114 protein-coding genes and 5 tRNA genes (2 of these 119 cut by a window edge) are annotated in these 111586 nt (G+C 62.4%); 22 read left to right on the top strand and 97 right to left on the bottom strand.

Annotated features, from left to right (window positions below):
• Positions 1 to 1152, top strand: the 3' portion of a protein-coding gene (locus KHO53_RS18390; protein WP_213570585.1) for a PepSY domain-containing protein. 312 nt of this gene lie to the left of the window's left edge; the window shows 1152 of its 1464 coding nt (coding positions 313–1464); its start codon lies off the left edge, out of view; its stop codon occupies positions 1150 to 1152.
• 62 nt (positions 1153 to 1214) lie between these two features.
• Here KHO53_RS18390 and KHO53_RS18385 read toward each other — a convergent pair whose 3' ends face one another.
• Positions 1215 to 2144 (bottom strand): class I SAM-dependent methyltransferase, encoded by a 930-nt coding sequence (locus KHO53_RS18385; protein ID WP_213570584.1) that lies wholly within the window; start codon positions 2142 to 2144, stop codon positions 1215 to 1217.
• Positions 2145 to 2311: 167 nt separating this feature from the next.
• On the opposite strand from KHO53_RS18385, the gene KHO53_RS18380 reads away from it, so the two are divergent.
• The gene (locus KHO53_RS18380; RefSeq protein ID WP_010225085.1) at positions 2312 to 2965 is read left to right on the top strand and encodes a DsbA family oxidoreductase; all 654 of its coding nucleotides are present in this window, start codon (positions 2312 to 2314) and stop codon (positions 2963 to 2965) included.
• On the opposite strand, the gene KHO53_RS18375 is transcribed toward KHO53_RS18380, so the two are convergent.
• The 3 genes from KHO53_RS18375 to KHO53_RS26050 are packed head-to-tail and all read right to left on the bottom strand — an operon-like array spanning position 2962 to position 4257.
• Positions 2962 to 3867 carry a LysR family transcriptional regulator gene (locus tag KHO53_RS18375; RefSeq protein WP_010225084.1) on the bottom strand — a complete coding sequence of 302 codons (906 nt, stop codon included), beginning with the start codon at positions 3865 to 3867 and terminating at the stop codon, positions 2962 to 2964. The genes KHO53_RS18380 and KHO53_RS18375 overlap by 4 nt on opposite strands.
• Positions 3868 to 3889: 22 nt before the next feature.
• Entirely contained in the window at positions 3890 to 4063 is a 174-nt protein-coding gene (locus KHO53_RS26055) for a hypothetical protein (RefSeq protein WP_502937685.1), read from the bottom strand.
• Positions 4060 to 4257: a class I SAM-dependent methyltransferase gene (locus KHO53_RS26050; protein ID WP_397386721.1), complete on the bottom strand. Its 198-nt coding sequence runs from the start codon at positions 4255 to 4257 to the stop codon at positions 4060 to 4062. The genes KHO53_RS26055 and KHO53_RS26050 overlap by 4 nt, the downstream gene beginning before the upstream one ends.
• A gap of 69 nt (positions 4258 to 4326) precedes the next feature.
• Here KHO53_RS26050 and KHO53_RS18365 point away from each other — a divergent pair, with 69 nt between their 5' ends.
• A complete protein-coding gene (locus KHO53_RS18365; protein ID WP_010225082.1) occupies positions 4327 to 5019 on the top strand; it encodes an alpha/beta hydrolase in 693 nt (230 codons plus the stop codon).
• Here the strand turns inward: KHO53_RS18365 and KHO53_RS18360 are convergent.
• Positions 5006 to 5911, bottom strand: coding sequence for a DMT family transporter (locus KHO53_RS18360; protein ID WP_213570583.1), 906 nt, complete (start codon positions 5909 to 5911; stop codon positions 5006 to 5008). The genes KHO53_RS18365 and KHO53_RS18360 overlap by 14 nt on opposite strands.
• Before the next feature lie 131 nt (positions 5912 to 6042).
• On the opposite strand from KHO53_RS18360, the gene KHO53_RS18355 reads away from it, so the two are divergent.
• On the top strand, positions 6043 to 6480 hold the full coding sequence (locus KHO53_RS18355; RefSeq protein ID WP_010225080.1) for an Lrp/AsnC family transcriptional regulator: 438 nt from the start codon (positions 6043 to 6045) through the stop codon (positions 6478 to 6480).
• A gap of 99 nt (positions 6481 to 6579) precedes the next feature.
• Here the strand turns inward: KHO53_RS18355 and KHO53_RS18350 are convergent, their stop codons facing one another.
• Both KHO53_RS18350 and KHO53_RS18345 read right to left on the bottom strand, forming a co-directional pair.
• Complete coding sequence (locus tag KHO53_RS18350; RefSeq protein ID WP_213570582.1) at positions 6580 to 7491, bottom strand: transporter substrate-binding domain-containing protein; 912 nt, start codon at positions 7489 to 7491, stop codon at positions 6580 to 6582.
• 35 nt (positions 7492 to 7526) lie between these two features.
• On the bottom strand, positions 7527 to 8768 hold the full coding sequence (locus KHO53_RS18345; protein ID WP_213570581.1) for a D-amino acid dehydrogenase: 1242 nt from the start codon (positions 8766 to 8768) through the stop codon (positions 7527 to 7529).
• 105 nt (positions 8769 to 8873) lie between these two features.
• Here KHO53_RS18345 and KHO53_RS18340 point away from each other — a divergent pair, with 105 nt between their 5' ends.
• The 3 genes from KHO53_RS18340 (at position 8874) to KHO53_RS18330 (ending at position 11275) form a co-directional block, all read left to right on the top strand.
• Complete coding sequence (locus KHO53_RS18340; RefSeq protein ID WP_026001418.1) at positions 8874 to 9776, top strand: LysR family transcriptional regulator; 903 nt, start codon at positions 8874 to 8876, stop codon at positions 9774 to 9776.
• Positions 9777 to 9842: 66 nt separating this feature from the next.
• Positions 9843 to 10592, top strand: a complete 750-nt coding sequence (locus KHO53_RS18335) for a hypothetical protein (protein WP_100783419.1) — start codon at positions 9843 to 9845, stop codon at positions 10590 to 10592.
• Positions 10589 to 11275, top strand: a complete 687-nt coding sequence (locus KHO53_RS18330) for a hypothetical protein (protein WP_010225069.1) — start codon at positions 10589 to 10591, stop codon at positions 11273 to 11275. The genes KHO53_RS18335 and KHO53_RS18330 overlap by 4 nt, the downstream gene beginning before the upstream one ends.
• A gap of 3 nt (positions 11276 to 11278) precedes the next feature.
• Here KHO53_RS18330 and KHO53_RS18325 read toward each other — a convergent pair whose 3' ends face one another.
• The 4 genes from KHO53_RS18325 to KHO53_RS18310 all read right to left on the bottom strand — a co-directional run bounded on the left by KHO53_RS18325 (position 11279) and on the right by KHO53_RS18310 (position 13965).
• Positions 11279 to 11941, bottom strand: a complete 663-nt coding sequence (locus tag KHO53_RS18325) for a hypothetical protein (RefSeq protein WP_010225066.1) — start codon at positions 11939 to 11941, stop codon at positions 11279 to 11281.
• Between the two features lie 205 nt (positions 11942 to 12146).
• Entirely contained in the window at positions 12147 to 12557 is a 411-nt protein-coding gene (locus KHO53_RS18320) for a hypothetical protein (protein ID WP_010225064.1), read from the bottom strand.
• A gap of 16 nt (positions 12558 to 12573) precedes the next feature.
• Positions 12574 to 12912 (bottom strand): FKBP-type peptidyl-prolyl cis-trans isomerase, encoded by a 339-nt coding sequence (locus KHO53_RS18315; protein WP_010225062.1) that lies wholly within the window; start codon positions 12910 to 12912, stop codon positions 12574 to 12576.
• Between the two features lie 120 nt (positions 12913 to 13032).
• On the bottom strand, positions 13033 to 13965 hold the full coding sequence (locus KHO53_RS18310; protein WP_100783417.1) for a DMT family transporter: 933 nt from the start codon (positions 13963 to 13965) through the stop codon (positions 13033 to 13035).
• Positions 13966 to 14118: 153 nt separating this feature from the next.
• Between KHO53_RS18310 and KHO53_RS18305 the strand changes: the two genes are divergently transcribed.
• On the top strand, positions 14119 to 15012 hold the full coding sequence (locus KHO53_RS18305; RefSeq protein ID WP_010225059.1) for a LysR substrate-binding domain-containing protein: 894 nt from the start codon (positions 14119 to 14121) through the stop codon (positions 15010 to 15012).
• Here KHO53_RS18305 and KHO53_RS18300 read toward each other — a convergent pair.
• The 12 genes from KHO53_RS18300 to ccmA are packed head-to-tail and all read right to left on the bottom strand — an operon-like array spanning position 15005 to position 23798.
• Positions 15005 to 15412 (bottom strand): GFA family protein, encoded by a 408-nt coding sequence (locus KHO53_RS18300; RefSeq protein WP_036994338.1) that lies wholly within the window; start codon positions 15410 to 15412, stop codon positions 15005 to 15007. The genes KHO53_RS18305 and KHO53_RS18300 overlap by 8 nt on opposite strands.
• 47 nt (positions 15413 to 15459) lie before the next feature.
• A complete protein-coding gene (locus tag KHO53_RS18295; RefSeq protein ID WP_010225057.1) occupies positions 15460 to 16398 on the bottom strand; it encodes a 2-hydroxyacid dehydrogenase in 939 nt (312 codons plus the stop codon).
• Positions 16399 to 16445: 47 nt separating this feature from the next.
• Complete coding sequence (locus KHO53_RS18290) at positions 16446 to 16859, bottom strand: hypothetical protein (protein WP_010225056.1); 414 nt, start codon at positions 16857 to 16859, stop codon at positions 16446 to 16448.
• Positions 16860 to 16869: 10 nt separating this feature from the next.
• On the bottom strand, positions 16870 to 18072 hold the full coding sequence (gene ccmI / locus KHO53_RS18285; protein WP_010225055.1) for a c-type cytochrome biogenesis protein CcmI: 1203 nt from the start codon (positions 18070 to 18072) through the stop codon (positions 16870 to 16872).
• A complete protein-coding gene (locus KHO53_RS18280) occupies positions 18065 to 18541 on the bottom strand; it encodes a cytochrome c-type biogenesis protein (protein WP_010225054.1) in 477 nt (158 codons plus the stop codon). Before KHO53_RS18280 ends, ccmI begins: the two co-directional genes overlap by 8 nt.
• Entirely contained in the window at positions 18538 to 19071 is a 534-nt protein-coding gene (locus KHO53_RS18275; protein ID WP_010225053.1) for a DsbE family thiol:disulfide interchange protein, read from the bottom strand. Before KHO53_RS18275 ends, KHO53_RS18280 begins: the two co-directional genes overlap by 4 nt.
• Positions 19068 to 21041 (bottom strand): heme lyase CcmF/NrfE family subunit, encoded by a 1974-nt coding sequence (locus tag KHO53_RS18270; protein WP_213570635.1) that lies wholly within the window; start codon positions 21039 to 21041, stop codon positions 19068 to 19070. Before KHO53_RS18270 ends, KHO53_RS18275 begins: the two co-directional genes overlap by 4 nt.
• Before the next feature lie 11 nt (positions 21042 to 21052).
• A complete protein-coding gene (gene ccmE / locus KHO53_RS18265) occupies positions 21053 to 21511 on the bottom strand; it encodes a cytochrome c maturation protein CcmE (protein WP_010225051.1) in 459 nt (152 codons plus the stop codon).
• The gene (gene ccmD / locus KHO53_RS18260) at positions 21508 to 21684 is read right to left on the bottom strand and encodes a heme exporter protein CcmD (protein WP_010225050.1); all 177 of its coding nucleotides are present in this window, start codon (positions 21682 to 21684) and stop codon (positions 21508 to 21510) included. The genes ccmE and ccmD overlap by 4 nt, the downstream gene beginning before the upstream one ends.
• The gene (locus KHO53_RS18255) at positions 21681 to 22457 is read right to left on the bottom strand and encodes a heme ABC transporter permease (RefSeq protein ID WP_010225049.1); all 777 of its coding nucleotides are present in this window, start codon (positions 22455 to 22457) and stop codon (positions 21681 to 21683) included. Before KHO53_RS18255 ends, ccmD begins: the two co-directional genes overlap by 4 nt.
• A gap of 43 nt (positions 22458 to 22500) precedes the next feature.
• The gene (gene ccmB / locus KHO53_RS18250; RefSeq protein WP_026001415.1) at positions 22501 to 23169 is read right to left on the bottom strand and encodes a heme exporter protein CcmB; all 669 of its coding nucleotides are present in this window, start codon (positions 23167 to 23169) and stop codon (positions 22501 to 22503) included.
• Positions 23166 to 23798 carry a cytochrome c biogenesis heme-transporting ATPase CcmA gene (gene ccmA, locus KHO53_RS18245; protein WP_010225047.1) on the bottom strand — a complete coding sequence of 211 codons (633 nt, stop codon included), beginning with the start codon at positions 23796 to 23798 and terminating at the stop codon, positions 23166 to 23168. Before ccmA ends, ccmB begins: the two co-directional genes overlap by 4 nt.
• 163 nt (positions 23799 to 23961) lie before the next feature.
• On the opposite strand from ccmA, the gene fliK reads away from it, so the two are divergent.
• Positions 23962 to 25530: a flagellar hook-length control protein FliK gene (fliK, locus tag KHO53_RS18240; protein ID WP_036994336.1), complete on the top strand. Its 1569-nt coding sequence runs from the start codon at positions 23962 to 23964 to the stop codon at positions 25528 to 25530.
• Positions 25527 to 25859, top strand: a complete 333-nt coding sequence (locus tag KHO53_RS18235; protein ID WP_010225044.1) for an EscU/YscU/HrcU family type III secretion system export apparatus switch protein — start codon at positions 25527 to 25529, stop codon at positions 25857 to 25859. Before fliK ends, KHO53_RS18235 begins: the two co-directional genes overlap by 4 nt.
• Positions 25860 to 25935: 76 nt before the next feature.
• Here the strand turns inward: KHO53_RS18235 and KHO53_RS18230 are convergent, their stop codons facing one another.
• From KHO53_RS18230 to KHO53_RS17950, 57 genes are all read right to left on the bottom strand, one after another.
• Complete coding sequence (locus tag KHO53_RS18230; protein WP_010225042.1) at positions 25936 to 26328, bottom strand: DUF2802 domain-containing protein; 393 nt, start codon at positions 26326 to 26328, stop codon at positions 25936 to 25938.
• Between the two features lies 1 nt (position 26329).
• Positions 26330 to 26809, bottom strand: coding sequence for a chemotaxis protein CheW (locus KHO53_RS18225; RefSeq protein WP_010225041.1), 480 nt, complete (start codon positions 26807 to 26809; stop codon positions 26330 to 26332).
• Between the two features lie 64 nt (positions 26810 to 26873).
• Complete coding sequence (locus KHO53_RS18220; protein WP_159388279.1) at positions 26874 to 27743, bottom strand: CheW domain-containing protein; 870 nt, start codon at positions 27741 to 27743, stop codon at positions 26874 to 26876.
• Positions 27743 to 28531 (bottom strand): ParA family protein, encoded by a 789-nt coding sequence (locus tag KHO53_RS18215; protein ID WP_010225035.1) that lies wholly within the window; start codon positions 28529 to 28531, stop codon positions 27743 to 27745. The genes KHO53_RS18220 and KHO53_RS18215 overlap by 1 nt, the downstream gene beginning before the upstream one ends.
• 45 nt (positions 28532 to 28576) lie before the next feature.
• Entirely contained in the window at positions 28577 to 29464 is an 888-nt protein-coding gene (gene motD / locus KHO53_RS18210; RefSeq protein ID WP_213570580.1) for a flagellar motor protein MotD, read from the bottom strand.
• Between the two features lie 3 nt (positions 29465 to 29467).
• Positions 29468 to 30208: a flagellar motor protein gene (locus KHO53_RS18205; RefSeq protein ID WP_213570579.1), complete on the bottom strand. Its 741-nt coding sequence runs from the start codon at positions 30206 to 30208 to the stop codon at positions 29468 to 29470.
• A complete protein-coding gene (locus tag KHO53_RS18200) occupies positions 30208 to 31323 on the bottom strand; it encodes a protein-glutamate methylesterase/protein-glutamine glutaminase (RefSeq protein ID WP_036994331.1) in 1116 nt (371 codons plus the stop codon). Before KHO53_RS18200 ends, KHO53_RS18205 begins: the two co-directional genes overlap by 1 nt.
• Before the next feature lie 45 nt (positions 31324 to 31368).
• The gene (locus KHO53_RS18195; RefSeq protein WP_036994329.1) at positions 31369 to 33603 is read right to left on the bottom strand and encodes a chemotaxis protein CheA; all 2235 of its coding nucleotides are present in this window, start codon (positions 33601 to 33603) and stop codon (positions 31369 to 31371) included.
• 12 nt (positions 33604 to 33615) lie between these two features.
• A complete protein-coding gene (locus KHO53_RS18190) occupies positions 33616 to 34404 on the bottom strand; it encodes a protein phosphatase CheZ (RefSeq protein ID WP_010225027.1) in 789 nt (262 codons plus the stop codon).
• A gap of 19 nt (positions 34405 to 34423) precedes the next feature.
• Positions 34424 to 34798, bottom strand: a complete 375-nt coding sequence (locus KHO53_RS18185) for a chemotaxis response regulator CheY (RefSeq protein WP_036990294.1) — start codon at positions 34796 to 34798, stop codon at positions 34424 to 34426.
• A gap of 103 nt (positions 34799 to 34901) precedes the next feature.
• Complete coding sequence (gene fliA, locus KHO53_RS18180) at positions 34902 to 35642, bottom strand: RNA polymerase sigma factor FliA (RefSeq protein ID WP_010225024.1); 741 nt, start codon at positions 35640 to 35642, stop codon at positions 34902 to 34904.
• A complete protein-coding gene (gene fleN, locus KHO53_RS18175; protein ID WP_016393812.1) occupies positions 35639 to 36472 on the bottom strand; it encodes a flagellar synthesis regulator FleN in 834 nt (277 codons plus the stop codon). Before fleN ends, fliA begins: the two co-directional genes overlap by 4 nt.
• Positions 36473 to 36592: 120 nt before the next feature.
• The gene (gene flhF / locus KHO53_RS18170; RefSeq protein ID WP_036994326.1) at positions 36593 to 37903 is read right to left on the bottom strand and encodes a flagellar biosynthesis GTPase FlhF; all 1311 of its coding nucleotides are present in this window, start codon (positions 37901 to 37903) and stop codon (positions 36593 to 36595) included.
• 11 nt (positions 37904 to 37914) lie between these two features.
• Positions 37915 to 40044 (bottom strand): flagellar biosynthesis protein FlhA, encoded by a 2130-nt coding sequence (gene flhA, locus KHO53_RS18165; protein WP_010225019.1) that lies wholly within the window; start codon positions 40042 to 40044, stop codon positions 37915 to 37917.
• Between the two features lie 169 nt (positions 40045 to 40213).
• Positions 40214 to 41350, bottom strand: a complete 1137-nt coding sequence (flhB, locus tag KHO53_RS18160) for a flagellar biosynthesis protein FlhB (protein ID WP_159388277.1) — start codon at positions 41348 to 41350, stop codon at positions 40214 to 40216.
• Positions 41351 to 41352: 2 nt separating this feature from the next.
• Positions 41353 to 42135 carry a flagellar biosynthetic protein FliR gene (gene fliR, locus KHO53_RS18155; protein WP_036994465.1) on the bottom strand — a complete coding sequence of 261 codons (783 nt, stop codon included), beginning with the start codon at positions 42133 to 42135 and terminating at the stop codon, positions 41353 to 41355.
• A 1-nt stretch (position 42136) separates the two neighbouring features.
• A complete protein-coding gene (gene fliQ / locus KHO53_RS18150) occupies positions 42137 to 42406 on the bottom strand; it encodes a flagellar biosynthesis protein FliQ (RefSeq protein WP_010225013.1) in 270 nt (89 codons plus the stop codon).
• Positions 42407 to 42427: 21 nt separating this feature from the next.
• Positions 42428 to 43180 (bottom strand): flagellar type III secretion system pore protein FliP, encoded by a 753-nt coding sequence (gene fliP / locus KHO53_RS18145; protein ID WP_010225011.1) that lies wholly within the window; start codon positions 43178 to 43180, stop codon positions 42428 to 42430.
• Positions 43180 to 43635 (bottom strand): flagellar biosynthetic protein FliO, encoded by a 456-nt coding sequence (gene fliO / locus KHO53_RS18140; RefSeq protein WP_213570578.1) that lies wholly within the window; start codon positions 43633 to 43635, stop codon positions 43180 to 43182. Before fliO ends, fliP begins: the two co-directional genes overlap by 1 nt.
• Positions 43636 to 44100: a flagellar motor switch protein FliN gene (fliN, locus tag KHO53_RS18135; RefSeq protein WP_010225007.1), complete on the bottom strand. Its 465-nt coding sequence runs from the start codon at positions 44098 to 44100 to the stop codon at positions 43636 to 43638.
• A 46-nt stretch (positions 44101 to 44146) separates the two neighbouring features.
• Entirely contained in the window at positions 44147 to 45115 is a 969-nt protein-coding gene (fliM, locus tag KHO53_RS18130) for a flagellar motor switch protein FliM (protein WP_010225006.1), read from the bottom strand.
• A gap of 9 nt (positions 45116 to 45124) precedes the next feature.
• A complete protein-coding gene (gene fliL / locus KHO53_RS18125; RefSeq protein ID WP_010225005.1) occupies positions 45125 to 45619 on the bottom strand; it encodes a flagellar basal body-associated protein FliL in 495 nt (164 codons plus the stop codon).
• 131 nt (positions 45620 to 45750) lie between these two features.
• Complete coding sequence (locus tag KHO53_RS18120; RefSeq protein ID WP_213570577.1) at positions 45751 to 47061, bottom strand: flagellar hook-length control protein FliK; 1311 nt, start codon at positions 47059 to 47061, stop codon at positions 45751 to 45753.
• 91 nt (positions 47062 to 47152) lie between these two features.
• Complete coding sequence (locus tag KHO53_RS18115; RefSeq protein WP_010225003.1) at positions 47153 to 47500, bottom strand: Hpt domain-containing protein; 348 nt, start codon at positions 47498 to 47500, stop codon at positions 47153 to 47155.
• A gap of 25 nt (positions 47501 to 47525) precedes the next feature.
• Entirely contained in the window at positions 47526 to 49241 is a 1716-nt protein-coding gene (locus KHO53_RS18110; RefSeq protein WP_213570576.1) for an ATP-binding SpoIIE family protein phosphatase, read from the bottom strand.
• The gene (locus tag KHO53_RS18105) at positions 49238 to 49543 is read right to left on the bottom strand and encodes an STAS domain-containing protein (protein ID WP_010225001.1); all 306 of its coding nucleotides are present in this window, start codon (positions 49541 to 49543) and stop codon (positions 49238 to 49240) included. The genes KHO53_RS18110 and KHO53_RS18105 overlap by 4 nt, the downstream gene beginning before the upstream one ends.
• Positions 49544 to 49636: 93 nt before the next feature.
• Complete coding sequence (gene fliJ, locus KHO53_RS18100) at positions 49637 to 50089, bottom strand: flagellar export protein FliJ (protein ID WP_010225000.1); 453 nt, start codon at positions 50087 to 50089, stop codon at positions 49637 to 49639.
• Positions 50090 to 50095: 6 nt separating this feature from the next.
• Positions 50096 to 51457 (bottom strand): flagellar protein export ATPase FliI, encoded by a 1362-nt coding sequence (gene fliI, locus KHO53_RS18095; protein ID WP_010224999.1) that lies wholly within the window; start codon positions 51455 to 51457, stop codon positions 50096 to 50098.
• On the bottom strand, positions 51447 to 52208 hold the full coding sequence (gene fliH, locus KHO53_RS18090; RefSeq protein WP_010224998.1) for a flagellar assembly protein FliH: 762 nt from the start codon (positions 52206 to 52208) through the stop codon (positions 51447 to 51449). Before fliH ends, fliI begins: the two co-directional genes overlap by 11 nt.
• Positions 52209 to 52347: 139 nt before the next feature.
• The gene (gene fliG, locus KHO53_RS18085; RefSeq protein WP_010224997.1) at positions 52348 to 53367 is read right to left on the bottom strand and encodes a flagellar motor switch protein FliG; all 1020 of its coding nucleotides are present in this window, start codon (positions 53365 to 53367) and stop codon (positions 52348 to 52350) included.
• Complete coding sequence (fliF, locus tag KHO53_RS18080; protein ID WP_010224996.1) at positions 53360 to 55141, bottom strand: flagellar basal-body MS-ring/collar protein FliF; 1782 nt, start codon at positions 55139 to 55141, stop codon at positions 53360 to 53362. Before fliF ends, fliG begins: the two co-directional genes overlap by 8 nt.
• A 15-nt stretch (positions 55142 to 55156) precedes the next feature.
• Positions 55157 to 55483 (bottom strand): flagellar hook-basal body complex protein FliE, encoded by a 327-nt coding sequence (fliE, locus tag KHO53_RS18075; RefSeq protein ID WP_010224994.1) that lies wholly within the window; start codon positions 55481 to 55483, stop codon positions 55157 to 55159.
• 120 nt (positions 55484 to 55603) lie between these two features.
• Positions 55604 to 56986, bottom strand: a complete 1383-nt coding sequence (locus tag KHO53_RS18070) for a sigma-54-dependent transcriptional regulator (protein ID WP_159388274.1) — start codon at positions 56984 to 56986, stop codon at positions 55604 to 55606.
• On the bottom strand, positions 56986 to 58197 hold the full coding sequence (locus tag KHO53_RS18065; RefSeq protein ID WP_010224991.1) for a sensor histidine kinase: 1212 nt from the start codon (positions 58195 to 58197) through the stop codon (positions 56986 to 56988). The genes KHO53_RS18070 and KHO53_RS18065 overlap by 1 nt, the downstream gene beginning before the upstream one ends.
• A 204-nt stretch (positions 58198 to 58401) precedes the next feature.
• Positions 58402 to 59877: a transcriptional regulator FleQ gene (fleQ, locus tag KHO53_RS18060; RefSeq protein ID WP_010224990.1), complete on the bottom strand. Its 1476-nt coding sequence runs from the start codon at positions 59875 to 59877 to the stop codon at positions 58402 to 58404.
• Between the two features lie 170 nt (positions 59878 to 60047).
• Positions 60048 to 60344 carry a flagellar protein FliT gene (gene fliT / locus KHO53_RS18055; RefSeq protein WP_010224989.1) on the bottom strand — a complete coding sequence of 99 codons (297 nt, stop codon included), beginning with the start codon at positions 60342 to 60344 and terminating at the stop codon, positions 60048 to 60050.
• Positions 60345 to 60357: 13 nt separating this feature from the next.
• Positions 60358 to 60753 (bottom strand): flagellar export chaperone FliS, encoded by a 396-nt coding sequence (gene fliS, locus KHO53_RS18050; RefSeq protein ID WP_010224988.1) that lies wholly within the window; start codon positions 60751 to 60753, stop codon positions 60358 to 60360.
• A gap of 133 nt (positions 60754 to 60886) precedes the next feature.
• Positions 60887 to 62293 carry a flagellar filament capping protein FliD gene (fliD, locus tag KHO53_RS18045; RefSeq protein ID WP_010224987.1) on the bottom strand — a complete coding sequence of 469 codons (1407 nt, stop codon included), beginning with the start codon at positions 62291 to 62293 and terminating at the stop codon, positions 60887 to 60889.
• Positions 62294 to 62369: 76 nt separating this feature from the next.
• On the bottom strand, positions 62370 to 62735 hold the full coding sequence (locus KHO53_RS18040; protein ID WP_026001413.1) for a flagellar protein FlaG: 366 nt from the start codon (positions 62733 to 62735) through the stop codon (positions 62370 to 62372).
• Positions 62736 to 62806: 71 nt separating this feature from the next.
• Positions 62807 to 63655, bottom strand: coding sequence for a flagellin domain-containing protein (locus KHO53_RS18035; protein WP_010224985.1), 849 nt, complete (start codon positions 63653 to 63655; stop codon positions 62807 to 62809).
• A gap of 470 nt (positions 63656 to 64125) precedes the next feature.
• Positions 64126 to 65055 (bottom strand): ketoacyl-ACP synthase III, encoded by a 930-nt coding sequence (locus KHO53_RS18030; RefSeq protein WP_010224984.1) that lies wholly within the window; start codon positions 65053 to 65055, stop codon positions 64126 to 64128.
• Between the two features lie 352 nt (positions 65056 to 65407).
• Entirely contained in the window at positions 65408 to 68194 is a 2787-nt protein-coding gene (locus KHO53_RS18025) for a glycosyltransferase (protein ID WP_213570575.1), read from the bottom strand.
• Positions 68195 to 68265: 71 nt separating this feature from the next.
• Complete coding sequence (locus KHO53_RS18020) at positions 68266 to 71820, bottom strand: glycosyltransferase (protein WP_010224982.1); 3555 nt, start codon at positions 71818 to 71820, stop codon at positions 68266 to 68268.
• Between the two features lie 71 nt (positions 71821 to 71891).
• Entirely contained in the window at positions 71892 to 73460 is a 1569-nt protein-coding gene (locus KHO53_RS18015; protein WP_036994316.1) for a flagellar hook-associated protein 3, read from the bottom strand.
• A 13-nt stretch (positions 73461 to 73473) separates the two neighbouring features.
• The gene (flgK, locus tag KHO53_RS18010; RefSeq protein ID WP_036994314.1) at positions 73474 to 75510 is read right to left on the bottom strand and encodes a flagellar hook-associated protein FlgK; all 2037 of its coding nucleotides are present in this window, start codon (positions 75508 to 75510) and stop codon (positions 73474 to 73476) included.
• 10 nt (positions 75511 to 75520) lie between these two features.
• Entirely contained in the window at positions 75521 to 76720 is a 1200-nt protein-coding gene (gene flgJ, locus KHO53_RS18005) for a flagellar assembly peptidoglycan hydrolase FlgJ (protein WP_213570574.1), read from the bottom strand.
• 11 nt (positions 76721 to 76731) lie between these two features.
• Positions 76732 to 77841 (bottom strand): flagellar basal body P-ring protein FlgI, encoded by a 1110-nt coding sequence (locus tag KHO53_RS18000; protein ID WP_010224970.1) that lies wholly within the window; start codon positions 77839 to 77841, stop codon positions 76732 to 76734.
• A 12-nt stretch (positions 77842 to 77853) separates the two neighbouring features.
• Positions 77854 to 78549 carry a flagellar basal body L-ring protein FlgH gene (gene flgH / locus KHO53_RS17995; protein WP_010224969.1) on the bottom strand — a complete coding sequence of 232 codons (696 nt, stop codon included), beginning with the start codon at positions 78547 to 78549 and terminating at the stop codon, positions 77854 to 77856.
• A 54-nt stretch (positions 78550 to 78603) separates the two neighbouring features.
• Entirely contained in the window at positions 78604 to 79389 is a 786-nt protein-coding gene (gene flgG / locus KHO53_RS17990; RefSeq protein WP_010224968.1) for a flagellar basal-body rod protein FlgG, read from the bottom strand.
• Positions 79390 to 79434: 45 nt separating this feature from the next.
• Entirely contained in the window at positions 79435 to 80175 is a 741-nt protein-coding gene (locus KHO53_RS17985; RefSeq protein ID WP_010224966.1) for a flagellar basal body rod protein FlgF, read from the bottom strand.
• Positions 80176 to 80365: 190 nt separating this feature from the next.
• On the bottom strand, positions 80366 to 80557 hold the full coding sequence (locus KHO53_RS17980) for a hypothetical protein (protein ID WP_010224963.1): 192 nt from the start codon (positions 80555 to 80557) through the stop codon (positions 80366 to 80368).
• A 72-nt stretch (positions 80558 to 80629) separates the two neighbouring features.
• The gene (gene flgE, locus KHO53_RS17975) at positions 80630 to 82003 is read right to left on the bottom strand and encodes a flagellar hook protein FlgE (protein WP_010224962.1); all 1374 of its coding nucleotides are present in this window, start codon (positions 82001 to 82003) and stop codon (positions 80630 to 80632) included.
• A gap of 31 nt (positions 82004 to 82034) precedes the next feature.
• Entirely contained in the window at positions 82035 to 82757 is a 723-nt protein-coding gene (gene flgD / locus KHO53_RS17970) for a flagellar hook assembly protein FlgD (RefSeq protein ID WP_010224961.1), read from the bottom strand.
• 15 nt (positions 82758 to 82772) lie between these two features.
• Complete coding sequence (gene flgC / locus KHO53_RS17965; protein ID WP_010224960.1) at positions 82773 to 83216, bottom strand: flagellar basal body rod protein FlgC; 444 nt, start codon at positions 83214 to 83216, stop codon at positions 82773 to 82775.
• A gap of 3 nt (positions 83217 to 83219) precedes the next feature.
• Entirely contained in the window at positions 83220 to 83627 is a 408-nt protein-coding gene (gene flgB, locus KHO53_RS17960; RefSeq protein ID WP_010224959.1) for a flagellar basal body rod protein FlgB, read from the bottom strand.
• Positions 83628 to 83852: 225 nt separating this feature from the next.
• On the bottom strand, positions 83853 to 84680 hold the full coding sequence (gene cheR, locus KHO53_RS17955; RefSeq protein ID WP_010224957.1) for a protein-glutamate O-methyltransferase CheR: 828 nt from the start codon (positions 84678 to 84680) through the stop codon (positions 83853 to 83855).
• 52 nt (positions 84681 to 84732) lie between these two features.
• Positions 84733 to 85662 (bottom strand): chemotaxis protein CheV, encoded by a 930-nt coding sequence (locus KHO53_RS17950; protein WP_010224956.1) that lies wholly within the window; start codon positions 85660 to 85662, stop codon positions 84733 to 84735.
• Between the two features lie 69 nt (positions 85663 to 85731).
• Here KHO53_RS17950 and flgA point away from each other — a divergent pair, with 69 nt between their 5' ends.
• From flgA to KHO53_RS17930, 4 genes are all read left to right on the top strand, one after another.
• On the top strand, positions 85732 to 86484 hold the full coding sequence (gene flgA / locus KHO53_RS17945; RefSeq protein WP_010224954.1) for a flagellar basal body P-ring formation chaperone FlgA: 753 nt from the start codon (positions 85732 to 85734) through the stop codon (positions 86482 to 86484).
• Between the two features lie 168 nt (positions 86485 to 86652).
• The gene (flgM, locus tag KHO53_RS17940) at positions 86653 to 86970 is read left to right on the top strand and encodes a flagellar biosynthesis anti-sigma factor FlgM (RefSeq protein WP_010224952.1); all 318 of its coding nucleotides are present in this window, start codon (positions 86653 to 86655) and stop codon (positions 86968 to 86970) included.
• Positions 86971 to 87015: 45 nt separating this feature from the next.
• The gene (locus KHO53_RS17935) at positions 87016 to 87483 is read left to right on the top strand and encodes a flagella synthesis protein FlgN (RefSeq protein ID WP_010224951.1); all 468 of its coding nucleotides are present in this window, start codon (positions 87016 to 87018) and stop codon (positions 87481 to 87483) included.
• A gap of 80 nt (positions 87484 to 87563) precedes the next feature.
• Positions 87564 to 88307 carry a flagellar brake protein gene (locus tag KHO53_RS17930; RefSeq protein ID WP_010224950.1) on the top strand — a complete coding sequence of 248 codons (744 nt, stop codon included), beginning with the start codon at positions 87564 to 87566 and terminating at the stop codon, positions 88305 to 88307.
• A gap of 64 nt (positions 88308 to 88371) precedes the next feature.
• Here the strand turns inward: KHO53_RS17930 and KHO53_RS17925 are convergent, their stop codons facing one another.
• The 4 genes from KHO53_RS17925 to bkdR all read right to left on the bottom strand — a co-directional run bounded on the left by KHO53_RS17925 (position 88372) and on the right by bkdR (position 95399).
• Positions 88372 to 89709 (bottom strand): MFS transporter, encoded by a 1338-nt coding sequence (locus KHO53_RS17925; protein WP_213570573.1) that lies wholly within the window; start codon positions 89707 to 89709, stop codon positions 88372 to 88374.
• 137 nt (positions 89710 to 89846) lie between these two features.
• Positions 89847 to 91088, bottom strand: a complete 1242-nt coding sequence (locus KHO53_RS17920) for a glutamine synthetase family protein (RefSeq protein ID WP_174242322.1) — start codon at positions 91086 to 91088, stop codon at positions 89847 to 89849.
• A 227-nt stretch (positions 91089 to 91315) separates the two neighbouring features.
• Positions 91316 to 94786, bottom strand: coding sequence for a glycosyltransferase (locus KHO53_RS17915; RefSeq protein WP_213570572.1), 3471 nt, complete (start codon positions 94784 to 94786; stop codon positions 91316 to 91318).
• A gap of 121 nt (positions 94787 to 94907) precedes the next feature.
• The gene (gene bkdR / locus KHO53_RS17910) at positions 94908 to 95399 is read right to left on the bottom strand and encodes a Bkd operon transcriptional regulator BkdR (RefSeq protein ID WP_010224946.1); all 492 of its coding nucleotides are present in this window, start codon (positions 95397 to 95399) and stop codon (positions 94908 to 94910) included.
• A 201-nt stretch (positions 95400 to 95600) separates the two neighbouring features.
• On the opposite strand from bkdR, the gene KHO53_RS17905 reads away from it, so the two are divergent.
• The 5 genes from KHO53_RS17905 (at position 95601) to KHO53_RS17885 (ending at position 101415) form a co-directional block, all read left to right on the top strand.
• Positions 95601 to 96833 carry a 3-methyl-2-oxobutanoate dehydrogenase (2-methylpropanoyl-transferring) subunit alpha gene (locus tag KHO53_RS17905; protein WP_010224945.1) on the top strand — a complete coding sequence of 411 codons (1233 nt, stop codon included), beginning with the start codon at positions 95601 to 95603 and terminating at the stop codon, positions 96831 to 96833.
• Position 96834: 1 nt separating this feature from the next.
• Positions 96835 to 97893 carry an alpha-ketoacid dehydrogenase subunit beta gene (locus KHO53_RS17900; RefSeq protein WP_010224942.1) on the top strand — a complete coding sequence of 353 codons (1059 nt, stop codon included), beginning with the start codon at positions 96835 to 96837 and terminating at the stop codon, positions 97891 to 97893.
• The gene (locus tag KHO53_RS17895; protein ID WP_100783124.1) at positions 97894 to 99165 is read left to right on the top strand and encodes a dihydrolipoamide acetyltransferase family protein; all 1272 of its coding nucleotides are present in this window, start codon (positions 97894 to 97896) and stop codon (positions 99163 to 99165) included.
• A 2-nt stretch (positions 99166 to 99167) separates the two neighbouring features.
• Complete coding sequence (gene lpdA / locus KHO53_RS17890) at positions 99168 to 100553, top strand: dihydrolipoyl dehydrogenase (RefSeq protein WP_100783125.1); 1386 nt, start codon at positions 99168 to 99170, stop codon at positions 100551 to 100553.
• Positions 100554 to 100812: 259 nt separating this feature from the next.
• The gene (locus tag KHO53_RS17885; protein WP_213570571.1) at positions 100813 to 101415 is read left to right on the top strand and encodes a hypothetical protein; all 603 of its coding nucleotides are present in this window, start codon (positions 100813 to 100815) and stop codon (positions 101413 to 101415) included.
• Here the strand turns inward: KHO53_RS17885 and KHO53_RS17880 are convergent.
• The gene (locus KHO53_RS17880; RefSeq protein ID WP_213570570.1) at positions 101355 to 102257 is read right to left on the bottom strand and encodes a LysR substrate-binding domain-containing protein; all 903 of its coding nucleotides are present in this window, start codon (positions 102255 to 102257) and stop codon (positions 101355 to 101357) included. The two genes, KHO53_RS17885 and KHO53_RS17880, sit on opposite strands and share 61 nt — an antisense overlap.
• Positions 102258 to 102375: 118 nt before the next feature.
• Between KHO53_RS17880 and KHO53_RS17875 the strand changes: the two genes are divergently transcribed.
• Positions 102376 to 103002, top strand: a complete 627-nt coding sequence (locus tag KHO53_RS17875) for a glutathione S-transferase family protein (protein ID WP_010224928.1) — start codon at positions 102376 to 102378, stop codon at positions 103000 to 103002.
• A 72-nt stretch (positions 103003 to 103074) separates the two neighbouring features.
• Here the strand turns inward: KHO53_RS17875 and KHO53_RS17870 are convergent, their stop codons facing one another.
• Both KHO53_RS17870 and KHO53_RS17865 read right to left on the bottom strand, forming a co-directional pair.
• On the bottom strand, positions 103075 to 103530 hold the full coding sequence (locus KHO53_RS17870; protein ID WP_010224927.1) for a VOC family protein: 456 nt from the start codon (positions 103528 to 103530) through the stop codon (positions 103075 to 103077).
• Positions 103531 to 103647: 117 nt separating this feature from the next.
• Positions 103648 to 103724, bottom strand: a tRNA-Arg gene (locus KHO53_RS17865).
• A 304-nt stretch (positions 103725 to 104028) separates the two neighbouring features.
• Between KHO53_RS17865 and KHO53_RS17860 the strand changes: the two genes are divergently transcribed.
• Positions 104029 to 104220 (top strand): hypothetical protein, encoded by a 192-nt coding sequence (locus KHO53_RS17860; RefSeq protein ID WP_010226675.1) that lies wholly within the window; start codon positions 104029 to 104031, stop codon positions 104218 to 104220.
• Between the two features lie 3 nt (positions 104221 to 104223).
• Here the strand turns inward: KHO53_RS17860 and phnN are convergent, their stop codons facing one another.
• Together phnN and KHO53_RS17850 are read right to left on the bottom strand one after the other, a co-directional pair.
• On the bottom strand, positions 104224 to 104820 hold the full coding sequence (phnN, locus tag KHO53_RS17855; RefSeq protein WP_010226673.1) for a phosphonate metabolism protein/1,5-bisphosphokinase (PRPP-forming) PhnN: 597 nt from the start codon (positions 104818 to 104820) through the stop codon (positions 104224 to 104226).
• Between the two features lie 36 nt (positions 104821 to 104856).
• Positions 104857 to 105048 (bottom strand): hypothetical protein, encoded by a 192-nt coding sequence (locus KHO53_RS17850; RefSeq protein WP_081492854.1) that lies wholly within the window; start codon positions 105046 to 105048, stop codon positions 104857 to 104859.
• A 115-nt stretch (positions 105049 to 105163) separates the two neighbouring features.
• On the opposite strand from KHO53_RS17850, the gene KHO53_RS17845 reads away from it, so the two are divergent.
• On the top strand, positions 105164 to 105490 hold the full coding sequence (locus KHO53_RS17845) for an Arc family DNA-binding protein (RefSeq protein ID WP_010226671.1): 327 nt from the start codon (positions 105164 to 105166) through the stop codon (positions 105488 to 105490).
• Positions 105491 to 105651: 161 nt separating this feature from the next.
• Here KHO53_RS17845 and mgtE read toward each other — a convergent pair whose 3' ends face one another.
• From mgtE to alaS, 8 genes are all read right to left on the bottom strand, one after another.
• Positions 105652 to 107094, bottom strand: a complete 1443-nt coding sequence (mgtE, locus tag KHO53_RS17840) for a magnesium transporter (RefSeq protein ID WP_010226669.1) — start codon at positions 107092 to 107094, stop codon at positions 105652 to 105654.
• Positions 107095 to 107482: 388 nt separating this feature from the next.
• Positions 107483 to 107559, bottom strand: a tRNA-Arg gene (locus KHO53_RS17835).
• Positions 107560 to 107635: 76 nt separating this feature from the next.
• Positions 107636 to 107712 (bottom strand) — tRNA-Arg (locus KHO53_RS17830).
• 77 nt (positions 107713 to 107789) lie between these two features.
• A tRNA-Arg gene (locus KHO53_RS17825) sits at positions 107790 to 107866 on the bottom strand.
• A gap of 108 nt (positions 107867 to 107974) precedes the next feature.
• A tRNA-Ser gene (locus KHO53_RS17820) sits at positions 107975 to 108065 on the bottom strand.
• 72 nt (positions 108066 to 108137) lie between these two features.
• The gene (gene csrA / locus KHO53_RS17815; protein ID WP_010226667.1) at positions 108138 to 108326 is read right to left on the bottom strand and encodes a carbon storage regulator CsrA; all 189 of its coding nucleotides are present in this window, start codon (positions 108324 to 108326) and stop codon (positions 108138 to 108140) included.
• A 184-nt stretch (positions 108327 to 108510) separates the two neighbouring features.
• A complete protein-coding gene (locus KHO53_RS17810) occupies positions 108511 to 109746 on the bottom strand; it encodes an aspartate kinase (protein WP_010226665.1) in 1236 nt (411 codons plus the stop codon).
• A gap of 88 nt (positions 109747 to 109834) precedes the next feature.
• A protein-coding gene (gene alaS, locus KHO53_RS17805) for an alanine--tRNA ligase (RefSeq protein WP_010226663.1) crosses the window boundary here: on the bottom strand, positions 109835 to 111586 show its 3' portion. 867 nt of this gene lie beyond the right edge of the window; the window shows 1752 of its 2619 coding nt (coding positions 868–2619); its start codon lies beyond the right edge, outside the window — the gene reads right to left on this strand; it ends in the stop codon at positions 109835 to 109837.

Here is a 111586-nt window from a genome sequence, read left to right as displayed (position 1 = left end):
CGCCTGCAACCGATCGAGCGCGAACAGGCCCTGGCCAGTGCTCGTCAGTACGACGCCGTGGCCACGGCCAGCTATCGCGGCGCAGTGTATGAGGACCTGTGGAGCCACTCTCGCGCCCTCGACGCCGAGCGCCCGTTGCAGCGGGTACAGCTCGACGATGGCGAGCGCACCCTGCTGTACATCTCCGGGCACACCGGCGAAGTGGTGCGCGATGCCAGCGCCGTGGAACGCGGCTGGAACCTGGTCGGCGCCTGGCTGCACTGGCTGTACCCGTTGCGTGGCATCGGCGTGGACGGCCTGTGGAGCAATCTGGTGATCTACCTGTCGCTGGCCGCCACGCTGATGGCAGTGCTCGGTGCGGTGATCGGCTTCCTCCGTTGGCGCCTGCGCAAGCCCTATCGCAGTGGCTCGCGCTCGCCCTACCGTGGGTTTGCCCGTTGGCACCATATCGGCGGCTTGCTGTTCGGCGTGCTGGCGATCACTTGGATCTTCAGCGGCCTGATGTCGATGAACCCGTGGCGGCTGTTCAGCAGTTCAGTGCCGCTGAACGTTGCGGCGTATCAAGGCGGGCCGTTGTCGGCGGCGGCTTTTCCGGTGTCTGCCAGTGAAGCGCTGATGCGCTTTGACCAACAGGGCTTCAACGCACGTGAACTTGAGTGGCGCTTGATCGCTGGCGCGGGATACCTGGTCGGTCATGACGGCGCCGGGCGCACCCGGGTGCTGTCGATGGCCGACGGCCAGGTGCTCGAGCGCCTGCCCAGGGAGCTGCTCGAGCATGCAGCGCAAGCGTTGCTGCCACAGGACCAGATGCACAGCGAGCAGCTAGAAGCCTACGACTTCTACTACTACGCCAGGGCCGAACAGAGCATGCTCGGGCACCTGGAAAAACGCTTGCCGGTGTTGCGCGTGCGCTTTGCCGACCCGCAGCAGACCTGGCTGCATCTGGACCTGTACACCGGCGAGGTACTGGGCGTGCTCGACCAGCCGCGGCGCGTGTCGCGCTGGTTGTTCTCGTTGCTGCACAGTTGGGACTGGCTGCCGCTGTTGCAACAGCGCCCGCTGTGGGATGCCTGGATGATCGCCTTCAGCCTGGGCGGGTTGGTGCTGAGTGTCAGTGGTGTGGTGCTCGGCTGGCGACGGTTAGCCAAGTAGGAGCGGGCTTGCCCCGCGATGCGCGATGGCTGACAGAATGCTATCGCGGGGCAAGCCCGCGCCTACACAAGGTCCCTGAACACCAACGCCTTGAGCCCGCCCGCCGGATCGCTGTCGGGGAACTCCGGCGGGTTGGCCAGGCGTTCGACGAAGGTCAACCCCGGCGCTTCTGCGGCCATGCCGTCGACGAGGAAGTCCGGGCCGATCGCCGGGTCGTTGACGCAGGCCAGCACCGTGCCGCCGTCGTTCAACAGTTCCGGCAGGCGCCGCAGGATCTTGCGGTAATCCTGGGTCAGGACGAAGCTGCCTTTCTGGAAGGTCGGCGGGTCGATGATGATCAGGTCATAGGGCCCGGACTTGCGCACCTTACCCCACGACTTGAACAGCTCATGGCCTAGAAAACTCACCTTGCCCAGGTCATGGCCGTTATGCCGATGGTTGTCGCGCCCGCGGCTCAACGCCGAACGCGCCATGTCCAGGTTCACCACCTGCTCGGCACCACCGGCAATCGCCGCCAGCGAGAACCCGCAGGTGTAGGCGAACAGGTTGAGCACGCGCTTGCCCGCCGCCTGCTCGCGCACCCAGCGCCGGCCATAACGCATATCGAGGAACAGCCCGGTGTTCTGCTTAAGGCCCAGGTCCAACTGATAACGCAGGCCGTCCTCATCGATCAGCCAGTGCTCACAGGGTGTGCCGAGCAACCACTGCCCGGGGCTGTCCGGCAGGTAGCGATGCTGGAGCAGAATCGCCTGGCCACTCCAGCAGGGTGCTTCGGCCAGGGCCAGGAGCATGTGCTCCAGCGCCGGCAACTGGCCCTCGGGCGGCTCGCGAAACAGCGACACCAGCAGCACGCCCTGCAACCAGTCCACCGTGATCTGCTCAAGCCCCGGCCAGCAGCGCCCGCGCCCGTGAAACAGGCGGCGGGTTTCGGCCGGCGCCGGGTCAAGGGCGGCGAGCAGGTGCTGGTGGAGGGTGTCGATCACAGAGGTCATGGGCAGATTCAATCGGGTAAAGCCGCCTATTCTACCCTGCCCCGCCGGTGACAGCAGGCCGTTCGGCCATTGATGAACAAGATGGGTGAGTGTGGCCGGTTTTTGTCGCTTTTTTTGCCCGCCGCCGTTGCCGATAGTGCCCGCACCTTCACTCGCGGATCTTTGCCATGTCTACCCTGAAAATCGAATTCTTCCACGATGTCGTCTGCGCCTGGTGCTTTGTCCTGGCCCCGCGCCTAAAACAGTTGCAAGCCGAGTTCGAGCTGGATATCCAGCACCGCAGTTTCATCCTGCAAAGCAGCCGCGAGGCGATGATCCAGCGCTTTGGCTCGATGCCCCAGGCCAAGGAAACCATCCTTGATCACTGGCAGGCCTGCGCCCGCGCCGAGGACGAAAAACGCATCAACATCCCGGGCATGCGCGAGCAAGACTTCGAATACCCCAACGGCCTGCTCGCCGCCACGGCCTGCCAGGCAGCCCATGCGCTGGCTGGCAATGCCGGTCACGAACTGATGTTCGACCGCCTGCAGTGGGCGCACCTGGTCAAGAACCGCAATATCGGTGACAAGGCCACTGTGCTGGCAATCGCCGCAGAGGCCGGCTTCGATCCACAGGCCTTCGCCCACAGCTTGCAGCACGATGCGCCTGCGTTGCTGGAGCGGGATCTGCGCCAGGGTCGCGAACTGGGCTTGCGCTCGGTGCCCTCACTGGTGATCGCCGAGCGCTTTCGCTTGTCTGAATGCCTGACCCTGAAGCAGTTGCGCCAAGTGCTCAGCGACATCCGCGACAACCTGGACAAGACCGAGGCGATTTTGTCTTAAGGTGCGCAGCGGCTATTGCAGCGCTGGCATAGCTCCCCCAGCACCTGCACCAGCAGTTGCACGTCGGGGCTGTGCCGCAGCGCTTGCGGGTAGCCAATGTACAGCGGCACTTCCCGCTGGCGTTGATGCTGCAGCGCCACGCGGCGCAAACGCCCGGCAGCCAGCGATTCATTGATCGCATGCTCGGGCAGCCAGGCAAAGCCCATCCCGCGTTCGACCAGGGTGCAGGCCGCCGCCAGGCTGCTGACCGTCCAGCGCTGGGAGGTGCCGAGCCAGCCGCTGTTCTGAGGATGGCGGGTGCCCGAGTCACGAATCACCACCTGCCGATGCGGCTGCAAATCCGCAAGGCCCAGCTCGCCCTGGCTGGCGGCCAGCGGGTGATCGGCGCCAACCACGCAGACCAGTTTTACCGTCAGCAGCAATTCCTGCAGGTAACCAGCGGGCAGGCTGCTGGCAATTCCCAGCTCGACCTTGCCGTCTTCCAGCAGCTCGCCCGCACCAGACAATGCGGTTTCATACAGGCGAATACGATAGTCCGCGAAAGTTGCCGAATACCCCTGCAAAGCCTCTTGCAACAGCTCGAGCGGGAACAGTACATCGACCGCCAGCGCCAGCTCGTTGAACAACCCCGGCTGGTACTGATTGGCCAATTGTTCAAGCTTTTGCGCCGCGCCGAGCAAATGCTTGGCCTGGGGCAGCAACGCCTGGCCCAAGGGGGTCAAAACCGCCTTGCGACCCTCGATGATGAACAGCTCATGGCCGAGCAGCACCTCCATGCGATTGACCGAATGACTGACCGCCGACTGGGACTTGAACAAATGCTCGGCAGCCTGCAAAAAGCCGCCGCACTCGACCGTGGCGACAAATGCACGCCACTGCTCGAGGCTGATTTTGGAAAACATGCCTACCTCCCTGTATGCGCGTTCAACGTTGCGCGGCCACCAGGCACAGCATGGGCCGTTCCTGCTCTTCGGCCAATGCCGGGCAGGCCTGGATCTGTTCAGCGCTCGGCCCCCACTCCTGCACATGGGCCAGGGTGAAGCCGGCGCCTACCAGCTGATTGAGCAAGGTGCCCGGGGTGCGGTGATACTTGATCACGCCATCGGGCGCAAGGCCGCGTGCACGTTGGCGAACAGACGCGGCAGATCGTCGATGTAATGCAGGGTCAGGGAGCTGTAGGCAAGATCGAAGGCGGCCTTGGGCAATTCCAGGGTGTCGAGGTCTGCGCGCGAGCGCCCCAGCTGGCTGTAGCCATGGAAAAAGTCCGGATTGTCGTAGATGTTCTGGGCCATCGGCGCGGTCCTTCATAAGCAGTCATAAGCATCTACACTAGCATTCCACCCCTGCACTGGAGAACGATCATGAGCGAGACCCCGTCCATTGTCCTGGTCCATGGTTTCTGGGGCGGCGCCGCCCACTGGAGCCGGGTCATCCTCGAACTGTCACGCTTGGGCCACCGTAACCTGCATGCCGTGGAAATGCCCCTGACCTCACTGGCCGACGATGCCGAACGCACACGCAAGATGGTCGCCTCGATTACGGGCAAGGTGCTGCTGGTCGGGCACTCCTACGGCGGCGCGGTGATTACCCAGATGGGCAACCAGGCCAATGTTGCGGGCCTGGTCTACATTGCCGCCTTTGCCCCCGAAAAAGGCGAAAGCCCAGGCAGCATCACTGCCAACAACCCGCCTGAAGCGGCAGCCAACCTGCAGCCGGATGGCGATGGCTACCTGTGGATCAAACCCGACAAGATGCATGAAAGCTTTTGCCAGGACCTGAGCAAGGACGAAGGGCTGGTCATGAGCGTGACCCAGAAGGCGCCGCTGGCCAGCACCTTCGGCGACACCATCGGCGACCCTGCGTGGCAACACAAACCCACCTGGTACCAGCTCTCGAGCCACGACCGGATGATCCACCCGGACAACCAGAAACTCATGGCTGAACGCATGCAACCCAAGGAGTTGCTCACGCTGGACGCCAGCCATGCCTCGCTGGCCTCCAGGGCCGCCGAAGTGGCAGCCCTGATCGACCGTGCGGCGGTCAGTCTGGCTTGACCGCCGGAGCCTTGAGCGCGGGCTTGAACCACCAGCCTTGCTGCATACCGGCCGCGGCCAGCAGGATCGCGGCCACCCCCAGCCATTGCAGCGGCTCCAGGCGATGGCCGAAGGCGAACCAGTCGACGAAGATCGCCGCGATCGGGTAGATGAACGACAGCGCCCCGGTCAAGGCGGTCGGCAGCTTCTGGATCGCCCCGTACAGCAGCACGTACATCACCCCGGTGTGAACGATGCCCAGGGTCACCAGGCTGGCCAGCGCGCCGGCATCGCCCGGCAGGCCGCGGGTGTTATCCCAGGGCGCCAGCAAGAGGATGCCGGTGCACACCTGGATCAGGGCAATCAGGTGCGGTGGGGTGCCGCTCAGGCGCTTGATGATCAGCGCCGCCAGCGCATACAGAAACGCCGCGCCCAGGGCCAGGGCAATGCCCAGCAGGTAGTCGTTGCCGCTGCCGCCCTGGTTGCCATGGGCACTGACGATCGCCAGCATCCCGGCAAAGGAAACCGCCAGCCAGAACAGCTTCGGCACGGTGATTTTCTCGCCGAGAAACAGCGCCGCCAGGCCCACCAGCATGAACGGCTGGACGTTGTATACCGCCGTGCCGATGGCAATCGAGGCCCGCGAGTAGGAGGCGAACAGCAACACCCAGTTGCCGACGATGGCCACGCCACTGAGCACCGCCAGGGCGAAGGTGGTCAAGGTCAGGAGATTGGGCTTGAGAAAACCCATGGCCAGGCAAATCAGCAGCAAGGTGCCGGCGCCGAACACGCAGCGCCAGAACACCACATCCAGCACCGGTTGCCCGGACACCAGCACGAACCAGCCAATGGTCCCGGAAATCAACATCGCGGCGACCATCTCAAGCGACCCACGGCGTATTGAACTGTCCATCACTCACCTCCTTGACGATGGGCAAATTATGACAAGGGCTTCAGGGCCCGTTCCAGTGGATAAAACAGGCTAGACTGAACCTCTACCTTTACTATCAAGGCAGATTTGGTTTTTTGCCTAACGAGGCCAGTATGACCGACGACATCGACCAGCTGTTGATCAAGGCGCTGATGGAAGACTCGCGGCGCTCGCTTAAAGCCCTGGCGCAGCTCAGCGGCCTGTCATCCCCCAGCGTCAGTGAACGCCTGCGCCGGCTTGAAGAGCGTGGCGTACTCACGGGCTACACGGTGGAGATCGACCCGCGCTGTTTCGGTTACCAGTTGCAGGCGATCGTGCGGGTGCGGCCGCTGCCAGGGCAACTGCAGGAGGTGGAGCGGCAGATCATGGCCATCCCCGAATTCACCGAATGCGACAAGGTCACCGGCGACGACTGTTTTATCGCGCGCCTGCACGTGCGCTCGATGGAACAGCTCGACACCGTGCTGGACAAGCTCAACAGCCATGCCGAAACCAACACCGCGATCGTCAAGAAGACCCCGGTGAAACGACGCTTGCCGCCAATGGCCTGAAGCTGTATGCACTCGATCCTGTGCTGACCGCACTGGCCTCATCGCCGGCAAGGCCGGCTCCCACAGTGGAGTTGTGTGTACCCTGCAGGGCCGGCGGCGTTACTGCACCGGCTCACTCGACGGCCTGGCAATCAGGCCCTTCAATTCACTGGTCATCGGAAACTCCAGGTTAAGGCCATTGGGCGGGATCGGCTGCTGGAACCAGCGATTGTAGATGCCCTCGATGCGCCCGCTGCGATAGACATCCGCCAGCGCCTCGTTGACCAGCGCCAGCAGGCCCTCATCGCCCTTGCGCACCATGCAGCTGTAGATCTCCTTCGATTGTGCCTCGCCCACCACCACCCAGTCATGGGGGTTGCGCGCCTTGGCCCGCTCGCCGTACAGCAGCGCATCATCCATGTAGAACGCCGCCGCGCGCCCGGACTGCAGCATCATGAAGGCCTCGCCATGGTCCTTGGCGCTGATCACCGAGGCGCCAAGGTTGTGCTCCAGGCTGTAGTTTTTCAGGTACTTCTCATTGGTGGTGCCGGCGGTGCTGACCACGTTCTTGCCCTTGAGGTCATCAAGGCCCTGAATGCCGCTGTCCTTTTTGGTCAGCAACTGGCCTTTGACGAAGATAAAGCCATACGAGAAATCCACCTGTTTCTGCCGCTCGGCCGTGACCCCGGTGGTACCGCACTCCAGATCGACCGTGCCGTTCTGCACCAGTGGAATGCGCGTCTGCGAGGTCACCAGGTTGTAGCGCACCTTGAGCTGTGGCACTGCCAGCTTGGCCTGCAGGTGCTTGACGATTTCAGCCGCCAGGTCGACCGAATAGCCCATGGGTTTGCCGCTGTGATCGCCCACATAAGAAAACGGAATGGACGAGTCGCGATAGCCGAGGGTGATGCTGCCGGATTCGGCGATCTTCTTCAGGCTGCCGGTGAGCGGCGGCGTTTCGGCCAGAATGGGCTGCGCGAAGCACAATGACAGGACAAGCAGAGCAGGACGGTGCAAACGGGTAATCGACATCGGGACACTCCTTGCGGTTGTTGTTCTTATTCAGTTCAGGCCGCCCATGGGGTAAGGCCGTGCAGGTCGATCGACGGCGTACGGCCGCCTATCAGTTCGGCCAGCAGCCGGCCACTGGCACAGGCCAGGGTAAAGCCCAGGGCGCCATGACCCAGGTTGAGCCACAGATTGCGGTACGCCGTGGCACCGAGCAACGGCACGCCACTGGGGGTTGCCGGACGCATCCCGGCCCACTCGCAGGCATGTTGGTAGTCGGCGGCCTCGGGCAAGGTCGCCACGGCCAACTGGCGCATGCTGGCCAGCCGCGCTGGATCGGGCGCTTCATCAAAGCCGACGATATCGACCATGGCGGCGATGCGCAGTTGGTCTTCAAGGCGGGCATAGACGATCTTGCGATCATAGTCGGTGATGCTCACCTGGGGCGCCTGCTGCCCGGCCTTGATCGGCGCGGTCAGGCTGTAGCCTTTGAGGGGATAGATTGGCAGGTGCAACCCGGGCAGGCCGAGGCTGGCACTGCGGTGCCCGGCACACAGCACCAGGCACTCCACCGGCAAGACCTGCTCACCCAGTTCCAGCGCCTGCACCACCGCGCCGCTGTAACGGATGCGCGTCACCGTCTGCCCGAGCCTCATGCGGCATTGCCCCGACGCCTGCAAGCGCTCGACCAGGGCCAGGCAGAAGCGGTGACAATCGGCGACCTCCTCATCGGCGGTAAACACCCCACCGATGAAAGGGGCATTGGCCAAGGCCGGCTCCAGCGCGCCGATCTCTTGCCCATCAAGCACGCGCTGGCCTTGCGGGTCGAGCAGGTGCTGGCGGGCATGCGCGAAGCTTGCGCGGTTACGAAAGGTCACCAACTTGCCGTTACGCCGCCAGGCGAACCCATCCAGCGCGTCTTCCTCGCGCCATTGCATCAACGTGCTCTGACTGTGCAGGGCCAGGCGCAGCAGGTGTGCGGCATTGGCACGATTGACCGAACTGCGGCATGCGGCCATGAAGGCCCCCATCCAGCGCCATTGCGCCAGGTCCAGACGCGGGCGCAGTTTCAGTGGCGAGTCGCGGCGCAGCAGCCAGCCCAGCGCTTGCAACGGCACCCCGGCATCGGCCAGGGGTGCAACATAGCGATAAGACAACTGCCCGCCGTTGGCAAAGCTGGCGCCGCCGGCAAGGCTGTCACGTGCCTCGATCAGGTCGACGGCAAAGCCGTCACGCACCAGGGCGTAGGCCGTTGCCAGACCAATGACGCCGCCGCCGATCACCGTTACCCGCTGTGCCATGTGCTTTCATCCGCCAATCCGAAGGCCTTCAGACTAGGCCCGGTGACAGCCTGGCGATAATGAATAAAAATGGGTAAAGCATAAACAAAGGTTATGGGCCGCCCCATGCGCTTGCGTCATATCGAAGTGTTCCAGGCCATCCGCCAGACCGGCTCCATCAGCGGCGCCGCGCAGTTGCTGCACGTGACGCAGCCTGCGGTGTCGAAGATTCTCCAGCACGCCGAAGCGCAGCTGGGCTTCCCGCTGTTTTTGCGCGTGCGCGGCAAGTTGCAGATCACCCCGGAGGCCCTGGCGCTGGAACGTGAGGTCGATAAGGTCAGCGACAGCGTTGAGGGCGTTCGCCGCCTGGCCGCCAGCCTGCGCCGACAACCGGGCATGACCCTGCGTATCGGGGCAACGCCGGCCTTGGCCCTGTCGCTGTTCCCCCCGGTGATCAGCCAGTGGGCCGAGCGCCATCCACAGTCCGAGTGCGAACTGTCGAGCTTGCACAGCCGCGAGCTGGTGCAGCAGTTGCTGATGCGCGAGATCGACGTCGCCCTGACCTTGCGCCATCCCGAACATCCCGGCTTGAATGTGCAGCCCCTGGCCCATGGCATGCTGGTGGCACTGGCGCCGAAGGGCTATTGGCGCGAAGACCGCCAGGGCGTACCGCTGGCGGTTGAAGCCCTGGCCGATGCGCCGTTGATCGGCCTGAGCAGCAGTGACCCGCTGGCCGCCCAGGTCGGCCATTACCTGAAGAGCCTGGAGCCGGCACCGCGAATCAGCATCCGCGTACAGACCTATTCCCTGGCCCGGGCCATGGTCGAAGCCGGTGCAGGGCTGGCGTTGATCGATCCGTTTACCGCCCAGGGCTCGGCGCAAACGCTGGTGCGGCCGTTGAATCCCGCCCTGCCCATTACCCTGTATGCCTTGACCCGTGCCAACGAGAGCCAGCCGCATACCCTCGACGACCTGTTGCGGCTATTCAGCGAGCGGGCCCATGAACAGATCGCCCGGGTCAGCCGCTAGCCATGCCTTGAAAAGCGCTGGCAAGCAGCCCATCCTTGCGCCCCCTACCCTTGCAAGGATCGCAGCATGGTTCGCCTGTTCATTACCGTTGCCACGCTGCTGAGCAGCGCCGCCGTCCTGGCTGTGCCGCCCGTGCACGTCTATCAGGGCACCCAGGGCGACACCGAAATCGAAGTCGCCCTGACCTACGACGCCCAGCACAAGACCATCGAGGGTTACTGGCTGGAACCGCAGCGCCAATGGCTGATCCCGCTTGAGCGCACGCCCTACGAGCATCGCTTGCCGCTGCTGATCAACATCCTGAACAACCCTGACCTGCCCTCCTGCGCACTGCTGATTCAGCCTTTCGTCTTTACCCACGACCGCGAGCTGCGCGGTGCCCGGGTGAACCTGCGCACCCGCGAACGGCAAACCCTGCAGCTCAAACGTGTTACGCGTTTCAGCGATCGCCAGGATTCGTCCTGGCAAGGCCAATTGCTGCAACTGCCATTGGACGGGCGCCGGCTATTTCGCGTGCACGCGCACAAGGGCGCAGGCGAGTACGTCGGCACTGTCGATAGCATCAGTATCATTGATCGCACCAGCGGCCAGACCGTGCAGGTCATCGACAACCTGGCGTTGTTCTTTCAAGGCAGTGCCAGCCTGAGCTTTGCCGACTTCAACGGCGATGGCGTGATTGACTTCAAGGCCACCCCGGTGGGCCAACTGGCCAGCGGTGGCGCTGCCGGCAAGGCCGTGCAGTACTACGTCTATCAACCGGCCAGCGATCGCTACGCGCTCAAGACTGAGCAGCAAGCCATGGAGCGCAACCGATGAGCACACTACGCAAGTGCCTGCTGGCCGTCGGGCTGCTCGGCCTGAGCCTCGGCGCCCAGGCCTACCAGTCGGTGTACCACGGCACCTTGGGCAAGCAAGCGATCACCCTGGTGATCGAGAAAACCAACGACTACAAGCACGGCTTCTACTTTTACGATCGCTATCGCACGCCGATCCGCCTCAAGCGCTCGGTGAACTACAGCCGCCAGTTGTTCATGGATGAACTGGACAGCGGCGGCTTGCCCACCGCTCGACTGAGGTTCTACAACCCCGATGGCAATGCCGCCAGAGAGCCCATGCTCGGCACCTGGACAGCCTACGCCAATGCCAGGCAGTTGCCCCTGGAGTTGCGCCTGGTGGCTGACTTCGGTCATCAGCAAGTCTGGCCTGCCGGCACCCCGTCATTACCCCAGGCGGCGTCCACCGAGCGCTTCTATTTCCAGATCCCGCTGGCCGATGACCATGACCGGGTGAAAACCATCGAGGTCATGGAAAAGGCCAGCGGCAAGCGCGTGCAAACCCTCGAGGTCGATCTGCCCGACTGCCACAGTCAGGGCATTGACACCCTCAAGGTGCGGCTCGAGGGCGGCAGCACCCAGGTGTTGCTGGAAGCCAGCAGCTATTGCCTGGGCAAGGTATTTGAGTGGCGCGAAGCCAAGGGGCAGTTCGAAGCACTGAACTGAGGATCAGCTCGGACAGGTGTGCTCGCCGTTGTTCAGGCCCTGCTTGTAGTTGCGGCTGAGCAGGCTGGCCTTGCCGTCGTGCCAGGTCAGGGTCAGCACATACATCGAGTCGAAATCGCCGCCGTCCCAGTCCTCGGTGATCACCCGTTTCTCCCCCAGCGCCTTGCCGGCCACGCTGTTGATCAGTTCCGGCAGGTAGCCGTGAGACCAGGCGGTGTAGACGGTGGCGTTGCGGTATTTGTCCTGCAGCAGCTCGTCGGCCAGCTCGCCGGTGTCATTGGCAGCGAAGTCGATATTGACCGGCAGGCCGAGCTTGATGGCGCTGGGGCTGATGGTCATCAGCGGGCGGATGTAACTGTAGGCGTCGTCCTTGCTGCCCTCTTCAACCTGCCGGGACGGGTTGGCGGCGAACACGTAGTCGGCCTTGCCGAATTTCTCTGGCAATAGCGTGGCCAGGTCCAAGGCACGGTTGAGGCCCTGGCAATTGAGCTGCCCCAGGCCTTCGCCGGGTTTTTCGGCGTGACGCAGGAACACCAGGGTCTGCACACCGTCCACAGGTTCGGCGCGACTTTCCACCGCCTCGACGGCCAGCAGGCCGACACCGGCAAGCAGAGCAAGGGACAACGCGGCGTGACGGTGACGCATGAACAGGGACGGCAACTTCATAGGGCTCTTCACAGCAAAAGGGTTGAGGCTGACCCGCCTGTGCCACCCCGCGGCCGAAGCCGCGGGGGGATCCCTGTCTGATGTTCCGTCCATGGAATCGGGCATGCTTCAGAGTGCAAGAATGCCGATTGGTTCGATCCCTGAAGGCTCGGCCCTGAGCCTGAGGCCACTGTAGCGTGGTGATGTTGCTGAATTAAGACGGCTGTCAGGTGCCGATGGCGATGAACCACTTCGGTTTCATCCGGCCGAAATCCTGCCGGCGGTTGTGCTTGAGGGCCTTCTTGGAGTCCAGCACGTAACACTCACCGGCCTCACGCACGAACACCACCCAATGCCAGAAGGGCCGACCGTTGTGCAAGCGCCATTTGATCGCCAGCAGTGCCCGGTTGGGCAGCGCCTGCCAGTTGCTGAACAGGGTCTGCTCGGCATTGGCGGTAATGCCCAGGTGGCTCAGCAAGCGCCGTACGTAGGTGGCGTCGGACCACAATTGCGGGTCCTCGGCATGAATACCGAGTGAATTGGCCAACTGCCGGGCCTGGGCATAATCGATCTGCGCCAGGGCGGCGCAGGCGGCAATACCGCAGCCAGAAGGCTGCTCTTGAATGACTGCATCCATGCAGGGTGCTCCTGTATCAATCGTCGCGGGTAAGGACTTCGAGCAGTTCGATCTCGAAGGTCAGGTCCGAATTGGGCGGGATCGCGCCTACGCTGCGCTCGCCATAGCCCAGATGCGCCGGCACCAGCAGCTTGCGCTTGCCGCCGACCTGCATGCCCATCAGGCCCTGGTCCCAGCCCTTGATCACCCGGCCGGTGCCGATCACGCACTGGAACGGTTTGCCGCGGCTGTGGGAAGAATCGAATTCGCTGCCGTCGGCGAGCCAGCCGGTGTAATGGGTAGTGATCAGCGCGCCCTTGACCACGGCTTTGCCGTTGCCTGGCTGGATATCGATGATTTGCAGTTCGCTGCTCATGCTTGACCTCGTTGAAGCGGGATATGCCTTTAGTGGGCAGCGTTTTCGCAGGGTTGGCGGGGTTTTGCAAGGCCCATGACCATCATGGCATCGCGGGGCAAACCCGCTCCCACACGGGCCTCAGGCAGTCGCTGGCGCCCTGCCCGGCTCATGCTGGCGCATCGACCAGCACACGCCGCCGATCACCAGGACAATCGCCGCCCCCTCCAGCAGGCTCGGGCCGCTCTGGCGCCAGATGAAGGCGTAGAGCAAGGCGAACAGGGTTTCGAAGACGATCAACTGGCCACTCAGGGTCAGCGGCATACGCTTGGACGCGGCATTCCACAACACCGCCGCCAGCCACGAGCCGAACACCGCGCACCCCAGGCTGTACAGCCAGAACAGCGCCCAACGCTCAGGCGGCGCCTGGACCTGCAACGGGGCCGGCTGCCACAGCGCCAGCGCCGCCACCAGTACCAGGCTGAACACGCCGGTCATCACTCCGCTGAGCACCGACCACTGATGGCTATCAAAATGCCCGCACTGCTTGAGGTAACGGCTGTTGTGCACCGCGTACCAGGTCCAGCAGGCCAGCGCGCCCAGGGCATAGAGCACACCGGCAAGCTTGTCGGCCACCGCCCCGGGCTCCAGCGCAAAGGTCTGCAGGTTGATGCAGAGCATACCGGCAAGGATCAGGCCCAGCGGCAGCAACAATTGCCGCAGCGCCACCCCGCCGCTGTCGTGGCGGCCATACAGGGTGATGGTCAATGGCAGCACGCCGACGATCAACGACGCCGGCGCCACGCCCAGCCGCTGGATCGCCGCCACCAGGCAGATGAAATACAGCAGGTTGCCGATCAGGGCCAGGCGGCCGATCATCCACAGGTCGCTCAAGGTCAGACGTTTCAGGGCTTTGCGCATGGGAATCGCCAACACCAGCGTCACCAGGCCGAACAGCACGAAGCGCGCGCAACTGAGCAGCACCGGGCTGAACTCCGGCAACAGCTGCGGCACCATCAGCACCAGCCCCCACATCGCACCGGCTGTACCGGCATAGACCACACCCCGTTTCACGTGCCTGCTCCTGTTCAAAGAAGTACGCAGGCTACCGCCTGGATAACGCCTGGACAAAAGATCATTCGGCATGCAGGCATTCCCCTGAGGAATACCTTTAACGCTGAAAGCATCGACCTTATGATTCAGCCATTCCCCAGACCGGATCGCCACATGAGCCGCTTCAGCCGTCACCTGCCACCACTGGACACCCTGATCGCCTTCGAGGCCGTGGTGCGTACCGGCAGCTTTACCCGTGCCGCCAGCGAGCTGTACCTGACCCAGAGCGCGGTGAGCAAACAGATCAAGGTGCTGGAGGAGCACCTGGGCGCGGTGCTGTTCGAACGCCGTGCCCGGGGCATTGCCCTGACGCCGGCAGGCGACGGCTTCAACGCCATCGTCGAGCCCATGCTCGAAAGCCTGCTGGCCAATGTGCTGCGCCTGAAAAGCGGCCACGGCAGCCGCAACGTCAGCGTCATCTGCACCCACGCGGTGGCCCAGTACTGGTTGTTCCCGCGCTTGCTGCGCTTCAACGAGCAGCACCCGGAGCTGACGGTGAACATTCACGCCAGCAACGAAATCAGCGAGAGCGATATCGGCAACTACGACTTCGGCATTCTCTACGGCCACGGCCACTGGAGCTCGCTCAAGGCCAGCAAGCTGTTCGACGAGACCATCTACCCCATTGCCAGCGTCAAACGGGCCCTGCCCGCCGTGCATTCACTGAGCGAGTTGCAGGCCTTGCCGTTGATTCAACTGGATGCCTCGGCCTGGAACTGCCTGGACTGGCAGGACTGGTTCGCCCATCAGGGCCTGCGCTACCAGGCACCGGCAAATGCGGTGACGTTCAACCAGGTCAACCTGGTGTTCGATGCGGTCATGCAGGGAATGGGCGTGGGCCTAGGCTGGGAGTTCATGGCCCGCGAGCGGATCGACACCGGTTCGATCCGCCAGGTGTCAGCGTTTGTCGTGCACACCGGGCAAGCCGACTACCTGGTGCACGACAAACAGGCCCTGCGCTCGCCGGCGGCCCAAGTGTTCGAGGCATGGTTACTGGCGCTTAGCTGAACATGGCCTCGACCTGCGCGGCGGTCATTTCCTCGGTCCGGTTGGCAAAACAGTAGTAGCCCGGTTTCTTGTCGACATACACCTGCAGATCGAAGATCCAGTCGGTATCGCCCTCCAGCACACCGACCGACACCGCATCGAAATTGCCAGATTTCAGCCGGTACAACAGGTGCGTGCCGCAGGTGCCACAGAAACCGCGCTGGGCCCAGTCGGATGAGTCATGGAACACCGGCTGGCCGCGGGTGAACTGCACCGGCTCAGCGCAATGCACCGACAGGAACGGCCCGCCGCCCCACTGCCGGCACATGCTGCAATGGCAGGCGTTGACGCTGGCTTTCTCCAGGCTGACGCTGAGTTTGACGGCGCCGCACAGGCAGCGGCCGTGTTTTTCCAGGGACATGGTCAAGGCTCCTTGCTGGGAGAGGTAGCCGGCAAGTCTAGCAGCTGTTATCCACAGACCGGGGTCAACACCGGCGCGCCGGCAAAGAATGCCTGCAGGTTCTTCAACACCAACTGCACGGTATCGCGCGCAGCCTGCGGCGACTGACCGGCGACGTGCGGGGTCAGCACCACATTGCCCAAGGCCTTCAAGGCATCAGGTACTGCGGGCTCTTGATCGAACACATCCAGCGCCGCGCCAGCAATCACCCCCGACGCCAAGGCCTCGACCAGATCGGCCGTATTGACCACGCTGGCACGGGCGATGTTGACCAGAAAGCCGTCCGCGCCAAGGGCTTCAAGAACCGGTTTGTCGACCAACTGGCGGGTATGGGCGCCGCCCGGGGTGGCGACGATCAGAAAGTCCGATGCGCGGGCCAATGCCAAGGGGCTGTCGCAGTAGTGATAAGCGGCATCGGTACGCGGATTTCGGTTGTGGTAACTCACCTGCATCTCGAAGCCCTGCGCCGCGCGCTTGGCAATCGCCAGGCCGACTGCGCCCAAACCGAGGATCCCCAGGCGCTTGCCGCTGACCGACGGACTGATCACCCGGTTCCACTCACCACGGCGAATCGCGGCATCAGCGCGGGGAATGTCGCGCACCACCGCCAACAGCAATGCCATGGCATGGTCAGCGACCGCCGTGGCATTGGCGCCGGCACCATTGGTCACGGTGATGCCGCGCGCAGCAGCCGCTGTCAGGTCGACCTGCTCGTAACCGGCGCCGATCACGCAGATGATCTTCAGTGCCGGCAAGGCGTCGATCTCGTCGGCATACAGGCCCAGCGGACCACGGGTCAGTACCGCGTCGATCTCCCCGCCATGGCGGGCAATGGCCTCGGCGCGCAAGGCCGGGGTCTGCGCGCGAATCAGGCGAAAACCGTTGTTCTCCAAGAGCGGCAGGTAGTCGTCGACCGTTTCTACCAGCACCAATACCGTCTGTGTCATGCCATGCCCCCGGGCTATTCACGAGGGGGCATTATGCGGACTTCAGGCTACTGGGCGAAAGCCCGGCCCAGGCCGCCCGGCACGCCACTGCTGTCGGTTTCCTGCCACGGGCCGTTGAGGTTGGTCGACCAGCTCCAGCCGTTGTTCCAGCGGTAGTAGGTGCGCTGGCGGTAGAAAGTGTTGGGCTTGCCGTCGAGCACGTACACGCCCAGGCGCGGGTCCCAGTGGCTGGCGCCACCGGGCGGTGGCGCAAAACTCGGTGAAGTGCGCTGCACCGGCTTGGGCACCGGGGTCACGGCTGGCTTGCTCGGCACCGCGCCCGGCTTGGGCGCAGGCTTGGTGCTCGGGCCCGGCGGCAGGGTCTCGATCGGCGGCGCGGTGGGTTCGGAGGGCTGATGAACGGTACATGCACTCAAGCCCACAACCAGGGATAGAAGGGTCAGGCGGGCGATGCTGTTCATAGTCGATCTCTTACTGGTCCGGGCGGTCGATGGTCAGGTGCTGCGCAGTGGTGGTGCTGCTGGCCAGGGGAGCACCCTGCCCGATCCATTCGCCACGGGTCGGCTGGCCAGCACGAGAGATGCGCGCAACCAGTTGGACTTCAGGGAAGCTCGACAGTTTCATGTTCGGCATCATCGCGTCGCTGTCGCTCAGCTCGACCTCGATCGGCAACTGGGCCACGGTCACCCGCTTGGCCGCCAGCGGCATCGGCGGGCCTGCACTTGCGCGGGCGAAGATGAACACGGTGTCATCGGGCCTGACCTTGTCCTTGAGCGCCGCCGCCAGCTCCACCCGTACCTTCAGGCGTGCCGTGGCCTGCTCGGCGACCGCCGGTGCGGCCTTGCCCTCGCCGGCCTTGAGCTTCTCGCTGGCGCGCTCGATCCCGCCCTGCAGCGCTGCCCGCGACGCATCGCCCTCGGGCAATTGCGCCAGCAGGCGGTTCCAGTAGCCGATGGCTTGCTGATAGTGCTCGCTCTCGAAGGCGGCGATGCCGAGCAAGCCGAGGCTGGTGACTTCGTTCGGGTCGGCCTTGAGCGCTTCGTCGGTCAGGGCCTGGGTCTGGGCATTCCACTGCTTGTTGTTGGCAAAGTACAACGCCTGGGCCCACTGCCCGAGCAGCTCCGGCTCACGTCCGGCAACCGCCACGGCACGTTCGAAAACCTTGGCCGCGTCACCTGGACGCTCCTGGGCCATGTAGGCACGACCGAGGAAGTACAGGCCTTCGGCCGAATCCGGCTGGGCCTTTACCGCCAGCTCCAGGCGACGGGTCATTTCTTCCATGGATTGCGGCGCCTTGGCAAACTGCTGGGTCAGCTCGACCTGCTCGCTGGCGCCAAAGTGCAGGTACAAGCCCAGGCCCATCAACGGCACCAGCACCGCGGCCAGCAGCGGCAAGGGCTTGCCCAGGCGGCCCAGGCGTTGCGGTTCGGCGCCCTCGGTATCGGCCAGCAGCTCGCGCGCGGCCTCGTCGCGGCCCTTGCCGAACTGCTCGGCATCGAGCACACCCGCGGCCTGCTGGGCAGCCAGCTCGGCGACGCGCTCCTGATACAGGGCAACGTTGAGGGCGGTGCGGTCTTCTTCCTGCTGCGCACGACGGCCGCGCAACACCGGGATCAGCAAAAAGCTCAGGGCTACCAGCAACAGCAGGCCTGCAGCAAGCCAGAAATCAGTCATGGTTGTGTTCTTTGTCCAGCAATTTGGCGAGGCGCTCGCGCTCCTCGGGGGAAAGGTCGGCGTTACCTGCGCCAGCCTGGCCACGACGCTTGCGCACGATCAGCGCGAGCACGGTAAAGCCGCCCAGCAGCAACACGCCGGGGCCGAACCAGAGCAACCAGGTGCGGGCACTCAAGGCCGGCTTGTAACGGACGAAGTCGCCGTAACGATCAACCATGAAGTCGACGATCTGCTGGTTGCTTTTGCCTTCGCCGAGCATGCGGAAGATCTCCCGGCGCAGGTCGGCGGCAATCGGCGCGTTGGAGTCGGCGATGTCCTGGTTCTGGCACTTGGGGCAGCGCAGTTCCTTGGTCAGCTCGTGATAACGGGCGCGCTCGGCCTCATCGGCAAATTGATAGGTGTCGATCGCCGCCTGGGTCACCCCGGCCAGGCTCAGGCCGAGCACAGCGGCTGCCAGCCAGCGCTTCATGGCTTGGCCTCATCGACCAGGCTCTGGTATTGCGGCGCCAGTTGCTCGCGCCAGACGCTGGCATCGACCACGCCGACGTGCTTGTAGCGGATGATGCCCTTGGCGTCGATCAGGAAGGTTTCCGGCGCGCCGTACACCCCAAGGTCCAGGCCCAGGCTGCCCTGCTCGTCGCGGATATCCAGCTGGTAAGGGTTGTGGAACTCGGCCAGCCACTTGAGAGCGGCGGCGTTGTCATCCTTGTAGTTGACCCCGTGGATCACCACGCCCTGCTCGGCCAGCTTGTTCAGGTACGGGTGCTCGACCTTGCACGACGGGCACCAGGTGGCCCAGACGTTGACCAGCGCCGGCTTGCCGAGCAGGTCGGCTTCGGTCAGCGGCTTGCCGTCCACCGATTGCAGGGCAAAGGCCGGGAACGGCTTGCCGATCATCGCCGACGGCAGTTCGCTCGGGTCGAGGAACAAGCCGCGGTAGAGAAACACCGCCACCAGCAGAAACACCGCCAGCGGCAGCACCATGATCCAACGCTTCATGCAGTTGCTCCAGACATGCCCAGTGCCTCACGCACACGGGTTTTCACCTTGACTCGATAACGCCCGTCGAGCGCCGCCAGCAGGCCACCGAGGCCGGTCAACAGGCCGCCCAGCCAGATCCAGCGCACGAACGGCTTGACGTGCACCCGCACGGCCCAGGCGCCGTTGTCCAGCCGCTCGCCGAGAGCGACATAGAGGTCACGAGTGAAACCGGCATCGATACCGGCTTCGGTCATCATCGACTGCTGCACGGTATACAGGCGTTTTTCCGGGTGCAGCACGCTGATCTCGCGGCCGTTCTCGATCACCCGTACGGTGCCCTTGTCGGACGTGAAGTTCGGCCCTTCGAAGTGCTTGGCGCCTTCGAAGATGAACTGGTAACCGGCCAGCTCCACCGACTCGCCCGGCGCCAGGCGCAGGTCGCGTTCGGCACTGTTGTTGCTCGACAGCACCACGCCCAGGGCACACACCACCAGGCCCAGGTGCGCGACATGCATGCCCCAGTAGCTGCGGTTCAAGCCCCGCAAGCCCTTGAACAGGCCTTTGTGGCGGGTCTTGTCGAGGATGTCGCGGGCACCGGCGAGGATGATCCACGCGGCCAGGGCGAAGGTGGTCAGCACCTGCCAGTCGAAATCATCCACCAGCAGGCCGCCGATCGGCGCCAGCACGGCGCTGGCGATCAGCACCGGGGTGAGCATGCCCAGCAGCCATTTGCTCGGGGTGTCTTTCCAGCGCACGATCACGCCCACCGCCATTACCACCATCAGCAGCGCCATCAACGGGATGAACAGCGCATCGAAGTACGGCGGGCCGACCGACAGCTTGGCCCCGGTCAGGGCGTCGAGGATCAACGGGTACAGGGTGCCCAGGAGGATCATCGAAGCCGCCACCACCAGCACCAGGTTGTTGGCCAGCAGCAGGGTTTCCCGCGACCACAGGGCAAAGCCGACCTGGCTCTTGACCACCGGTGCGCGCAGGGCGAACAGGGTCAGCGAACCACCGACCACGAACAACAGGAAGATCAGGATGAAGATGCCGCGCTCGGGGTCCGAGGCAAAGGCATGCACCGAGGTCAATACCCCGGAACGGACCAGGAAGGTGCCCAGCAGGCTCAAGGAGAAGGCCGCGATGGCCAGCAGCACCGTCCAGCTTTTGAACACGCCGCGCTTCTCGGTGACCGCCAGCGAGTGAATCAGCGCGGTGCCGACCAGCCAGGGCATGAACGAGGCGTTCTCGACCGGGTCCCAGAACCACCAGCCGCCCCAGCCCAGTTCGTAGTACGCCCACCAGGAACCGAGGGTGATGCCGATCCCCAGGAAGGCCCAGGCAACGATGGTCCACGGCCGCGACCAGCGGGCCCAGGCGGCGTCCAGACGGCCGCCAAGCAAGGCGGCAATGGCGAAGGCAAAAGCCACCGAGAAGCCCACGTAGCCCATGTACAGCATCGGCGGGTGGACGATCAGGCCGATGTCCTGCAGCAGCGGGTTGAGGTCGGCGCCGTCGCTCGGTACCTGCGGCAGCAGGCGCTTGAACGGGTTGGAGGTGATGATCAGGAACGACAGGAAGCCGACGCTGATCATGCCCATGACGGCCAGCACCCGCGCCAGCATCACCTGTGGCAATTGCCGGGAGAAGATCGACACGGCAAAGGTCCAGCCGCCGAGGATCATCGCCCAGAGCAGCAGCGAGCCTTCGTGGGCGCCCCACACGGCGCTGAACTTGAAGTACCAGGGCAAGGCGCTGTTGGAGTTGTTGGCAACATAGGCGACCGAAAAGTTGTCGGTCATGAAGGCGTGGCTCAGGCAGGCGAAGGCAAATGCCAGGAAGGCGAACTGGCCCCAGGCCGCCGGGCGCGCCAGGCCCATCCACAGGCTGTCGCCACGCCAGGCGCCAAGCAACGGAACGCTGGCCTGGACGCAGGCGAAGCAGATCGCCAGGATCATCGCCAGCTGGCCCAGTTCAGGAATGATCAGTGCCGCATTCATGGCTTGGCTCCGGCATCGGTGGCGGCGGCCTGGCCGCTTTCCTTGAGGGCCTTGGTGACTTCCGGCGGCATGTACTTCTCGTCGTGCTTGGCCAGCACTTCATCGGCCACCACCACGCCTTCGGCATTGAGCTTGCCCAGGGCGACGATGCCCTGCCCTTCGCGGAACAGGTCCGGGAGGATGCCGCGGTAGGTAATCGGCACCGACTTGTTGAAATCGGTGACCACGAAGCGCACGTCCAGCGAGTCGCCAGAGCGTTGCAGCGAACCTTTCTCGACCATGCCGCCGGCGCGGATACGGGTGTCCAGCGGTGCTTCGCCGTTGGCGATCTGGGTCGGGGTGTAGAACAGGTTGATGTTCTGCTGCAGGGCGCTCAGGGCCAGGCCCACGGCGACGCCGATGCCGGCCAGCAGACCGAGGATGATGAACAGACGCTTTTTACGCTGCGGATTCACGGTTTGTTCTCCCGGCGCAGACGGCGCGCCTGTTCTTGCAGGTAACGACGCTTGGCCAATACCGGCGAGGCGACGTTGAAGGCCAGCACCAGCAGGCAGATGCCGTAGGCTGACCAGACGTACAGGCCGTGATGGCCCATGGCGAGAAAATCACTGAAGGAGGCAAAGCTCATCGCGCCATCTCCCGACCCAGGCTGTTCATTACTTCCTCCCTGACCCAGCTGGCGCGCGCCTCGCGCTTGAGCACTTCAAGGCGCATGCGCAGCAACAGCACGGCTCCGAAGAAGCAGTAGAAGCCCAACACCGACAGCAGCAGTGGCAGCCACATTTCGGCGGGCATCGCCGGCTTTTCGGTGAGGGTGAAGGTGGCGCCCTGGTGCAGGGTGTTCCACCACTCCACCGAATACTTGATGATCGGAATGTTGATCACCCCGACAATGGCCAGCACCGCGCAGGCCTTGGCCGCGCTCTCACGATTACTGATTGCATGGCTCAGGGCAATGAGACCGAAGTACAGGAAAAGCAGGATCAGCATCGACGTCAGTCGCGCATCCCAGACCCACCAGCTGCCCCAGGTCGGCTTGCCCCAGATGGCGCCGGTAACCAGCGCCACGGCGGTCATCCAGGCACCGATGGGCGCCGCGCACTGCAGGGCAACGTCGGCTATTTTCATCTTCCAGACCAGGCCCACCACACCGGCCACCGCCAGCATCACGTAGCAGGACTGGGCGAGCATCGCCGCCGGCACGTGGATGTAGATGATCCGGAAGCTGTTACCTTGCTGGTAGTCCTGCGGCGCGAAGGCCAGGCCCCAGACCATGCCGACGCCGATCAGCAGCAGGGCGGCAATCGCCAGCCACGGCAGCATCCGCCCGCTGATGGAATAGAACCATTTGGGTGAACCCAGTTTGTGAAACCACGTCCAGCTGATTGCGCTGCTTTTCATCACGGTACATCCAGGGTCTTTGCTGGGCAGTGCCCAGACCTCATTATTCGCCGACGCTGATCTTCAGGCCAGCCGCTATTGCAAAGGGTGCCAGAGTTACTGCCAGGGCGGTCAGGCTGCCAAGCCAGAGCAGATAACCGGTCGCCGGCATAGCTTGCAATGCCGCCTGCAAGGCGCCACTGCCCAGGATCAATACCGGGATATATAACGGCAAAATAAGTAGCGCCAGCAGCAGGCCGCCACGTTTCAAACCGACTGTCAGAGCCGCACCCACGGCGCCCAACAGGCTCAGTACCGGGGTACCGAGCAAAAGCGATGCCAGCAGTACCGGCAGGCAAGCAGCAGGCAAACCTAGCATCAGTGCCAGCAAGGGTGCCAACAATACCAGTGCCAGGCCGGAAAAGGCCCAGTGTGCCAGCACTTTCGCCAGCACCAGAAGAGGCAGGGGGTGCGACGAAAGGACCCACTGTTCGAGCGAGCCATCCTCGAAATCACTGCGGAAAAGCCCGTCCAGCGAGAGCAGAACCGATAAAAGCGCTGCCACCCAGACCAGTCCCGGAGACAAGGTTTGCAACAATTGAGTCTCAGGACCGACCGCCAACGGGAACAGGGCGACGACGATGGCGAAGAACACCAGCGGGTTGGCAAGTTCGGCGGGACGTCGGCACAACAGACGCGCTTCACGGCGCAACAACAGCACAAACACACTCATGCGGCCCACTGCCCCAGGTTCAGTTCACGGTAACCGGACGGTTTGCGTTCCAGCGTGTGGTGGGTGGTCAGCACGACCATGCCGCCCTGCTCGCAATGGGCGGCCAGGTGCGCTTCAAGCTGGGCCACGCCCTGCTTGTCGAGGGCGGTGAAGGGTTCGTCGAGAATCCACAGCGGCGGGCTGTCCAGGTACAGGCGGGCCAGGGCCACGCGGCGTTGCTGGCCGGCCGACAGGGTATGGCAAGGCACGTCTTCGAAGCCACGCAGCCCGACCGCGTCCAGGGCCTCGCGGATTGCCGCAGGCGCTGCCGGGCGATGCAGGGCGCAGAGCCAGGCGAGGTTTTCCTCGGGGCTGAGCACGTCCTTGATACCGGCGGCATGGCCGATCCACAAGAGGATGCGCGCCAGCTCGTTGCGCTGCTCGGCCAGCGGTTTGCCATCGAGGCGGATCTGCCCGGCCGTCGGGCTCATGAGGCCGGCCATCAGGCGCAGCAGGCTGGTCTTGCCACTGCCGTTGGGGCCGCTGATCTGCAGCATGTCGCCTGCGCCCAGGTGCAACTCGAGGTTTTCGAAGAGCATTCGCCAGTCGCGCTCGCAGGCCAGGCCCACGGCTTGGAGATGAGGGGTCACGGTTTCGCCTTATGCTTGGGATGCCTGTCTCAAGTCGGTCCCGGCCTTGCCGTTATACTGGCAACGACGATGTGGCCCGGCCGCGCTGATCGCCAAAGATCGGGCGGCATTATACATGTGATGTCCTACTGTAAAGAGGGCTATTTCAACAGGTTGCGAGCGGATGACAGGCGAAATCAATAACCTAGCTGCACTGATCCCGGCCAACCCGCCGCTACGCGCGGCAATGACCGCCGAACTGTTGCGCCTGCTGCAGCCGCAACAGGCGCTGCTGGCCCCGGGCGAAACCGCCAAGGCCGAAGTGCTGACCCTGCGCCAGGTCGGTCAGGACTTCCAGATGCTGCTCAAGCTCACCCTGGACAACGGCAAGCAGACCAACGTCCAGGCCAGCAGCACCCTGCCCCTGGCCCAGGGCAGCCAGCTGACGGTGAGCCAGAGCAGCAGCGCCAACCTGACCATCAGCGTGCAGCAGGCCATTGCCAGCAACGTGGCCACCCTGACCCGCATCGACACCCGCGAACTGCCGGTGGGCTCCCTGCTGCAAGGCAAGGTGCTGACAAGCCAGGCACTGCCGCAGAACGCCGGCCAACTGGCGCAGTTCCGCTCGCTGGTAACCCTGCTCGGCGGCCCCCAGGCCGGCGCTACCCTGGCCATCGACAGCCCGCGCCCATTGCCAGTAGGCAGCTTGCTCAGCGCTCGGGTGCAGAGTGATCAATCACTGAGCTTCGTACCGCTCAGCGGGCGCCAGGAGCAACTAGCGATCAGCCAGCAGCTAAGCACCCAGCAAAGTCGCCAAGCGTCCCTGCAGGGTTTGCTCAATACCCTGCAACAGCTGCCACGCGACAACAGCCAGCCCAACGAACTGCGCGCCACGGTAGACAAACTATTGGCCAGCCTGCCGGATGTGCGCCAGCTCAGCGACCCCAAGGGCCTGGCACAGGCCTTGAACAACAGCGGCGTGTTTCTTGAGGCCAAGCTGCTGGCCGGGCTGCCAGCCGCGCTTGCCCCCGACCTCAAGGCCCAGGTGGTGCGCCTGGTGGCGCAACTGTTGCCGGGGCTGCCCGGCAACGCCACGTTCAACCCGGGCGCTGCCGCCAGCACCCTGGCCCAGGTGATGCCCGGCATGGTCCGCAATGCCCTGGGCATGCTCGGCCAGGTCAGCCCGCGGCCACATCCCGGTGGCTTTCCCCTGCCCTCGCGCTTGCTGCAGAGCCAGGACGGTGAAGGTGACCTTGAGCATTTGCTGCGCCTGGCCGCTGCAACCATCTCGCGCCTGCAAAGCCATCAGTTGGCAAGCCTGGAACAGACCGGCACCACCGCCGATGGCAACCTGCAGACCACCTGGCAACTGGAAATCCCGCTGCGCACCGGCCAGGACTTCATGCCCCTGCAAATGAAACTGCAGCGCGAAGAAACCCCGGAGCAGCAAAGCGACCCGGAACGCGAGCGCCGCGACCCGCTGGAGATGCTCTGGCGCATCGAGCTGTCTTTCGACCTGCATCCGCTGGGGCCACTGCAAGTGCAGGCGCAAATCAGCCAAGGCAGCCTGTCCAGCCAGCTGTGGGCCGAACTGCCGAGCACCGCGCAGCTGATCGAAAGCCAGCTCGGCCACTTGCGCGAGCGTCTGCTGGCGCGCGGCCTGAACGTCGGCGAACTGCAGTGCCATCACGGCACACCGCCCCAAGGACCACGCACGCACCTGGAACAACGCTGGGTGGATGAACAAGCATGATTGATAAAAGCCCACGCCAGGCCATTGCCCTGACCTATGACGGCCAGCAGGCCCCGACCCTCAGTGCCAAGGGCGACGACGAGCTGGCCGAGGCAATCCTGGCGATTGCCCGCGAGCACGAAGTACCGATCTACGAGAACGCCGAACTGGTGCGCCTGTTAGCGCGCATGGAGCTAGGCGACCAGATTCCCGAGGCCCTGTACCTGACCATTGCCGAAATCATCGCCTTCGCCTGGCAGCTCAAGGGCAAGGTGCCGGTGGGCTTTGTTGACGAGGGCCCGCAGGAGCGCGATATCACCCCTACCGACCTGAGATTGCCGGGGCCCTGAAAAGCATCGCGGGTCAAGCCCGCTCCTACACGTACCGTAGGAGCGGGCTTGCCCCGCGATCAATTCACTGCAACCCTCAGCTGCGGTGCAACTTGCTCATCAACTCCGCCTCAGCCTGGGTCAAGCCACAGGACTGGGTCAGTTCATCGACGCTGGCACCCATGCCCACCAGCCGCGCCGCTTGCGCGAACGACAGGCTGTTGGGGTCACGCTGCTCCAGTTGCAGGAGCTTGTCCGGCAAGGGGGCAACCACCGCCCGCAGCTCGTGCAAGGCTTCGCCCATGCGCACGCTGCCGTTCTGGTAGTCGTCCAGGCGTTTGCCCAGGTCCTTGATGCGCTGGTCGCGCACGGCATCGCCCTGGGCCTGTTGCGCGGCCAGCTCACGCTGGCGCTTGCTGTAGTTCAGGAAGAACCACAGGCTGACCGCCCACAGCAGCGCCAGAAATATGACTGCAACCTCAAGGATCAACTCAGATGTTCTCCAGCTCGGACCACTCTTCCTCGGTCATCATCTTGTCCAGCTCGACCAGGATCAGCAGTTCGTTGTTCTTGTTGCACACGCCCTGGATGAACTTGGCCGATTCCTCGTTGCCGACATTCGGTGCGGTCTCGATTTCCGACTGACGCAGGTAAACCACTTCGGCAACGCTGTCGACCAGGATGCCGACCACTTGCTTGTCGGCCTCGATGATGACGATACGGGTGTTGTCGGTGATCTCGCTGGACAGCAGGCCGAAGCGCTGGCGGGTGTCGATCACGGTAACCACGTTACCGCGCAGGTTGATGATGCCCAGCACGTAGCTCGGGGCCCCCGGGACCGGGGCGATCTCGGTGTAGCGCAGGACTTCCTGCACCTGCATCACGTTGATGCCGTAGGACTCGTTGTCCAGTTTGAAGGTCACCCACTGCAGGATCGGATCTTCGGAACCTTGTGCAGACGATTTTTTCATTCCCCTATCCCTCAAAATCCGCCATCGGCGGTGTGCTCAGTGCGGTCGCGGCAGATGCGGCCGATTATTTATGGTTGTCGTGCAGCTGCTTGACTGCGCCACTGGCGATCAACTCGGCCAGTTCGGCGACGTCGAGCAGCGCGCACATGTGTTCGATTACGGTACCGGCCAGCCATGGCCGCTGGCCGCGCTGGCTGCGCCATTTGATCTCGTTGGGGTCCAGGCGCAACGAGCGGCTGACCTGATGCACCGCCAGCCCCCATTCGTAGCCCTGAACCGAAATCACGTACTGCAGGCCCTGGCGAAAGTCATCCCGATAACGGTCGGGCATGACCCAGCGGGCGGTGTCCAGGACCTTGAGGTTGCCACTCTGGCTGGGCAGGATGCCGAGGAACCAGTCCGGCTGGCCGAACAACGGTGTCAATTCGTGGCCCGCCAGCGAGTAGATCGAGCCCAGGCACACCAGCGGTACCGCCAGGGTCAGCCCCGCGACGTCGAACAACAGGCATTCGAACGGCTCGGCGGCCCAGGCCGGACGGCCGTCGATAGTGGCCGGCGGTACCGGTTGATTGGGGGCTGGCGGCAGGTGCACGTCCACCAGCGGCTCGACCGGCGCAAGCTGGGCAACCTCGGCCAGCGGCTGGGGCGCTTCGACTACGGGCTCGACTACCGGCTCGACCACCGGCGGCAAGGTCAGCGGCAACACCGGCCGCGGCGGTTCGGCAAATGGCCGTGGCGCAGGCGTCACCGCCGCCTGGGCCGCAACCTGGGCATCACGGGCCTGCTCTTCACGTACCGCCGCCTGGAATTCGTCCGGCTCGACCGATACCGGCAGCACCTCGTCGAGTTCTTCGGTGGCCTCCTGCAGCAAGCCATCGAGGTAGCTCTGCAAGGCCAGTTGTGGCCGGCTGGCAAGCTGTTGAGGGCGATTCATCAGGCCACCTGCAAGGCAAGGTTCTGCGTCAGCAGGTGCTTGAGCAACGCACGGTAGGCCACCACGCCGCGGCTTTTGCCGTCGAATTGCGACGGCGTCTGCCCGGCCCGGCTGGCATCACGCAGGCGCGTGTCGACCGGGATGTAGCCCTGCCAGATATGTTCGGGGTAGGCGTCGCGCAGCACCCGCAAGGTGCCCATGGAGGCCTGGGTGCGGCGGTCGAACAGGGTCGGCACGATGTGATAGGGCAAGGCCTGCTTGCGCGAGCGGTTGACCATCGCCAGGGTGCTGACCATGCGCTCCAGGCCCTTGACCGCCAGGTACTCGGTCTGCACCGGGATCACCAGTTGCTGGCTGGCCGCCAGGGCGTTGACCATCAGCACGCCGAGCAATGGCGGGCTGTCGATGATGGCGTAGTCGAAATCCTGCCACAGCTGCGCCAGAGACTTGGCGATCACCAGGCCCAGGCCACTCTGGCCCGGCGACTGACGCTCGAGCACGGCCAGGGCGGTGCTCGACGGCAACAGCGAGATCTTCTCGTCACTGGTCGGCAGCAGCAATTGCCCGGGCAAGCCTTCGGGCACCGTGCCCTTGTGCAGGAACAGGTCGTAGCAGCTGTGCTCCAGCGCATCGGGGTTATGCCCGAAATAGCTGGTCATCGACCCGTGCGGGTCGAGGTCGACGACAACCACGCGCTTGCCCGCCTCGGCCAGCAGGCCGGCCAGGGCGATGGACGTGGTGGTCTTGCCGACTCCACCTTTTTGATTGGCTACTGCCCAGACTCTCATTGCGTTGCTTCCTCCCGGTACGGCAGCCTGCCCTGCCGGGATCGGTTATAGGGTCGGTGACGGGGAATTGACGCGATTGTCGCCCACCGTCGGTGCTACCGCTGCCGGTGCAGTTTGTGTGCCAGCCCGCTTCATGGCCGCATCCGGGGTGGCATTGGCGCTGCCAGTACCGGTCAGGCTGCGGCGAACCTCCAGGTTGCGCGAGATCACCAGCACCACCCGTCGGTTACGCGCGCGGCCTTCGGCGGAGTCGTTGGCGGCAATCGGCTGGAACTCGCCATAGCCGACCGAGGCCATGCGCGCCGGGTTCACCCCTTCCATGGCCAGCAGACGGACGATACTCGCCGCCCGCGCCGACGACAGCTCCCAGTTGGTCGGGTACTGCGCGGTACGAATCGGCAGGTCATCGGTAAAGCCTTCGACATGCACCGGGTTGGCGAACGGCTTGAGGATTCTCGCCACCTTCTCGATGATGTTGAACGCCACATCGCTGGGCATGGCGTCGCCGCTGCCGAACAGCAGCGAGGAATTGAGTTCGATCTCGACCCACAGCTCGTTGCCGCGCACGGTCATCTGGTCGGATTTGATCAGGTCGCCGAAGGCGTCGCGCACATCATCGGTGATGGTCTTGAGGGGGTCGCTGCTGGTCTGCGCCAGGCCCGCATCGACCTGCTCGCTGTCCTTGATCAACGGCTCGGCCGGTTTGACGCTGAGCGGGCGCTCGTCGCCGATGGGAATCGGCTTCATGCTTCGCTCGGGGTCGTTGAACACGCCGATCAAGGCCTGGGAAATGACCTTGTACTTGCCCTCGTTGATCGAGGAAATCGAATACATGACCACGAAGAAGGCGAACAGCAAGGTGATGAAGTCGGCATAGGACACCAGCCAGCGTTCGTGGTTTTCATGCTCTTCGGGTTGTCGACGGCGCGCCATGTGTTACTCCATGAAGCCCTGAAGCTTCAGCTCGATCGAGCGCGGGTTCTCGCCTTCGGCGATCGACAGCAAACCTTCCAGGAGCATTTCCCGGTAGCGCGACTGGCGCAGGGCCAGGGCCTTGAGCTTGTTGGCGATCGGCAGCAGGATCAGGTTGGCACTGGCGACACCATAAATGGTGGCGACGAAAGCCACGGCAATGCCATTGCCCAACTGCGCCGGGTCAGCGAGGTTGCCCATCACGTGGATCAAGCCCATCACCGCACCGATGATACCGATGGTCGGCGCATAGCCGCCCATGCTTTCGAACACCTTGGCAGCCTGCACATCGCGGCTTTCCTGGGTGTAGAAGTCGACCTCGAGGATGCTGCGGATGGCCTCGGGTTCAGCGCCATCGACCAGCAACTGCAAACCTTTGCGCGCGTACGGGTCCGGCTCGGCATCGGCCACCCCTTCAAGGCCCAGCAGGCCTTCCTTGCGCGCGGTCAGCGACCAGTTGACCACCCGGTCGATGCCGCCGGCCAGGTCGACCCGTGGCGGAAAGATAATCCAGCGCACAATCTGCAGCGCACGCTTGAAGGCACTCATCGGCGATTGCAGCAAGGCTGCCGCCAGCGTGCCGCCAAGCACGATCAACGCCGCCGGACCGTTGAGCAGCGCCGACAGGTGACCGCCTTCGAGGTAGTTGCCACCAACGATGGCGACAAATGCCAGGATGATCCCGATTAGGCTCAAGACATCCATCAGACGCAGGCCTCGACCAAGTGCTTGCCGATCTCGTCCAGGCTGTACACCGCGTCTGCCAGGTTGGCTTTGACGATGGCCATGGGCATGCCATAGATCACGCAGCTGGCTTCATCCTGGGCCCACACCGTGCTGCCGCCCTGCTTGAGCAGGCGCGCGCCTTCGCGGCCATCGGCGCCCATGCCGGTGAGCACCACCGACAGCACCTTGTCGCCGTAGGACTTGGCCGCCGAGCCAAAGGTGATGTCCACGCACGGCTTGTAGTTCAGGCGCTCATCGCCCGGCAGGATCTTCACCGTGCCGCGACCATCGACCATCATCTGCTTGCCACCCGGGGCCAGCAGGGCCAGGCCCGGGCGCAGGATGTCGCCGTCCTCGGCTTCCTTGACGCTGATCTTGCACAGCTTGTCGAGGCGTTCGGCGAAGGCCTTGGTGAAGGCCGCCGGCATGTGCTGGATCAATACGATCGGCGCCGGGAAATTGGCCGGCAGCTGGGTCAGAACCCGCTGCAGGGCCACCGGGCCGCCGGTGGAGGTGCCAATGGCCACCAGCTTGTACGGCTTGCGCTTGGGCGCTGGCGACGCACTGGCCGCCGCTGCGCTGGCACGTGCCGGGGCTGCGGCGCGTGGCGCAGGCGTGCTGCCCAGGCTGCTGACGCTCGGCTGGGGGCTCGGTGCCGGGGCTGGCGCGGGGCTGGCGTAGGCGCTGAAACGACGGTTGCTGCGGGAAATGGTATGAACCTTTTCACACAGCAGTTGCTTGACCTTCTCGGGGTTGCGCGAGATGTCTTCGAAGTTTTTCGGCAGGTAATCGACCGCACCGGCATCCAGGGCGTCAAGGGTAACGCGGGCGCCCTCATGGGTCAGCGAGGAGAACATCAACACCGGGGTCGGGCAACGCTGCATGATGTGACGCACAGCGGTGATGCCATCCATCATGGGCATTTCATAGTCCATGGTGATGACGTCGGGCTTGAGCGACAGCGCCTGGTCGATCGCTTCCTTGCCGTTGGTCGCGGTACCGACGACCTGGATAGTCGGGTCCGCTGAAAGAATTTCCGAGACACGGCGGCGGAAGAAACCGGAATCATCCACCACCAGGACCTTGACTGCCATAAACACTCCATTAGGGGGCGCGGCATATGCGCCGCGCCACCAGAATCAAATACGCCGGGCGGCGTAACGCTTGAGCATGCTCGGAACGTCGAGGATCAGCGCAATGCGCCCGTCACCGGTAATGGTGGCGCCCGACATGCCCGGGGTGCCCTGGAGCATCTTGCCCAGCGGCTTGATGACCACTTCTTCCTGGCCCACCAGCTGATCGACGACGAAGCCGATACGCTGCGTGCCCACCGAAAGGATCACCACATGGCCCTCGCGCTGCTCTTCATGAGCGGCCGAACTGACCAGCCAGCGCTTGAGGTAGAACAGCGGCAAGGCCTTGTCGCGCACGATCACCACTTCCTGGCCGTCGACCACGTTGGTGCGCGACAGGTCGAGGTGGAAGATCTCGTTGACGTTGACCAGCGGGAAAGCGAACGCCTGGTTGCCGAGCATGACCATCAGCGTTGGCATGATCGCCAGGGTCAGCGGCACCTTGATGACGATCTTCGAACCCAGGCCCTTGGTCGAGTAGATGTTGATCGAGCCGTTGAGCTGGGAAATCTTGGTTTTCACCACGTCCATGCCCACGCCACGCCCGGACACGTCGGAGATCTCGGTCTTGGTCGAGAAGCCCGGGGCGAAGATCAGGTTGTAGCACTCGGTCTCGCTCAGGCGGTCGGCGGCGTCCTTGTCCATCACCCCGCGCTTGACCGCGATGGCGCGCAGCACGTCGGCGTCCATGCCCTTGCCGTCATCGGAGATCGACAGCAGGATGTGATCGCCTTCCTGTTCGGCCGAGAGCACCACCTTGCCGCCACGGGACTTGCCAGCGGCTTCGCGCTCTTCCGGGGTCTCGACACCATGGTCGACGGCGTTGCGCACCAAGTGCACCAGCGGGTCGGCCAGGGCCTCGACAAGGTTTTTGTCGAGGTCGGTCTCTTCACCGACCAGCTCCAGGTTGATCTCTTTCTTCAGCTGCCGGGCCAGGTCGCGAACCAGGCGCGGGAAGCGCCCGAAGACCTTCTTGATCGGCTGCATGCGGGTCTTCATCACCGCGGTCTGCAGGTCGGCGGTGACCACGTCGAGGTTCGACACAGCCTTGGACATGGCCTCATCGCCGCTGTTCAGGCCCAGGCGCACCAGGCGGTTACGCACCAGCACCAGCTCGCCGACCATGTTCATGATCTCGTCGAGCCGCGCGGTATCGACCCGAACGGTGGTCTCGGTTTCGCTGGCTGGATGCTTCTCGGCAGCCGGTGCGGCCTGGCGTGCAGGTGCAGGCGCAGGTGCCGGTGCAGCCGCTTTGGCAGCCGGGGCTGGCGCAGCAGCCTTGGCGACCGCTGCCGGCGCAGGCTTGGCCGCAGCCTTGGCTGGCGCTGCGGTGGCGGCAGGTGCAGCAGCGGCTACGGCATCCGGGGCGAACTTGCCCTTGCCGTGCAACTCATCGAGCAGCGCTTCGAACTCGTGCTCGGAGATGTGCTCGCCGTCCGCGGCAGGCGCGGCGGCAGGCGCAGGGGCGGCAGCGGCGCCCGGCAGTGCATCGACGGCAAAGGTACCCTTGCCGTGCAACTGATCGAGCAGCGCTTCGAATTCGTCATCGGTGATATCGCCACTGGCGTCGCTGCCAGCAGGTGCTGCGGCGGGTGCTGGCGCGCCGGCACCGAGGTTGTCGGCGGCGAACTGGCCCTTGCCGTGCAACTGGTCAAGCAGCGATTCGAACTCGGCGTCGCTGATTTCGTCACTGCCAGGTTCGGCCACCTGGGCCTCGGCTTCGGCCTTGACCGCGTTGAGCGAGTCGAGCAGCTGTTCGAATTCGGTGTCGGTGATATCCGCCTCGGCCTCGGCCGCTGGCGCTTCAACCACCTCGGGTTCAGCCGCAGGTGCCGCCACTTCGTCTTCCCCGGCAGGCTCGGCCAGGCGCGACAGCGCCGCCAGCAGCTCGGGGGTGGCAGGTGTGATATCGGTGCGTTCGCGCACCTGGCCGAACATGCTGTTGACCGTGTCCAGGGCTTCCAGGACCACGTCCATCAGTTCGGCGTCAACGCGCCGGGCACCCTTGCGCAGGATGTCGAACACGTTCTCGGCGATATGGCAGCACTCCACCAGCTCGTTGAGCTGGAGGAAGCCGGCGCCCCCTTTTACAGTGTGAAAACCGCGAAAGATCGCATTGAGCAGGTCGGCATCATCCGGACGGCTTTCCAGCTCGACCAGTTGCTCGGACAGTTGCTCAAGAATTTCGCCGGCTTCTACCAGGAAATCCTGAAGGATTTCTTCATCGGCGCCGAAGCTCATTAAACGTGCTCCCTAAAAACCCAGACTGGACAGCAGATCGTCGACATCGTCCTGACCGGACACGACGTCTTCACGCTTATCGGCATGAATCTGCGGACCTTCACCCCGAGTCGGATGTTTTTCTTGATCTTTTTCAGCGCGCAGCTGCTGGTGGTCATGTTCGATACCGGCAAAACGGTCGACCTGGCTTGCCATCAGCACGAGCTTGAGCAGATTGCTTTCTACTTCGGTGACCAGCGTCGTGACGCGCTTGATCACCTGGCCGGTCAGGTCTTGATAGTCCTGAGCCAGAAGGATGTCATTGAGGTGCCCGGCGACCTTGCGGCTGCCCTCCTCGCTACGCGTCAGGAAACTGTCGACGCGTTTGGCCAGCTCACGGAACTCCGGTGCCGCCACTTCGCGGCGCATGAAGCGCTGCCAGTCGACGCTCAGCGCCTTGGCCTCGTCGCTCAGTTCGTTGAGTACCGGCGTGCTGGCTTCGACCAGGTCCATGGTGCGGTTGGCCGCGCCCTCGGTCAGCTTGACCACGTAGGACAGCCGTTCGGTCGCATCGGTGATCTGCGACACTTCCTCGGCCTGCGGCATGTGCGGGTCGATCTGGAAGCTGACGATCGCGCTGTGCAGCTCGCGGGTGAGTTTGCCGACTTCCTGGTACAGGCCTAGGTCACGGGTCTGGTTCAGCTGATGGATCAGTTGCACCGCATCGCCGAACTTGCCTCGTTCCAGGCTGTCGACCAGTTCCTTGGCGTGTTTCTTGAGTGTCGACTCAAACTCGCCCAAGGATGATTGTGTTTGCTCCATAGCGCCCCCGTGGCGTACCTCAGCTATTGACGCGCTCGAAGATCTTTTCGATCTTTTCTTTCAGCACCTGGGCGGTAAATGGCTTGACCACATAGCCGTTGACCCCGGCCTGGGCGGCTTCGATGATCTGCTCGCGCTTGGCTTCGGCAGTCACCATCAGCACCGGCAGGTGCTTCAGGCGCTCGTCGGCACGCACCTTGCGCAGCAAATCGATACCGGACATGCCAGGCATGTTCCAGTCGGTCACCAGAAAGTCGAAATGGCCGCTTTCAAGCATCGGCAGCGCAGTGTTGCCGTCGTCGGCTTCCTGGGTGTTGGTAAAGCCCAGGTCACGCAACAGGTTCTTGATGATCCGCCGCATCGTCGAAAAGTCGTCCACGATGAGGATTTTCATGTCTTTGTTCAATTAGACCTCCAAGCAGTCTTTAACGCGTTCAGCGCGGAACGCGCATTCAATCAATTCGGCACTACATTTCACGACTGCATCGAACCGGTGTTCAACGCGCCCGCCATTCCCCCAGGCGGCCACGCAAACGTGCCGCGCACTGGCTGTGCAACTGGCTGACACGCGACTCACTCACCCCCAGGACCTCACCGATCTCCTTGAGGTTGAGTTCTTCGTCGTAGTACAGCGCCAGGACCAGACGCTCACGCTCCGGCAGGTTGGCGATTGCATCGGCCAAGGCTGCCTGAAAACGCTCGTCCTCCAGATCGCGCGAAGGCTCGAGCTGGGCACTGGCACCGTCCTCGTGCAGGCCTTCATGTTCGCCGTCCTGCAACAGGTCGTCGAAACTGAACAGGCGGCTGCCCAGGGTGTCATTCAAAATCCCGTAATAATCATCGAGACTCAATTGAAGTTCGGCAGCAACTTCGTGATCTTTAGCGTCGCGGCCGGTTTTTGCTTCAATTGCACGAATCGCGTCACTGACCATGCGGGTATTGCGGTGTACCGAACGTGGCGCCCAGTCGCCCTTGCGCACTTCATCAAGCATGGCCCCGCGAATACGGATGCCGGCGTAGGTCTCGAAACTGGCCCCCTTGCTCGCGTCATACTTGTTGGCGACTTCGAGCAGGCCGATCATCCCGGCCTGGATCAGGTCCTCGACCTGCACACTGGCCGGCAACCGTGCCAGCAGGTGGTAGGCGATACGCTTGACCAACGGCGCGTAACGTTCGATCAACTCATACTGGGCATCACGCGAAGCCTTGCTGTACATCCGATAACCGCTGGCGTTCATAGCACCGGACCCGCACTCGTCGGTTGCACCAGACGCTCGACGAAGAACTCCAGGTGCCCCCGTGGGTTGGCAGGCAGCGGCCAGCTATCGACTTTCTGGGCAATGGCCTTGAACGCCAGCGCGCACTTGGAACGCGGAAAGGCTTCATAGACCGCTCGCTGCTTCTGCACCGCCTTGCGCACGCATTCGTCGTAAGGCACCGCACCGACGTATTGTAGGGCGACATCGAGGAAGCGATCAGTGACCTTGGTCAACTTGGCGAACAGGTTGCGCCCTTCCTGCGGGCTCTGGGCCATGTTCGCCAGGACACGGAAGCGGTTCATGCCGTAATCGCGGTTGAGCAGCTTGATCAGCGCATAGGCGTCGGTGATCGAGGTAGGTTCGTCGCACACCACCAGCAGTACTTCCTGGGCGGCGCGGACAAAACTGACTACCGAGTCACCGATACCCGCAGCGGTATCGATCACCAGTACATCGAGGTTGTCGCCGATCTCGCTGAAGGCCTGGATCAGGCCGGCGTGCTGGGCCGGGGCCAGGTGCACCATGCTCTGCGTACCCGAAGCCGCCGGCACGATGCGCACACCGCCGGGGCCTTGCAGCAGCACATCGCGCAGCTCGCAACGGCCTTCGATGACATCGGCCAGGGTGCGTTTGGGCGTCAGGCCCAACAGCACGTCAACGTTGGCCAGCCCCAGGTCGGCGTCCAGCAGCATGACCCGACGGCCAAGCTCAGCCAGCGCCAATGACAGGTTCACTGACACATTAGTCTTGCCGACGCCACCTTTGCCGCCGGTCACGGCGATCACCTGTACGGGATGCATGCTACCCATGTTTGTTCTTTACCTTGTCTTACTTAGACCGAGGCCACATGACTGGGCTGCGCTTTCAACACCTGAAAAATGCCTGGCAGACCATTGATGTAGGTACTTTGCAACGTATTCATATTCACCTCAGCCCACGCGTTTGCCGGAGCTGTGGTAGAGATCAGCGAACATGTCGGCCATGGCCTCTTCGCTGGGCTCGTCCTGCACCTGCACACTCACGGCACGGCTGACCAACTGGTGCCGGCGCGGCAGGTGCAGGTCGTCAGGAATGCGCGGGCCATCGGTAAGATAGGCCACCGGCAATTCGTGACTGATCGCCAGGCTCAATACTTCGCCGAGGCTGGCGGTTTCATCTAGCTTGGTCAGGATGCAACCGGCCAGGCCGCAGCGCTTGTAGCTGTGGTAGGCGGCGGTGAGCACCTGCTTTTGGCTGGTGGTTGCCAGCACCAGGTAATTCTTGGCCTGAATCCCGCGTCCGGCAAGGGTTTCAAGCTGCATGCGCAGCGCCGGGTCGCTGGCCTGCAGGCCGGCGGTATCGATCAACACCACGCGCTTGCGCAGCAGCGGGTCGAGGGCCTGGGCCAACGACTGGCCCGGGTCGACGTGAGTGACCGAGACGTTGAGAATCCGCCCCAGGGTCTTGAGCTGCTCCTGGGCACCGATGCGAAAGCTGTCCATGCTCACCAGGGCCAGGTTCTGCGCGCCGTACTTGAGCACATAGCGCGCCGCGAGCTTGGCCAGGGTGGTAGTTTTGCCCATGCCGGCCGGACCGACCATGGCAATGACACCGCCTTCTTCGATAGGTTCGATTTCCGGCACTTCAATCATGCGTGCAAGATGCGCCAGGAGCATGCGCCAGGCGTGGCGCGGCTCTTCGATTTCGGTGGTCAGCTCGAGCAGTTCACGGGCAATCGGGCCGGACAGGCCAATGCGCTGCAAGCGACGCCAGAGGTTGGCCTGCTGTGGCTTGTTGCCCTGCAACTGGCTCCAGGCCAGCGAGCCGAGCTGCACTTCAAGCAGTTCGCGCAGGCCCGACAACTCCGAACGCATCGAGTCGAACAGGCGTGGATCGATCGGGGCAGCCGCCGGCGCAGCAGGCACCACCGGCGCTTCGACCTGCGGGTCGATCAACGGCTCGGAGGCGGTCAGCGGCAGGCCGGCAAACAGCTGGCGGTTGGCGTCTTCGCTCTCGCTGCGACTGCTCAGTTCGGCCTGGGCGGTGACGATGCGCGACTGGGTCTTGCGCAACTCGTCCTCAAGCTCGACATTCGGCACCCGCGGCGCCAGGGCGGACAGCTTGTAGTCCAGCGCAGCCGTCAGCTCGACACCGCCAGCAATCCGTCGGTTGCCGATGATGGCGGCCTCGGCCCCCAGCTCATCGCGAACCAGCTTCATGGCCTGACGCATATCGGCGGCGAAAAAACGCTTAACTTGCATAACCCACTACCTCAGCCGTTCGGGCCCACTGTGGCGACGATGGTAACTTGCTTGTTGTCAGGTATTTCCTGGTACGCCAAAACATGCAAATTCGGTACAGCCAGGCGACCGAAGCGCGACAGCATGGCTCGTACCGGTCCTGCGACCAGGAGGATCGCCGGCTGCCCTTGCATCTCCTGACGCTGGGCGGCTTCGATCAACGAACGCTGAAGCTTTTCGGCCATGCTCGGTTCCAGAAGAACACCGTCTTCCTGGCCTTGCCCAGCCCTTTGCAAACTATTGAGCAAAATCTGTTCCAATCTTGGCTCAAGGGTGATGACAGGCAGCTCGGACTCAACGCCGACAATGCTTTGCACGATAGCGCGACACAATCCGACGCGCACCACCGCCACCAATGCGGCGGTATCTTGACTCTTGGCCGGGTTGTTGGCGATAGCCTCGGCAATGCTGCGAATATCGCGTACCGGAACCTGCTCGGCGAGCAATGCCTGCAGGACCTTGAGCAGCCCCGACAATGAAATGACGCTCGGCACCAATTCTTCGGCGAGCTTGGGCGAGGCCTTGGCCAGCACCTGCAGCAACTGCTGCACTTCTTCGTGACCGATCAGCTCGTGACAGTGCTTGTGCAGGATCTGGTTGAGGTGGGTGGCGACCACGGTACTGGCGTCCACCACCGTGTAGCCCAGCGACTGCGCCTGGCTGCGCTGGTTGATGTCGATCCACACCGCTTCCAGGCCAAAGGCCGGGTCGCGAGCGGCAATGCCGTTGAGGGTACCGAACACCTGCCCCGGGTTGATCGCAAGCTCGCGGTCCGGGTAAATCTCGGCCTCGGCCAGGATCACCCCCATCAGGGTCAGGCGGTAAGCGCTGGGCGCCAGGTCGAGGTTGTCGCGAATGTGCACCGTAGGCATAAGAAAGCCCAGGTCCTGGGAGAGCTTTTTGCGCACCCCCTTGATCCGCGCCAGCAACTGCCCACCCTGGTTGCGATCGACCAGCGGAATCAGCCGATAGCCGACCTCCAGGCCGATCATGTCGATCGGGGTGACGTCATCCCAGCCCAGCTCTTTGGTTTCCATGGCGCGCTGTGGCGACGGCAGCAGGTCCTGCTGGCGTTGCACCTCTTCCAGGGCCTTGACCTTGGCCTGGTTCTGCTTGCGCCAGACCAGGTAGGCGCCACCGCCGGCCAGCAGGCCCAGGCTCAAGAAGGCGACGTGCGGCATGCCCGGGACCAGGCCCATGACGATCATCAGGCCGGCGGAGACCGCCAGGGCCTTGGGCGAGTCGAACATTTGCCGGTTGATCTGCTTGCCCATGTCCTCGGAGCCCGAGGCGCGGGTAACCATGATCGCGGCCGCAGTGGACAGCAACAGCGATGGCAACTGCGCCACCAAACCGTCACCAATGGTCAGCAAGGCGTAGACCTTGCCGGCATCGGCAAAGGTCATGTTGTGCTGGAACATGCCGACGGCCATGCCGCCGATCAGGTTGATGAACAGGATCAGCAGGCCGGCGATGGCGTCACCGCGGACAAACTTGCTGGCACCGTCCATCGAACCGTAGAACTCGGCCTCCCCGGCCACTTCGGCGCGGCGCGCCTTGGCCTGGGCCTGGTCGATCAGACCGGCGTTGAGGTCGGCGTCGATGGCCATCTGCTTGCCGGGCATCGCGTCGAGGGTAAAGCGCGCGCTCACCTCGGAAATACGCCCGGCACCCTTGGTGACCACCACGAAGTTGATGATCATCAGGATCGCGAAGACCACGATACCGACCACGTAGTTGCCGCCGATCACCACCTCGCCGAAGGCCTGGATCACCTTACCGGCGGCTTCGTGGCCATCGTGACCATGGAGCATCACCACCCGCGTGGACGCCACGTTGAGCGCCAGGCGCAGCAAGGTTGCCACCAGCAGGATGGTCGGGAACGCGGCGAAGTCCAGCGGGCGCAAAGCGTAGACGCAGACCAGCAGGACCACGATCGACAGGGCGATGTTGAAGGTGAAGAACACGTCGAGCAAAAACGGCGGGATCGGCAACATCATCATTGCCAGCATCACCAGCAGCAACAGCGGCACACCCAGGTTGCCCCGGCCTAGACCGACCAGGTTGCTACGGGCACTGTTGATTAACTGAGAGCGATCCACCGGTATTCCTCGTTAGCTCAAGCAAAACTTTGACGCCTTTGAGGCGCGCTGCGCTGCCTTTGCAAGAAGCTTTCCAACTTTGCTGAACGAGGTGGTTTGAGTGGCCCGGGGCTGCTGCGCAGCCATCGCCGGCAAGGCCGGCTCCCACAATGAATCTGCGTAGACTTGGTCAGGAGTCGCGACGCAAATCCGGCGGGATCGGCAGGTCCTTGAGCGGCTCCGGCGGCTTGCCCTTGCCGGCGCGGTACTGGCGGATCTGGTAGACATAGGCCAGCACCTGGGCCACTGCCAGGTACAAGCCGGCGGGAATCTCTTCTTCAAGCTCGGTGGAGTAGTAGATCGAACGCGCCAGCGCCGGCGATTCGAGCACCTGGATCTTGTGCTCGTTGGCGATCTCGCGAATCTTCAGGGCGATGAAGTCGGCACCCTTGGCCAGCAACAGCGGCGCCGAGCCCTTCTCCGGGTCGTACTTGAGCGCCACCGCATAGTGGGTCGGGTTGGTGATGATCACGTCGGCCTCGGGGATCGCCGCCATCATCCGCCGTTGCGAAGCCTCGCGCTGCAACTGGCGAATACGCTGCTTGACCTCGGGCTTGCCCTCGGAGTCCTTGTACTCGTCACGCACTTCCTGCTTGGTCATCAGCAGTTTCTTGTGCGCCTGCCAGAGCTGGATCGGCACATCGACGGCGGCAATGATCAGCAGGCCGGCGGCCATCCACAGGGCACTCCAGCCCACCACCTGCACGCTATGAATGATGGCCTGCTCCAGCGGTTCGTTGGCAATCGCCAGCAGGTCATCGCGATCGGCCGAGAGCACCGCCAGGGCGACGATGAGAATCATGAAGAACTTGGCCAGGGCCTTGAGCAGCTCGGACAAGGCGTTGACCGAAAACATCCGCTTGATCCCCGACAGCGGGTTCATGCGGCTGAACTTCGGCGCCAGCGAGCTGCTGGAAAATAGAAAGCCGCCCAGCGACACCGGGCCGATGATCGCGGCAATCAACAACACCAACAGCACCGGCTGGGTTGCCAGCAGGGCGATCTTGCCGGACGCCATGAGAAAGATCCCCATGGAGCGCTCATCGATGAGCACCTCGCGCGACAGCGTGAAGTTGGTGCGCATCAACTCCATCAGGGTTTGCGCCAGGCCACCGCCAAACGCCAGCAATGCACCCGCCCCGGCCAGGGTCACCGTAACAGTGTTGAGCTCCTTGGAACGGGCGATCTCACCCTTCTCGCGGGCGTCCTTCTTGCGCTTCTCGGTGGGGTCTTCTGTCTTGTCCTGACCGCTTTCGCTCTCTGCCATGCTCAGCGCGCCCGTGCCAGTTCACGCAGCCATTGCAGGGCCTCGGAAGCCAGCGAATGGTAGTGAGGAATGATATCGGCCAGGGTAATCCAGAAGATCACCAACCCCAGTACCAGGGTCAGCGGAAAGCCGATAGAAAAGATGTTCAGTTGCGGTGCTGCACGCGTCATCACACCAAAAGCAATATTGACCACCAGCAGCGCGGTAATCGCCGGCAACACCAGCAGCATCGCCGCACCCAGCACCCACCCCAGGCGCCCGGCCAGGTCCCAGAAATGGTTGACCAGCAAGCCGCCGCCCACCGGCAAGGTGGTAAAGCTTTCGGTCAACACCTCGAAGACCACCAGATGGCCGTTGATAGCGAGGAACAGCAAAGTCACCAGCATGGTCAGGAACTGGCTGACCACCGCGACGTTGACACCGTTGGCCGGGTCGACCATGGAGGCGAAGGCCATGCCCATCTGGATCGCGACGATCTGCCCGGCAATCACGAAAATCTGGAAGAACAACTGCAGCGCCATCCCGAACAGGGCGCCGATGATGATCTGCTCGGCAATCAGCAGCAGGGCCTTGAGGTCCAGCGCATTGACCTCAGGCATGGGCGGCAGCCCAGGGACGATCACCACGGTAATCGCCAGGGCGAAATACAGGCGAATGCGCGCCGGCACCAGGGTGGTGCCAAAGATCGGCATGGTCATCAGCACAGCGGTGACGCGAAACAGCGGCAGGATGAAGCTGGCCACCCAGGTACTGATCTGCGCATCGGTGAGCTCGAGCACGGCCAGGTCAACCAATCAGTTGCGGAATGCTGCCGTACAACGACAGGATGTATTCCATGAACTTCTGCACCAGCCAGGGCCCGACCACGATCAGGGTGATCAGCATGACCAGCAGGCGCGGCAGAAAGCTCAGGGTCTGTTCGTTAATCTGCGTGGCGGCCTGGAACATGGCCACCACCAGCCCCACCAGCAAGCTCGGCACTACCAGGATGGCAACCATCAGGGTGGTCAGCCAGAGCGCGTCACGGAACAGGTCGACAGCCACTTCAGGGGTCATGGACTACTTCTCCTCGCGACGTCAGACGCCGCCGAAACTGCCGGCCAGGGTACCCATGATCAGCGCCCAGCCATCGACCAGGACGAACAGCATGATCTTGAACGGCAACGAGATGATCAGCGGCGAGAGCATCATCATACCCATGGCCATCAGCACACTGGCGACCACAAGATCGATGATCAGGAACGGGATGAAAATCATGAAACCGATCTGGAACGCGGTCTTGAGCTCGGAAGTGACGAAGGCCGGCACCAGGATGGTCAGTGGCGCCTGATCGGGGCTGGCGATGTCGGTGCGCTTGGACAGGCGCATGAACAGGTCCAGGTCACTTTCGCGGGTTTGCGCCAGCATGAAGTCCTTGAGCGGCACCTGGGCCTTGCTGATGGCATCCTGGGCGCTGAGCTTTTCGCTCAGGTACGGCTGCAGGGCATCCTGGTTCACCCGGTCGAACACCGGCGCCATGATGAACATCGTCAGGAACAGCGCCATGCCGGTCAGGATCTGGTTCGACGGGGTCTGCTGCAGGCCCAGGGCCTGGCGCAGAATGGAGAAGACGATGATGATGCGGGTGAAGCTGGTCATCAGCACGACGAACGCCGGGATGAAGCTCAGCGCCGTCATGATCAGCAGGATCTGCAGGCTGACCGAATACTCCTGCTGCCCGTCTGCCCCGCTGGACAGGGTGATCGCCGGGATCGACAGCGGATCAGCCGCCAAAGCCATTGGCGCCGCCAGCAACAGCGCCAGCGTCAACATCATGCGCAACGCGCCCATCACGATCTTCCCTTCTGATCCTTGCCCATCAGCTCCATCAAGCGCTGGGCGAATTCTGGTGTTGCCTGACGCGCGCTGACGGGCACTTCGACTGGCTCGGCCAATACATGCAAGGCCTCGATTGTGCCTGGCGAATGGCCGATGAGGATCTGCTCCTTGCCAACCTGCACCAGCAGCAAGCGATCACGCGGCCCCAGCGCACGGCTGCCCAGGATCTCGATGACCTGGCCACTGCCCGGTGCGGCGTTCTGCACCCGGCGCAGCAGCCAGGCGAGCAAAAAGATCAACCCCAGCACCAGCAGCAGGCCAAGCACCAACTGCGTCAGCTGCCCCGCCGCGCTGCCGCTCGCCGTCGGCGCCACCACAGCAACGGCCGGCTGCGTAACGGCGGCCAGGGCGACATCCACATACAGGCCACCACACAGGGCCAGGCCGTTGCGCAGGAGCCTGCTCACTCAGCGCAACTTCTTGATGCGTTCGCTTGGGCTGATCACGTCAGTCAGGCGGATGCCGAACTTTTCGTTGACCACAACCACTTCGCCGTGGGCGATCAGGGTGCCGTTGACCAGCACGTCCAGCGGTTCGCCGGCCAGGCGGTCAAGCTCGATCACCGAGCCCTGGTTGAGCTGCAGCAGGTTGCGGATGTTGATTTCGGTGCTGCCCACTTCCATGGAAATGCTCACCGGGATATCCAGGATCACATCCAGGTTCGGACCATCGAGGGTGACCGGCTCGTTGCTGCGCGGCGAGCTGCCGAACTCTTCCATGGCCAGGCGGTTGGGCGATGTATTGCCGGCATCGGCAGCCAGCAAGGCGTCGATATCGGACTGCCCGGCGTCGCCAGTTTCTTCCAGGGCCGCAGCCCACTCATCGGCCAGGGCCTGCTCCTCCGGGGAGGTGATATCGTTTTCGTTAGCCATTTTGTCCTCGACGGGCAATCAATTCGGAGTTGGAACCACAAGCGCCTCAGCGGCGCTCGATCGGATCGATAATCTGCAGGGCCAGGTTGCCCTTGTGCGAACCCAGCTTGGCCTTGAACGACGGCACGCCGTTGGCCCGCAGGATCAGTTCTTCCGGCAGCTCGACCGGAATCACGTCGCCCGGCTGCATGTGCAGGATGTCGCGCAGCTTGAGCTGGCGACGGGCAACCGTGGCACTGAGCGGCACGCTGACGTCCAGCACGTCTTCGCGCAGGGCCTTGATCCAGCGCTCGTCCTGGTCGTCCAGGTCGGACTGGAAACCGGCGTCGAGCATCTCGCGCACCGGCTCGATCATCGAGTACGGCATGGTCACGTGCAGGTCACCGCCGCCGCCGTCGAGCTCGATGTGGAAAGTCGAGACCACCACCGCCTCGCTCGGCCCGACAATGTTGGCCATGGCCGGGTTGACCTCGGAGTTGATGTACTCGAAGTTGACCGGCATGATCGCCTGCCAGGCCTCCTTGAGGTCGACGAAAGCCTGGTCCAGGACCATGCGCACCACGCGCAACTCGGTCGGGGTGAACTCACGCCCTTCGATCTTGGCGTGACGACCGTCGCCACCAAAGAAGTTGTCCACCAGCTTGAACACCAGCTTGGCGTCGAGGATGAACAGCGAGGTACCCCGCAACGGCTTGATCTTCACCAGGTTGAGGCTGGTAGGCACGTACAGCGAGTGCACGTATTCGCCGAACTTCATCACCTGCACGCCGCCCACCGCCACGTCGGCGGAGCGACGCAGCAGGTTGAACATGCTGATGCGGGTATAGCGGGCGAAGCGCTCGTTGATCATTTCCAGGGTCGGCATGCGTCCGCGGACGATCCGATCCTGACTGGTCAGGTCATAACTTTTGACACTGCCGGGTTCGGCATTGCTTTCGGTTTGCACCAACCCATCGTCGACGCCATGCAGCAAGGCATCGATTTCATCCTGGGACAGCAGGTCCTGCACGGCCATCTGGGGCTCCTACTGCAATACGAAATTGGTGAACAGCAGCTGGTCGACGACCGGCTTGCCGACTTCCTTCTGTGCCACTTCCTGGACACTGGCAGTGGCTTTCTGACGCAGCATCTCCTGACCGACCGGGCTGGCCAGGGTGTCGAACCCCTGCCCCGAGAACAGCATGACCAGGTTGTTGCGGATCACCGGCATGTGCACCTTGAGGGCATCCAGTGCAGCCTGGTCGCGGCCTTGCATGGTGATGCTCACCTGCATGAAACGCTGGCGGCCGTTCTGGTTGAAGTTGACCACGAACGCTGGCGCCAGGGGCTCGTAGATGGCCGCAGGCTTAAGGTTGGCCAGGGCCGGATCGACGGCCGGCTTGCTCTCGGACTGGTGCAGGAAGAACCAGGTGGCACCAACCGACAGACCGACGGCCAGCAACAACGCCAGTACCAACAGCAGGATCAGCTTGAGTTTGCCTTTTGCGGCGGGGTCTTTCTCTGCTTCGCTCTTCGCCATGCCAATAATCCGTCATTCATCGGAGATTTCAGTCACATGGCGAGGGTTGAGCAAGTGTTATGCCAACCTGGAAGGGCAAGGCTGCGCCGTGCATCGCTGGCAAGGCCAGCCCCCACAAAGACCGCAGCCAATCAGGCGTAGTAATCCACCGCGCTGGAGCCCACAACCGACTGCTGCTCGACCGGCATTGCGCCCGGTGCAATTTCAGCGGATTCACCAGCTTCATTGCGCCGCGCCGCCACGCCACTGAACTTCGGTGCATCCTGGGCGCCCTGCTGCTGCCCGCCACGGGACTGATCGGCGACGTTGACGTCCGGCTGCCCCAACCCCTGCTGGGCGAACATTTCCTTGAGCCGGTGCACCTGGTTCTCCAGCGCTTCGCGCACCCCGGCATGACCACTGACAAAGGTCACCTGGGCCTGTTGTTCCGGCGCCAGGTTGACGCGGATGTCCAGGCGCCCCAACTCGGCGGGCTCAAGCTTGATATCCGCCGACTTGAGGTTCTGGCTGGACAGGTACATGACCCGGTTGACCAGGCCTTCGGTCCAGCCGCCCTGGTTCATCGCCAACGGCTGGTTGAGCGGCGTCGCCACCGGCACGGCATTGGCAGTCTTGGCCGTGGCCGCCTGGGTCAGGCTGCTCAGGCGCTCGGCAAAGTTGTCGACGCGGGTATCGCTCGAAGCACTTTTCAGGTCCTTGAGCCCATCATCGATCAGGCCGCTGAAGGCTTTTTCGCCCGGCTCACCCTGCTCGGCATCGGCACCCGGCTTGTCCAGCAGGGCCGCCAGGGTATTGACGGCAGGCTGGGCAGGCATCGCCTCAGGCTGGGCAGCAGCAGGCTTGGCCGCGTGGGTGGAGGTAGTGCCCTGGGCCTGGGCACTCTGCTCCAGGGCCAGGCGCAAGGCCGGCAGGTCGGCCAGAGGGTCTGCCTCAGGGTCAAAAGCAGCCTGCGGTTCAAGCACAGCTTCTGCTGCCGGCGACGCCACGACCGCAGGCTGTACCTGAAGCTGCGCAGCAGCCTGCACCACTGGCGCGACCGCTTCGGCCTGGGCCTGAATCAGTTGGGCGCCCGGCTGCGCATCGGTCACCTGGCCAGCCACCAGGCTGGAGTCGAGCAAGGTCGGATCTGCGCTCAGCGCCGGATCCGCTTCAGCGCCATCCTGCTCCTCAGGCAACTTTTTGCCGCTATCGGCAACCTTCGCGTCATCACCGGCGGTTTTCTTGCCGTCGCTGACGGAGGCAGGCGTGGCGCTGGCGTTTTCACGCAGCGGCGGGTCGCCAGCCGTAGCGTTCGCCTCGCGAGACTCCTTGGCATACACCTGAGAAAAGCCGCCAGCCTTGTCGTTGGAGGCCTGCGGCGATTTTTCCGGCGCGCCGGTAGCGACGCGCGATGGCTTTGCCGGCGCACTGGCTTGCAGCAGGGAATTGGAAGCGACGGGCATGTAGGCGTCTCCACTACAGGGGTCGAAAGCGTAAGTTGGCGAAGTTCACGCAAAAGTCGCGCCAGGTTCCATTACTGACGCCACAATTTGCTCAGCCGATCGATACGCGCCGACGCTCTTCGCGATATAACTGACGCACCGCCGAATACTCGCGGTCGATCTGATTGATCAGATCCTCGATCCCCTGCAGCGGCCCATTATTGACCCGGTCTTCCAGCTGCCGGCACAACTCGGCCAACGCCAAGGCGCCCATGTTGCTGCTACTGCCCTTGAAGCTGTGCGCGGCATGCGCCAGCTCGTCGGCGTTTTTCGCTTCATGCAACTGGCTGAGGCGTTTTTCGGAATCGTCAAGAAAGGTTTCCAGCAAGTACAGGTAGCCATCTTCCATGACCTCCTGCAAATCGCTAAGCACCTTGCGATCGATGTGAATGTCGGACACTTGCTCACTCCTTGATCAAGTTGGATTATGCCTGAGCCTCCCAGGCGAACTCCACGCATGCGCGGCGCCCCTCGTCGGCCCATTCGGCACGCCGGCTCAAGCGGCGCACGAGATTCAGCCCGCGCCCGCACAACCCTTGCTCGGACACAGGCCTGGCCAGCACTTTACTCACATTGAAGCCCTTGCCGCTATCTTCGACCTCGATAATCAGACGCCCGCCCTGACCAAGAGGTTCAACCCGCAGGTGCACGCGGATGAAGCCTGCGCTCAGCGCCTGTAGACGCTCGTTGCGCATCTGGTAATAGGTGGCAAAGCTGCGCGCATCGCGCTTGAGCGCAGAATCCAGGCCCAGCACCCCGTGCTCCAGGGCATTGGAATACAGTTCGGTCAACACGCTGTGCAGCGCCCCGCCCTGAGCCCGCAGGCCGTGAATTTCCTGCAGCAACTGCTGCAGGTAAGGCAAGGGGTTGAAGCGCTTGAGCGTCTCGGCACGAAACTCGAACTGCAATGACCAGTCCAGCGGGCTGGACTGGCCACTATCAGAATAGATCACAGGCAACGGCGACGACAGTTGCGGCTCCACCACCTCGATATCCAGCAGGCTGACGTCGTCGCGCGAGCGCCCGCGAAAGCCGTCGAGCGCCTGCAGCACCTCTTCGAACAACAGCGCCGGCTGACGATTGGCCGCCAGCACCCGGCGCAAGCGCTCGACGCCAAACAACTGGTCGTTTTCATCACTGGTATCGACCACCCCGTCCGACAGCAAGAACAACCGCTCTCCCAACGCCAGCGGCAGCACCTCGGTGGTGTCGTCGAACTGCTCAGGCGCCAGGATGCCCAGCGGCAGGTGCCGCGACACCAGCGGCTGCGGCTCGCCCCCACTGGCCGGTAACAGGTAGCCGTCGGGCATGCCGCCATTCCACACTTCGACCACCCGCCTCTGGAAGCTCAGGTTCAGCAGCAGCGCACAACAGAACATGTCCACCGGCAGAATGCGCTTGAGCTTGGCATTCATCTCCCGCAGGGTTTCGGCCAGGCCGTAGCCCTTGGCCGTCATGCCGTAGAACACTTCGGCCAGGGGCATGGCGCCGACCGCGGCCGGCAAGCCATGCCCGGTAAAATCCCCCAGCAATACATGCATGTCGCCAGCCGGTGTGTAGGCGGCCAACAGCAAATCACCGTTGAACAAGGCATAGGGCGATTGCAGGTAGCGGATGTTCGGCGCACTCAGGCAGCCGGCATGGGCCACCTGATCAAATACCGCCTTGGCTACCCGCTGCTCGTTGAGCAGGTGATTGTGATGCCGGGCAATCTGGTCACGTTGCTCAAGCACTGTTGCCTGCAGCCGGCGCAAGCGGTCCATGGCCTTGATTTTGGCGGCCAGGATCACCGGGCTATAAGGCTTTGCCAGAAAATCGTCGCCACCCGCCTCCAGGCAGCGCACCAGCGCCTGCTCTTCGCTCAACGACGTCAGAAAGATGATCGGCACCAGCGCCTCACCCGCCAGGGCCTTGATTTGCCGGGCCGCCTCGAAGCCGTCCATCACCGGCATCATGGCATCGAGCAGGACGACATGCGGGCGCCGCTCGGCGAACAGGGCAACCGCCTGCTCGCCATTCTCGGCAGTGAGCACCTGGTGCCCCTGCTTGCGTACGATGGTGGCGAGCAGCAAGCGATCGGCCGCGCCATCTTCGGCGATCAGTACGCTGAGCGCCTCGACATCAGCACAGACCTGGTTCAACTGATGTCAAACAACTTGTCAAAGTTGGAGATAGCCAGGATTTTGCGCACGTCGGAACTGGCATTGACCACCCGCACATCCGACTCGTCACCCCCGGCATGATCACGCAGCAACAGCAGCATGCCCAGCGCTGAACTGTCGAGGTAGGTCGCCTCCTTGAGGTCTACCACTACCGAGTCCGGCCTGGCTGGCTTGTGCTCATAGGCATTGCGAAACTCCTGATGCTTGCCAAAGTCAAAACGCCCTTTGACCTTGATCGTCAGCTTTTTCCCATCCTGGGACACCACAGATTCAACTGCCATGTAGGCGATTCCTTCCGTTACGACGATTACAGACAACTAGAAGGTTTAGCAGCCCAGCCACCCAGCGGCAACCCTTGGCGACCAATACCTGCCTCAGTAGCGGTCGTGACGCGGCAAACGCTGGGACAGTTCGTCGAGCAGCTTCTGTTCACGTTTGTCTTCGGCCACTCGCGCTTCATCGATATAGCGCTGCACCAGCTTGCGCAAGCCCTCGACCCGGGCGTAAGCCTGCTGCCAGGTGCCCCGGGCGTTCTTCAGGTTGCTCTGGTGCCAGGCCAGGCTTTGGCGCTGCTGGGTCATGGCAGCTTCCAACTGACCAAGGAAGCTCTGGTAGTTGACCAGCCAGCTACCGGACACGCCCTGCCCGCCACGGTTGATCCACTGCAACTGGTAATCTTCGCGAAAGCGGTCGAGCTCACTGAGCTTGGCCTGGGCCATGTTCACCTGCTGCTGGAACTGCCCCAGGCGCTGGGCAGCCTGACGCTCGGCGTTTTCGGCCATTTCCACCACTGGTGCCAGGCGCGCGGCACGACTGGGCTGGGCCATGGCCTATCAGCCGCCAGTCGCAGGCTGGGCGAACACGTTGGCCAGATGCTCGCGGCTCTGTTGCATGCCAACGTTTTCGTTCAGGCCCTGGCGCAGGAAATGCACCAGGCGTGGCTGCAGGGCAATGGCCAGGTCGGTCTCGGCATCACCGCCGGCCACATAGGCACCGACGCTGATCAGGTCGCGGCTTTGCGACAGGCGCGACCACAGCTGCTTGAACTGCTGCGCCTCGGTCATCTGCTCGGGGCTGACCACCTGCGGCATGACCCGGCTGATCGAAGCCTCGATATCAATGGCCGGGTAGTGCCCCTCCTCGGCCAGACGCCGGGACAGCACGATGTGGCCATCGAGGACACCCCGCGCCGAGTCGGCAATCGGGTCTTGCTGGTCATCGCCTTCGGACAGCACGGTATAGAAGGCGGTGATCGAGCCACCTCCGGCCTCGCCGTTACCGGCGCGTTCCACCAGTTTGGGCAGCTTGGCGAACACCGATGGCGGATAACCCTTGGTGGCTGGCGGCTCGCCGATGGCCAGGGCGATTTCCCGCTGGGCCTGGGCAAAACGGGTCAGTGAATCCATCAGCAACAGGACGTTCTTGCCCTTGTCGCGAAAATACTCGGCGATGCGCGTGCAGTACATGGCGGCGCGCAAGCGCATCAATGGCGCGTCATCGGCAGGCGATGCCACCACTACCGAGCGTTTGAGGCCTTCCTCACCGAGAATGTGCTCGATGAACTCCTTGACCTCACGCCCACGCTCACCGATCAGGCCGACGACGATGATGTCCGCCTCGGTGAAGCGGGTCATCATGCCCAGCAGCACACTCTTGCCCACGCCGGTACCGGCAAACAAGCCCAGGCGCTGACCGCGGCCAACCGTCAACAAACCGTTGATGCTGCGAATACCGACATCCAGCGGCTGGCTGATCGGGTCGCGATTGAGCGGGTTGATGGTCGGACCGTCCATTGGCACCCAGTCTTCGGCCTTCATTCCGCCCTTGCCATCCAGCGCCCGACCGGCGCCATCGAGCACCCGCCCGAGCATGCTCATGCCCATGGGCAGGCGGCCACTGTCGGCCAGCGGTACCACGCGCGCACCGGGCGCGATGCCGGCAACGCTGCCAACCGGCATGAGAAATACCTTGCCGCCGGCAAAGCCCATGACTTCGGCCTCGACCCGCACCGGGTGATAGCTGTCGTCGTTGATCACCACACAGCGGCTGCCAACGGCCGCACGCAGGCCCTCGGCTTCCAGGGTCAGGCCGACCATGCGCAGCAGGCGGCCTTCGACCACCGGCTGAGACGGTAAATTGACGGCATCGGCGTAGGCGCCAAGGCGCTTGCCAAAACTGGTTCGCTCAAGGCGCATCGGCGTTGCCCAGGTCAACCTGCAGGTCTGGCGCGGCCGGGTGCAGGCCTTGGTCATGGAGCTGATCAAAGAGTTGCGCCATGGCTTTCTCGATACGGGTTTCCATGGTCGCGTCGATGCGGCTGTGATCGGTTTCGATGCGGCAGCCGCCCGGCAGCAACGCCTCGTCTTCGAGCAGCTTCCAGCGCTCTTCGTGGCGCTCGCGCAGGGCCTTGGCCAACTCGAAGTCCTGCGGGTTGATATGGATGCGGATGTTCTCGGCGCCCATTGGCAGCAGTTTCAGCGCTTCACGCAGCACCTGGCTGATCTGGCTGGAATCGCTGCGCAGTTCGCGGCCAATGACCTCGCGGGCGATATGCCCGACCAGGTGCACAACGGCCTTTTCGATCTGGCTGTCCTGTTCGGCGATGGGTTCGAGCAAATGCCCCATGAGCTGTTCAAGGCTGGCCAGCTTGGCGCCCAGGGCCTCTTCGGCTTCCTGGCGGACCTTGAGCTGGGTGCTGTGAAAGCCCTCGCGCTCACCCGTGGCAAAGCCTTCGTTGTAGGCTTCCTGGCGGATGCTTTCGAGCTCTTCGAGGGTCAGTGGCTGGACTTCTTCCAGCGGTACTTCTTCGATTTCTTCCTGAACCTCTTCAGGTTCCGGCTCTGGCTCCGGTTCTGGCTCGGGATCGAAGCTGGGCAGCGCCCAGCGATCGAAGCCCTCGAGATCGTTGGCGCGAATCAGCTCACTGAGGTGCTCGTTGGTTGACATGATTTCACGCACTCGTAAAACAGTTCTGCGGGAGCTGGCTTGCCAGCGATGCGGACACCTCGCCCCCAGGGTTACTGCGTCGATTCCATCGCTGGCAAAGCCAGCTCCCACAGGGGCCGGTGCCAGCAACGAGATCCGCTTAGATCATCTCTTCGCCGCCCTTGCCACCGAGGACGATTTCTCCGGCTTCGGCCATACGGCGGGCGATAGTGAGGATTTCCTTCTGTGCCGTCTCGACATCGCTGACCCGCACCGGGCCCTTGGCCTCGAGGTCGTCGCGCAGCAGCTCGGACGCACGCTTGGACATGTTCTTGAAGATCTTCTCCTTGACCTTCTCGTCGGCGCCCTTGAGCGACACCACCAGCACGTCGGAAGACACTTCACGCAACAGCGCCTGGATACCACGATCGTCGACATCGGCCAGGTTGTTGAAGACGAACATCAGGTCTTCGATCTGCTCGGAGAGTTCGCCGTCGATGTCGCGGATCGCATCCATCAACTGGCCTTCGACGGAGCTGTCGAGGAAGTTCATGATGTCCGCAGCCCGCTTGATACCACCCAGGGTGGTGCGCGCGGCGTTGGAGTTGCCGGAGAACTGCTTCTCGAGGATCTGGTTCAGCTCCTTGAGCGCCGCCGGCTGCACGGTGTTCAGCGACGACACGCGCAGGATGATGTCCAGGCGCACCTTGTGGTCGAAGTTGCCCAGCACTTCACCGGCCTGATCCGGGTCCAGGTAGGCGACCACGATGGCCTGGATCTGCGGGTGCTCGTAGCGGATGACATCGGCCACGGCGCGCGGCTCCATCCACTTGAGGCTGTCCAGGCCGCTGGTGTTGCCACCCAGCAGGATGCGGTCGATCAGGCCGTTGGCCTTGTCCTCGCCCAGGGCCTGGGTGAGCATCTTGCGGATGTAGCCGTCGGAGCCAACGCCCAGGCTGGTCTGGTCGCCGACGATCTCGACGAACTCGCTCATCACCTGCTCGACCTGCTCGCGATGGACGTTGCCCATCTGCGCCATGGCCACGCCGACCCGCTGCACTTCCTTGGGGCCCATGTGCCGCAGCACTTGCGCGGCATCGGTTTCACCCAGCGACAGCAGCAGGATCGCGGCCTTGTCGACGCGGGTCAGTTTGGCGGTAAGGGCTCGGTTATCACTCATCGGCGTTGATCCACTCTTTCACGACCTGGGCCACACGACCCGGGTCTTCGGCCACCAGGCTCTTGATTGCATTGAGCTGTGCGTCATAACCCTCGCTCGGGCTTGGCAGCAGAATGCTTTGCGGACCACCCAGGCTGACGCGGTCGTTGGCCAGATCGCCATCCAGACCGAGCATGCCGCCCAGTTCCATGTCGCCATCGGCACCGGCGCCTTGCTTGCCATTGCCGGTGATGTTGTTGAGGACCGGACGCAGCACGCCGAACACCAGGACCAGGATGAACAGCACACCCATGACCTGCTTGATGATGTCCCAGAACCATGGCTGCGAGTAGAACGGAATTTCGCTGATCACCTCGCCACGGTCGGCGGCGAACGGCACGTTGATCACGCTGACGCTGTCACCGCGGCTGGCGTCGAAGCCCACCGCGTCCTGCACCAGGCGGGTAAAGCGCGCCAGGTCCTCGGCAGCCCACGGCGTGCGGGCGGCATCGCCGGTGGCCGGGTCGACCTTGAGCTGGTCATCGACCACCACGGCCACCGACAGGCGGGTCAGGCGCCCCTGCTGCTGACGGGTATGGCTGATGGAACGGTCCAGCTCGAAGTTCTTGGTCGACTGCTGACGCTTGTCGGCCGGGTACGGCGCGAGCATCGGCTGGCCGGTGGCCGGGTCCATGATCTGCTGGCCGTTGGCATCGAGCAGCGGCTGACCCGGCTGAATGGCGCTGGCAGCGGTTTGCGTGCCGCCGGTGGTCTGCGGCGCCGAGGCCGGGCCGGGTGGCTGGTTGCTCAGGGCACCGGGCACACCTTGCGGCCCCATGCTGCTGGAGCGTTGTTCGTTGACCGACTGCTCGCTGCGCAGCGCCGGCTGGTCAGGGTTGAACTGCTCGGAGGTCGACTCGACCGCGCTGAAGTCAACATCGGCCGACACTTCAGCCTTGTAGCGATCGTTGCCCAGCACCGGCTGGAGGATGTTGTGCACACGCTGGGTCAGCAGGCCTTCCATGCGGCGACTGTAGTCAAACTGCTTGCCAGCCATGGTCAGCTCGGAGTTTTCCGCCTGATCGGACAGCAGGTTGCCCTTCTGGTCGACCACGGTGACCTGGGACTTGTTCAGCTCCGGCACGCTGGTCGCCACCAGGTTGACAATGGCCATCACCTGACCGGCTTCCAGGGCGCGCCCCGGGTACAGCTCGACCAGTACCGAAGCGCTGGGCTTGCGCTCGTCACGTACGAACACCGAACTTTTAGGAATCGCCAGGTGCACGCGGGCACCCTTGACGTTGTTGAGGCTGGAGATAGTCCGCGCCAGTTCGCCTTCCAGGCCACGACGGTAACGGGTGGCCTCCATGAATTGGCTGGTGCCCAGGCCCTGCTCCTTGTCGAGGATCTCGAAGCCGACATTGCCATCGCTCGGCGCCACGCCGGCGGCAGCCAGCTTCAGGCGGGCACGGGAAATATCGTCGGCCTTGACCAACAGGGCCCCGGAATTGGGTTCGACGTTGTAGGGGATGTCGGCAGCGGCCAGGGTGTCCATGACCTGCTTGGTGTCCATGCCGGCCAGGCTGCCGTACAGCGGCCGGTAGTCCGGCTGCTGCGACCACAGCACCACGGCAAAGCCGATCGCCACGCTCGCGGCCAGACCGACCAGCAGGCCGACCTGACGCAGCATCGGCATCTGCGAGATGTTTTCCAGGAACGACATGCCGAACAACGGCGGCTTGGGCGCTGACCCGCTGCTTTTGGCGGGCACGTTATCGACGACTGCTTCGGCCATGACTCAATCTCGCCCTTATACCGGCATCTGCATGATGTCTTGATAGGCCTGCACCAGCTTGTTGCGCACCTGGGTCAAGGCCTGGAACGACACACTGGCTTTTTGCGAAGCGATCATCACATCGGTGAGGTCTACGCCGCTTTTACCAATTTCGAAAGCGTTGGCCAACTGCGTGGAGGCCTGCTGGGTATCGCTGACCTTGTTGATGGCCTGCCCCAGCATGTCGGCAAAATTGCTCGAACCGAGCTCTGGCGCAGCCGCAGCCTTCGGCATCGACATGGCGTCCATTTGCATGGCCCGCATGTCCAACATCAATCGATTAAATTCAACACCTTGGCTCATGGACTTCTCTCTCCGACGGCCCGCATTTTTTTGACACTCACGCAGCGGATAGGCAGGACATAGCAACAAGAGTGCCAGCTCTGCCCGCGGCCCGAACAAAAACTCTAATTCAACACCCTGTCAGCTCGCGTAGAGGCTGGCCTCGACATCCATGCCGGCATCACGCATCTGCGCCAGCTTGTAACGCAGGGTGCGTGGGCTAATACCCAGGCGCTCGGCAGCCTCCTTGCGGCGGCCCCGCTCGGCGCGCAGGGTGTCGATGATCATCTGGAATTCGTGGCGGCGCATGTCATCGCCCAACCCGCCTGCGGCCTCGACCTCAGCCTCGACCGGCGCAGCCGTCATGACGGGCGCTGCGGCAAATACCGGCAAGGCACCGGCAAGACAGAAATCCGCCGCTTCGATCACCCCGCCCTGCTGCAGGATCAAGGCCCGCTGGATGGCGTTGTCCAGCTCGCGCACATTGCCCGGCCAGGCATAGCCCTGCAGGCAGGCCTGCGCCTCGGCCGACAGGCGCACCGGCGCGTGCTTCATTTTATTGACGTGGCGCGCCAGCAAACGTTCGGCCAGCGGCAGAATATCGGCGCTGCGCTCGCGCAGCGGCTTCCAGGCCAGCGGGAACACCGACAGGCGATAGAACAGGTCCTCACGAAAACGCCCCGCCGCCACTTCGCCCGCCAGGTCGCGGTTGGTGGTGGCGACCACGCGAATGTCCAGGGCAATCGGTTTGCGCCCACCGACCCGCTCCACTTCACGTTCCTGCAGCACCCGCAGCAGCTTGGCCTGCAGCCCCAGGGGCATCTCGGAAATCTCGTCGAGCAGCAAGGTGCCGCCATCGGCCTGCTCGAACTTGCCGGCCTGGGCGGCAATCGCGCCCGTGAACGAGCCTTTCTCATGACCGAACAGGGTCGCTTCGAGCATGTTGTCGGGGATGGCTGCGCAGTTAATGGCCACGAACGGCTGATTGGCCCGTGGCGACTGCTGGTGAATGTAGCGTGCCAGCACCTCTTTGCCGGTTCCGGACTCGCCCGAGATCAATACGGTCGACTCACTGCGCGCCACTCGCGCCGCCAGCTCCAGCAACTGCGCGCTGGCTGGCTCGCGCGCCACCGGCCCTTCGCTGTCAGCGGCACTGGCCACCCCCAGGGCGTGACGCGCCACCAGCTCAAGCAATGCCTTGGGTTCGAACGGCTTGACCAGGTAATCCGCCGCCCCCTGGCGCATGGCCTCGACCGCACGCTCGACGGCGGCATGAGCGGTCATCAACAGCACTGGCAAGTACGGCTGGCGAGCACGCAACAGGGCGAGCAACTGATGCCCGTCCATCCCCGGCATGTTGACATCACTGACCACCAGGCTGAACGCCTCGCTGGCGACCACCTCCAGCGCCTCCTCGGCCGAGCCCACAGCCTGGTGGGCAAAGCCGCCCAGCTCAAGCGTATCGGCCAATGCCTGACGCAGGGCGCGGTCGTCTTCGACCAGCAGCACCTTGATTGCTTTCATTACTCTGTCTCCGCCTGCTGCGCGCCGATCAGCGGCAGGCTGATCCGGGCACAGGTGCCGCGACCCGGTCGCGAACGTAATTGCAAACTGCCCTGATGGGCGCGCACCACCGCCTTGACCACCGCCAGGCCCAGCCCGGTACCGGTGGCCTTGGTGGTCAGGAACGGCTCGCCCAGGCGCGCCAGCAAGGCGCTGTCGATACCGCCACCGGCATCGCTGATGCACAGGTGCAGCACCTGCTCGCGCCGATACAGGTGAACCTTGAGCCGCGCAGGCTCGCCACTGGCCTGCACCGCGTTTTCGACCAGGTTGAGCAGGGCGCCGACCAGGGTGTCGCGATTACACAGCAACTCGCCCAGGTGGCTGTCGCACTGCCAGCGCACGGCATGCCCCTGGACATGGGTCTGAGCCGCCTGCTGCAACGCCTGGAACAGCGCCTTGGGTGTCAGCCGATCGGTCAGCGGCAACTCGCCGCGGGCAAACACCAGCATGTCACGCACCTGGTGCTCCAGTTCATGCAGGCGCTCCTTGAGGCTGCCGGCAAATCGCTGCTGGGTTTCAACCGGCAGGCTTTGCTCGGCCAGATGGCTGGCATAGAGCATGGCCGCCGACAACGGCGTGCGAATCTGATGAGCCAGGGAGGCAACCATGCGCCCCAGGGACGACAGGCGCTCGTGCCGGGACAGTTGGTCTTGCAGGCGACGGGTTTCGGTAAGGTCGTTGAGCAGCACCAGTTGCCCAGGCTCGGCATCCAGCGAGCGCGTGGCGATCGACAGGCGCCGGCCATCGCGCAGCGACACCTCATGACCGTCATCCTCGCGCGGGGCAAAACTGCGGGCAATCACCTGGCGCCACAGCTCGCCCACCAGCGGCTCGCCGAGCAGGTCACAGGCCGCTGGATTGGCCTCGCGCACACGGCCCAGGCCATCGATGACAATGACCCCGCCCGGCAACAGGTCGAGCAGGTTCTGCAAACGGTTGGCCAGGCGCTCCTTCTCGGCGAGCTCGGCCATGCGCTGGGCACTGACCACTGCCAGCTCACCCTTGAGTTCGGTGACCCGGGCTTCGAGCAGGTTATAGGACTCACTGAGCTGGGTGGACACCTGATCGAACAAGGCAAAGGCCTGCTCAAGACCGAGGCGGCTTTCCTGCTCGGCGGCGTTCGGCCCCTTCGGTTCAGGGACACAGGAGATGGTGGCGACCTGGGGCATCGTGCTCTCTCGCGTGACTGACCGTCATAAAACGGTATGGTGTCAGCGATATAGCAATAGCCGTGCCGGATAGTTTCAGAGTGGCTGCGAGCAACGCTGCAGGGCGCTGGCAAAGGCCGATGGGGCGGGCGTTACAGCCCTTTGAAAGATAGGGTTATTGGCCATGATGAGCGCGCTACGCAACTCATCATGGCGACACAGGCGTCAATCCTCCGCCTGTTCATCCCCGTCGCGACGGCTCATGCCGTACTTGCGCATCTTCTCCACCAAGGTCGTGCGGCGAATGCGCAGGCGCTCGGCGGCGCGGGCGACGATACCGTTGGCATCATCCAGCGCCTGCTGGATCAGACCCTGCTCAAGCCCACCGAGGTAGTCCTTGAGGTCCAGGCCCTCAGGCGGGAGCATGGCGTGGCTGGCGAAGTTCGGCGTATGGCCGTTGATGGCCACGCGCTCTTCCAGGTCCGAGCGCAGACTGTCGACCAGTTGCTCGTCTTCGTCGTCGACGTAGCGGAACTTCTTCGGTAGCTCCGACACACCGATGACCCCGTACGGATGCATGATCGCCATGCGCTCGACCAGGTTGGCCAGTTCACGGACGTTGCCCGGCCAGCCATGACGGCACAGCGACATGATCGCCGCCGAGTTGAAACGGATCGAGCCACGCTTCTCGTGCTCCATGCGCGAGATCAGCTCGTTCATCAGCAACGGAATGTCCTCGACGCGCTCGCGCAGCGGGGCCATCTCGATGGGGAAGACATTAAGGCGGTAATACAGGTCTTCGCGGAAGGTACCCACCTCGATCATGCTTTCGAGGTTCTTGTGGGTCGCGGCGATGATGCGCACGTCGATGCTCTGGGTCTTGTTGCTGCCCACGCGCTCGAAGGTGCGCTCCTGCAACACGCGCAACAGCTTGACCTGCATCGGCAACGGCATGTCGCCGATCTCGTCGAGGAACAGGGTACCGCCATTGGCCAGCTCGAAACGCCCGGCGCGGCTGGTGATCGCCCCGGTAAAGGCGCCCTTTTCGTGGCCGAACAGTTCGCTTTCAAGCAGCTCGGCCGGAATCGCGCCGCAGTTGACCGGCACGAACGGCGCTTCGCGGCGCTTGGAATGGTAGTGCAGATTGCGCGCGACCACTTCCTTGCCGGTCCCCGACTCGCCGAGGATCAGCACGCTGGCGTCGGTGTCCGCCACCTGCTGCATCATCTGCCGGACGTGCTGAATGGCCCGACTGGTACCGACCAGGCTGCGGAACAGATTGGGTTCGCGCTGGCGACCGCGCTCGCGGGCCTGGTCGTACATCTCGCGATAGACCTGGGCACGGTGCAGCGAATCGAGCAGTTTGCTGTAGCTCGGCGGCATTTCAAGGTTGGAGAGAACGCGACGGCGCAGGTCTTCCGGCAACTCGGCAGAAGAAATTTCGCCCAAAAGCAGAACCGGAAGGAACTCATCCCACCCAGCCACTGTCTTAAGCAAGCCCATCAGACTTGCCGGAGCATTCACGGCCCCGATCAGGACACAGAGCACTTCACGACTGGATGACAACGACTCGACAACCTGCTGCCAATCATGGCTCGAGCAGGGCAAATTTTCTTCGCCAAGAAAATTCAACACTACTGCCAGATCACGGCGGCGAGCGCTATCGTCATCGATCAGGAGAATTTTGGTTTCACGCCACATGCAATAACAACTTCCCTAGTCATCTCGGCGCCCTTGTAAGGGCAAGCTCGACATCATTCCGACTGAACGGTCAGTGTTCGGACGTCTGAAATTAGAAAACAGCCACTAGTTAAGTCAAAAAACCGTACATAGTCAAATTTATGGCGCACTGCTTTTTGTTTTGCCCAGTTTCAGCTGAACAAATGGTATACCTTTGCCGCGTTTTTGGCTTGTCGGATCTGCATCATCTCATCGACTATTGATTGACGCTCCCCGCTTGCAACCTCGATTAATTCCTTGTACACGCCCAGCAACTCTTCAAGCTTGCTGCGCAGCGTCAGCTCATCGACCGACGCCTCGGCCAGCACGTCATCGACACACAGACGGCAACTGACGTCGAGCTCGCTGATCGCCTCCCAGTCGCGACTGGCCAGGGCCCCGAGCAATGCCTCGCGGGTTTGTTCGATACGTTCGAGCACGACACTCATGGCAATCTCCTGTTCAGACGTCGGCGGGCTGCTCGCCGATAGCGTCCCAACCTTCCTTGACAGTAATCAACAACCGGGCCACCTCATTGAGGATCTCCGGGTCGTTCTGCACGTTCGCCTCGACCAGGCGCTTGCTCATGTACGAATACAGGTTGTCCAGGTCAGTCAGCGAGTCAGCATGGTTTTCCAGGTCCAGGCCTTCGCGCAGGCCGCCAACGATACCTATGGCCTTGCCGATCAGGATGCCGCGCTGGGCCACATCGTTGCGCGCCATGGCGCCCTTGGCCTGGGCAATTCGATCCAGACCACCCTGCATCAACATCTGTACCAGACGGTGCGGGCTGGCCACGGAGGTCTGCGCCACGCCGTTGACTTTCTGGTACTGCCGAAGGGCCAACATCGGATTCATGCTCTACCTCGTCACCGCAAAAAAGGTTTCATATACCGCTTGTATCGCCTGCGCGTCAAAAAACTTTAGCGCGTACGGCAAAAAGCCCGGAGTCCCCCTAGGGCTACTGCCGGGCTTGTGTCACCGCGCTGAATCAGGAGTTTTTCTGCTGCGCCTCGATCGAGGCGAACATCGAGGCGATGTTCTTGCGCTGCGCCTCGAGCTTGCCGACCAGGGTATCCATGGCCACATAGCGCTTGGTCAGCGACTCGGTGAGCGAGGTGATACGACGGTCAAGCGCCAGTTGCTGATCGGACAGGTCCTTTTGCAGCTTGTCCAGGCCGGCCTTGCGCGAGTCGAGGATGCCGCCCGTCTGCAGGTACGGCTCGACAGCCTTGGTCATGTTCGCGAACACGCCATTGGTGCCGGTGAACAGCTCCTGCACGTCAGGGCCGAGCTTTTTATCCTTCATCGCCGCGTCGTACTTGGTGGAGTTGAACTCCAGGGTACCGTCCTTGGCCGTGTTGATACCCAGCTGACTGAGCGTGGTCAGGCGACCACTCCCCGACGGGGTAGACAGCTGCTTGCGCAGCTCGGACAGCAGCGAGCGAGTGGTCGGATCGCTGGTCAACGGCCCGAGTACGGTTTTACCGTCTGCATCCTTGGACACCGCGCTCAGCGCATTGGCGGCCTTGACCAGCGTATTGTAGGCATCGACAAAAGCCTTGACCGATGTCTTCAGGCCTTCGGTGTTTTCACCGACAGTAACCTTGATTGCCTTGTCCTTATCAAGCCCGGTGACCTGGAGCAGCTCCAGGCTGATGCCGCTGATGGCACCATCAACGGTATTGGTCTTGCTGGTAACCGGCAGACCATCGATGGTCAGCTTGGCGCTCTGGGCAACGCCGTCGATATAGCCGGCACCGTTACTCGCCATCGAGACAGTGCCGTCGATCTTCAGCTCGGCAATGCCATCGACCGAGATGTCGGTACCCTCACCGGTCTTGGTCGAACTGAACACCAGGCGCGAGCCGTCCTTGCCGTTGACGATGTTGGCACTGATGCCCTTCTCGGCCAACGAGGTGTTGATCGAGTCGCGCACCGTCTGCAAGGTCGCCCCTGGGCCAACCTTCACGGTATGGATCACACCATCCTGGGTGATGGTCAGGTCACCTTCAGGTATCGACGTGCTGGCACCGCCGGTAAAGTTCTGACTGGCCACCTTGGACGAGGTGGCGAGTTTTTCGACCAGGACCGAGTAGGTACCCGGTACTGCGGTATTGTTCGAGGTCGCCTTGACCGTGGCGTCGCTGCTGGAGGTCGCGGTATAGGCGTTGAAGGACGGAGCCTTCGGATCATTGAGCTTTTTCATCGCTTCCTGGTACACAGAAAGCGCACTCTTGAGCGACGCTACCCCGGAAAGCATGGCCGTGTTGTTGGCGGTCTGGCGCTTGATCTGATTCGCCTTGGGATTGGTTTCCGCCTTGACGAGCACATCAACGATCTTGTTGATGTCTACGCCGGAACCCAGACCGACACTCGGTAAAATTGTACTCGCCATAACTACTCCCTCATGGTTACGCGCCGCCCTAGCCTTGCCAGGCTAGCGAACTTGCCACTCAACTGCCAGGTCAGCTTCAGACCTTGGCGTTGAACAGCAGGCTGTTTACATCGCTCAGACTGTGAGCGATCTTCAACGCCTCTTCCGAAGGAAGTTGGCGGATCAGCTCTCCGGTCTCACTGGCGATGACTTTAACTACAATTCGGCCGGATTCTTCATCCGTGGAAAATTCAAGGTTACGTCGCGATGAAGCAAGGAACTTCTCGATATCCTTGACCGCGTTCTTCACCTTCTCAGCTTCGGACAAGCCTTTGTCGGCAGCATCCTTGGCCGGCGTGATGGCTTCAACACCCGCTACGGGCTTCGCCGCAGGGCGTTCGGTGGTCGCTTCGACCGGCTTCACCGTCGGGTACGACAGGTTCAGCTTGACGCTCATATCCATGTCACCACCTCTCAATGCAAAAGGCGGAGGAGCGCCGTAGTTGCACTCCTCCGCCGATAACCACTAGGAGATTAGCCCAGCAGCTTCAGTACCGCCGACGGCAGTTGGTTGGCCTGGGCCAGAACCGAAGTCGAAGCTTGTTGCAGAGTTTGCTGCTTGGTCATCTGAGCAGTTTCAGCGGCGAAGTCGGTATCTTGTACACGGCTACGAGCAGCTTCGGCGTTCTCGTTGATGTTTTGCAGGTTGTTGATGGTGCTGGTCATACGGTTTTGTACAGCACCCAGCGCAGCGCGGGAGTCACCGATGGTGCCGATAGCCTTGTCGATTGCAACCATGGCAGCCGAGAAGTTGGTTTCGGCAGTGGCGCTGTCGCTACCGGCGATGGTGATGGCGCTGGTGATACCCAGGTCGCTGGCCAGGAACTTACCGGTCAGGTCGATCTTGATCTGGTTTTCAGCACCAGTGTTGGAACCGACCTGGAAGGTCATGACGCTAGCCGAACCGTCCAGCAGGTTCTTGCCGTTCAGCTGGGTGGACTGGGCGATACGAGTCAGTTCCGCAGTCAGCTGCTTGAACTCGCCGTCCAGCGAGGTACGGTTAGTCGAGTCGTTCGAGTCGTTTCGCGACTGTTGAGCCAGTTCACGCATACGCTGCAGGATGTTGACCTGCTCTTGCATCGCGCCTTCAGCGGTCTGGGCGATCGAGATACCGTCGTTGGCGTTTTTGATTGCCATGGTCTGACCGCGGATCTGCGAGGTCATACGGGTAGAGATCTGCAGGCCAGCGGCGTCGTCTTTGGCGCTGTTGATTTTCAGGCCGGAGGACAGACGGCTCATCGAGGTGCTCAGAGCGTCGGAAGCGCGGTTCAGGTTCTTCTGAACGCCCAGAGAGGTAGTGTTAGTGTTAACGGTTAATGCCATGACGAATTCCTCGTGTTTGGGATACTGCGGCTTCCGGCCCTGGCATCCGCCGGGTGTGGCCTAGAGAACCTTCGTAATAGTTATCGTCGTCTGGCGCGGTTGCTTTAGGGCTTTTTAGAAATTTTTTAATGGCACCCTGCCACCCCAATGAAATCAAGGGTTTGACGCCAGAAAAATCGCTTACTGGCCAACACCTGGGTTGAAAAAAGGGTTCTTCACGGCATTTCGGGGACTATGATTTTGGGGATGGGATGGGATGGGATGGGATGGGATGGGATGGGATGGGATGTTGAGGTTGCGGGCTTATCCATTTTGGATGGCGCTGCTGCCGGCCCCTTCCAGAATGGATAAGTCCACAGCCTGAACAACCCAACCCAAGGATCATGGTCCCCAGGATTCCGTAAAGCCCCCCCCAAAAAAAAGCGCCACCGGTGAAACCGGCAGCGCTTTTTTTACCGCAAGGCTCTATATCAACCCTTGCGCTCGATGATCGCCGAACCCCATGACAGGCCAACGCCAAAACCACTCAGGGCAACACGCTGGTGCTGCGAACCCAGCACATGCTTCTCCAGCAGCAGCGGAATGCTCGACGACACGGTATTACCGGTTTCGACCATGTCCTTGACGAATTTGTCCGGGTCATCCTCGAACCGACGCGCCACCGCATCGACAATTGCCGCACTGCCCTGGTGAATGCAGAACAGGTCGATATCCGCCGGTGCCAACTGGCTTTCGCCCAGCAACTCATGCAGGTGCGCCGGCACCTTGAGCAAGGCGAAGTTGAACACCTGGCGGCCATTCATGAAGAACACCCCGTCGCTGACCTTCAGATGCGCGGCACCACCACCATCGGTACCGAACTTGGCCTTGCCCAGCTGCCAAGGGGCGCCCTCGCCCATCCAGGTCACGGTCGCCGCATCACCAAAGAGCATGGTGGTGTTGCGATCTTCCGGATCGACGATCTTGGAGTACGGATCAGCAGTGATCAGCAGGCCGTTTTTCAGCCCTGCCGCTTCCATGAAGCCTTTCATGGCGTAGAGGCCATAGACATAACCCGAGCAGCCCAGGGAAATATCGAAGGCAGCGACATGGGTCGGCAGGCCGAGCTTGTCCTGAACGATGGCAGCGGTGTGCGGCAACCCTTCTTCGTCGCCATTCTGGGTAACGACGATCAAGGCATCGATGGACTCAGGCGCCAGGCTCGGATTGGCAGCGAACAGGGCCTTGACCGCCTCCACACATAGGTCGGAGGTTTCCTGGCCTGCTTCTTTGCGCGGCAGAAAGGTCGAACCGATCTTGCCGAGAATGAACTCTTGGTCCTTGGCGAACTTCGCACCCTGGGCGTAGTTGTCCACACCCTCGACAGGTACGTAACTCGCAATGCTTTTGATGCCAATCATTGTGGCTTCCCGATAGATATGCGGATTTTCACGGGCACTGGAACCGGATAACCCGGGGTGTTGCGAGCCTGCGCAGCCCCCGCTCGCCAGTACCGCCCGACGACTCAATAGATTAAAGATGCCCGTTTCGACTGCCAAGTCACTGTTGCGCAATCATTACTCAATACAAAGCGACGGCCAACCGGAAAAACCAGGCCAAACAGCAGGGAAAGGTGAGGTGTCGTGCAGAAGTCCAAGGCGTATGTGCAACATTGTCAGCCCGCATCTGCGCGGGGCATTGCACCCCGACTGCCTGCTGCGGCGAGCAGCAATGAAAAAGCCGGGTCTAAGACCCGGCTCCTGTACACGGCGTTCAGGCCAGTTCGGCCAACCACTCCAGCTCAGCCGGCTTGCCGACCGTTGGCGAACGCGAGATATCGACCGCGTTGCGCACATCGACCACTACCCGAGTGCTGAACGCGGCGGGCCAGCGTGCACTCAGCGCCTGTGCATCCAGGGTCGGCACACCCGCATTGAGCATTTGCGCTTGCGGTGTCCACAGGACCAGCTGACCGGCCTGGCCGACCTTCAGGCACAGATCGACATCGGCCCCTTCAATGTCATCCAGGCCAGCGCACTGCTCAAGCAACGCCTTGCCGATCATCAGGCAATCATCGGATACCGCCTGGCAACTGCGCACCGCCGCCAGCCCCAGCGCCGCCACAGCAGCCTGGCGCGCCACGCCTTGCCAGGCCCCACGCACCTGCTGGCTGGCCAACAGCTCATAGCCGCCATGGCTGATCAAGCCCTCGGCGTCATGCATCTGGCAACCCACGACCCCCACTTCAGGGCGCTGCGCCTGGTTGAGCAAAGCTTCGATCCAGGCCGGCGTGACCACCTGGCAGCGGCTGGACATCAGCACCAGGTACTCGCCCTGGGCCTGCTTGGCCGCCATCTTGACCATTTGCGCACGGGTGCCGGCGAACTCACTGGCCATCAACTTCACCCGGCCACCCAGCCCCTGGAGGTTGCCAAGGCTTGCCGCCGTCGCCTCAGCACTGGCCGCATCGGTCATCACGATCACTTCGTAGCGGGCATAGCGGGTCCGCTGGACGATGCTCGCCAAGCTGCGCTTGAGCTGCTCAAGGTCCGAGTCGATCGACAGCAGAATGCTGACCTGAGGGGTGGTCGGGTGACGGAAATCGATCTGCAAGGCGCCATCTCGCCCCTCACTGACCTGTCCCCGGTAACCGAGTACGCTCAAGTGACGCTTGAGCGTTGCCTGCGCGTCGGCCTGCATCGCCTCGCCCGCCTGCTGGCCGATGACCAGGTACTCATCCAGATGGGCCAGGCCTGCAACGCCATTGCGCTCAATCAGGCGCAGCAGGACATCGAACTCCAGCGCCGCCTGGCAGGTTTCGCTGTAGCCACCCAGCTCGACAAGGCTTTGCCGACGCACCAGCCAGTGGCGAGACATCAAGTCCGGACGCGCGCGCAACAGGTCCAGGTTGGCCCCCGGACGCACCACACTGAGCAATCGGCCCTGCTCATCACGCTGGACTTCATTGGCACAGATGGCCTGGCAGGCTTGCGCCGCAGACAACTCCACCTGCAGACGCAACAGCCCGCCTGGTGCCAGCACATCACCCGCTTGCAGTTGCAGCAGCCAGGCACTGGACAACTGCTCCACCACCTGATTGAGGTGAGCGACCAGATTGCTGGCAGTGACGCGGATGAAATGCAGCGTATCCTTGGCAGTGGTAATGGCGGGCAACGCACCGGCCTTGAACACCACTATCTTGAAATCACGCAAACCGCTGGCCAGCAAGCTGTCGAAGGTGGCTTGCAGGGCCGCGTCGTTGTTCTCCAGATCCACCACCAGGAAGGCGATCTGTGGCGACTGGATCGAGCCCAGGTGGGCCTGAATACGCTGACGAGCGTCGCTGTCCGGGGTTGCAGCAGCAATGGCCGCGAGCACTTGCCCCGAAGGTGATGCCGCCAGTCGTGCTTGCAGATCGGTCGCCGGCAACTGATCGAGCTGCGCCACCCAGTGGTGCAGATGGGGGACGAAATCCTGCTCTTCATCACTGCCCAATGCACCGAGCAGGTTGTGGCAGACGTCCGGATTGAAAACGCCCAACTCAAAGGCCTGCCAATAACGCGCCTTGAGACTTTCGGCGCTGTCATTCGGATGCCGGACCATCAGCGCCTGCTGCTGGACCCAGACCCCCTCCAGCGCCTCAGTGTGAACCTTGCCAGCCGGCCAGGCGTGGAGGAAAAACTCCAGCTGACGCAACTGCTCGAACAGCGGCGCGGTGTAGTACGGCATCTCGACATACTGCACAGGTTCGAATACGCACTGCGGCGCAGCCACTATGCTGATCCAGCGCGAGGTGACCACGCGCGGCGCCTCGAGCCCCGCCCAGGTGCTGGCGACGAATGCCGTCAGCGCCTCAAAGCCCTTGGCGTCAGCGCACACCGCGCCCTGCTGGGCATCCCACTGACGAATCTGACGCACGGCCAGGGCCTGCCGCTCTTCGCGTGCAAGCTGCGAAAGCGCAGAGGGACTGTACTCGGCGACCAGGGTGGTTTGCTCGACGACCGTGGCCACACCCTGGGCCAGCAGGCCAAAGGATACCGCCACACACCAGGCTTCGAAGCCCAGGTCGACCGGCACACTGCGCAGCAACGCTTTCAGGGCCTCGACCCTGACGACCGAGCGCCAGGCCTGCAGCCCGTTGTCACCGTACAGGGCAATACGCTCGCATGCGTCGCCGACCACCGCCGCCGGCGCAATCGCGCCACCCAGCTTATGGTAGGCAACTTCACTGTTACCAGGCCGGTAACCCAGCGCATAGCCGTGGGCCATCAGGCAGTGCGGGGCATCACGCAGAGACTGCACCAGCGATGCAGTGGCAGCGGCCAGGAGAAAGTCGCTGTCTGGCGTCAATACCACGAACGGTGTGCTCAAGCGCTCCAGGGTATCGAGCAGTTGCGCCTGCCAGCCCTCGGCATCGGCGCCTTGCACCGCAACCTCGAACAGCGCATGGCCCGGGAAGTTCTGCCGGTAGTAGTAGCCGGCGCGCTCACGGTAACTGGCGTCGCCTTGGCCCAGCAGTACGATACTGAGGTCTTGCGCCCCGGCAGTCGAATCGATCATTTTTTCGCCCATAGCGCACCCAATACTCTCGTTGTTCTGGTTCGGGCCGGCACAATTGCCGGCCGCATTCATCAATCGGCCAACCAGGCGTTGGCCCAATGCTGCAGGTTGTCCTGGGTCAACACGTAGTCGCGCAACACGACCTCGCGCAGTTCATCCCCCATGCGGTAGCTGGCCTGCGGATCGGCCAGGTGCATGCGTATCGCCTCCAGCCACGCCTGCGGCGAATTACCCAACACCCGGGTGCAAGGCAGGTAGCCCTGGTACGCCTTGGTATCGGCACATACCACCGGAAAACCGCAGGCGCCATATTCAAGCAGGCGCAAGTTGCTCTTGCAGTCGTTGAACAGGTTCGACTCCAGCGGCGCCACTGCCAGGTCCAGGTTGAGGCCGGCAAGTTTTTGCGGGTAATAGGCCAGCGCGATACCGCTATGAAACTCTTTGATATAGGGCCGCAGCAGGTCCGGACACATGCCGAAGAACACCCAGTCCACCTCGTCGGCCAGCGCCTTGACCACGTCGGCGATCAGTTCCAGGTCGCCGCGGTGACTGGTGCCGCCGGCCCAGCCCACGCGCGGCTTGATCGAGGTCTGCCGGCGGCTTTTCAGTCCGCTCCACAGGTGCGAGGCGAGCATGTTCGGCACCACGCGAATATCGTGGTGCATGCTCGACAAGGCATCGGCCAGCGGCGCGGTCGACACCACTACCCGATCGCACATGGCAATCCCGCGGCTGACCATTTCACGCATGTTGCCCGGCATGTGGCGGGCGTGCGCGTTCTTCTTCGGCACATCAATGATGTAATCGTCGATCTCGTAGATGCGCCGCGCATTGGAGAAGCGCTTGATTCGCTCAAAATCCTCAAGTGAGCGCGGCATGTAGCGACACTGCAGAATCATAACGTCGGGTTGATGACGACCCAGCGCAATCGTGTTTGGCGTTCCGTAGTCCATCTGCCCCTGGATCCAGCCAGCATTCTCCAGCTCGGTAAAGGGCTGCGCGACGCGGTAATGGCCAACGGCAGTGTTGTTGATCGGCAGTGCCATCACATATGGCAGGATGCGTTTGCTGAACGGATCCCAACCGCTGCGTAACCCGGGGTCGAGGTTGTAGCTGGACATTCTCAGGCTGAGGTTGCGGTTGTAGGCACTGTCATTGGCCACATTCGGCAACCAGCGCTCATAGAAGGCGTCCTGGTCATGGTCCTTGCGCACCGGGCTCGACAGCCCAGACACAGGCAGCCGGGCGATCAGTGCATACGGGGTCCAGACCACCAGATAGCCATGGTTGCGAACCCGCAGGCACAAGTCGGCGTCGAACAGCGTGGACTCGAACGCCGCGGCATCCAGCCCCCCAAGCTCAGCGAAGATTTCCCGACGCACCAGCAGGCAGTCGGCACTCACCGCACTCAGGTTCTGCACGGCAATCAGCCGATTCATGTAGCCACTGGCATCGGACGACTGACCAACGAATGGCGTGCTGGCCGCCCCATACAAACCGAGCACCAGCCCGGCATTCGCTACAAAGCCTGCCGTGCTGACCTGCTTGGGCCCCACCACCCCCACTTCCGGGCGCTGGGCCTGGGCAAGCATTTCATTCAGCCAGTACTTGTCGAAGAACACGCTGCCGACATCGGTCAGCAGCAGATAACTGCCCTGGGCGTACTCACTGGCTTGGTTGAACATCTGCGGGCCATCTTTGGCGACCACCGGCACGATCCGCAACTGATCGCTACCAAGGTGACGCATGGCCTCGAGCCATCCCTGGACATCCGCAGGCTCATCGCCAGTGACCGCCAGTAACACTTCATAGTGCGCGTAGGCGGTATGTTCGAATATTGATTCGACACAGCGTATCAGGGCACGCAAATCCTGCCCGGCAGCGATGAGGACTGACACCAGGGGGGTCTGCTCATGCAGATACTGAACCCGGGCAAGCATCGAGCCCTCGGCACTGATCACCTCGGCAGCCACCCCCAGGCGCTGCAGATGCGCCTTGAGGACCTTGGGTGCCTGGTCTATGCAGCCTGGATCGACCTGCCACTGGGCATAACCGTCACGGCATTGCACCAGCAGCTCGGCGACATGCTCGACAACGTGCAAGCCATGGGCTTCGACCAGCCGCCAGAGCATGTCTTGAGGTGCCAAACCTTCGAATTCGGTGGCAAACCCGCCCACTTCAAGCAAGCGGTTTCGCTCGAAAGCCAGCATGCGCCCGACATAGGGGAAGGTGCGCATCAGGTCGAGGTTGAAGTCCGGCTTGAAAATGGGCTGGCCAGCCTGCAGGCCATCGTCGGTACCCTCATCGGTGTACAGGCAATAGCGGTCAGCATGCAGGGCCATGCGCTCGGCCATGATCACCAGGGCATGCGGATGCAGGCGATCACCCGCTTGCAGCAGGAAGATCCAGTCAACGCCATTGGCCTGCGCGAGGCGCTGGTTGAGTTGCTCGAAAGGGTTGCCGCGCAAGGCAATATGCTCAACCCCGGGTTGCGCCAGGCCAGTACCGAAAACCCAGACCTGGCTGGCGGCATAAGACTGCTCGCCGACGCTGGCCAAGGTCGCTTTCAGCGCCGATGCATTATCCTGGGGATCGAAGACCACCACGGCGATGCGCGGCTGCAGTGGCCATTGCTCGATACGCTTGGGCAGCAAACGGGTCTGTGCCGGCGACAGCGTGCGGCAACTCAGCCACTCGCTATAGAGCTCGGCAAAGCTCGTACTGTACGTACCCACCTGCTGCTGGAACCCGGCAATCTGCCCGGCATAGAACCGCGTCAGCTCGAACTCTTCCCAGTCCTGTTCTTCACCAGCCTGATATTCCTCGATCGGCTTGAAGCGCAACCAGCCGGCCGCTGGCGCCGGTTCGCTGGTGCGCGAGAGCAGCATCTGCGAAAGCCATTCGGTTTCACTCTTGAACGCCAGGGTCATGCTCGCATGGTTGCTCAAACGCCCTGGATGCATCCGCTCCATGCTGAGTAACGAGACCAGATACCCCAGGTGACCGCGGCGCAACAGGCAGATGAACAGGGCGAAATCCAGGCGCGCCTGGAAACCGCCCTCCTCGACCAGCATTGGCAAGAGCTCTTGCACCTGATCACGACGCATCAGGGCATGACTGATACCCCCGAACAGGTTCGACACGTTGGCCTCGATGGCCTCAAGCAAGTCCCCACCCTTGATCACCGCGCTGCACTGCGACAGCAGACAGTTGGCCGGACGCGGCGGCAGCAGCGTTTCATCAGCGGCGCAGATCAGCCGATGGTTGACCACCAGGCTGACTTGCGGGCAATCGATCAGCGTCTGTGCCTGCTGGCTGATACAGCCGTCGACCAGCCAGTCGTCATCGCAAAGGAACTTGATGAAGGCCCCGCGCGCCTGCGCCAGGCCGCTCAGCAAGTTACGGGCAAACCCCAGGGTGCGCGGGTTGCGTACATAGCGCAGCTCACAGCTCGCCTGCCCGGCCCACTCATCGAAAATGGCCTTGACCTCGTCGCCCGGACTGTCATCACAGACAATCACCTCAAGATTGGAGTAACGCTGGGAGATGGCACTGATCAGGGTGCGGGTCAGGAATTCGGGGTTGAAGGCGGGAATGACGATACTGACGAGAGGCAGTTGGTTCATGAGGACAGACCTGGAGAAGGCCCCGGGTGACGGCTGGCGTCACCCGGGTGAATACAACGCGAAAGGATCAATCAGAGGCGGTTGAACAAGCCAAGTCCGGCAAGCTTGCTGAAGGCCAACTGCGAGGCTTGCAGCATGTTCTGCTGAAGGTTCAGACGAATCAGCACTTCAGCCGGATCGGCTTCACGGATCGAACTCTGGGTGATGGTATTGGCCGATTGCAGCGCTTCGTTGGTCTCCGCCTGGACGTCCAGCGCCGCGCCGCGCCCACCGACCGAACTGATCGATTCAGCGACCTTGTCCGCTGCACTGGCCAGGTTGGCAATGGCCGAGTCCATCGACGCGAGGAAGTTCTGGCGCGCGACCGGATCCTTGTCGACCGGGCTTTCCAGCGCGGTACGCAACTGCTTGATGGTGTCCAGGACGTTCTGGTTCTGGTGGTTGTTGACCTGCACCGAGAACTGGTCGCCCGTTGCCGGTGCGCCGCTGAACGAGAAGTCGACACCCATGACCCGCGTCGGGCTGACCGTTGTATCGCCGCTGCCCAAGGGCCGGCTGTCGGCGGTCATCGGCTGAGCGTAGACATCAAAGGTGGTGGCGGTCTTGAACTTGATGACCGCGCCACCGCCTGGGAATGCGGCGTCATACTTGGCCTTGTCGCCAATCACCACGTTGCCCAGCTGGGCCATGGAGGTGTTGCCCGGGCTGCGCGAGCCGCCGATCTCGTCCGGCTTCGAGCCCAGGGTGAAGGTATGCCCGGCGATGGCGGCATCCGGGTTGGCTTCATCGCCCGGCTTGAAGGTAATGCCCAGGCGCAGGTCGACACCGCGGAAGCTGATGTAGTCGTCATCACCCTTGGGATCAAAGGTACCGCCTTTGCTGGCCTCCAGCGTCACGTCATTACCACCGGCGTCGGTGACTTTGAACTGGGTGCTGCTGGTGAATTCGATCGTGTACGGCTCACCACTGCGGAAGCGGTCGTTATAGATGGTGCTGCCCGACACCTGGCCATTGGACAGGCTGACGCGTCCGTCATTCGGGGTCGGCGCGGTCATCGTAGTCTGGCTGCGGCTGGTGTTGAGCGCTTGTTCGAAGACGCTGTAGCCGCTCTCGTTGGAAGCAACGCTGAGCATGTCGCCAACCTGCAGGCTGGTGGTGCCCTGGTCACCCTTGTACGAGTACGTGCCATCGGCGTTGCGTTCGAACGGCTTGGTATCGCCACGGGAGCCGGAGAAGATGTACTTGCCGTTCTCGTCGCGGCTGTTCATCAGGCTGAACAGCTGCTCTTCGAGCTGGGTCAGCTCTTGCGCGTTGGCCAGGCGATCCTTGTCGGTCATGTTGCCGCTGCCGGAGCTGATCGCCAGCTCCTTTACCCGCGCCAGCACGTTGGTAATGCTGGTGAGGGTGGTTTCAGAGGTGCTCAGGCTGCTGCGAAGGCTGGCGATGTTGCCGCTGTACTGGTCGATCATGTTGCTTTGCTGCTCGAGTTGCAGCAGGCGAGCAGCGCCGACCGGATCATCGGCGGCAGTACGGATGCGCAGCATGTCACTGGCTTGCTGCTGGGATTCGACAGCCTTGGCGAAGTTACGCTGATAGTTCGAAGTACTGTTGTTATAGAACTGGGCGGTAGAGATACGCACGGTCTACGTCTCCTTAAAGGCTGTTGATCAGCGTGCTGAAAGTTTCCTGGGCGATCTTGATGATCTGCGACGAGGCCGTGTAATACTGCTGGTACTTGATCAGGTTGCCGGTCTCTTCATCCAGGTCGACACCCGACACCGAGTTACTGGCTTCGCTGGCCGACTTGCGCAGGGCACCGGTCGCATCACTGTCGAGCTTGGCCTGGGCAGTCTTGCCGCCAACGTTCTCGACCAGCTTGCCGTAGGCATCGGTGAAACTGACGCCCCTGCCGTTATCGCCCAGGTCGATGGTCTGTTTGGTCTGCAGGTCAATGACTGCCTGGCCGTTGCGGTTGTCGGCAGAGCCGGCACCGGTCATGGCCACGGTGTAGTTGTCACCCTTCTTCGGCGCACCGGCCACGGTCATGTCGAAGCTGAAGGTCGCCGCCGGCGTGACGGCGTTGCCATTGGCATCGACGATCGGCACGTTGATCTGCAGCTTGTTTTCCTGCCCCGGAATGATGGTCCCGCTCGCGATCGGATCACCCTTGGCGTTGTGCACGGTGTAGGTCTGCGGGACGGTCTTCTCATCGCCGAACACCAGCTTGACCGGCGTCGAGTACTTCAGACCGTTCTCCAGCGCCAGGCGCTGGGTCGAATCGTAGATATCCAGCTTGGACGTCAGGTTCGGCTGGCCGATGATCCCGGTCCCCTGGTTACCCGCGCCACTGGTGGCATTGAGCGACGCCGCCAGGGCAATGCGCTTGGGATCGGTGAGCACGGTATCGATGCTGCCGGCCGCCCCGCGAGTCGGGGTGATCTTGAACGAATCGCCAGCCTGCACCGCACCGCCATTGAGGTTCAGGCTAAAGCCATCGATCACCTTGGGCGGATTGTCGTTAAGGTCGAAGGACCCCATGTCGGTACCGTCAGGCAGTTTCTTGACGCTGTAGCCGGTCGCGCTGGTGAAGGTCACCTGATAGTCGCTGGTGGTCAGCTTGCCGGTGTTCTTGATAGTCACATCAAGGTTGCCGGAGCCGGCACTGTTACCGGCCTTGGCAATGCTGCGCTGGCTGATCAGGGCCGCGCTGTTGATGTCATTGAACATCGACGCGCCGAAGTTGCCGTTCTTGTCGATCCCCTGGGCCAACTGGCTGTTGATCTGATCGGCAACCACCAGCGCGACCCGCCCCAGCTCGTTCAGGCTCGGGTCGAGCACATCGGTGCGGTAGCGCAGCACGCCGCCGATTTCACCACCGGTGACGCTGGCGGTGATATCGATCTTGGTAGTACCGCGATTGAGCTGCAGGTTCATCCGCGTCGGATCGGTCGGGCTGGCGACCGTGGACAGGGTATTGGTGCTCGTACCCAACACCAGCGACTGGCCGTTTTTCAGGTAGACATCCAGGTTGCCTTCGCGCTCGGTCACATCCACGCCCACCAGCTCGCTGAGCTGGCGCACCGCTTCGTTGCGCTTGTCGAGCAGGTCGTTGGGGCTGCCCTGCACCACCGAGACCCGCGAGATCTGGTCGTTGTACTGGGCAATGGCTGCGGTCAGGTTGTTGACCTGGGTGCTCATCGACGACAGGTTGCCGTTGAGGTTGCTGTTTTGCTGGTTGAGCTGCGCGGCGATGGTATTGAAGCGCTTGCTCAGGGCCTGGGCACTGGTCAGCAGCAACTGCCGCGAAGCATCTTCGGTAGGTTTGGCCGCGGCATTTTGCAGCGACGAGAAGAAGCTTTTCAGGGCACCGGTAATACCGGTGTCCTTGTCCGACAGGAGTTTGTCGATCGGCCCGATCTGGTCCAGATAGGCATTGCTGTCGCTGCTCAGCGACGAAGTGGTCCGCAGCTGGTTTTCCAGGAAGTTGTTGTACACCCGGCGCACGTCCGCCAGGGTGGTACCGGTTCCGATGAACACATGGCCTTCGCGAATCGAGCCTTTTGTGCTCTGGATATTCTGCTGGCGCGAGTAACCGGCGGTATCGACGTTGGTGATGTTGTTACCCGTGGTGTGCATGCCGGACTGGGCATTGCTGGCACCGGATAAGCCGATATTGATCAAACTCGCCATGGTTCAAACCTTATAGTTTCGTTGTAGTACCGACAGCCGCATAGCTCTCGTACGACTTCATCTGTTTTGCGATCTGCGAAATCTTGCTGGCGTAGTCCGGGTCGGTTGCATACCCGGCCTTCTGCAGCTCCCGCACAAACTGTTCTGGCTTATCGGCCGACTTCACCGCTTCTTTATAGCGCGCGTTGTTCTGCAGCAGGCTGACCAGGTCATGGAAGCTGTCCTGGTAGGAGTCGTAGGAACGGAACGCTGCGGTCTCCTTGACGAACTGGCCGTCGCGGAACTCGCTGGTGATCGCCCGCGCCTGGCCGCCCTGCCAGTTGCCGGTGGCCTTGATGCCGAACAGGTTGTGGCTGCTGCTACCATCGGCCTGACGCATGACCGACTTGCCCCAGCCGGTTTCCAGCGCAGCCTGGGCCACCAGGTAGCGCGGATCGATACCGATGCGCTTGGAGGCTTGCTCGGCCATCGGCAGCATGGTGGCGACGAACTCATCGGAGGAGCCGAATGCGCGCTTGGCCGGCGCCAATGGCGGCTGGGCCACGGCGCGACCATAGATGCGCATCGAGCCCGGCGCGGCAAAGCTCTGCGCCGACTGCCAGTCACCCTTGACCACGGCATCGGTCATCGCCGTGGTGCGCTGCGGCAAGGCCGCGGTGTTGGTGGTGGCTGCGGCGGCACCGCCCGACGGCACGATGCCAGCCAGCAGGCGATCGGTCAGCTTGCCCGGCAGTGCCAGGCGCCGCGAATTGAGTGCGGCCATGTCGTTGCGTGCGGCCGTGGCGTGTTCACCGCGCTCAGGCTCGGCCACCTTGGCCGCCCACAACGGACGCTGCTGGATATCCACCCGCGGGAACGGGCTGTTGTTGCTCGCGGCACTGGCCTTCTGCTTGGACAACTGACGCATCAGCACTTCCTGCAAGCCGATACCACCGCCCTCGCGGGACATGCTCACCGCCAGTTGCTGGTCGTACATCTGCTGGTACTGCTTGGTGGTCTCGGTGTTGAGCGGGTTGTCCTTGGCCAGTACATCGCTGGCCGAGCGCATCGACTTGAGCATCTCGTTGAGAAACAGCGACTCGAATTCCTGGGCCACCTTGCGCAGGTTGGCGTCGCTGTCGCGATCGCCGACCTTCAGCGAGTTCAGGCGATTGAGGTCGGTGTAGGCGCCACTGTCGGCAGCATTGAAGGCGCTTTTCGGCATATCCATGGTCCGCCCCCTCAGATCACGATCAGGTCGGCTTGCAAGGCGCCGGCCTGTTTCAGGGCTTCGAGGATCGCCATCAGGTCACCGGGCGCGGCGCCCACCTGGTTCACCGCACGGACGATTTCATCCAGGGTGGTACCCGGGCCGAACTTGAACATCGGCTTGGCTTCCTGCTCGGCATTGACTCGCGAGCGCGGCACTACGGCAGTCTCACCATTGGAGAACGGCCCAGGCTGGCTGACGATCGGGTCTTCGGTGATGGTCACCGTCAGGCTGCCGTGAGTCACCGCCGCCGGCGAGACCTTGACGTTCTGGCCGATGACGATGGTGCCGGTGCGCGAGTTGATGATGACTTTGGCCACGGCCTGGCCCGGATCGATTTCGAGGTTCTCGAGAATCGACAGGTAGTCGACCCGCTGGCTTGGATCGAGCGGCGCAGTGACTCGCACCGAACCACCGTCCAGGGCCTGGGCCACACCCGGGCCGAGCAGCTCGTTGACCTTGTCGACGATGCGCTTGGCGGTGGTGAAGTCCGGGCGATTGAGGTTCAGGGTCAGGCTGTTGCCCTGGTTGAAACCGCTGGGCACGGCACGCTCCACCGAGGCACCGCCAGGAATGCGGCCAGCCGAAGGGACGTTAACGGTGATCTTCGAGCCATCGCGGCCTTCGGCATCGAAACCGCCGACCACCAGGTTGCCCTGAGCGATGGCGTAGACGTTACCGTCGATACCCTTGAGCGGGGTCATCAACAGGCTGCCGCCGCGCAGGCTCTTGGAGTTACCGATCGACGAGACGGTGATGTCCACCACCTGCCCCGGCTTGGCGAACGCCGGCAGGTCGGCATGCACCGACACCGCAGCGACGTTCTTCAGCTGCACGTTACCCGACCCCGGCGGCACCTTGATGCCGAACTGCGAGAGCATGTTGTTGAAGGTCTGCAGGGTGAACGGCGTTTGCGTGGTCTGGTCACCCGTGCCGTTGAGCCCCACCACCAGGCCGTAGCCGATCAGCTGGTTGGTGCGCACGCCGGAAATGCTGGCGATGTCCTTCAGACGCTCGGCCTGCACGGCGAACGCAGTGGACAGCAGAATCGTAGCGGCAATCAGCTGCTTGAAGTTGAACATGGTCATCCGAACCTAGAAAGGCCAAAGCGGGCTGATGAAGAACCGGTCAAGCCAACCCGGCTGGCTGGCATCGGCGAACGAGCCGGTGCCCGAGTAGGTAATGCGCGCATCGGCAACACGGGTCGAAGGCACGGTGTTGTCGGTGGCAATGTCATCGGCACGGATCATCCCGGCGATGCGCACCAGCTCGTCGCCGGTGTTGAGGGTCAGCCACTTCTCGCCGCGCACGGCAATGATGCCGTTGGGCAGCACGTCGGCAACGGTGACGGTGATCGAACCGGTCAGGGTGTTGCCCTGGGCCGCCTTGCTATCACCCTTGGTTGAGCGGTCGCCGCTGTAGCCGGCGCTGAGGCTGAGGTCGCCATCACCAAACGGATTGTTGGTGGTCACGCTGCTGCCGAACAACGAGGTCAGACCGAGTTCGGCCTTGCTGTTCTTGTCGATCTGCGAGTTGGCATTCTTGCTCGCCTGGGTGCGCTCGTTGAGGGTGATAGTGATGATGTCACCGACCCGGAAAGCCTTGCGGTCGCTGTACAGGTTCTGTTCGAAACCGGCCTGGTAGATCGAGCCGTTGTTGGCCGCCGCCGGCAATGGCGTGCGCGGCAATACCGGCGCGTAGTAGGGATCGTTGGGCTTGGGCGTCGGCGCGACGCAACCGGCCAGCAAGGCGACCCCACTCAGGGCTAGTATGCAAAACAAACGACTCATGACTCTGACCTCACGGTGTAACAGGCGCCGTTCAAGCGACCTCGAAGACTTCACTTACAGGTTCTGGGTAACGTACGAGAGCATCTGGTCGGCGGTGGAGATGACCTTGGAGTTCATTTCGTAGGCACGCTGGGTAGTGATCATGTTGACCAGCTCTTCCACGGTGCTGACGTTGGAGTTTTCCAGGGTCTGCTGCTGCACCACGCCAAAACCGTTGAGGCCCGGGGTACCGATTTGCGGCGCGCCGCTGGCGGCGGTTTCCAGGAACAGGTTGCTGCCCATGGCCTGCAGGCCGGCCGGGTTGATGAAGTCGGCGGTCTGGATGTTGCCGATGATCTGCGCCGCCGGGTTGCCGGCAGTGGTGATCGACACGGTGCCGTCCTGGCCGACGGTGAAGGTCTGCGCCTCGGGCGGCACGACGATCGCAGGCTCCAGGGCAAAGCCGTTGGCCGTGACGATCTGGCCATCGGAGTTCAGGTGGAAGGTACCGTCACGGGTGTACGAAACAGTGCCGTCCGGCTGCAAAATCTGGAAGAAGCCACGGCCATTGACCGCCATGTCCAGCGGGTTCTCGGTGGTCTGCAGGCTGCCGGTGCTGAAGTTCTTCTGGGTGCCGACGATGCGCACACCGGTACCGACTTGCAGGCCCGACGGCAGTTCGCTGTCCTGGGTCGACTGGGCACCCGGCTGACGCTTGATCTGGTAGAGCAGATCCTGGAACTCGGCACGATCACGCTTGAAGCCGGTGGTCGAAACGTTGGCCAGGTTGTTGGAAATGGTGGTCAGGTTGGTGTCCTGGGCGGACAAACCGGTTTTACTGACCCAAAGAGCCGGAAGCATGCTGTTCTCCTCGCGCGCCTGTTTTACGGCGCTACGTCTGTGTAATTAGCCGATTTGCAAAACCCGAGCCATGGCTTCGTCGCCTTCCTTGGCCGTGGTCATCATCTTGACGTGCAATTCGAATTGACGGGACAGCGCCAGCACCGAGGTCATTTCCTCGACCGCATTGACGTTGCTTGACTCCAGGAAACCGGAGACCACCTGGACGTTGGCATCGGCAGCGGCAGGCTGGCCGTTCTTGGTATGGATCATGCCGTCCAGGCCCTTGGTCATGTTCTTCAGGTCCGGGTTGACCAGCTTGATGCGGTCGACCTCGGCCATCACCCGCGGGCCTTCACCCATGGCGCGAATACTGATGGTGCCGTCCTGGCCGACCTCGACCTTCTGCTCTGGCGGCACGGCAATCGGACCGCCGTTGCCCATCACCGGCATGCCGTTGCCGGCCCGCAGCACGCCCAGACCGTCAATGTTCAGGCTGGCGGTGCGCACATAGGCTTCACTGCCATCAGGGGCCTGCACGGCGATAAAACCGTCACCGCCGATGGCGATATCCAGGTCGCGACCGGTCTCCTGCATCGAGCCCGGGCTAAAATCGGTGGCCGGGCGCTCGGTCATGGCATAGGCCCGCGCCGGAAAGCTGTCACCAAACACCGGCATCGAACGCGCCTGCTCCAGGTCGCGCTGAAAACCGCTGGTGGAAATGTTCGCCAGGTTGTTGGCATGGGCCTTTTGCGCCAGCGCGTTCTGGCTGGCGCCGGTCATGGCCACGTATAGCATCTTGTCCACAGTCATCCTCCGCTGCGCTGGCGAACACTTGCCGTCCGCCGCTGCTCTGCAGTGCCTGTAGCAAGTTTCAAACCAACTTTTACAAACAACGGAAAACGCCCGGCAGACAAGGGCTTGAGCGGCGCACGAAGAGAACCGCGAGAGAAGCGCCGTCGAAAATACGGCGCCGGTTTGCCGCTAGCGGCAAGTTTCAGTAGTCACGGCAACCGGCATTGTTGAACGGCCCGGCAAACAGCTTCCAGCCCGGCCCCGGGGAAAACTGCGCGCACACCAGGCGACCGTCGGCCTGGCTTTCCCAGCGATACCAGGGCGCCATGTCGGCCCAGGCCTGAGCGCCCAGCACTCCCGCAAGCAGCAAGGCAACACTTAAACGTCGCAGCATGATCCTTACCCTTGAAACGACAGACCCCTTCCGAGAAAGGGGTCTGTCCATACTCAACTCACGCCACCCGAATCAGGTCATCTGAATGATGGTCTGCATGATGGTGCTCTGGGTGGAGATGGTTTTGGCGTTGGCCTGGTAGTTGCTCTGCGCCTTGATCAGCTCGACCAGCTCGTTGGTCAGGTTGACGTTCGAGGCCTCCAGCGCGTTGGACTTGATCGCGCCCAGGGTGCCAGTGGTCGGCGCATCGATACCCGGAATGCCCGAGGCGAAGGTTTCTTTCCAGCGCGTACCGCCCATCTGCTCCAGGCCCTGCTCGTTGGCGAAGCTGGCGATGGCCACCTGGCCAATGGCGCGAGACTGCTGGTTGCTGAAGCTGGCGAACATTACACCGGTGGAGTCGATGCTCAGGCTGGAGAGAATGCCGGTGGCATAGCCGTCCTGGGACTGGGACATCCGCGCCGTCTCGGTGTTGTAGGAGGTGGTGCTGTTCATCGACAGACGCATGCCATCCGGGTTGCCGCTCGAACCGTTAGGACCCCACGTATTGGTAGTCTTGTTATACACCGCCGGAATCCAGCCCTTCATGGTGAAGGTGTTGTTGGCCACACTGAACTCGTACTGACCTGGCGGCGTGGTCGGCACACCGGCGGCACTGGTGGACATGGCCTTGATGCTGCCATCGGAGTTGAAGCTCATGGTGCCGGTCAGTGGCGTGGCGCTGGCCGGATCGTAGGGGTTGCGACCGTCGACCAGGGTGTACATGGTCCACTCGTTGGTGTCGGTCTTGCGGTAGTACTGCTCCATGACGTGCTCGTTACCCTGACTGTCGTAGACCTTGGTCGGGAACGACTTGGTGTAGGTGCTTTCGTCAGTCGGGTTGAACGGCGCGTTGGGGATAGTGGCAGCCGGGTTGCTCGGATCAGGCTTGGTCAACGGAATCGGCGATGCCGACGAGTTCAGGTTGATACCCTGGTCGATCAGCGTGGTCGACTTCGGCGCCAGCGCCGAGGTGTCGATCTTCAGATCGGTCAGCACGCCCTTGGCAATCTTGCCGGTGGAGTCAGCGGCGTAACCCTGCAGGCGGATACCGTCCGCGGTGACAACGTAGTTGTCCTTGTTGGTCTGGAACGCACCGGCACGGGTGTAGCTCAGCGAGCCATTGTCGCTGAGGACGAAAAAGCCCTGCCCCTGGATACCCATGTCCAGCACGTTGCCGGTGTTGTTGACATCACCCTGGCCAAACTGCTGCGACACCGCTGCCAGGGTCACGCCGTTACCGACGGTCTTGCTGCCGACACCGAGCTTGCTCGCCGAATAGGCGTCAGCGAACTCGGCACGGGACGATTTGAAGCCGGTGGTGGCAACGTTGGCGATGTTGTTGCCGGTCACGTCCAGTTGCTTGTTGGCTGCATAGAGACCGCTAAGGCCGATATTGAAAGACATCTTTCCACTCCTTGTGCCGCGTTAGCCGGCTCTATATACCGATGGTTTGGACTTTGGACAGGGCAACGCTGCCCAGGCCGGCGAGGTTGAGCATCAGCTCGCCACCCGTCTGACTGATAGTGACGCTGCTGACCGTGGCCGGCAGCAAGGTGTACATCTCCACCTGCTTGCCCTCGACCTTGGTCTTGGCGGCAAAGCTGTAGGTGCCCGGGTCGACTTTCTGGCCCGCGTCGTTGGTACCGTCCCAGATGAACTCGGCGTTGCCCGCCTTGGTTTCGCCCATCTGCAGGGTCTTGACCACCTTGCCATCCTTGTCGGTGATGGTGATGGTCGCGGCACTGATGCTCTGTGGCACCACCACGGAGCCGGTGAAGCTCTTGGTGGTGTCGACCACCGCCTTGTCGCTCTGGGTGATGACCGAACGGCCGACCAGCGACGAGGCCTGCAGGGCCTGGGACGACTTGTAGTTGCCGGTGATCGCATTGACCGACTCGTTCAGGCTGGTAATGCCTTCCAGGCTACTGAACTGCGCCAGCTGGGCGACGAATTCACTGTTGTCCTGCGGGTCGAGCGGGTTCTGGTGCTGCATCTGGGTAACCAGCAGCTGCAGGAACGCATCCTTGCCCAGGGTTTGCTTGTTGCCGGCCTTGGCGGCGACGGTGCTGCCCAGGGAACTGGTCTCAGTGGTCTTCTTGCCGGAAGACTTGATGACGTCGTTCAGGCTGAGCGTGCTGTCTTTGACGGTAGTAGCCATTGGCTTAGTCCTTTATCACTGACCCAGGGTCAGGACCTTCTGCATCATGGTTTTAGCCGTGTTCATCAGCTCGGCATTGGTCTGGAACGAGCGGCTGGCGGAGATCATGTCAGCCATTTCTTCCACCACGTTGACGTTCGGGTAGTAGACATAGCCGTCCTTGTTCGCCGCCGGATGATTCGGCTCGTAGCGCGCCTCGAGGTTGCTCTGGTCTTCGACCACGCCAAGCACCTGCACGCCCTGCCCTGCAGCGTCCTGGTCCTGGAACAGCGATTGGCTGACACCGGCCTGGGCCTGCTGGAAGGTGGTGGCGAATACCGGATGACGGGCGCGGTAGGTCTGGTCGATGCTCGACGAGACGGTCTCGGCGTTGGCGATGTTCGAAGCGACGGTGTTCAGACGCGTGGTCTGGGCGCTCATGCCGCTACCGGCAATGTTGAAGACACTGGCGAGGGACATGACTTACTCTCCGCGCAGGGCCGATACCAGCCCTTTGAATTTACTGTTGAGCAGCGTGAAGCTGGCCTGGAAGCCCACGGCGTTTTCCGCGTAGCTCGATTGCTCGAGCTGGGCATCGACGGTGTTCTGGTCGATCGACGGTTGCATCGGCGTACGGTACTGCAGGGACTCGTCACCCATGCTCAGGCCTTCGGCCTCGATGTGCCGGGCGTTGGTACGATCCAGCGAGAAATGGCCCTTGCTGGTCTGCTCGGCCTGGGCCGCCAGGACCGAAGCGAAGTCCATGTCGCGCGCCTTGTAGTTCGGCGTGTCGGCGTTGGCGATGTTGTTGGCCAGCACCTCGGCGCGCTGGGCGCGAAAGCCCAATGCCTTTTCGTGGATGCCGAGCGCTTTGTCGAAGCTGATGCTCATGTCGGGGAAACCTTCGAAGGTTTTTCGTTGACTGAGCTAGAGCAAGAGCCATGCCAAAAAACAAAACCCCGTAAATACGGGGCTTTGAGGCGTTTGCCGCTGGCGGCAATGCCAGAAAAGTGGCAAAAGAGCGGCAAGCGGCAAGCTTCAAGCGGCAAGAACAAGCCAGGCGGTGCACGATCTGCTCTTTCTTGCCGCTTGAAGCTTGTGGCTTGCCGCTAAGGCCTATTTGGCCTGATAAATGATCCCCGGGCTGCACTGGACCATCTGGTAATGATCCGGCAAGCCATTGAGCGCCTCGGAAGCGCCAAGGAACAGGTAGCCACCCGGCTTGAGCGTGCCATGAATGCGCAGGAGGATGTCCTTCTTGACCTGGGCCGAGAAGTAGATCAGCACGTTGCGGCAGAACACGATGTCGAATTTGCCCAGGCTCGCGTAGCTGTCGAGCAGGTTGAACGAGCGAAATTCGACACGGCTGCGGATCGGCGCCTTGATCGCCCAGCGCCCCGGCCCCTTGACGTCGAAGTAGCGCTGCAGGCGCTCCTGGGACAGGCCGCGGGCAATCGCCAGGCTGTCGTACTCGCCGGTCTTGCAGTTGGTCAGCATCGAGCCGGACAGGTCGGTGGCAACGATCTGCGCCCCCATCTTCAACTGGCCGATATTGCTGCGCTCGAACTCGTCGATGGCCATGGAGATGGAATACGGCTCCTGCCCCGACGAGCAGGCCGCCGACCAGATGCGCAGGCGCTGACCGGGGTTGGCCTTGATCTGCTCGGGCAATACCTTGTTCTTGAGCACTTCAAACGGATAGGTGTCGCGAAACCAGAGGGTTTCGTTGGTGGTCATGGCATCGACCACCTGCTCGCGCAAGCCACTGCGCGGCTGGCTCTGGATCCGTTGCACCAGTTCGCTCAGGGACTTGATGCCCTGCTGCTCCATCAGCTTGTTGAGACGGCTGGAGACCAGGTATTGCTTATTTTCGCCCAGCAGGATGCCACAGGCTTTTTCCAGGAAGACCCGGAACTGTTCGAAATCCAAATTACCCGTAGACAATGATGCCGCCTCTTAAATCGTATGTACCGCCAGGGGCGATCGCCCCTGGCCGTTAGTGCGTGGCCTTGATCCGATCAACAACGCGCTGGGCGAGGTCGTCCGGCCGGAATTTGGCCAGGAAGTCATCGGCACCGACCTTCTTGACCATCGCCTGGTTGAACACCCCGGACAGCGAAGTATGCAGGATGATGTGCAACTTTTGCATGCGCGGGTCGCTGCGAATCTCGGCGGTCAGGGTGTAGCCGTCCATCTCCGGCATCTCGATATCGGAGATCATCATCAGGAACTCTTCTTCCGGACGCTTGCCCTCGTCGACCAGCTTGCGCAGGTAGTCGAGCGCCTGGCGGCCATCGTTGAGCGCCACCACCTCGACGCCGACGGTCTGCAGGCAACGGCTGACCTGCTTGCGCGCCACCGACGAGTCATCGACCGTCAGCACCCGCAGCATCACCGCCTTGTCCTGCACCTCGGCATCGACCACACCGGCGGAAATCGCCTCGGAGGTCGGCGCCACTTCGGCGAGGATTTTCTCCACGTCGATAATTTCGACCATCTTGTTGTCGACCCGGGTCACTGCCGTCAGGTAGTGATCGCGCCCGGTGCCCTTGGGTGGCGGATGGATCTCCTCCCAGTTCATGTTGACGATGCGCTCCACCGAATGCACCAGAAACCCCTGGGTCTTGGTGTTGTACTCGGTGATGATGACGAAGCTCTTGCTTGTTTCTTCACTCAGACCGGGCATCCCGGTCGCCATCGCCAGATCGAGGATCGGGATGGTTGCCCCACGAATATTCGCGACCCCGCGCACTACCGGGCTGGACTTGGGCATCACCGTCAGGTTCGGGCATTGCAACACTTCCCGCACCTTGAACACGTTGATGCCGTAGAGCTGCTCGCCATTGAGGCGAAACAACAGCAGCTCCAGGCGGTTCTGCCCTACCAGTTGCGTGCGCTGGTTCACCGAATCCATTACACCAGCCATGCCAGACTCCTTCACCAAACGCTTCGAGCTTCGTACCCAGTCGGCACGCGCTTTGCTTTTTTTAATCGTATGAACACGAAAACGACATTTTTCCGACGCCTGACCCGCCACCTGCCCGGCTTCCTTGCTGCGCTGTGCCTGCTGGCCCCTGGCGTTCGAACTCTGGCTGACGCTTTCACCTTGCCTGAACAGCTTATCGGTGTCACCCAGGGGTTTCTTGAATTCACCGTAGAAGACTATCTGGCCACCAGCCAGACCGAGGGCCGCTACGAGATCCAGGTCAACAACCTCGACCCGCGCCTGCGCATGCCGCTGTGCGACCAGCAACTGGGCGCCTCGCTGGAGAGCCCGGCGCAGCCATTGGGCCGTGTCACCGTGCGGGTTCGCTGCGACGGCAGCTCACCGTGGACGGTGTTCGTGCCCGCCCAGGTACGCCTGTTTCGCAATGTCGTGACCGTGGTCCGCCCGCTCAAGCGCGACAGCATTGTCGGTGAACAGGACGTAGCCCTGCGCGAGCGCGATGTAGGCATGCTCAACCAGGGTTTTCTCGGCAACCTCGACCAGGCAGTCGGGCTCAAGGTTATCCGACCAACGGTCATGGACCAGGTACTCACCCCCCAGCACCTGGAGCAGGCCGAGGTGGTGCGCAAGGGTGATCAGGTGGTGATTACCGCGCGCAGCGGCAGCCTGGCCGTGCGCATGCCCGGCGAAGCCCTGAGCAAGGGCGGCCTGAGCGAACAGATCCGGGTGCGCAACCTCAACTCCAAACGGGTGGTCAAGGCCAGGGTGACCGGCCCGGGCCAGGTGGAAGTGGCCATGTAAGTACTTGAATCAGGAACAACACTGGCGATCAGGAACTGCTTTTCCTAAACTGTGTCCCATTGGGTGCCCAGAACTGGCCGCGCAGGCCGCCGTGCATTTGCGCCTAAAGTTTCTTTCGGGTTGGCCGAAAACAAGGCAAGCGTCCAAATACCCAGAGGTTTTCTGATCATGGTCATCGACTTCAGTCGTTTGAATAACTCCCCGTCGGTTGCCGGCGGCGTGCGCACTGGCAGCAGCCAGGAAAGTACTGCCAGCACGGCTTCGGCCAAGGCCGGCAGCGCCGTTGAGCACAGCGCCAGCGGGGAAACCGTACACCTGAGCCACGAGGCCCAGCAGTTGCAAAAGGTCAGCGACAAGCTGCGCGACCAGCCGATTGTCAACAGCGCCCGGGTGGCCGAGTTGAAACAGGCTATCGCCGACGGCAGCTACCAGGTCGACAGCAACCGCGTCGCCAGCAAACTGCTTAATTTCGAAGCCCAGCGCTAGCCCCTGGCGCGCTGACTTCAGGACGCTTGAACCAAAGAGCCAGCCATGCACGACACCACTCTGCTGCAACTGATCGAGAGCGATATTGCTCCAGCGCAAGATCTGCTCGAGTTACTGCAAACCGAAGCCGCTGCCCTGCACGGTCGCGACATGCCGCTGCTGGAAAACATCCTGGCGCGCAAACAGTCGCTGGTGATCCAGCTCGATCAGCAAGGCCGCCGACGCAGCGAGCTGCTGGCCAGCCTGGGCCTTTCCCAGGACCGCGAGGGTGTTGCCCAACTGGCCAGCCAGTCGCCTCTGGGTGAACTGCTGCTGCAACAACTGGACGCACTGGGCAAATTGCTGGGCGACTGCCAGGCAGTCAATGAGCGCAACGGCCGCGCCATCCTGCTCCAGCAGAGCACCACGGCCAACCAGATCAAAATCCTCATGGGCGGCGAAACACCGTCGCTTTACGACAGCCGTGGGTCAACCTCTCCCCTTGCCAAGCCACAGGCACTCAGCCAGGCTTGATTCCCTGTATCAAGGCACGGAACATACTGGCAAAATGCCGTAGCTTGCGTGTGACGTTTTTGCCTGGAGATTGATTAACCGTGTTCAATGAAGCAGAAGCTCCGCAGCCTCCGAAGGTGCTGACTACCCCTTTGGAAATTGCCGCCAACTTGCGGTCGCTGCAAGAGAGCCATGACCCGCTGATCATCACCTTCCACGAACGCAGCCAGCGTTTTCAAAGCTATGTGGTCGAAGTCGACCGCGAAGGCAATCGCCTGGCCCTTGATGAAATGATCCCCCGTGACGGCGAACGCTACCTGCAGAATGGCGAACCGTTTCGCGTCGAAGGCTTTCATGATGGTGTGCGCATCGCCTGGGAGTGCAACACCCCACTGAGCATTGTCGAGGCCGACGGCCATCGCAGCTACCGCGGCACCCTGCCCAGCGAAGTGGCCTATCACCAGCGCCGCAATGCCTTTCGCGCGGCACTCAAGCTTACCCAGCTAGTGGATGTTGTCCTCGACGGCGACAAGCTCAAGGGCAATGGTGCCCTGCGCGGCAAACTGCTGGACATTTCTGCCACCGGCTGCAAGTTGCGCTTCGAAGGCAATGTCGAAGAGCGCCTGCAACTGGGCCAGGTCTACGAAAAGTTCGCCACCGGTGTGCCGCTGGGCTTGTCTCAGGTTGAGGTGGAACTGCGCCACTTGCACTTCGAAGAGCGTATCAACGCCACCTTCGCTGGCGTACGCTTTCACAACCTCAACGGGCAGATGCAGCGCAAGATTGAAACCTTTGTCTATCAGTTGCAGCGTGAAGCGCGGCGCTTCGATAAAGACGACTACTGAGTCGACCCCTATCGCGGGTCAAGCCTGCTCCCCCGTGTGGGAGCGGGCTTGACCCGCGATGGCATCACACCTGCGCAGGCTTGACCGCGTCAGCCTCAACTTCCATTTCAGCCCCCTCCTCCGCCTCGGTATCCTCTGCTGCCACCGGCGTCTGCATCTGATCCTGCACCACCTGCTCGTCAACCCGTGGGTCCAGCGCTGCCGACAATGGCGAACCGGCCGCCGGCATGGCCACGTGATGCAGCGGCGCGTCGTCGACCTGGTGCAGGCCGGTAACCGCTTTCGGACGGATGCGCCAGACCAGCACCAGGGCGAAGAAGACGAAGAAGGCATAGAGCATCTGGTTGCCCAGCACCTTCATCAGCACCCCGGCCACCAGCGGCCCGATACTCGCGCCTACGCCATAGGTCACCAGCAGCATTGCCGTCAGCGAAACCCGTCGCTCGCTCTCGACGTGGTCGTTGGAGAACGCCACCGCCAGCGGGTACAGGCAGAACTGCAGCAATGACACGGCAAAGCCGACTACGAACAGCACCTCCAGCGGCACGCTGGGCATGATCGCCAGCGGCAAGGCGACAATCGCCAGGCCCACCGCAACACTGCGAATCAGCACGGCGCGGTCGTAGCGATCGGACAACCAGCCCAGCGGCCACTGCACCAGCAGCCCGGCAAAAATACAGCAGCCCATGAACAGACCGACCTGCTCGGTACTCAACCCCTGCTTGGCTGCATACAACGGTGCCAGGCCATAGAAGGAACCGACAATGAGCCCGGCACCGAGCACCGTACTCAGCGACTGCGGCACACGCTTGATAAAGAAGCGCGGCTCCATCGGCGCAGGCCGCAGCGGCGCCGGGTGAATCCGCCGAGTGAGCGCCACCGGCACCAGGCACAGGGCAAAACACATGGCCACCAGCATCAGCAGCTCAAGGCCCAGCTGCGGGTGCGCCACCAGAATCAACTGGCCGAGCACCAGCCCCAGATACGATGCGATCATGTAGCCACTGAACACCGCACCACGCTGTTTGGCGTCAGCCTGCTCGTTAAGCCAGCTCTCGATGACCATGTACTGGCACATCATCCCCAGGCCGACGATGACCCGCAGTACCACCCAGGCCGGCAACCAGCTGACCAGACCATGGCCGAGCACCGCCGCCCCGACGATACCGGCGCAGGTAGCGTAGGCACGGATATGCCCGACCCGGGCAATCAGCCGGTGGCCGATCTTGCCGCCCAGGGCCAGGCCGAAATAGTTGGCGGCCATCAGTGCACCGACCCAGAGGCTGTCGACATGATCGGCAGCCAGGCGCAGGGCCAGGTAGGTACTCAACAAGCCGGAGCCGATCAACATCATCAGCGCCGCGAAATACAGCGCGCGAAAAGACTTCCAGATCTGTCGCATCAGCGTCCCGATTGGCTCCTTGAGCGGATGGAAAAACTGCTTGAAAGCATAAGTGAAAAAAACCGCCTTGCCGTCGGCGAGCATAAAAAAACAGGTGGCAGAGCGTTTTCGAAAAATGTCCGCCACCTGCCTTGATGCTATGCCTGGGCGGCCAGTACGCGGCGCTCCCACGGGGTGATCTCATCGAGGAAACTGCTCAACTCCAGCGTCTTGGTGGCGATGTAGCCTTCGATGAACTCCTTGCCGAACAGTTCCCGCGCCAAGTCGCTACGCTTCAGACGCTCCAGGGCCGCATGCAAGGTACATGGCAGGCTCAATTGATCCGGCACCTCGAACTCGCCCTGGATAGCCGGGGCGGGTTCGAGCTGCCGCTCGATACCGTGCAGGCCCGCCGCCAGGCTTGCGGCGATCGCCAGGTACGGGTTGGCGTCAGCGCCCGGCAAGCGATTCTCGACCCGTCGCGCCTCCGCCGAGCTGGCCGGGATGCGCAGGCCGGCAGCGCGGTTGTCTTCGGACCAGCAGGCATTGTTGGGCGAGGCATAGGGGTGACACAGGCGCTGATAGGAGTTCACGTTCGGCGCGAACAAGGCGGTGAAATCCGCCAGGCACGCCTGCTGGCCGCCGATGAAGTGATAGAAGGCCGGCGTCGGTTTGCCCTGTGCATCGCTGAACACATTGCCGCCGCCCGCCACCTCGACCACGCTCTGGTGAATGTGCATGGAACTGCCCGGCGTGTGCGCCAGCGGCTTGGCCATGCACACCACGGTCAGGCCATGCTTGAGCGCAACTTCCTTGAGCAGGTGCTTGAACAGCAGGGTCTGGTCGGCCAGCAGCAGCGGGTCGCCGTGCAGCAGGTTGATCTCGAACTGACTGACGCCCATCTCGTGCATGAAGGTATCGCGCGGCAAGCCCAGGGCGGCCATGCAGCGATAGACCTCGTTGAAAAACGGTCGCAAGCCGTTGTTGGAACTGACGCTGAACGCCGAATGACCTTGCTCGCGGCGACCATCCTTGCCCAGCGGCGGCTGAAACGGCTGGCTGGGATCGCTGTTGGGGGCGAAGACAAAGAACTCGAGCTCCGTCGCCACCACTGGCGCCAGGCCACGGGCAGCGTAACGGGCGAGCACGGCCTTGAGCAGGCCGCGAGTGGACAAGCCCGAGCTTTCACCACTGAGCTCTAGCGCATCACAAATCGCCAGGGCCCGGGGCTCATCGCTCCAGGGCAGGCGATAAATATGGTGTGGATCGGCCACCAGCGCCAGGTCGCCGTCGTCGCTGCCATAGAAGCGCGCCGCCGGGTAACCGCCCATGATGCATTGCAGCAGAACGCCGCGGGCCATCTGCAGGCGGCGACCTTCGAGAAAGCCTTCGGCGGTCATCACCTTGCCGCGAGCAACGCCATTGAGGTCCGGGGTAATGCACTCGATTTCATCAATGCCCGTCAATCGCTCGGCGAGAGAACGTTGGCCATTGCTCGTCATGACTTGGTCCTTGTTATCTTTAACAAGCCGCGAACGGCGACCCCTCAACATAGTCTCGGGGTGTTAAAAATATCAAGCACTCACACCAGGGCAATGCCATTGGCATTGCCCTGTAGAGACAAGCCTCAGTCGCCGAGCCAGGCGCTGCGCCATGCATCCAAAGTCCCCTGGTCAAGCATCCACTCACGCTGCACCGCCGCCCGCAATTGCAGACCCGCCTGGCGCAATGCGGAGCGGTCAGCCAACTGCGCACGGATGGCCTGTACCCAGTCAGCGGGACTGTTGTTGACGCGAGTGACCGGCAACGTCGTGCGATAGCCAGGCATGTCACTGCAGACCACCGGGAAGCCGCAGGCACCATACTCCAAGAGACGCTCAGGGCCCTTGAACTCGCTGCCCAGGCTCGCCCGCAAAGGTGCCAGGGCCAGATCCAGATTGAGGCGGGCCAGCGCCTGGGCACGCTGTGCTGGCGCAACAACGGGATGAAGCTCCTTGATATGCGCACGCAGCGCGGGCGGACAGCAGCCATACATGACCCAGTCGACCTCTGCCGACAGGGCCTCGATCACCTCGGCAATCGAGGCAAGATCGTCCGCCTCCGCCGGCGCCCCAAACCAACCCACCCGCGGCCGCGCCGGACGCTGCGCCGCAGGTTCCGGCAGCAGCCACTGCTCAGGGTCCAGACGACTTTCGATCAAGCGCACATCTGCATGCAGATGCCGCCCGACCTCGGCCATCATCGAAGTCGCCACCACCACCCGGTCGACCTCAGCCAGCATTTCACGCAGCAACTGCATGTCTTCACGGGACTCGGGCAGCACATCCAGCTCGTAGACCCGGGCAGCGCTGGAGTACGCCTTGATGCTGCGCAGCGCCTGGAGCTTGGCCGGCTCTGCACGCCCGTGCATGACGATCACCTGGGCACCAAAGCGTTCGAGCTCGACAGCCCCGGGCAGGGTTCCAACCTGAGCGGTCTGAATCGTTGCCAGTTGTTGATGGCGGTGCAGCGGCTGGCCCAGACGATCCCAGGCGCTGTAGCTTTGCTGATCGACATGGGCCAGAACGACCGGCGCGCCGAGGCTGAACAACGGCCGCCAGTTCAAGGCCAGCGAGCCGAGCATGCTGGCGCTGCGATCATCCAGCGAAACATTGCCGTTGCAGGCCGGGTCGCGGGCAAGCTTCGCCAGCCAGCGCTCACACAGTGCACGCTGGGTCGTGCCGGCAAACGGCGCGAGCTCGGCAGTGTTCATGTACAGGCAGCGCGCTGCCCACACCGTCAGATAGCCATGCTGCCCCAGGCGCAGGCACAGGTCGACATCGGCGCCTTCGTCGGCGAAAGCCGACGCATCGAAGCCGCCCGCCTCGGCAAACAAGGCCGTACGCACCAACAGGCAATCCTGTGTCACCGCGCTGTAGTTCTGGTCCAGCTGCAGACGACCGAGGTAACCGGACGCTTCGCCGCTGTCACCGGCAAACACCCGGCCGGCCCCGGAAAACACCCCGGGAAGCAAACCGGCGTGGGAAATTTTGCCATCCGCCGAAAAACCCTTGCCGCCGACCACTGCCACTTCCGGGCGCAAACCGTGATTGAGCAGGTGCTGCAACCATTGCCCCTCGATCACCGCCGATTGGCTGGAGAAGAACAACAGCAACTCGCCCGAGGCGTGCTCGGCACCGAGGTTCCTTGCCGCACTGGCAGTGCACAGGCTTTCGGCACGCACGATGCGCAATTGCCCCGGGGTGAACTGTTCGACATCCTGCAACCACTGGCTGACCTCCTGCGGCGCGTCACCGCACTCAACCACCAGCAATTCGTAGTGCGGGTACTGCGTATGCTCCAGCACGCTGGTGAGGCAGCGCTCCAGTGCCGCCAGATCGCTGTTGGCGACGACCACGATCGATACCAGGGGCTGGTGCGCATGCCCATAATCAATGGCAAAGCGGCCCTCACCGAACGCCGCCACCTGGGCATCACTGTAGCCACGCGCATCCAGGTGCTGCGTGATTGCCAAGTGCCCGGTATTGGCCTCAATAACGGGCGGCCGGCTGAACAACAGCGGTTCTGGAATGTGCCCGAAGCCATTGATGCCATGCTGGTTGACCAGGCGCAGAATCAGCTCGAACTCCATCGCCCCAGCGAAGCCTTCGCTAAAGCCGCCACAGGCCAGCAGTGCCTCTCGGCTGAACAGCCAGTGGCCGGCCATCACCGAAGGATTGCTGAGCAAAAAGTCCAGGTTGAAGCCCGGCCGCAACCCTACGCTGACCTGCCCCTTGGCATCACGCACGGCGTAATCTGCGAACACCGCCGCACAGGCTGCAGCGCCCGGCAGCTCGAGGGCGACGCAAGTGAGGCCGGCGGCGGTAAATTCCTCCCCTGCCCGGGCCAGCAGCACCCAATCACAGCGGCTTTGCTCAAGTAACTGGTTGAGCTGGGCGGCCAGTGCGTGCGGCTGCAGTTGCATCAACGTGCAAGACGAAGGCCCAGCCTGCACTTGCGGGTCGGCACTGAGCACCATGACCTGAGGGGTATAGGCCGAATCCTGGCGATACAGGCTGTCAAGCGTAAGCTGCAGCGCCTGGCGGTCAGCGTCAGGGTCGAGGACAATAATGCCGATGTTCGGCTGCTGTGCCCGGCCCTGCAAATGCTCGGCAAGCAACCGGCGGTGTTCAGCACCCAGCACACGCCCGTCCATCCAGTGGGCAGTGAACAGCGCCGTTTGCACACGGATCGAGTTATCGATGATCATCTTCATGAGGTTGACCGGCTGGAACAGCGAGCCGGGTTGCAGCGGTGCCACATCAACCATCACACCGCCTGAAGGATCAGCCCAGCCCAGCTCATAGACGCTGCGGGTAAAGTCCTTCTGCCCCTGGCCAGCCTCCAATTGGGCCCAATTGACCCGACTGAACTGCTGTTGCGACACCCGATAGCGGGTCAATGGCCGCTCCAGCAAGGCCAGGTTGCCCCGCTGGAACAAGCGCGCCGCCATCGCCATGTCACCGAAGCCGACGATCAGTTTCCCCTGCAGCGACATCACCTGGTCGCCGAATGCCAGCAGATCCTCGCGTCGGCACAGCATGCAGCTCGGCTCACCGATGAAGTTGAGCGGGTAGCGCGCCAGGAACGCGACCAGTTGCGGCCCATCGATCACCACATCGTCAGCGAAGGGGAACATGTACGGCAATTTCGGCGGGGTGATTTCACCTTTCTCGTTGATCACCAGCCGTCGCGAGGATGCCAGGGCGATCGAGGGATCGCGCTCCATGACCTCGACCAGCGTGGCAACGCAATCGGGCAACAGCTCGTCGTCATCGTGCAGGGTCTTGATGTACTTGCCACGCGCCGCCTCGACACAGGCGACGGCATTGGGGATCTCACCAAGCGGCTGCTCGTTGTAGATGTAATGAATCGGTACCCGGCTGCTGTCGCGATAACGCTCGACGATCGCCGCGATCGCACCGCTGCGATTATCGTCGCAGATCACGATCTCGAGATTTTCGTACGTCTGGTTACAGGCGCTCTGCAGCGCTACCTCGAAGTAGTCAGACTTATAGGCGGGAATAACAACGCTGACCAGCGGGTTCGACGTAAGCATAGGAATTCAGGCACCACCGACAAATAGACAGGACACCCGCGCCGAACAGCCAAAAAGCCGACACCGCGAGCCGCGCCTAGCGCCAAAGCAAGTTCCAAGCCAGCGCGTTATGGGCGCCTGGCTACACGGTCCCCGGCAGGGTCAGGCCATTCGCCGGTAGCGGCAAGGCGGTCTTGTAGCGCACCTGCTTCAAGGCAAAACTCGAACGGATGTTGGCCACCCCCGGCAAACGGGTGAGGTAATCGAGAAAGCGCTCCAGGGCCTGGATGCTTGGCAGCAGAACGCGCAGCAGGTAGTCCGGATCGCCGGTCATCAGGTAGCACTCCATGACCTCCGGGCGTTCGGCAATCTCCTCTTCGAAGCGGTGCAGGGATTGCTCGACCTGCTTCTCCAGGCTGACATGAATGAACACGTTCACATCCAGGCCCAATACCTCCGGCGCCAACAAGGTCACCTGCTGGCGAATCACCCCCAGTTCTTCCATGGCCTTGACCCGGTTGAAGCAGGGTGTCGGCGAGAGGTTTACCGAGCGCGCCAGTTCGGCGTTGGTGATGCGGGCATTTTCCTGGAGGCTGTTGAGTATGCCGATGTCCGTACGATCCAGTTTGCGCATGAGAGAAAGTCACCTGTTTTTTGTCTTTATAAGGAATGTTTATCCGCAAGCCGCAGCAAAGGCAACGAACTTGAGAAAAATATTCTTCAGGCGCCGGAATATCATGTAGGGCAAGACTGACTAGCTGGTCACAAGCCAGATGTCAGTAGCGACCGCTTCAAAGCTCAACAAAAACACAAGACAGAGCGAGCGTAAAAAAGCATGAACGAGTACGCCCCCCTGCGTTTGCATGTGCCCGAGCCTACAGGCCGGCCAGGCTGCCAGACTGATTTCTCCTACCTGCGTCTGAACGATGCCGGCCAGGTCCGTAAACCTCCCGTCGATGTAGACGCCGCCGATACCGCGGACATCTCCTACAGCCTGATCCGGGTGCTGGATGACAAGGGCAATGCCCTGGGCCCCTGGGCCGAGGACGTCAGCCCCGAGATCCTGCGCCAGGGTATGCGCACCATGCTCAAGACCCGGCTGTTCGACAGCCGCATGGTGGTGGCCCAGCGGCAGAAAAAGATGTCGTTCTACATGCAGAGCCTGGGTGAAGAAGCCATCGGCAGCGGTCAGGCCATGGCCCTGAACCGCAGCGACATGTGCTTCCCCACCTACCGCCAGCAAAGCATTCTCATGGCCCGCGACGTGTCGTTGGTGGAGATGATCTGCCAGCTGCTGTCCAACGAGCGCGACCCGCTCAAGGGTCGTCAGTTGCCAATCATGTACTCGGTGCGCGAAGCCGGCTTCTTTACCATCAGCGGCAACCTGGCGACCCAGTTCGTCCAGGCGGTCGGCTGGGCCATGGCCTCGGCCATCAAGGGCGATACCAAGATCGCCTCGGCCTGGATCGGTGACGGCGCCACCGCCGAATCGGACTTCCACACCGCGTTGACCTTCGCCCACGTCTACCGCGCGCCGGTGATCCTCAACGTGGTCAACAACCAGTGGGCGATCTCCACCTTCCAGGCCATCGCCGGTGGTGAATCGACCACCTTCGCCGGTCGTGGCGTGGGTTGCGGCATCGCCTCCCTGCGGGTCGACGGCAACGACTTCATCGCGGTCTACGCCGCCTCGCGCTGGGCCGCCGAACGGGCCCGTCGCGGCCTGGGCCCGACGCTGATCGAATGGGTCACCTACCGCGCCGGCCCGCACTCGACGTCGGACGATCCGTCCAAGTACCGCCCGGCCGACGACTGGAGTCACTTCCCCCTGGGCGACCCGATCGCCCGCCTCAAACAACACCTGATCGCCATCGGTCACTGGTCCGAGGAAGAGCACCAGGCGGTCAGCGCCGAGCTCGAAGCCGAGATCATCAAGGCGCAGAAGGAAGCCGAGCAATACGGCACCCTGGCCGGCGGCCAGATGCCGAGCCCGGCGTCGATGTTCGAGGATGTCTATAAGGAGATGCCGGAGCACTTGCGCCGGCAGCGCCAGGAACTGGGGATCTGACATGAACGATCACAACACTTCAATCCAGTTGGAAACCGCCATGGCGACCACCACCATGACCATGATCCAGGCCCTGCGCTCGGCCATGGACATCATGCTAGAGCGCGATGACAACGTCGTGGTGTATGGCCAGGACGTCGGCTACTTCGGTGGCGTATTCCGTTGCACCGAAGGCCTGCAGGCCAAGTACGGCAAGTCGCGGGTCTTCGATGCGCCGATCTCCGAAAGCGGCATCGTCGGTACCGCCGTGGGCATGGGTGCCTATGGCCTGCGCCCGGTGGTGGAAATCCAGTTCGCCGACTACTTCTACCCGGCCTCCGACCAGATCGTCTCGGAGATGGCCCGCCTGCGCTATCGCTCGGCCGGCGAGTTCGTCGCCCCGCTGACCCTGCGCATGCCTTGCGGTGGCGGCATCTATGGCGGCCAGACGCACAGCCAGAGCCCCGAGGCGATGTTCACCCAGGTGTGCGGCCTGCGCACGGTGATGCCGTCCAACCCTTACGACGCCAAGGGCCTGTTGATCGCCTCGATCGAAAACGACGACCCGGTGATCTTCCTTGAGCCCAAGCGCCTGTACAACGGCCCGTTCGACGGCCACCACGACCGCCCGGTAACCCCGTGGTCGAAACACCCGGCCAGCGCCGTGCCGGACGGCTACTACACCGTGCCGCTGGACAAGGCGGCAATCACCCGCCCGGGCAAGGACGTCACCGTGCTGACCTACGGCACCACCGTGTATGTATCCCAGGTGGCCGCTGAAGAGACCGGCGTCGACGCCGAAGTCATCGACCTGCGCAGCCTCTGGCCGCTGGACCTGGAGACCATCGTCGAGTCGGTGAAGAAGACCGGCCGTTGCGTGGTGGTCCATGAAGCCACGCGCACCTGCGGTTTTGGTGCCGAGTTGATCGCACTGGTCCAGGAGCACTGCTTCCATCACCTCGAAGCCCCGATCGAACGCGTCACCGGTTGGGACACCCCCTACCCGCACGCGCAGGAGTGGGCGTATTTCCCCGGCCCTTCGCGAGTGGGCGCGGCATTGAAACGGGTCATGGAGGTCTGAATGGGCACGCACGTCATCAAGATGCCGGATATCGGTGAAGGCATCGCACAAGTTGAACTGGTGGAATGGTTCGTCAAGGTCGGCGATACCGTCACCGAAGACCAGGTCGTGGCCGATGTCATGACCGACAAGGCCACCGTCGAAATCCCTTCGCCGGTCAGCGGCAAGGTCCTGGCCCTGGGCGGCCAGCCCGGTGAAGTCATGGCGGTGGGCAGCGAGCTGATCCGCATCGAAGTCGAAGGCGCCGGCAACGTAGGCGCGGGCTTGCCCCGCGAAGAGGCCCCGGCGATCACCGCAAAGGCCCCGGAACCTGCCGCCAAACCGGCTGCACCAGCACCTGTTGCAGCACCCGCAGCCGCAGCACACCAGCCCGCCGCTATCGTCCCGCGCGAAGCTCACGAGCGCCCACTGGCCTCGCCTGCGGTACGCAAGCGCGCCCTGGATGCCGGTATCGAGCTGCGCTATGTACACGGCAGCGGCCCAGCCGGGCGCATCCTTCACGACGACCTCGACGCGTTCCTGGCCCAGCCAACCACCCGCAGCCAAAGCGCCCCTGGCGGTTACGCCAAACGCAACGACAGCGAACAGATCCCGGTGATCGGCCTGCGCCGCAAGATTGCCCAGCGCATGCAGGATGCCAAGCGTCGCGTCGCCCACTTCAGCTACGTCGAGGAAATCGACGTCACCGCCCTCGAAGAGCTGCGTCAGCACCTGAACAAGAAGTGGGGCGACAGCCGCGGCAAGCTGACCCTGCTGCCGTTCCTGGTGCGCGCCATGGTCGTCGCCCTGCGCGAATTCCCGCAGATCAACGCCACCTACGACGACGAAGCCCAGGTCATCACCCGCCACGGCGCGGTGCATGTCGGCATCGCCACCCAGGGCGACAACGGCCTGATGGTACCGGTGCTGCGTCACGCCGAAGCCGGCAGCCTGTGGAGCAACGCCGGCGAGATCGTGCGCCTGGCCAATGCCGCCCGCGGCAACAAGGCCAGCCGTGAAGAACTGTCGGGCTCGACCATCACCCTGACCAGCCTTGGCGCCCTCGGCGGCATCGTTACCACACCGGTGGTCAACACCCCGGAAGTGGCGATTGTCGGAGTCAACCGCATGGTTGAACGGCCAATGGTCATCAACGGCCAGATCGTCATTCGCAAGATGATGAACCTCTCCAGCTCGTTCGACCACCGGGTGGTCGATGGCATGGACGCGGCACTCTTCATCCAGGCCATTCGCGGCCTGCTCGAACAACCTGCCAGCCTGTTTGTGGAGTGACCATGCAACAGACGCTCAACACTACCCTGCTGATCATCGGCGGCGGCCCCGGCGGTTATGTCGCCGCCATTCGCGCCGGCCAGCTGGGCATTCCCACGGTACTGGTCGAAGGCCAGGCCCTGGGTGGCACCTGCCTGAACATCGGCTGCATTCCGTCCAAGGCGCTGATCCATGTCGCCGAGCAGTTCCACCAGACCCAACTGCACAGCCAGCAGTCGAACCTGGGCATCAAGGTTTCACCGCCGAGCCTGGACATCAGCCAGAGCGTGGCCTGGAAAGACGGCATCGTCGATCGCCTGACCAGCGGCGTTGCCGCCCTGCTGAAAAAGCACGGGGTCAAGGTGATCCATGGCTGGGCGCAGATCCTCGACGGTAAGCACGTCGAGGTCGACGGCCAGCGTATCCAGTGCGAACACCTGCTGCTGGCCACTGGCTCAAGCAGCGTCGAACTGCCGATGCTGCCACTTGGCGGCCCGATCATCTCCTCCACCGAGGCCCTGGCACCGAAAGCCCTGCCCAAGCACCTGACCGTGGTTGGCGGCGGCTACATCGGCCTGGAGCTGGGCATCGCCTACCGCAAGCTCGGCGTCGAGGTCAGCGTGGTCGAAGCCCGCGAGCGCATCCTGCCGACCTACGACAGCGAACTGACCGCGCCAGTGGCCGAGTCGATCAAGAAGTTGGGGATCAAGCTGTACCTCAAGCACAGCGTCGAAGGTTTCGATGCCGACAAGCAGGCATTGCAGGTACGTGATCCGCAGGGCGAACTGCTGCAACTGAGTACCGACCAGGTACTGGTCGCGGTCGGTCGCAAGCCTCGCACCCAAGGCTTCAACCTCGAGAGCCTGGCGCTGAAGATGAACGGTTCGGCGGTTGCCATTGATGAGCAGTGCAAGACCAGCATGCTCAACGTCTGGGCCATCGGCGATATCAGCGGTGAACCAATGCTCGCCCACCGGGCCATGGCCCAAGGTGAAATGGTTGCCGAAATCATTGCCGGCAAGTCGCGGCGCTTCGAACCGGCCGCCATTGCCGCGGTGTGTTTCACCGACCCGGAACTGGTGGTGGTCGGCAAGACCCCGGAACAGGTCGAGCAGGAGGGCCTGGACTGCATCGTTACGCAGTTCCCGTTCGCCGCCAACGGCCGGGCGATGACCCTGGAATCGAAAAACGGGTTCGTGCGCGTGGTCGCCCGTCGTGACAACCACCTGATCCTTGGTTGGCAAGCGGTTGGCGTTGGCGTCTCGGAGCTGTCCACCGCCTTTGCCCAGTCACTGGAAATGGGCGCCTGTCTTGAAGATGTGGCCGGGACTATCCACGCTCACCCGACCCTGGGTGAGGCGGTGCAGGAAGCGGCACTGCGTGCCCTGGGTCACGCCCTGCATCTGTAGACACTGAAGCGGCTGAGGCCGATTTGACCCGCTGCCCTGCGCAGCGGGTCCTTTTTCATTTCGCCCACCGGCGGCGATTTGAATTGACTTGCCGCAGACGGCAAGGGTTGTCCTCTTCGAGGCAAAGCATGCTCCGCATCCCTCCCTGGCGTATAGCGCCACCCCCCGAAAATACTAGCTCTTGGCCCTGCCAGAAGAGCTGGCACAAGACTTGCCACTGACCGAAGGTCAACTTGCATCCATCAAGGAGAGTGATCAGGTGAGTAGCATCAACGCAGTCGGCGCTCAGCCGCTGGCCATCAACCCGACCCGTGGCGTGGCCGAAGCAGCTGCCGCCGAACAGGCCCAGTTCCGCCCGCCCGTACCAATCAGCAGCGCCGACCGGCAGCAGCACAGCCATGCCAACACCTCGCAGCAAAGTGCCGAAGATGCCCGCGAGGAGGCCTTCGCCAAGCTCAAGGTGCAGCTGCAGAACCCGGATGTGGACATGCGTGAGCAAGCCAGTATCGGCAACAGCGAAACCGGCAAGAGCGCCGCCCAGGAATTTCGCGACTACATGGCCCTGAGCCCGGCAGAGAAGATCAAGCTCAAGCTGCTGAACGAACTGGGCATCAGCAAGGAAGAGTTCGAGGCCTTGCCGCCTGCCGAAAAGGACAAGATCGAACGCAAGATCGCCGAGCAGATGAAGAAGCAAACCGAGCTGGAGTCCCTGGCCAGCCTCAACGCTCATCTGCAGGGGCCTGAGCTTTCCGCCAAGCTGGTGGCTAACCTGACCGCAACCCAAGGTGCCAGTGATGACAGTCAGGACAAAGACCTGACAGCCGGTGCTGCCTCTGCTGCGATCCAGTCTATGAACGCCTGAACCTGGGGCCGCTGCAAGGCATCGGCCCGGCACACCAGGTAGTAGGCAAAGCGCGCAGGCCAGGGTTTGTCGAGGGCCAGTTGCAACTTGCCGCTGGCAAGATCCTCTTCGGCGTGTGTGTCCTGCACCAAGGCGATCCCCTGGCCGGCAGCCGCTGCCCGCAGCAGCAGAAGGTCATCCTCGAAACTGGCCCCACGCATGGCCCGCGGATCATCAGCAACGCCATGGGCCTGCAACCACAGCTGCCAGTCGGCGCGATCGGCATCGTGCAGCAACGGGTACTTCAAACAATCGGCAGGCCGCTTCAATACCGGGCCCTGCGCCAGTAGCCGGGGGCTGGCCACCGGCAGCAGTACCGGCGCCATCAGCCGGATCGACTCCAGCCCCGGATACTGGCCCAGCCCATGGCGCAGGGCGACGTCAATGCGCTCACGCTGAAAATCCACCCGCTTGGCCGAGGCTTCCACACGCACCTCAATCTGCGGATGCAGAGCATTGAAATGCCCCAGACGCGGCACCAGCCAGGACGCCGCAAAAGACGGCACAGTGCTGATGGTCAAAGTCTTGCCCGGCGCCAGTTGCGCCAGCAATGCCAGCGATGCCTCGATCTGATCGAAGCCTTTAAGCAGCCCCGGATACACTCGCGCGCCGGCCTCGCTCAAGTGCACGCCATGCCGGCCGCGCACGAACAGCACCACGCCCATGCGCTCCTCGAGCAGGCGCACTTGCTGGCTGACCGCCCCCGGCGTTACCCCCATCCGTTCGGCGGCCGCCTTGAGGCTGCCCAGACGCGCCGCTTCAGTGAAGGCCCGCAATGCCAGTAACGGTAGGACCGCGCCCATTTTTACCTCTCCATGGTTTAGAAAATCTATCGCCTAAACGCAGGATTGATCGTTTTTCAATCAGCCAAGGCCCGCCTAGCATAGCCCTCATCAAAAACAGTAACCAAGGAGATGGGACATGCAGTTGATCCTTTATAGCGATAGCTCACCTAATGGCTTCAAGATCACCATCGCCCTGGCGGAACTGGAGCTTCCCTACACCCTCAAGCACGTGCAGATCGACCGTGGCGAGCATCGTCAGGCTGACTTTCTCAAGCTCAACCCCCACGGCCGCATTCCAGTGCTGGTTGACCCTGAGCACGACATCACCCTGTTCGAGTCTGCGGCGATCCTGTTGTACCTGGCACAAAAGTACGGACGCTTGCTGCCGGACAACCCGAGCGAGCGCTGGGCAGCAATCACCTGGTTGCAGTTCCACGCGGCGAGCATGGGACCGATTCTCGGCCAGCGAGTGCATTTCGAACGGTTCGCCAAACACCCCTGCCCCGATGCCATCGCTCGCTACCGGCGCCTGAGTGAAGAACTGTTCAGCACCCTCGATCAACGCCTGGCCGAACACCCCTGGCTTGCCGGCAGCGAGTACTCGATCGCCGACATTGCCACCTTCGGCTGGACCCATATCGCCCGGATCATCGAGTTTGATTTCAGCCAGTACCGGCATTTGAGCGCCTGGCACGAACGACTCGGTCAGCGCCCTGCCGTCCAGCGCGGCATCCACCTGCCGGCACCCGCCACGGGCCCCTGAAACGCAATAGAGCCGCTGTTTTGCGCCGTTGCCATTGAGGCAGGATTGGTAGATCGCTGGAAACTACAGCGCTCAATCGAACGCGGCCTGGATGAACAGCTCCAGCGCCTTTTCTTCGAGAATCTCGATAGAGAAATGCCCGAAACGCTTGGGCAGCCAGATGATGCGTGTTCCGGACGGGGATTGCAGGTCGCTACGGGCCAGTGGATTGCCGTTCTCGTCTTCTGGCTGCACGCCGTCGGCCTGCAGTTCGTCGTAGGCCTTCTCGATGTCCGGTGTCGAGTAACAGTGGCGATAAATCATGCCCTCGCCCTGGATATCCAGCAATTGCTTCAAGTTCCCTGCCGATGGCTGCACCAGCATGAAACGCTCCTGACCTATCAGCGCAATCGCGTACCGTACACTCAGGCCACCTCGCTCCCACACCAGTGTTCTGGAGATTCTGGCTTTGAGTATCTTTGCGTAGTAGGCGCAGGCTTCGTCGAGGTTCTTGACCAACACATCGACATGGCTGAACTTCAACTCCATTGCACGACTCCAGGCAAAATGACCAACAGGAACCGGGCAACTTTAGAACAGAGACGCAAACCGATGTGCATCAGGCTGGTCGAGTGACAGCGGATTACGCTGCACGCCTTGAAAGGATGGTGTCCCAGGCAGGATTTGAACCTGCAACCTTCCCCTTAGGAGGGGGATGCTCTATCCAATTGAGCTACTGAGACGCAAAGCCGGCAACGAGCGTCGCGCGGCAAGGACGGCGTGCATGTTAACCAGCAGGCCGGCGTTTGTCATGTCATCCGTGGGGCTTTTTGCCTGTGGGCTTTATCCGCCCGGATGCCCTGATCGTGCAATCTGCAATGAGGCAGTCAGCCATCATTGCAGTCTGCACGAAAAAGCCGACCAAAAATCAACACAACCAACTGATTTTTAAAGGAAAAAATGATAATAAAGGCTGGTATGCAGTGTGCATTGTCTACTTCATAGAAAGTGGCTCGGGGTCAGCCCTCACTTTTGCGGAGTATGCCCATGAACAGCACCCTGCTTGTGCTCAATGCGTTGGCTCTGGCCGCCCTGGTTGGCCTGATTGTGCAACCTGACGGTATTGCCGTGCCTGCGCAGGCGGCGCCATCGATGAAGGCGCAGCTGGCGGTGTTCGCTACCCAGCCCGCGCCGGTACAGAACGCACCCAGGGTCAGCAGCGAACGGCTGGTATTCTAGGGCTCAGTTCGCGCCAAGCAAGCCTTGTTCGCGCAACAGCGCGAGCAAACGCTGTACCGCAACGGCCAGCGACGTGGAGTTGTCGAGTACCTGTACCTCGCCGTCCTCTACCCTCACCTGCTGGGCACGCGCCAGACGCAGCTCGATGTCTTGCGCAGATTCCCGTGCGCGATCCAGCAAGCGCTGGCGCAATACGTGGTGATCCACCCGCAGCAGCACCGCTAACAGATCCGGGTAGCGTTCACGGGCCTGCTGCAAATGCACGCGCGAACCATTGACCAGCACCGCATGCCCCTCGGTCAGCCAGGCATCGATCTGCACCGGTATGCCATACGCCAGGCCGTTGGCCCGCCACTGCAGGGCAAAAGCGCCCTCGGTGCTCAGGCGCTCGAACTGTTCAGCAGATACACCCAGCGCATCTTCGCCTTTGGCCTCGGCCGAGCGGGTAATCACGCGCCGGGCAACGTGCACGTTATGGCGTTGAAGTTCGTTGCGCGCCGCATCAATCAGGGAATCTTTTCCGGCCCCAGAGGGTCCCATCAGGTACACCAGTCGGCCCGGGGTTGCTGTACGCTGCGTCGCGCTTGCGTCATGCTGCATAGCCACTATGCTCAATGGTAGGAAAGCACACGCATTCTAGACGCTTTCCGTGGCTGTTTCCGCTTGTTGCATGCTGTAGCCGACGAAGGTCTGAATAACCGGAAACCGAGAAAATGAAAACTTTTCAAACCAGTGCTCATTTCTGATAATTGGTACTGGCAAAACGCCTTTATCCGGTTCAATATTTGTCACAGAATTGACGCCAAGGAACCGGCGATAATGAGGCATGATTCACACCTCATTCACAATTCAGGTTGAACATTTTGACGCCGGGATGGTCGTAGTGACATCGTGCGGCCAATTTCGAGAACCGCTTCCCCCTGAACTAAAACCGGTCAATTATATGCGCCCAATGAAACAGGCTATTTACTCAAGCCGCACCGCTGACAAATTCGTCGTCCGCCTCCCCGACGGAATGCGTGAGCGCATTGCCGAGGTAGCGCGCAACCATCACCGCAGCATGAACTCGGAAATCATCGCTCGCCTGGAGCAAAGCCTTATTCAGGAAGGCGCACTGGGTGAAGAACTGAGCATGCGTCTGGACAGCCCGGAACTGTCCCTGCACGAACGCGAACTGTTGCAACGTTTCCGCCAGCTTTCCCATCGCCAGCAGAATGCGCTGGTGTCGTTGATTGCCCATGACGCCGAGATGGCCGCTGACGCTTCCTGATTCCGCGGCTCAATCCCCCAAGGCCAATGCTCGCGCATTGGCTTTTTTTTGCCTGCGGCGCGCCGATCACACGCCTGGCCAGTTGCAAAGCAGCCAGGGCAGTAAACGCCAGGCAAAAAAACACCCCTCGCGAGGGGTGTATTTTTTTGCCTGATGGCCAATCAGAGCAAGAAGATGGTGGCAAGGCCAAGAAAGATAAAGAAGCCACCACTGTCGGTCACTGCCGTGATCATCACGCTGGAGCCCATCGCCGGATCGCGACCCAGGCGCACCAGGGTCATCGGGATCAACACCCCCATCAGCGCCGCCAGCAACAGGTTGAGGGTCATGGCGCCGGTCATCACCACGCCGAGCGACCAGCTGTCGTACAGCAGGTAGGCGACCACCCCGATCACCCCACCCCAGATCAGGCCGTTGATCAGCGACACCGCCAGCTCCTTGCGCATCAACCGCGAGGTGTTGCCGGGGCTAACCTGGTCCAGGGCCATGGCGCGCACGATCATGGTGATGGTCTGGTTACCGGAGTTGCCGCCGATACCGGCAACGATCGGCATCAACGCCGCCAGTGCCACCAGTTTTTCAATCGAGCCTTCGAACAGGCCGATCACTCGCGAGGCAACGAAGGCGGTGATCAGGTTGATCGCCAGCCACGCCCAACGGTTGCGCAGCGAGCGCCAGACCGAGGCGAAGATGTCTTCTTCTTCGCGCAGACCAGCCATGCTCAGCACTTCGTTTTCGCTCTCTTCACGAATCAGGTCGACCATCTCGTCGATGGTCAGACGGCCGATCAGGCGATCGCTCTTGTCGACCACCGGCGCGGAGATCAGGTCGTAACGTTCGAACGCCTGAGCGGCATCGTAGGCGTCTTCGTCCGGGTGGAAACTCACCGGATCGCTGGCCATGACCTCGGCGACTTTCTTCTCCGGGTCGTTGACCAGCAAACGCTTGATCGGCAGCACACCCTTGAGGATGCCATCGTAATCGACCACGAAGAGTTTGTCGGTGTGGCCTGGCAGCTCCTTGAGCCGGCGCAGGTAACGCAAGACGACTTCGAGGCTGACGTCTTCGCGGATGGTGACCATCTCGAAGTCCATCAGCGCACCGACCTGATCCTCGTCGTAGCTCAGAGCCGAACGCACGCGTTCGCGCTGCTGGGCATCGAGGCTTTCCATCAGCTCGTGGACAACGTCACGGGGCAGCTCTGGCGCCAGGTCGGCCAGTTCGTCGGCGTCCATTTCCTTGGCGGCGGCGAGCAGCTCGTGATCGTCCATGTCGGCGATCAGGGTCTCACGGACCGAGTCGGACACTTCCAGGAGGATGTCACCGTCGCGCTCGGCCTTGACCAGTTGCCAGACGGTCAAACGATCGTCCAGCGGCAGGGCCTCGAGGATGTGGGCAACGTCAGCGGAGTGCAGATCGTCGAGCTTGCGCTGCAGCTCGACCAGGTTCTGGCGGTGAACCAGGTTTTCTACCAGGTCATGGTGATGACCTTCCTGACGGTGGGTCAGGTCTTCGACCACGCGTTGACGGTGCAGCAGTTCGACCACCTGGGCCAGGCGATCCTGCAGGCTCTCTTGCGTCTTTTTTACTTCGATTTCAGTCATAGGCGAACTCCACTCCCAGCAGCGGAGCACGCCGGGAGGATCAATCAGTCAATTCTTGATTGGCAAAACTTGCTATTGAGTAACTACTGGGTAAGTCCATGGTGGGATTCCACAAGCCCCGGCGGGGCTGACGGGCGCAATCATACACCGCTTGAGCTGTCTGAGTGCTGAAAAAATCGCGGCTAGAACAATCGTTTGCGAGACATTGTTGTGACAACGTGTGCAGCCAACAGTGCGACGGCGGCAACGCGAAAAAAAACACATCGGGGTCGGCAAAAAATGGCGCGGGGCAGGCACGGCAACGATGACAGTTTATGCATCGCGCCTTACCGGAAGATGATCGCCGGAAAGCAAAAAGCCCGCCTTGATAGGCGGGCTTTCTGTTGTATGGTGCACTCAGGAGGATTCGAACCTCCGACCGCTCGGTTCGTAGCCGAGTACTCTATCCAGCTGAGCTATGAGTGCAGGTTGGCGCTTGATGGACCAGATCACCTCTGGTTACAGCTAAAGCAACTTTCAAATTGAAAATGGCTTTGATGTATGGTGCACTCAGGAGGATTCGAACCTCCGACCGCTCGGTTCGTAGCCGAGTACTCTATCCAGCTGAGCTATGAGTGCAGGGTTGGCGCTTGATGGACCAGATCACCTCTGGTTGCAGCTGAAGCAACTTTCAAACTGAAAATGGCTTCGTCGTATGGTGCACTCAGGAGGATTCGAACCTCCGACCGCTCGGTTCGTAGCCGAGTACTCTATCCAGCTGAGCTATGAGTGCATTTTTTACCGCGCATTATAGGCCGCTAAATCATTTTGCCAACCACTTTTTCGTTTAATTTCAACGACTTAGGCGATTCAGGCAGATTACAGCGTCCTACATGAATAATGGCGGAGAAGGGGGGATTCGAACCCCCGATACCCTTGTGAGGTATACTCCCTTAGCAGGGGAGCGCCTTCGGCCACTCGGCCACCTCTCCGCAACACGGGGCGTATAATAACCAGACCCTTCCCCGTTTGCAAACTCTTTTTTGAAAAAAACTCGATAAAAATTAATGGGTTGGTTCTTCGTCCTTCTCTTTCTTGATCCGCAGGTAGATTTCCTCACGGTGGACGGCCACTTCTTTAGGGGCATTTACCCCGATCCGAACTTGGTTTCCTTTGACGCCGAGCACGGTCACGGTGATTTCGCCGTCGCCAATGATCAGGCTCTCGGCGCACCGACGAGTCAGAATCAACATAGCTTTCTCCTCACGCAATTCAGTTCAGGGATAACAGTCTGCAAAAAAAAGGGCTTCAGCCTACAACCCGTGACGGCTGCCGACCTACGCCTAAGTATTGACTAGCGCGAGCAAAAGCACAGATTTCTCACACCAGCCAGAAAAACGAAGGGCGCGGCCAAGCCGCGCCCCTGAGGCAGTCGCCTTACTCACCCTGTCGGGCAGGGGCGTCCAGCTCGAAGGCGGTGTGCAGGGCACGCACCGCCAGCTCCAGGTACTTCTCTTCGATAACCACCGAGACCTTGATCTCGGAAGTGGAGATCATCTGGATGTTGATGCTCTCCTTGGCCAGCGCTTCGAACATGCGGCTGGCCACACCGGCGTGGGAACGCATGCCGACGCCGACGATCGAGACCTTGGCGATGTTGGTGTCACCCACCACTTCGCGGGCGTTGAGCTCCGCGGCAGTCTTGTCCAGGACCTTGTGGGCCTTGTCGTAGTCGTTGCGATGCACGGTGAAGGTGAAGTCGGTGGTGTTATCGTGCGAAACGTTCTGCACGATCATGTCGACTTCGATGTTCGCGGCACTGATAGGGCCGAGGATCTTGAAAGCAACGCCCGGGGTATCCGGTACGCCACGAATGGTCAGCTTGGCTTCATCGCGATTGAAGGCGATGCCGGAAATGATCGGCTGTTCCATGGATTCCTCTTCATCAATGGTAATGAGGGTACCCGGACCCTCCTGGAAGCTGTGCAGCACGCGCAGCGGGACGTTGTACTTGCCGGCGAACTCGACAGCGCGGATCTGCAACACCTTGGAACCGAGGCTGGCCATTTCCAGCATCTCTTCAAAGGTGATCTTGTCCAGGCGCTGGGCCTGGGCCACCACGCGCGGGTCGGTGGTGTAGACACCATCGACATCGGTGTAGATCTGGCACTCGTCAGCCTTCAGCGCTGCCGCCAGGGCCACGCCGGTGGTATCGGAGCCACCACGACCAAGGGTGGTGATGTTGCCGTGCTCGTCGACACCCTGGAAACCTGCGACCACCACCACGCGGCCGGCCTTGAGGTCGCCACGGATTTTCTGATCGTCGATCTGCAGGATGCGCGCCTTGTTGTGCGCGCTGTCGGTGAGGATCCGCACCTGGTTACCGGTGTAGGACACCGCCGGAATACCGCGCTTGATCAGGGCCATGGCCAGCAAGGCGATGGTCACCTGCTCGCCGGTGGAGACGATCACATCCAGTTCACGCGGAACCGGCTGATCGCTGATCTTCTTGGCCAGGTCGATCAGGCGATTGGTTTCACCGCTCATCGCCGACAGTACAACCACCAGGTCATCGCCGGCTTCGCGGAACTTCTTGACCTTGTCGGCAACCTGCTCGATTCGCTCGACTGTGCCGACCGAGGTACCGCCAAATTTCTGTACGATCAACGCCATTTCAAAGCCGCCTCAGCCCATGAAGGGCACCCAATAAACATTCAAACGACGCCATGGCCCGCCACTAGACAGCGGGCCGATGTACGCCTTAAACGCCCTGCTCCACGAATGGCACGGTCAGGGCCAGCGCGTTGTCCAGCGCTGCGGTGTCTACGCCACCACCTTGCGCCATGTCCGGACGACCACCGCCCTTGCCACCCACCGCGGCAGCGGCTTGTTTCATCAAATCACCGGCTTTGAGTTGGCCAGTCAGGTCCTTGGTCACACCGGCAACCAGTACGACCTTTTCCTCATGGACACTGCCGAGCAGGATCACTGCGCGGCCGAGTTTGTTCTTCAGCTGATCGACCAGCGCCAGCAGCGCCTTGCCGTCCTGGCCATCGAGACGCGCGGCCAGGACCTTGACGCCCTTGACCTCGACGGCTGCGTTGGACAGGTCGTCGCCAGCAGCGCTGGCGGCCTTGGCCTGCAGTTGCTCCAGCTGTTTTTCCAGCTGGCGGTTGCGCTCGAGCACGGCCGAGAGCTTGTCGATCAGGTTGTCGCGACTGCCCTTGACCAGTTGCGCGGCTTCCTTGAGCTGCTCTTCGGCAGCGTTCAGGTACGCCAGTGCGGCAGCGCCGGTGACCGCTTCGATCCGGCGTACGCCGGAGGCCACGCCACCTTCGCTGATGATCTTGAGCAGGCCGATATCACCGGTACGCTTGGCGTGGATACCGCCGCACAGTTCGACGGAGAAATCGCCGCCCATGCTCAGCACCCGCACGCTGTCGCCGTACTTCTCGCCGAACAGCGCCATGGCGCCCTTCTGCTTGGCGGTTTCGATATCGGTCTCTTCGGTTTGCACCTCGGAGTTCTTGCGCACTTCGCGGTTGACGATGTCTTCCAGGGCCTTGAGCTGCTCTGGCTTGACCGCCTCGAAGTGACTGAAGTCGAAGCGCAGGCGCTGGCTATCGACCAGCGAGCCCTTCTGTTGTACGTGATCGCCCAGCACCTGGCGCAGCGCCGCGTGCAGCAGGTGGGTGGCGGAGTGGTTCAGCGAGGTGGCGTGCTGGACATCGGCATCGACGCGGGTCTGCACCTGAGCACCGACGGTCAGGGTGCCGCTGGCCACCACACCGTGGTGCAGGAAGGCGCCGCCGGTCTTGGTGGTGTCGCGCACGTCAAAGCGTACATTGCCGGCCTGCAGGTAGCCGGTGTCACCGACCTGGCCGCCGGACTCGGCGTAGAACGGCGTACGGTCGAGGATGACCACGCCCTCCTCGCCTTCGCCCAACTGTTCGACGACTTTACCGTCCTTATAAAGAGCAACGATGTTGGCGCTGCCTTCGGTGGCGCTGTAGCCGGTGAACTCGGTGGCCACATCGACCTTGACCAGGGTGTTGTAGTCCAGGCCGAAGGCGCTGGCGGAACGGGCGCGCTCGCGCTGGGCTTCCATCTCGCGCTCAAAGCCTGCTTCGTCGATGGTCAACTCGCGCTCGCGGGCGATGTCGGCGGTCAGGTCCATCGGGAAACCGTAGGTGTCGTACAGTTTGAACACCACGTCGCCCGGTACCACGGTACCCTTGAGCTCGGCCAGGTCCTGCTCGAGGATCTTCAGGCCCTGCTCCAGGGTCTTGGCGAACTGCTCTTCTTCAGCCTTGAGCACGCGCTCGATGTTGGCCTGCTGCTGCGTGAGCTCAGGGAAGGCTTCGCCCATCTCGGCCACCAGGGCGGCAACGATCTTGTAGAAGAAGCTGCCGGTGGCGCCCAGCTTGTTACCGTGGCGGCAGGCGCGACGGATGATGCGGCGCAGCACGTAGCCACGGCCTTCGTTGGACGGCAGCACACCGTCGGCAATCAG

The sequence above is a fragment of the Pseudomonas sp. RC2C2 genome (assembly GCF_018390435.1).
GTDB lineage: Bacteria > Pseudomonadota > Gammaproteobacteria > Pseudomonadales > Pseudomonadaceae > Aquipseudomonas > Aquipseudomonas donghuensis.
Note: the sequence above shows the minus strand (reverse complement) of the source record. Positions and strands in the feature narration are given on the sequence as shown.

Excerpts from the sequence above, each read along its gene's own strand:
- KHO53_RS18385 (WP_213570584.1), bottom strand. The coding sequence starts at position 2,144 with ATGACCTCTGTGATCGACACCCTCCACCAGCACCTGCTCGCCGCCCTT.
- KHO53_RS18380 (WP_010225085.1), top strand. The coding sequence starts at position 2,312 with ATGTCTACCCTGAAAATCGAATTCTTCCACGATGTCGTCTGCGCCTGG.
- KHO53_RS18375 (WP_010225084.1), bottom strand. The coding sequence starts at position 3,867 with ATGTTTTCCAAAATCAGCCTCGAGCAGTGGCGTGCATTTGTCGCCACG.
- KHO53_RS26050 (WP_397386721.1), bottom strand. The coding sequence starts at position 4,257 with ATGGCCCAGAACATCTACGACAATCCGGACTTTTTCCATGGCTACAGC.
- KHO53_RS18365 (WP_010225082.1), top strand. The coding sequence starts at position 4,327 with ATGAGCGAGACCCCGTCCATTGTCCTGGTCCATGGTTTCTGGGGCGGC.
- KHO53_RS18360 (WP_213570583.1), bottom strand. The coding sequence starts at position 5,911 with ATGGACAGTTCAATACGCCGTGGGTCGCTTGAGATGGTCGCCGCGATG.
- KHO53_RS18355 (WP_010225080.1), top strand. The coding sequence starts at position 6,043 with ATGACCGACGACATCGACCAGCTGTTGATCAAGGCGCTGATGGAAGAC.
- KHO53_RS18350 (WP_213570582.1), bottom strand. The coding sequence starts at position 7,491 with ATGTCGATTACCCGTTTGCACCGTCCTGCTCTGCTTGTCCTGTCATTG.
- KHO53_RS18345 (WP_213570581.1), bottom strand. The coding sequence starts at position 8,768 with ATGGCACAGCGGGTAACGGTGATCGGCGGCGGCGTCATTGGTCTGGCA.
- KHO53_RS18340 (WP_026001418.1), top strand. The coding sequence starts at position 8,874 with ATGCGCTTGCGTCATATCGAAGTGTTCCAGGCCATCCGCCAGACCGGC.
- KHO53_RS18335 (WP_100783419.1), top strand. The coding sequence starts at position 9,843 with ATGGTTCGCCTGTTCATTACCGTTGCCACGCTGCTGAGCAGCGCCGCC.
- KHO53_RS18330 (WP_010225069.1), top strand. The coding sequence starts at position 10,589 with ATGAGCACACTACGCAAGTGCCTGCTGGCCGTCGGGCTGCTCGGCCTG.
- KHO53_RS18325 (WP_010225066.1), bottom strand. The coding sequence starts at position 11,941 with ATGAAGTTGCCGTCCCTGTTCATGCGTCACCGTCACGCCGCGTTGTCC.
- KHO53_RS18320 (WP_010225064.1), bottom strand. The coding sequence starts at position 12,557 with ATGGATGCAGTCATTCAAGAGCAGCCTTCTGGCTGCGGTATTGCCGCC.
- KHO53_RS18315 (WP_010225062.1), bottom strand. The coding sequence starts at position 12,912 with ATGAGCAGCGAACTGCAAATCATCGATATCCAGCCAGGCAACGGCAAA.
- KHO53_RS18305 (WP_010225059.1), top strand. The coding sequence starts at position 14,119 with ATGAGCCGCTTCAGCCGTCACCTGCCACCACTGGACACCCTGATCGCC.
- KHO53_RS18300 (WP_036994338.1), bottom strand. The coding sequence starts at position 15,412 with ATGTCCCTGGAAAAACACGGCCGCTGCCTGTGCGGCGCCGTCAAACTC.
- KHO53_RS18295 (WP_010225057.1), bottom strand. The coding sequence starts at position 16,398 with ATGACACAGACGGTATTGGTGCTGGTAGAAACGGTCGACGACTACCTG.
- KHO53_RS18290 (WP_010225056.1), bottom strand. The coding sequence starts at position 16,859 with ATGAACAGCATCGCCCGCCTGACCCTTCTATCCCTGGTTGTGGGCTTG.
- ccmI (WP_010225055.1), bottom strand. The coding sequence starts at position 18,072 with ATGACTGATTTCTGGCTTGCTGCAGGCCTGCTGTTGCTGGTAGCCCTG.
- KHO53_RS18280 (WP_010225054.1), bottom strand. The coding sequence starts at position 18,541 with ATGAAGCGCTGGCTGGCAGCCGCTGTGCTCGGCCTGAGCCTGGCCGGG.
- KHO53_RS18275 (WP_010225053.1), bottom strand. The coding sequence starts at position 19,071 with ATGAAGCGTTGGATCATGGTGCTGCCGCTGGCGGTGTTTCTGCTGGTG.
- ccmD (WP_010225050.1), bottom strand. The coding sequence starts at position 21,684 with ATGAGCTTTGCCTCCTTCAGTGATTTTCTCGCCATGGGCCATCACGGC.
- KHO53_RS18255 (WP_010225049.1), bottom strand. The coding sequence starts at position 22,457 with ATGAAAAGCAGCGCAATCAGCTGGACGTGGTTTCACAAACTGGGTTCA.
- ccmB (WP_026001415.1), bottom strand. The coding sequence starts at position 23,169 with ATGAGTGTGTTTGTGCTGTTGTTGCGCCGTGAAGCGCGTCTGTTGTGC.
- fliK (WP_036994336.1), top strand. The coding sequence starts at position 23,962 with ATGACAGGCGAAATCAATAACCTAGCTGCACTGATCCCGGCCAACCCG.
- KHO53_RS18235 (WP_010225044.1), top strand. The coding sequence starts at position 25,527 with ATGATTGATAAAAGCCCACGCCAGGCCATTGCCCTGACCTATGACGGC.
- KHO53_RS18225 (WP_010225041.1), bottom strand. The coding sequence starts at position 26,809 with ATGAAAAAATCGTCTGCACAAGGTTCCGAAGATCCGATCCTGCAGTGG.
- KHO53_RS18220 (WP_159388279.1), bottom strand. The coding sequence starts at position 27,743 with ATGAATCGCCCTCAACAGCTTGCCAGCCGGCCACAACTGGCCTTGCAG.
- KHO53_RS18215 (WP_010225035.1), bottom strand. The coding sequence starts at position 28,531 with ATGAGAGTCTGGGCAGTAGCCAATCAAAAAGGTGGAGTCGGCAAGACC.
- motD (WP_213570580.1), bottom strand. The coding sequence starts at position 29,464 with ATGGCGCGCCGTCGACAACCCGAAGAGCATGAAAACCACGAACGCTGG.
- KHO53_RS18205 (WP_213570579.1), bottom strand. The coding sequence starts at position 30,208 with ATGGATGTCTTGAGCCTAATCGGGATCATCCTGGCATTTGTCGCCATC.
- KHO53_RS18200 (WP_036994331.1), bottom strand. The coding sequence starts at position 31,323 with ATGGCAGTCAAGGTCCTGGTGGTGGATGATTCCGGTTTCTTCCGCCGC.
- KHO53_RS18195 (WP_036994329.1), bottom strand. The coding sequence starts at position 33,603 with ATGAGCTTCGGCGCCGATGAAGAAATCCTTCAGGATTTCCTGGTAGAA.
- KHO53_RS18190 (WP_010225027.1), bottom strand. The coding sequence starts at position 34,404 with ATGGAGCAAACACAATCATCCTTGGGCGAGTTTGAGTCGACACTCAAG.
- KHO53_RS18185 (WP_036990294.1), bottom strand. The coding sequence starts at position 34,798 with ATGAAAATCCTCATCGTGGACGACTTTTCGACGATGCGGCGGATCATC.
- fliA (WP_010225024.1), bottom strand. The coding sequence starts at position 35,642 with ATGAACGCCAGCGGTTATCGGATGTACAGCAAGGCTTCGCGTGATGCC.
- fleN (WP_016393812.1), bottom strand. The coding sequence starts at position 36,472 with ATGGGTAGCATGCATCCCGTACAGGTGATCGCCGTGACCGGCGGCAAA.
- flhF (WP_036994326.1), bottom strand. The coding sequence starts at position 37,903 with ATGCAAGTTAAGCGTTTTTTCGCCGCCGATATGCGTCAGGCCATGAAG.
- flhB (WP_159388277.1), bottom strand. The coding sequence starts at position 41,350 with ATGGCAGAGAGCGAAAGCGGTCAGGACAAGACAGAAGACCCCACCGAG.
- fliQ (WP_010225013.1), bottom strand. The coding sequence starts at position 42,406 with ATGACCCCTGAAGTGGCTGTCGACCTGTTCCGTGACGCGCTCTGGCTG.
- fliP (WP_010225011.1), bottom strand. The coding sequence starts at position 43,180 with ATGGGCGCGTTGCGCATGATGTTGACGCTGGCGCTGTTGCTGGCGGCG.
- fliN (WP_010225007.1), bottom strand. The coding sequence starts at position 44,100 with ATGGCTAACGAAAACGATATCACCTCCCCGGAGGAGCAGGCCCTGGCC.
- fliM (WP_010225006.1), bottom strand. The coding sequence starts at position 45,115 with ATGGCCGTGCAGGACCTGCTGTCCCAGGATGAAATCGATGCCTTGCTG.
- fliL (WP_010225005.1), bottom strand. The coding sequence starts at position 45,619 with ATGGCGAAGAGCGAAGCAGAGAAAGACCCCGCCGCAAAAGGCAAACTC.
- KHO53_RS18120 (WP_213570577.1), bottom strand. The coding sequence starts at position 47,061 with ATGCCCGTCGCTTCCAATTCCCTGCTGCAAGCCAGTGCGCCGGCAAAG.
- KHO53_RS18105 (WP_010225001.1), bottom strand. The coding sequence starts at position 49,543 with ATGGCAGTTGAATCTGTGGTGTCCCAGGATGGGAAAAAGCTGACGATC.
- fliJ (WP_010225000.1), bottom strand. The coding sequence starts at position 50,089 with ATGGCCCAGCCCAGTCGTGCCGCGCGCCTGGCACCAGTGGTGGAAATG.
- fliI (WP_010224999.1), bottom strand. The coding sequence starts at position 51,457 with ATGCGCCTTGAGCGAACCAGTTTTGGCAAGCGCCTTGGCGCCTACGCC.
- fliH (WP_010224998.1), bottom strand. The coding sequence starts at position 52,208 with ATGTCAACCAACGAGCACCTCAGTGAGCTGATTCGCGCCAACGATCTC.
- fliG (WP_010224997.1), bottom strand. The coding sequence starts at position 53,367 with ATGAGTGATAACCGAGCCCTTACCGCCAAACTGACCCGCGTCGACAAG.
- fliF (WP_010224996.1), bottom strand. The coding sequence starts at position 55,141 with ATGGCCGAAGCAGTCGTCGATAACGTGCCCGCCAAAAGCAGCGGGTCA.
- fliE (WP_010224994.1), bottom strand. The coding sequence starts at position 55,483 with ATGAGCCAAGGTGTTGAATTTAATCGATTGATGTTGGACATGCGGGCC.
- KHO53_RS18070 (WP_159388274.1), bottom strand. The coding sequence starts at position 56,986 with ATGAAAGCAATCAAGGTGCTGCTGGTCGAAGACGACCGCGCCCTGCGT.
- KHO53_RS18065 (WP_010224991.1), bottom strand. The coding sequence starts at position 58,197 with ATGCCCCAGGTCGCCACCATCTCCTGTGTCCCTGAACCGAAGGGGCCG.
- fleQ (WP_010224990.1), bottom strand. The coding sequence starts at position 59,877 with ATGTGGCGTGAAACCAAAATTCTCCTGATCGATGACGATAGCGCTCGC.
- fliT (WP_010224989.1), bottom strand. The coding sequence starts at position 60,344 with ATGAGTGTCGTGCTCGAACGTATCGAACAAACCCGCGAGGCATTGCTC.
- fliS (WP_010224988.1), bottom strand. The coding sequence starts at position 60,753 with ATGAATCCGATGTTGGCCCTTCGGCAGTACCAGAAAGTCAACGGCGTG.
- fliD (WP_010224987.1), bottom strand. The coding sequence starts at position 62,293 with ATGGCGAGTACAATTTTACCGAGTGTCGGTCTGGGTTCCGGCGTAGAC.
- KHO53_RS18040 (WP_026001413.1), bottom strand. The coding sequence starts at position 62,735 with ATGGATATGAGCGTCAAGCTGAACCTGTCGTACCCGACGGTGAAGCCG.
- KHO53_RS18035 (WP_010224985.1), bottom strand. The coding sequence starts at position 63,655 with ATGGCATTAACCGTTAACACTAACACTACCTCTCTGGGCGTTCAGAAG.
- KHO53_RS18030 (WP_010224984.1), bottom strand. The coding sequence starts at position 65,055 with ATGATTGGCATCAAAAGCATTGCGAGTTACGTACCTGTCGAGGGTGTG.
- KHO53_RS18025 (WP_213570575.1), bottom strand. The coding sequence starts at position 68,194 with ATGATCGATTCGACTGCCGGGGCGCAAGACCTCAGTATCGTACTGCTG.
- KHO53_RS18020 (WP_010224982.1), bottom strand. The coding sequence starts at position 71,820 with ATGAACCAACTGCCTCTCGTCAGTATCGTCATTCCCGCCTTCAACCCC.
- flgK (WP_036994314.1), bottom strand. The coding sequence starts at position 75,510 with ATGGCGAGTTTGATCAATATCGGCTTATCCGGTGCCAGCAATGCCCAG.
- flgJ (WP_213570574.1), bottom strand. The coding sequence starts at position 76,720 with ATGGATATGCCGAAAAGCGCCTTCAATGCTGCCGACAGTGGCGCCTAC.
- KHO53_RS18000 (WP_010224970.1), bottom strand. The coding sequence starts at position 77,841 with ATGTTCAACTTCAAGCAGCTGATTGCCGCTACGATTCTGCTGTCCACT.
- flgH (WP_010224969.1), bottom strand. The coding sequence starts at position 78,549 with ATGAGTCGTTTGTTTTGCATACTAGCCCTGAGTGGGGTCGCCTTGCTG.
- flgG (WP_010224968.1), bottom strand. The coding sequence starts at position 79,389 with ATGCTTCCGGCTCTTTGGGTCAGTAAAACCGGTTTGTCCGCCCAGGAC.
- KHO53_RS17980 (WP_010224963.1), bottom strand. The coding sequence starts at position 80,557 with ATGCTGCGACGTTTAAGTGTTGCCTTGCTGCTTGCGGGAGTGCTGGGC.
- flgE (WP_010224962.1), bottom strand. The coding sequence starts at position 82,003 with ATGTCTTTCAATATCGGCCTTAGCGGTCTCTATGCAGCCAACAAGCAA.
- flgD (WP_010224961.1), bottom strand. The coding sequence starts at position 82,757 with ATGGCTACTACCGTCAAAGACAGCACGCTCAGCCTGAACGACGTCATC.
- flgC (WP_010224960.1), bottom strand. The coding sequence starts at position 83,216 with ATGTCCCTCGCCAGTGTCTTCAACATTGCCGGTAGCGGCATGAGCGCC.
- flgB (WP_010224959.1), bottom strand. The coding sequence starts at position 83,627 with ATGAGCATCAGCTTCGACAAAGCGCTCGGCATCCACGAAAAGGCATTG.
- KHO53_RS17950 (WP_010224956.1), bottom strand. The coding sequence starts at position 85,662 with ATGGCTGGTGTAATGGATTCGGTGAACCAGCGCACGCAACTGGTAGGG.
- flgA (WP_010224954.1), top strand. The coding sequence starts at position 85,732 with ATGAACACGAAAACGACATTTTTCCGACGCCTGACCCGCCACCTGCCC.
- flgM (WP_010224952.1), top strand. The coding sequence starts at position 86,653 with ATGGTCATCGACTTCAGTCGTTTGAATAACTCCCCGTCGGTTGCCGGC.
- KHO53_RS17935 (WP_010224951.1), top strand. The coding sequence starts at position 87,016 with ATGCACGACACCACTCTGCTGCAACTGATCGAGAGCGATATTGCTCCA.
- KHO53_RS17925 (WP_213570573.1), bottom strand. The coding sequence starts at position 89,709 with ATGCGACAGATCTGGAAGTCTTTTCGCGCGCTGTATTTCGCGGCGCTG.
- KHO53_RS17920 (WP_174242322.1), bottom strand. The coding sequence starts at position 91,088 with ATGACCGCCGAAGGCTTTCTCGAAGGTCGCCGCCTGCAGATGGCCCGC.
- KHO53_RS17915 (WP_213570572.1), bottom strand. The coding sequence starts at position 94,786 with ATGCTTACGTCGAACCCGCTGGTCAGCGTTGTTATTCCCGCCTATAAG.
- bkdR (WP_010224946.1), bottom strand. The coding sequence starts at position 95,399 with ATGCGCAAACTGGATCGTACGGACATCGGCATACTCAACAGCCTCCAG.
- KHO53_RS17905 (WP_010224945.1), top strand. The coding sequence starts at position 95,601 with ATGAACGAGTACGCCCCCCTGCGTTTGCATGTGCCCGAGCCTACAGGC.
- KHO53_RS17900 (WP_010224942.1), top strand. The coding sequence starts at position 96,835 with ATGAACGATCACAACACTTCAATCCAGTTGGAAACCGCCATGGCGACC.
- KHO53_RS17895 (WP_100783124.1), top strand. The coding sequence starts at position 97,894 with ATGGGCACGCACGTCATCAAGATGCCGGATATCGGTGAAGGCATCGCA.
- lpdA (WP_100783125.1), top strand. The coding sequence starts at position 99,168 with ATGCAACAGACGCTCAACACTACCCTGCTGATCATCGGCGGCGGCCCC.
- KHO53_RS17880 (WP_213570570.1), bottom strand. The coding sequence starts at position 102,257 with ATGGGCGCGGTCCTACCGTTACTGGCATTGCGGGCCTTCACTGAAGCG.
- KHO53_RS17875 (WP_010224928.1), top strand. The coding sequence starts at position 102,376 with ATGCAGTTGATCCTTTATAGCGATAGCTCACCTAATGGCTTCAAGATC.
- KHO53_RS17870 (WP_010224927.1), bottom strand. The coding sequence starts at position 103,530 with ATGGAGTTGAAGTTCAGCCATGTCGATGTGTTGGTCAAGAACCTCGAC.
- KHO53_RS17860 (WP_010226675.1), top strand. The coding sequence starts at position 104,029 with ATGAACAGCACCCTGCTTGTGCTCAATGCGTTGGCTCTGGCCGCCCTG.
- phnN (WP_010226673.1), bottom strand. The coding sequence starts at position 104,820 with ATGCAGCATGACGCAAGCGCGACGCAGCGTACAGCAACCCCGGGCCGA.
- KHO53_RS17850 (WP_081492854.1), bottom strand. The coding sequence starts at position 105,048 with ATGCCTCATTATCGCCGGTTCCTTGGCGTCAATTCTGTGACAAATATT.
- KHO53_RS17845 (WP_010226671.1), top strand. The coding sequence starts at position 105,164 with ATGCGCCCAATGAAACAGGCTATTTACTCAAGCCGCACCGCTGACAAA.
- mgtE (WP_010226669.1), bottom strand. The coding sequence starts at position 107,094 with ATGACTGAAATCGAAGTAAAAAAGACGCAAGAGAGCCTGCAGGATCGC.
- csrA (WP_010226667.1), bottom strand. The coding sequence starts at position 108,326 with ATGTTGATTCTGACTCGTCGGTGCGCCGAGAGCCTGATCATTGGCGAC.
- KHO53_RS17810 (WP_010226665.1), bottom strand. The coding sequence starts at position 109,746 with ATGGCGTTGATCGTACAGAAATTTGGCGGTACCTCGGTCGGCACAGTC.